General features: G+C 68.7%; 98 protein-coding genes (2 of these 98 only partly in view). 45 read left to right on the top strand and 53 right to left on the bottom strand.

Annotation, left to right across the window (positions count from 1 at the left end; genetic code table 11):
• Positions 1–901: the 5' portion of a 4-aminobutyrate--2-oxoglutarate transaminase gene (gene gabT / locus BLV63_RS05255; protein WP_066211784.1), read on the bottom strand. 452 nt of this gene lie to the left of the window's left edge; 901 of the gene's 1353 nt are visible here — the first part of the coding sequence; it begins with the start codon at positions 899–901; its stop codon lies beyond the left edge, outside the window.
• Between the two features lie 142 nt (positions 902–1043).
• On the opposite strand from gabT, the gene BLV63_RS05250 reads away from it, so the two are divergent.
• The 3 genes from BLV63_RS05250 (at position 1044) to BLV63_RS05240 (ending at position 4618) form a co-directional block, all read left to right on the top strand.
• Entirely contained in the window at positions 1044–2492 is a 1449-nt protein-coding gene (locus tag BLV63_RS05250) for a PucR family transcriptional regulator (RefSeq protein ID WP_066211788.1), read from the top strand.
• An 82-nt stretch (positions 2493–2574) separates the two neighbouring features.
• Entirely contained in the window at positions 2575–3894 is a 1320-nt protein-coding gene (locus BLV63_RS05245; RefSeq protein ID WP_066211790.1) for an MFS transporter, read from the top strand.
• A 4-nt stretch (positions 3895–3898) separates the two neighbouring features.
• The gene (locus BLV63_RS05240; RefSeq protein ID WP_254780474.1) at positions 3899–4618 is read left to right on the top strand and encodes a FadR/GntR family transcriptional regulator; all 720 of its coding nucleotides are present in this window, start codon (positions 3899–3901) and stop codon (positions 4616–4618) included.
• A gap of 114 nt (positions 4619–4732) precedes the next feature.
• On the opposite strand, the gene BLV63_RS05235 is transcribed toward BLV63_RS05240, so the two are convergent.
• Together BLV63_RS05235 and cobA are read right to left on the bottom strand one after the other, a co-directional pair.
• A complete protein-coding gene (locus BLV63_RS05235; RefSeq protein WP_066211792.1) occupies positions 4733–6259 on the bottom strand; it encodes an FAD-dependent oxidoreductase in 1527 nt (508 codons plus the stop codon).
• 46 nt (positions 6260–6305) lie between these two features.
• A complete protein-coding gene (cobA, locus tag BLV63_RS05230; RefSeq protein WP_066211795.1) occupies positions 6306–7565 on the bottom strand; it encodes a uroporphyrinogen-III C-methyltransferase in 1260 nt (419 codons plus the stop codon).
• A gap of 106 nt (positions 7566–7671) precedes the next feature.
• On the opposite strand from cobA, the gene BLV63_RS05225 reads away from it, so the two are divergent.
• Positions 7672–8133, top strand: a complete 462-nt coding sequence (locus BLV63_RS05225; protein ID WP_066211796.1) for an SRPBCC family protein — start codon at positions 7672–7674, stop codon at positions 8131–8133.
• Positions 8134–8150: 17 nt separating this feature from the next.
• Here BLV63_RS05225 and ppnP read toward each other — a convergent pair whose 3' ends face one another.
• Together ppnP and BLV63_RS05215 are read right to left on the bottom strand one after the other, a co-directional pair.
• Positions 8151–8435, bottom strand: coding sequence for a pyrimidine/purine nucleoside phosphorylase (gene ppnP / locus BLV63_RS05220; RefSeq protein WP_066211798.1), 285 nt, complete (start codon positions 8433–8435; stop codon positions 8151–8153).
• Between the two features lie 53 nt (positions 8436–8488).
• A complete protein-coding gene (locus tag BLV63_RS05215) occupies positions 8489–9505 on the bottom strand; it encodes a DMT family transporter (protein ID WP_066211800.1) in 1017 nt (338 codons plus the stop codon).
• A gap of 69 nt (positions 9506–9574) precedes the next feature.
• On the opposite strand from BLV63_RS05215, the gene BLV63_RS05210 reads away from it, so the two are divergent.
• On the top strand, positions 9575–10438 hold the full coding sequence (locus BLV63_RS05210) for a LysR family transcriptional regulator (protein WP_066211802.1): 864 nt from the start codon (positions 9575–9577) through the stop codon (positions 10436–10438).
• A gap of 312 nt (positions 10439–10750) precedes the next feature.
• Positions 10751–11323 (top strand): hypothetical protein, encoded by a 573-nt coding sequence (locus BLV63_RS05205; RefSeq protein ID WP_074784051.1) that lies wholly within the window; start codon positions 10751–10753, stop codon positions 11321–11323.
• A gap of 65 nt (positions 11324–11388) precedes the next feature.
• Here BLV63_RS05205 and BLV63_RS05200 read toward each other — a convergent pair whose 3' ends face one another.
• The gene (locus BLV63_RS05200) at positions 11389–12405 is read right to left on the bottom strand and encodes an LLM class flavin-dependent oxidoreductase (RefSeq protein WP_254780472.1); all 1017 of its coding nucleotides are present in this window, start codon (positions 12403–12405) and stop codon (positions 11389–11391) included.
• A 209-nt stretch (positions 12406–12614) separates the two neighbouring features.
• Between BLV63_RS05200 and BLV63_RS05195 the strand changes: the two genes are divergently transcribed.
• Positions 12615–14798 carry an Rv1352/Rv1906c domain-containing protein gene (locus BLV63_RS05195; RefSeq protein ID WP_254780470.1) on the top strand — a complete coding sequence of 728 codons (2184 nt, stop codon included), beginning with the start codon at positions 12615–12617 and terminating at the stop codon, positions 14796–14798.
• A 148-nt stretch (positions 14799–14946) separates the two neighbouring features.
• Here BLV63_RS05195 and BLV63_RS05190 read toward each other — a convergent pair whose 3' ends face one another.
• A complete protein-coding gene (locus BLV63_RS05190) occupies positions 14947–16209 on the bottom strand; it encodes an alpha-L-fucosidase (RefSeq protein ID WP_066211810.1) in 1263 nt (420 codons plus the stop codon).
• 211 nt (positions 16210–16420) lie between these two features.
• Here BLV63_RS05190 and BLV63_RS05185 point away from each other — a divergent pair, with 211 nt between their 5' ends.
• A complete protein-coding gene (locus BLV63_RS05185; protein ID WP_082724041.1) occupies positions 16421–20284 on the top strand; it encodes an NPCBM/NEW2 domain-containing protein in 3864 nt (1287 codons plus the stop codon).
• A gap of 97 nt (positions 20285–20381) precedes the next feature.
• Here the strand turns inward: BLV63_RS05185 and BLV63_RS05180 are convergent, their stop codons facing one another.
• The 5 genes from BLV63_RS05180 to BLV63_RS05160 form a co-directional block, all read right to left on the bottom strand.
• On the bottom strand, positions 20382–21779 hold the full coding sequence (locus BLV63_RS05180; RefSeq protein WP_066211813.1) for a sulfate adenylyltransferase subunit 1: 1398 nt from the start codon (positions 21777–21779) through the stop codon (positions 20382–20384).
• Positions 21779–22708 (bottom strand): sulfate adenylyltransferase subunit CysD, encoded by a 930-nt coding sequence (gene cysD / locus BLV63_RS05175; protein ID WP_066211815.1) that lies wholly within the window; start codon positions 22706–22708, stop codon positions 21779–21781. Before cysD ends, BLV63_RS05180 begins: the two co-directional genes overlap by 1 nt.
• A 211-nt stretch (positions 22709–22919) precedes the next feature.
• Complete coding sequence (locus BLV63_RS05170; protein ID WP_066211817.1) at positions 22920–23648, bottom strand: phosphoadenylyl-sulfate reductase; 729 nt, start codon at positions 23646–23648, stop codon at positions 22920–22922.
• A complete protein-coding gene (locus BLV63_RS05165; RefSeq protein WP_066211819.1) occupies positions 23645–25393 on the bottom strand; it encodes a nitrite/sulfite reductase in 1749 nt (582 codons plus the stop codon). The genes BLV63_RS05170 and BLV63_RS05165 overlap by 4 nt, the downstream gene beginning before the upstream one ends.
• Before the next feature lie 75 nt (positions 25394–25468).
• On the bottom strand, positions 25469–26167 hold the full coding sequence (locus BLV63_RS05160) for a sirohydrochlorin chelatase (protein ID WP_066211821.1): 699 nt from the start codon (positions 26165–26167) through the stop codon (positions 25469–25471).
• A 114-nt stretch (positions 26168–26281) separates the two neighbouring features.
• Here BLV63_RS05160 and BLV63_RS05155 point away from each other — a divergent pair, with 114 nt between their 5' ends.
• Together BLV63_RS05155 and BLV63_RS05150 are read left to right on the top strand one after the other, a co-directional pair.
• The gene (locus tag BLV63_RS05155) at positions 26282–26920 is read left to right on the top strand and encodes a trimeric intracellular cation channel family protein (protein ID WP_066211823.1); all 639 of its coding nucleotides are present in this window, start codon (positions 26282–26284) and stop codon (positions 26918–26920) included.
• 191 nt (positions 26921–27111) lie between these two features.
• A complete protein-coding gene (locus BLV63_RS05150) occupies positions 27112–27540 on the top strand; it encodes a hypothetical protein (RefSeq protein WP_066211826.1) in 429 nt (142 codons plus the stop codon).
• A gap of 325 nt (positions 27541–27865) precedes the next feature.
• On the opposite strand, the gene BLV63_RS05145 is transcribed toward BLV63_RS05150, so the two are convergent.
• Genes BLV63_RS05145 through BLV63_RS05135 form a run of 3 tightly spaced genes read right to left on the bottom strand, consistent with a single transcriptional unit; the run spans position 27866 to position 31088 of the window.
• On the bottom strand, positions 27866–28969 hold the full coding sequence (locus tag BLV63_RS05145) for a polyprenyl synthetase family protein (RefSeq protein WP_066211828.1): 1104 nt from the start codon (positions 28967–28969) through the stop codon (positions 27866–27868).
• A gap of 9 nt (positions 28970–28978) precedes the next feature.
• On the bottom strand, positions 28979–30319 hold the full coding sequence (locus tag BLV63_RS05140; RefSeq protein WP_066211830.1) for a geranylgeranyl reductase family protein: 1341 nt from the start codon (positions 30317–30319) through the stop codon (positions 28979–28981).
• A gap of 10 nt (positions 30320–30329) precedes the next feature.
• A complete protein-coding gene (locus tag BLV63_RS05135) occupies positions 30330–31088 on the bottom strand; it encodes a demethylmenaquinone methyltransferase (RefSeq protein WP_074784048.1) in 759 nt (252 codons plus the stop codon).
• 132 nt (positions 31089–31220) lie between these two features.
• Between BLV63_RS05135 and BLV63_RS05130 the strand changes: the two genes are divergently transcribed.
• The 4 genes from BLV63_RS05130 to BLV63_RS05115 all read left to right on the top strand — a co-directional run bounded on the left by BLV63_RS05130 (position 31221) and on the right by BLV63_RS05115 (position 35641).
• Positions 31221–32552: an isochorismate synthase gene (locus BLV63_RS05130; protein ID WP_066211832.1), complete on the top strand. Its 1332-nt coding sequence runs from the start codon at positions 31221–31223 to the stop codon at positions 32550–32552.
• Positions 32553–32923: 371 nt separating this feature from the next.
• Positions 32924–33883 carry an ABC transporter substrate-binding protein gene (locus BLV63_RS05125; RefSeq protein ID WP_066211835.1) on the top strand — a complete coding sequence of 320 codons (960 nt, stop codon included), beginning with the start codon at positions 32924–32926 and terminating at the stop codon, positions 33881–33883.
• Between the two features lie 31 nt (positions 33884–33914).
• Positions 33915–34844: an amino acid ABC transporter permease gene (locus BLV63_RS05120; RefSeq protein ID WP_066211837.1), complete on the top strand. Its 930-nt coding sequence runs from the start codon at positions 33915–33917 to the stop codon at positions 34842–34844.
• 11 nt (positions 34845–34855) lie between these two features.
• Positions 34856–35641 (top strand): amino acid ABC transporter ATP-binding protein, encoded by a 786-nt coding sequence (locus tag BLV63_RS05115; protein ID WP_066211839.1) that lies wholly within the window; start codon positions 34856–34858, stop codon positions 35639–35641.
• 192 nt (positions 35642–35833) lie between these two features.
• On the opposite strand, the gene menD is transcribed toward BLV63_RS05115, so the two are convergent.
• A complete protein-coding gene (gene menD / locus BLV63_RS05110; protein WP_066211841.1) occupies positions 35834–37492 on the bottom strand; it encodes a 2-succinyl-5-enolpyruvyl-6-hydroxy-3-cyclohexene-1-carboxylic-acid synthase in 1659 nt (552 codons plus the stop codon).
• Positions 37493–37836: 344 nt separating this feature from the next.
• Between menD and BLV63_RS18305 the strand changes: the two genes are divergently transcribed.
• The 6 genes from BLV63_RS18305 to BLV63_RS05085 all read left to right on the top strand — a co-directional run bounded on the left by BLV63_RS18305 (position 37837) and on the right by BLV63_RS05085 (position 45676).
• On the top strand, positions 37837–37950 hold the full coding sequence (locus BLV63_RS18305; RefSeq protein ID WP_139244649.1) for a potassium-transporting ATPase subunit F: 114 nt from the start codon (positions 37837–37839) through the stop codon (positions 37948–37950).
• The gene (gene kdpA / locus BLV63_RS05105; RefSeq protein WP_066211843.1) at positions 37950–39590 is read left to right on the top strand and encodes a potassium-transporting ATPase subunit KdpA; all 1641 of its coding nucleotides are present in this window, start codon (positions 37950–37952) and stop codon (positions 39588–39590) included. The genes BLV63_RS18305 and kdpA overlap by 1 nt, the downstream gene beginning before the upstream one ends.
• A complete protein-coding gene (kdpB, locus tag BLV63_RS05100; RefSeq protein ID WP_066211845.1) occupies positions 39587–41737 on the top strand; it encodes a potassium-transporting ATPase subunit KdpB in 2151 nt (716 codons plus the stop codon). Before kdpA ends, kdpB begins: the two co-directional genes overlap by 4 nt.
• 9 nt (positions 41738–41746) lie before the next feature.
• A complete protein-coding gene (locus tag BLV63_RS05095; protein WP_066211847.1) occupies positions 41747–42355 on the top strand; it encodes a potassium-transporting ATPase subunit C in 609 nt (202 codons plus the stop codon).
• Positions 42356–42425: 70 nt separating this feature from the next.
• Positions 42426–45005 (top strand): DUF4118 domain-containing protein, encoded by a 2580-nt coding sequence (locus tag BLV63_RS05090; protein WP_066211849.1) that lies wholly within the window; start codon positions 42426–42428, stop codon positions 45003–45005.
• The gene (locus BLV63_RS05085; RefSeq protein ID WP_066211851.1) at positions 45002–45676 is read left to right on the top strand and encodes a response regulator; all 675 of its coding nucleotides are present in this window, start codon (positions 45002–45004) and stop codon (positions 45674–45676) included. Before BLV63_RS05090 ends, BLV63_RS05085 begins: the two co-directional genes overlap by 4 nt.
• Before the next feature lie 174 nt (positions 45677–45850).
• Here BLV63_RS05085 and BLV63_RS05080 read toward each other — a convergent pair whose 3' ends face one another.
• Positions 45851–50488, bottom strand: coding sequence for an Ig-like domain-containing protein (locus BLV63_RS05080; protein WP_175533605.1), 4638 nt, complete (start codon positions 50486–50488; stop codon positions 45851–45853).
• A 426-nt stretch (positions 50489–50914) separates the two neighbouring features.
• Positions 50915–55411: a CLIPPER-2 domain-containing protein gene (locus BLV63_RS05075; protein ID WP_169795531.1), complete on the bottom strand. Its 4497-nt coding sequence runs from the start codon at positions 55409–55411 to the stop codon at positions 50915–50917.
• 636 nt (positions 55412–56047) lie between these two features.
• Here BLV63_RS05075 and BLV63_RS05070 point away from each other — a divergent pair.
• Positions 56048–56698 (top strand): HAD-IA family hydrolase, encoded by a 651-nt coding sequence (locus tag BLV63_RS05070; RefSeq protein ID WP_066215784.1) that lies wholly within the window; start codon positions 56048–56050, stop codon positions 56696–56698.
• Positions 56699–56738: 40 nt separating this feature from the next.
• Complete coding sequence (locus tag BLV63_RS05065; RefSeq protein ID WP_254780468.1) at positions 56739–57296, top strand: GNAT family N-acetyltransferase; 558 nt, start codon at positions 56739–56741, stop codon at positions 57294–57296.
• Here BLV63_RS05065 and BLV63_RS05060 read toward each other — a convergent pair.
• The gene (locus BLV63_RS05060; RefSeq protein ID WP_066215786.1) at positions 57282–58079 is read right to left on the bottom strand and encodes an SDR family NAD(P)-dependent oxidoreductase; all 798 of its coding nucleotides are present in this window, start codon (positions 58077–58079) and stop codon (positions 57282–57284) included. The genes BLV63_RS05065 and BLV63_RS05060 overlap by 15 nt on opposite strands.
• Positions 58080–58198: 119 nt before the next feature.
• Between BLV63_RS05060 and BLV63_RS05055 the strand changes: the two genes are divergently transcribed.
• Both BLV63_RS05055 and BLV63_RS05050 read left to right on the top strand, forming a co-directional pair.
• Positions 58199–58432 carry a type II toxin-antitoxin system ParD family antitoxin gene (locus BLV63_RS05055; RefSeq protein ID WP_066215788.1) on the top strand — a complete coding sequence of 78 codons (234 nt, stop codon included), beginning with the start codon at positions 58199–58201 and terminating at the stop codon, positions 58430–58432.
• Entirely contained in the window at positions 58429–58728 is a 300-nt protein-coding gene (locus tag BLV63_RS05050; RefSeq protein WP_066215789.1) for a type II toxin-antitoxin system RelE/ParE family toxin, read from the top strand. The genes BLV63_RS05055 and BLV63_RS05050 overlap by 4 nt, the downstream gene beginning before the upstream one ends.
• A 52-nt stretch (positions 58729–58780) precedes the next feature.
• Here the strand turns inward: BLV63_RS05050 and BLV63_RS05045 are convergent, their stop codons facing one another.
• The 4 genes from BLV63_RS05045 to BLV63_RS05030 form a co-directional block, all read right to left on the bottom strand.
• Positions 58781–59779, bottom strand: coding sequence for a glycosyltransferase family 4 protein (locus tag BLV63_RS05045; RefSeq protein ID WP_082724244.1), 999 nt, complete (start codon positions 59777–59779; stop codon positions 58781–58783).
• The gene (locus BLV63_RS05040) at positions 59776–60168 is read right to left on the bottom strand and encodes a 6-pyruvoyl trahydropterin synthase family protein (protein ID WP_066215791.1); all 393 of its coding nucleotides are present in this window, start codon (positions 60166–60168) and stop codon (positions 59776–59778) included. The genes BLV63_RS05045 and BLV63_RS05040 overlap by 4 nt, the downstream gene beginning before the upstream one ends.
• A 3-nt stretch (positions 60169–60171) precedes the next feature.
• Positions 60172–61179, bottom strand: coding sequence for a zinc-dependent alcohol dehydrogenase (locus tag BLV63_RS05035; RefSeq protein WP_066215792.1), 1008 nt, complete (start codon positions 61177–61179; stop codon positions 60172–60174).
• Between the two features lie 102 nt (positions 61180–61281).
• Positions 61282–62511, bottom strand: coding sequence for an MFS transporter (locus BLV63_RS05030; protein ID WP_066215794.1), 1230 nt, complete (start codon positions 62509–62511; stop codon positions 61282–61284).
• Positions 62512–62583: 72 nt separating this feature from the next.
• On the opposite strand from BLV63_RS05030, the gene BLV63_RS05025 reads away from it, so the two are divergent.
• Positions 62584–63456 carry a LysR family transcriptional regulator gene (locus tag BLV63_RS05025; RefSeq protein ID WP_074784042.1) on the top strand — a complete coding sequence of 291 codons (873 nt, stop codon included), beginning with the start codon at positions 62584–62586 and terminating at the stop codon, positions 63454–63456.
• Positions 63457–63660: 204 nt separating this feature from the next.
• On the opposite strand, the gene BLV63_RS05020 is transcribed toward BLV63_RS05025, so the two are convergent.
• Both BLV63_RS05020 and BLV63_RS05015 read right to left on the bottom strand, forming a co-directional pair.
• Entirely contained in the window at positions 63661–65418 is a 1758-nt protein-coding gene (locus tag BLV63_RS05020) for a C39 family peptidase (protein ID WP_074784039.1), read from the bottom strand.
• A gap of 174 nt (positions 65419–65592) precedes the next feature.
• Positions 65593–66111, bottom strand: coding sequence for a helix-turn-helix domain-containing protein (locus BLV63_RS05015; protein ID WP_066215801.1), 519 nt, complete (start codon positions 66109–66111; stop codon positions 65593–65595).
• Between the two features lie 22 nt (positions 66112–66133).
• Between BLV63_RS05015 and BLV63_RS05010 the strand changes: the two genes are divergently transcribed.
• The gene (locus BLV63_RS05010; protein ID WP_066215803.1) at positions 66134–67372 is read left to right on the top strand and encodes a benzoate/H(+) symporter BenE family transporter; all 1239 of its coding nucleotides are present in this window, start codon (positions 66134–66136) and stop codon (positions 67370–67372) included.
• Between the two features lie 85 nt (positions 67373–67457).
• Here BLV63_RS05010 and BLV63_RS05005 read toward each other — a convergent pair whose 3' ends face one another.
• Together BLV63_RS05005 and BLV63_RS05000 are read right to left on the bottom strand one after the other, a co-directional pair.
• Positions 67458–69491: a PhoX family protein gene (locus BLV63_RS05005; protein ID WP_254780589.1), complete on the bottom strand. Its 2034-nt coding sequence runs from the start codon at positions 69489–69491 to the stop codon at positions 67458–67460.
• 191 nt (positions 69492–69682) lie between these two features.
• The gene (locus tag BLV63_RS05000; protein ID WP_066215808.1) at positions 69683–70699 is read right to left on the bottom strand and encodes an o-succinylbenzoate synthase; all 1017 of its coding nucleotides are present in this window, start codon (positions 70697–70699) and stop codon (positions 69683–69685) included.
• A gap of 127 nt (positions 70700–70826) precedes the next feature.
• Here BLV63_RS05000 and BLV63_RS04995 point away from each other — a divergent pair, with 127 nt between their 5' ends.
• Complete coding sequence (locus BLV63_RS04995) at positions 70827–71897, top strand: LacI family DNA-binding transcriptional regulator (RefSeq protein WP_066215810.1); 1071 nt, start codon at positions 70827–70829, stop codon at positions 71895–71897.
• A gap of 84 nt (positions 71898–71981) precedes the next feature.
• Here the strand turns inward: BLV63_RS04995 and BLV63_RS04990 are convergent, their stop codons facing one another.
• The 4 genes from BLV63_RS04990 to BLV63_RS04975 all read right to left on the bottom strand — a co-directional run bounded on the left by BLV63_RS04990 (position 71982) and on the right by BLV63_RS04975 (position 76647).
• The gene (locus BLV63_RS04990) at positions 71982–73355 is read right to left on the bottom strand and encodes a glycoside hydrolase family 32 protein (protein ID WP_066215812.1); all 1374 of its coding nucleotides are present in this window, start codon (positions 73353–73355) and stop codon (positions 71982–71984) included.
• Between the two features lie 108 nt (positions 73356–73463).
• Positions 73464–74351, bottom strand: a complete 888-nt coding sequence (locus tag BLV63_RS04985) for a carbohydrate ABC transporter permease (RefSeq protein ID WP_066215813.1) — start codon at positions 74349–74351, stop codon at positions 73464–73466.
• Positions 74352–74359: 8 nt separating this feature from the next.
• Positions 74360–75232, bottom strand: coding sequence for a carbohydrate ABC transporter permease (locus BLV63_RS04980; protein ID WP_066215814.1), 873 nt, complete (start codon positions 75230–75232; stop codon positions 74360–74362).
• Positions 75232–76647 carry an extracellular solute-binding protein gene (locus BLV63_RS04975; protein ID WP_066215815.1) on the bottom strand — a complete coding sequence of 472 codons (1416 nt, stop codon included), beginning with the start codon at positions 76645–76647 and terminating at the stop codon, positions 75232–75234. The genes BLV63_RS04980 and BLV63_RS04975 overlap by 1 nt, the downstream gene beginning before the upstream one ends.
• Positions 76648–76860: 213 nt before the next feature.
• Here BLV63_RS04975 and BLV63_RS04970 point away from each other — a divergent pair, with 213 nt between their 5' ends.
• Positions 76861–77772 carry a phosphatase PAP2 family protein gene (locus tag BLV63_RS04970; protein ID WP_066215817.1) on the top strand — a complete coding sequence of 304 codons (912 nt, stop codon included), beginning with the start codon at positions 76861–76863 and terminating at the stop codon, positions 77770–77772.
• Between the two features lie 23 nt (positions 77773–77795).
• Here BLV63_RS04970 and BLV63_RS04965 read toward each other — a convergent pair whose 3' ends face one another.
• Entirely contained in the window at positions 77796–78422 is a 627-nt protein-coding gene (locus tag BLV63_RS04965) for a TetR family transcriptional regulator C-terminal domain-containing protein (RefSeq protein ID WP_066215821.1), read from the bottom strand.
• A 78-nt stretch (positions 78423–78500) separates the two neighbouring features.
• On the opposite strand from BLV63_RS04965, the gene BLV63_RS04960 reads away from it, so the two are divergent.
• A complete protein-coding gene (locus BLV63_RS04960) occupies positions 78501–80231 on the top strand; it encodes an amidase (RefSeq protein WP_066215823.1) in 1731 nt (576 codons plus the stop codon).
• A gap of 122 nt (positions 80232–80353) precedes the next feature.
• On the opposite strand, the gene BLV63_RS04955 is transcribed toward BLV63_RS04960, so the two are convergent.
• From BLV63_RS04955 to BLV63_RS04945, 3 genes are all read right to left on the bottom strand, one after another.
• The gene (locus tag BLV63_RS04955) at positions 80354–80851 is read right to left on the bottom strand and encodes a tetratricopeptide repeat protein (RefSeq protein WP_066216058.1); all 498 of its coding nucleotides are present in this window, start codon (positions 80849–80851) and stop codon (positions 80354–80356) included.
• Positions 80852–80975: 124 nt separating this feature from the next.
• Entirely contained in the window at positions 80976–81251 is a 276-nt protein-coding gene (locus tag BLV63_RS04950) for a hypothetical protein (RefSeq protein ID WP_066215825.1), read from the bottom strand.
• A gap of 218 nt (positions 81252–81469) precedes the next feature.
• Positions 81470–82282 carry an MBL fold metallo-hydrolase gene (locus BLV63_RS04945; protein WP_373277863.1) on the bottom strand — a complete coding sequence of 271 codons (813 nt, stop codon included), beginning with the start codon at positions 82280–82282 and terminating at the stop codon, positions 81470–81472.
• Positions 82283–82513: 231 nt separating this feature from the next.
• On the opposite strand from BLV63_RS04945, the gene BLV63_RS04940 reads away from it, so the two are divergent.
• Together BLV63_RS04940 and BLV63_RS04935 are read left to right on the top strand one after the other, a co-directional pair.
• Complete coding sequence (locus BLV63_RS04940; RefSeq protein WP_066215827.1) at positions 82514–83761, top strand: MFS transporter; 1248 nt, start codon at positions 82514–82516, stop codon at positions 83759–83761.
• 64 nt (positions 83762–83825) lie between these two features.
• Positions 83826–86039 (top strand): S9 family peptidase, encoded by a 2214-nt coding sequence (locus BLV63_RS04935; RefSeq protein ID WP_066215829.1) that lies wholly within the window; start codon positions 83826–83828, stop codon positions 86037–86039.
• 77 nt (positions 86040–86116) lie between these two features.
• Here BLV63_RS04935 and BLV63_RS04930 read toward each other — a convergent pair whose 3' ends face one another.
• The 4 genes from BLV63_RS04930 to BLV63_RS04915 form a co-directional block, all read right to left on the bottom strand.
• Complete coding sequence (locus BLV63_RS04930) at positions 86117–86641, bottom strand: GNAT family N-acetyltransferase (protein WP_066215832.1); 525 nt, start codon at positions 86639–86641, stop codon at positions 86117–86119.
• Positions 86642–86695: 54 nt separating this feature from the next.
• A complete protein-coding gene (locus BLV63_RS04925) occupies positions 86696–87298 on the bottom strand; it encodes a GNAT family N-acetyltransferase (protein ID WP_066215833.1) in 603 nt (200 codons plus the stop codon).
• 167 nt (positions 87299–87465) lie between these two features.
• Entirely contained in the window at positions 87466–88938 is a 1473-nt protein-coding gene (locus BLV63_RS04920; RefSeq protein WP_066215836.1) for an amino acid permease, read from the bottom strand.
• 270 nt (positions 88939–89208) lie between these two features.
• Positions 89209–90684: a choice-of-anchor A family protein gene (locus BLV63_RS04915; protein ID WP_066215839.1), complete on the bottom strand. Its 1476-nt coding sequence runs from the start codon at positions 90682–90684 to the stop codon at positions 89209–89211.
• 140 nt (positions 90685–90824) lie between these two features.
• Here BLV63_RS04915 and BLV63_RS04910 point away from each other — a divergent pair, with 140 nt between their 5' ends.
• From BLV63_RS04910 to BLV63_RS04900, 3 genes are all read left to right on the top strand, one after another.
• Positions 90825–91778 (top strand): 1,4-dihydroxy-2-naphthoyl-CoA synthase, encoded by a 954-nt coding sequence (locus BLV63_RS04910; RefSeq protein WP_066215841.1) that lies wholly within the window; start codon positions 90825–90827, stop codon positions 91776–91778.
• Positions 91779–91818: 40 nt separating this feature from the next.
• Positions 91819–92934 carry an AMP-binding protein gene (locus BLV63_RS04905; protein ID WP_066215845.1) on the top strand — a complete coding sequence of 372 codons (1116 nt, stop codon included), beginning with the start codon at positions 91819–91821 and terminating at the stop codon, positions 92932–92934.
• 90 nt (positions 92935–93024) lie between these two features.
• Positions 93025–93906, top strand: coding sequence for a 1,4-dihydroxy-2-naphthoate polyprenyltransferase (locus tag BLV63_RS04900; RefSeq protein ID WP_066215847.1), 882 nt, complete (start codon positions 93025–93027; stop codon positions 93904–93906).
• A gap of 138 nt (positions 93907–94044) precedes the next feature.
• On the opposite strand, the gene BLV63_RS04895 is transcribed toward BLV63_RS04900, so the two are convergent.
• On the bottom strand, positions 94045–94368 hold the full coding sequence (locus BLV63_RS04895; protein WP_066215849.1) for a DUF4229 domain-containing protein: 324 nt from the start codon (positions 94366–94368) through the stop codon (positions 94045–94047).
• A 246-nt stretch (positions 94369–94614) separates the two neighbouring features.
• Between BLV63_RS04895 and BLV63_RS04890 the strand changes: the two genes are divergently transcribed.
• Positions 94615–95031 (top strand): PLDc N-terminal domain-containing protein, encoded by a 417-nt coding sequence (locus BLV63_RS04890; RefSeq protein ID WP_107003097.1) that lies wholly within the window; start codon positions 94615–94617, stop codon positions 95029–95031.
• A 142-nt stretch (positions 95032–95173) separates the two neighbouring features.
• Here BLV63_RS04890 and ccsB read toward each other — a convergent pair whose 3' ends face one another.
• The 5 genes from ccsB to BLV63_RS04865 form a co-directional block, all read right to left on the bottom strand.
• Entirely contained in the window at positions 95174–96187 is a 1014-nt protein-coding gene (gene ccsB / locus BLV63_RS04885; RefSeq protein ID WP_066215850.1) for a c-type cytochrome biogenesis protein CcsB, read from the bottom strand.
• A complete protein-coding gene (gene resB, locus BLV63_RS04880) occupies positions 96184–97947 on the bottom strand; it encodes a cytochrome c biogenesis protein ResB (protein WP_082724249.1) in 1764 nt (587 codons plus the stop codon). Before resB ends, ccsB begins: the two co-directional genes overlap by 4 nt.
• Positions 97948–98019: 72 nt before the next feature.
• Positions 98020–98778: a cytochrome c biogenesis CcdA family protein gene (locus BLV63_RS04875; RefSeq protein WP_066215851.1), complete on the bottom strand. Its 759-nt coding sequence runs from the start codon at positions 98776–98778 to the stop codon at positions 98020–98022.
• A 3-nt stretch (positions 98779–98781) separates the two neighbouring features.
• Positions 98782–99396, bottom strand: a complete 615-nt coding sequence (locus BLV63_RS04870) for a TlpA family protein disulfide reductase (protein WP_066215854.1) — start codon at positions 99394–99396, stop codon at positions 98782–98784.
• A 3-nt stretch (positions 99397–99399) separates the two neighbouring features.
• On the bottom strand, positions 99400–100065 hold the full coding sequence (locus BLV63_RS04865; protein WP_066215856.1) for a histidine phosphatase family protein: 666 nt from the start codon (positions 100063–100065) through the stop codon (positions 99400–99402).
• A 245-nt stretch (positions 100066–100310) separates the two neighbouring features.
• Between BLV63_RS04865 and BLV63_RS04860 the strand changes: the two genes are divergently transcribed.
• The 5 genes from BLV63_RS04860 to BLV63_RS04840 all read left to right on the top strand — a co-directional run bounded on the left by BLV63_RS04860 (position 100311) and on the right by BLV63_RS04840 (position 104104).
• Positions 100311–100856, top strand: a complete 546-nt coding sequence (locus BLV63_RS04860; RefSeq protein WP_066215858.1) for a YceI family protein — start codon at positions 100311–100313, stop codon at positions 100854–100856.
• Between the two features lie 216 nt (positions 100857–101072).
• Entirely contained in the window at positions 101073–101582 is a 510-nt protein-coding gene (locus BLV63_RS04855; RefSeq protein WP_066215860.1) for a hypothetical protein, read from the top strand.
• 115 nt (positions 101583–101697) lie between these two features.
• On the top strand, positions 101698–102354 hold the full coding sequence (locus tag BLV63_RS04850) for a hypothetical protein (RefSeq protein ID WP_074784036.1): 657 nt from the start codon (positions 101698–101700) through the stop codon (positions 102352–102354).
• 102 nt (positions 102355–102456) lie between these two features.
• Positions 102457–103284, top strand: coding sequence for a hypothetical protein (locus BLV63_RS04845; RefSeq protein WP_066215865.1), 828 nt, complete (start codon positions 102457–102459; stop codon positions 103282–103284).
• 103 nt (positions 103285–103387) lie between these two features.
• On the top strand, positions 103388–104104 hold the full coding sequence (locus BLV63_RS04840) for a GntR family transcriptional regulator (RefSeq protein ID WP_066215867.1): 717 nt from the start codon (positions 103388–103390) through the stop codon (positions 104102–104104).
• Positions 104105–104126: 22 nt separating this feature from the next.
• Here the strand turns inward: BLV63_RS04840 and BLV63_RS04835 are convergent, their stop codons facing one another.
• From BLV63_RS04835 to BLV63_RS04825, 3 genes are all read right to left on the bottom strand, one after another.
• Positions 104127–104810, bottom strand: a complete 684-nt coding sequence (locus tag BLV63_RS04835; RefSeq protein ID WP_066215868.1) for an HAD family hydrolase — start codon at positions 104808–104810, stop codon at positions 104127–104129.
• A gap of 151 nt (positions 104811–104961) precedes the next feature.
• Positions 104962–105696 carry a redox-sensing transcriptional repressor Rex gene (locus BLV63_RS04830; RefSeq protein ID WP_082724250.1) on the bottom strand — a complete coding sequence of 245 codons (735 nt, stop codon included), beginning with the start codon at positions 105694–105696 and terminating at the stop codon, positions 104962–104964.
• Between the two features lie 29 nt (positions 105697–105725).
• Positions 105726–105980, bottom strand: a complete 255-nt coding sequence (locus BLV63_RS04825) for a glutaredoxin family protein (RefSeq protein ID WP_066215869.1) — start codon at positions 105978–105980, stop codon at positions 105726–105728.
• Between the two features lie 64 nt (positions 105981–106044).
• On the opposite strand from BLV63_RS04825, the gene BLV63_RS04820 reads away from it, so the two are divergent.
• Positions 106045–106860, top strand: a complete 816-nt coding sequence (locus BLV63_RS04820; protein WP_066215870.1) for an HAD family hydrolase — start codon at positions 106045–106047, stop codon at positions 106858–106860.
• A 533-nt stretch (positions 106861–107393) separates the two neighbouring features.
• Here BLV63_RS04820 and BLV63_RS04815 read toward each other — a convergent pair.
• The 3 genes from BLV63_RS04815 to BLV63_RS04805 all read right to left on the bottom strand — a co-directional run bounded on the left by BLV63_RS04815 (position 107394) and on the right by BLV63_RS04805 (position 109175).
• Positions 107394–107492, bottom strand: a complete 99-nt coding sequence (locus BLV63_RS04815; protein ID WP_003792170.1) for a 30S ribosomal protein bS22 — start codon at positions 107490–107492, stop codon at positions 107394–107396.
• A gap of 162 nt (positions 107493–107654) precedes the next feature.
• The gene (locus BLV63_RS04810; RefSeq protein ID WP_066215872.1) at positions 107655–107858 is read right to left on the bottom strand and encodes a helix-turn-helix domain-containing protein; all 204 of its coding nucleotides are present in this window, start codon (positions 107856–107858) and stop codon (positions 107655–107657) included.
• A 147-nt stretch (positions 107859–108005) separates the two neighbouring features.
• Positions 108006–109175, bottom strand: a complete 1170-nt coding sequence (locus tag BLV63_RS04805; RefSeq protein WP_082724251.1) for a 3-deoxy-7-phosphoheptulonate synthase — start codon at positions 109173–109175, stop codon at positions 108006–108008.
• Between the two features lie 439 nt (positions 109176–109614).
• Here BLV63_RS04805 and BLV63_RS04800 point away from each other — a divergent pair, with 439 nt between their 5' ends.
• From BLV63_RS04800 to BLV63_RS04785, 4 genes are read left to right on the top strand one after another with little or no spacing between them, the layout of a single operon-like run.
• Complete coding sequence (locus tag BLV63_RS04800; protein WP_066215874.1) at positions 109615–110631, top strand: sulfate ABC transporter substrate-binding protein; 1017 nt, start codon at positions 109615–109617, stop codon at positions 110629–110631.
• A complete protein-coding gene (gene cysT, locus BLV63_RS04795) occupies positions 110628–111422 on the top strand; it encodes a sulfate ABC transporter permease subunit CysT (RefSeq protein ID WP_066215875.1) in 795 nt (264 codons plus the stop codon). Before BLV63_RS04800 ends, cysT begins: the two co-directional genes overlap by 4 nt.
• Complete coding sequence (locus tag BLV63_RS04790) at positions 111415–112392, top strand: sulfate ABC transporter permease (protein WP_302846645.1); 978 nt, start codon at positions 111415–111417, stop codon at positions 112390–112392. The genes cysT and BLV63_RS04790 overlap by 8 nt, the downstream gene beginning before the upstream one ends.
• On the top strand, positions 112389–113345 hold the full coding sequence (locus BLV63_RS04785; protein WP_066215877.1) for a sulfate/molybdate ABC transporter ATP-binding protein: 957 nt from the start codon (positions 112389–112391) through the stop codon (positions 113343–113345). Before BLV63_RS04790 ends, BLV63_RS04785 begins: the two co-directional genes overlap by 4 nt.
• A gap of 102 nt (positions 113346–113447) precedes the next feature.
• Here BLV63_RS04785 and BLV63_RS04780 read toward each other — a convergent pair whose 3' ends face one another.
• Both BLV63_RS04780 and BLV63_RS04775 read right to left on the bottom strand, forming a co-directional pair.
• Positions 113448–113963 carry an ArsR/SmtB family transcription factor gene (locus tag BLV63_RS04780; RefSeq protein ID WP_066215878.1) on the bottom strand — a complete coding sequence of 172 codons (516 nt, stop codon included), beginning with the start codon at positions 113961–113963 and terminating at the stop codon, positions 113448–113450.
• Positions 113964–114076: 113 nt separating this feature from the next.
• On the bottom strand, positions 114077–114231 hold the 3' portion of the coding sequence (locus tag BLV63_RS04775) for an acetoin utilization protein AcuC (RefSeq protein WP_066215879.1). The gene runs 1027 nt beyond the window's last position; 155 of the gene's 1182 nt are visible here — the last part of the coding sequence; its start codon lies off the right edge, out of view; its stop codon occupies positions 114077–114079.

The following is a 114231-nucleotide window of genomic DNA, read 5'->3' as shown; positions in this document are numbered from 1 at the left end:
GCATGCCGCCGGCGATGCCCTTGGCCATGGTGATCAGGTCCGGGACGACACCCTCGTGATCGACGGCGAACCACTTGCCGGTGCGGCAGAAGCCGGCCTGGACCTCATCGGCGATGAAGACGACGCCGTTCTCCTTGGCCCACGCGGCCAGGGTCGGGAGGAAGCCCTCGGCGGGGACGATGAAGCCGCCCTCACCCTGGATGGGCTCGATGATGATCGCGGCGACCTCGCTGCCGCCGATCTGCTTCTCGATGGCGAGGATGGCGCGCTTGGCGGCCTCGGTGCCCGTGATCTCCGGGTTCTCCTCGCGGTACGGGTAGCTCATCGGCAGACGATAGATGTCCGAGGCGAACGGACCGAAGCCGCTCTTGTACGGCATGGCCTTGGCGGTCAGCGCCATGGTCAGGTTGGTGCGGCCGTGGTAGGCGTGGTCGAACGCGACGACGGCGTTGCGGCCGGTGGCCTTACGGGCGATCTTGATGGCGTTCTCAACGGCTTCGGCGCCGGAGTTGAACAGCACGGAGCGCTTCTCGTGGTCGCCCGGGGTGAGCTCGTTGAGCTTCTCGGCGACGGCGACGTAGCCCTCGTACGGGGTGACCATGAAGCAGGTGTGCGTGAAGTGCTGCACGGCTTCCTGGACCGCGGCGACGACGGCCGGGGCGGAGGCGCCCACGCTGGTCACGGCGATGCCGGAGCCGAGGTCGATGAAGGAGTTGCCGTCCACGTCCTTGATGATGCCGCCATCGCCATCGGCGATGTAGACGGGGACGGAGGAGGCGACGCCGCCGGCGACGACGGCGTCACGGCGGGCGGCCAGCTCGCGGGACTTGGGGCCGGGGAACTCGCCGATGCTGCGCTTCTGCTCGAGGCGGTAGCTGAGTTCGGTGGTGGTTGCAGTCATGGGGGACTCTTTCCTTCTTAGTCGCCTGCGACGGGTGTGACTTCGAGCATAGGGTGACGAAAGCTCGCCGATGTATAGGCAGGTGCACAGCCAAACCCCGGGCGTGCTGTGCGGGAGTCCAAAGGACTTCTATGATGGGTTCATGTCCATCACGCTGGCGGCACTTCTGTCCGTTCCGTCTCTCAAGCTTAAGAAGGTGGGGGCCGCCGAGTCGACCCTTTCCACCCCCATTCAATGGGTGGCGGTCACGGAGCAGGAGAACCCGCAGCGGTTCCTGAGCGGCGGCGAGCTGGTGCTGACCACGGGCCTGCGTCAGAAGACGGCCGCGGCGCAGCGTCACTTCGTCCGCATGGTGCAGCGCTCCGGCGCGGTCGGGATCGGCTTCGGCACGGGCCTGTCCTCCGAGGTGGTGCCCCCGGCTCTCGTGGCGGAGGCGAACCGCTGGGACATCCCCGTGGTGGAGGTCCCGTACGAGACCCCGTTCATCGCGCTCGGGAAGCTCGTGGCGGAGGCGCAGCACGCAGACCACCTGGCCAAGCTGGAACGCATGCTCTCCGGGCACCAGGTCCTGGCCCGCTCGCTCCTCTCGGGTGGCGGGCTCCCCGCCCTGCTGCGGCAGCTGGCGGGACTGCTCCGCACGGATCTGCGGCTGCGGCGCTACGGGCGCGAGATCTTCAGCACCACGGCGGGATCCGTGGGCGAACCCGACTCGGGGCACTGGCTGGATGTCGCGATCTCCACAGGCCAGCGCGACGCCACCACCCTCCAGGTCCGCGAGCCGTTCCGGGACGCCGGCATCCTCGACTACGCGAAGAGCCTCATCAGCCTCGAACTGAACAACCAGAAGCACCAGCGCGACGCCTCCCGCAAGCTGGCCGGGCAGGTCATGCAGGACGTCATCCGCGGCGTGCTGGACCCGAAGGACGCCGGGACGAGGCTCTCGACGATCGGCGTCGCAGCGGCGAAGCGTCAGGTCGTGATCCTCGTGCGGCCGGCGCCGGGCAACACCCCGGCCCAGAACAAAGCCATCATGTCCACCCCACTGCCGCCCGAGCTCGAAGGCGTCCCCACCGCCGTCGTCGACTCGGAGCTGCTCATCATCACGCCGGAGGACAAGACAGCCGTCGACGCCGCGAAGGCCGTGCACGCGCTGCTGGCCGAGGCGGGGCTGAAGGCGACGATCGGCATCGGCGGGCACTACGCCAAGGCGAACGGCCTGCGCTGGAGCTACTTCGAGGCGCGCGACGCCGTCGCCCGTGGACTGCCCGTGAACGAACCCGAACGGCTCAGCCTGACGTCGCTGCTCTTGGCGAGCGAGGACGTCCCGCTGTCCGACATGGCGATGGAGACCCTCAAACCCCTCTACGATTTCGACGCCGCACACGGGGCCGGGCTGCTCAGCACCCTGGAGAGCTACCTCGAGCACGACGGCTCCGTGGCGGCCGTGGCGCAGGCGCTCACCCTGCACCGCAACACCGTCCGCTACCGCCTGGCCCAGATCACCGAGCTCAGCGGCTACGACCCCTCCACCACGGCGGACCGCGTCCAGCTCTGGCTGGCCCTCGCGATCTCGCGGCTCGGGACGCGCTGAGCCGCTCTTTCCACCGGCCACTTCCTGTGGCGTCCATCACTGAATGGCATACCAGAACGACTAAAGGTCTAACCTTTAGAACATGCCAGCCACACCCACCTCGGAGTCCACCGCGCCCATCCTCAGTCCCGCCGCTCTCGCCGACGCCTCGGCCCTCGCCACGGGAACGGGTGGCTCGGGGCGCCGCAAGGTGCTCCTCGCCCTGGTGGGCGTCATCCTGGTGGGGCTCAACCTCCGGGTGGGCATCACGAGTGCCGCCGCTCTCTTCCACGAACTGCAGCAGGCCCTGGGCTACGGCGCCTTCATCGCCTCGCTCCTGCCGAGCATCCCGACGCTGTGCTTCGCGTTCGCCGGTCTGGCCACCAATCCCCTGAGCCGCCGCCTGGGAGTGGAGAACACCGTGGTGTTCGCGCTCTTCCTGCTGACCTGCGGCCTCGCGATCCGCGGCATCCCCAGCACCGTGGCGCTGCTGGTGGGCTCCGTGGTGGCGATGAGCGGCCTGGCCATCTGCAACGTCTCCATGCCGGTGCTGATCCGCCAGGACCACGCGGACCGGACCTCGCTGGTCACCGGCCTGTACACGTTCACCATGACCATCGGCGCGACGACGGCGGCCACCGTCAGCGTCCCCCTGGCCCACGCGCTGGGCTCACCGTCCGCCGGGCTGGCCTCGTGGTCCGTGATCGCCGCGCTCGGCCTCCTCGGTTTCATCCCGCTCGCCCTCGGCCGCCGCCGGAGCCGGAACCTGGCCCCCGACGTCGCACCCGAGCAGCGCCACGGCATCTGGGCCGCGCTCCGGGGCCGCAAGGCCGTGCTGATCGCGATCGTCTTCTCGACGCAGGGTTTCCTCGCCTACGCCGTCATGAGCTGGTACGCCTACATCCTGAGCGACAACGGCATGGACGCCACGCAGAGCGGTCTGATGTTCGGTGTCATGCAGTTCGTGTCGATGTTCGCGGGCATGCTGTTCCTCGCCTTCGGTTCGCGGAACAGCACCCGCCCCTGGGCCCTCGCCATCCCCGCCGCGTGCACGGTGGCCGGCATCATCCTCCTCATGGTGGCGCCGATCCAGACGGCCCTGCTGTCCGCGTGCCTCACGGGCCTGGGCCTCGGCATCTTCCCGCTCGTCCTGGCGATCATCAGCCAGAGCGGCCGCACCCCCGCCGAGACCACGGCGCTCTCCACCGCCGCGCAGTCGCTGGGGTACTTCTTCTCGGCACTCGGCCCGCTCGGCATCGGCCTCCTGCACGGTCTGACCGGGCAGTGGATCCTGCCGCTGGGCGTGGCGGTCGGCGTCGCGGTCGTCCTGACCGTGGCCGCCTTCGTGCTGGGACGGCTGCACAGCGGGCACGGACCCCGCGTGGTCGTCGCATCGCAGCAGGCCTCCCGGAGCGGTGAGTGATCCTGTGAGCACCGCACGGAACACGTCGAAGTCCGCCACCCCCACGGGCGGCCTGCATCACCCGGAGGGACGGCAGCCCCTGGCGGCCGCCGTCGCGCGCCAGCTCCGCGAGGCGATCGCGTCCGGCGCCTGGGAGATCGGGCAGCGCATCCCCACCGAATCGGAGCTCATGGAGCGGTTCCAGGTCTCCCGGGGCACCCTGCGGGAGGGCATCAAGGCCCTGGCCCACGCCGGCGTCCTGGAGGTCCGGCAGGGCGACGGCACGTACGTCCGCGCCCGCAGCGAGCTGGAGGGCACGGCCAGCCGGAGCGTCGGCGAGCACACCGCCGCCCATGTGTTCGAGGTCCGTCAGGTCCTGGACACCCAGGCCGCGCGGCTCGCGGCCCAGCGCGCGGAGGCCCCGGGCATCGAGGAATTGCAGCGCATCCTGGACGCCTCACTCGAGGCCTGGCACGCCGGCCGGGTGTCGGAGTGGGCGGACCTGGACTGGGAATTCCACCGCGGCGTGGCCCGGCTCAGCGGCAATCCGCTGCTGGAACAGCTCTACTCGGGCTTCGCGGGGGCGTTCAAGCGCGATCTGCTCAACCAGTCCGAGCACCGGGACTTCGACCCCAGCCTCCAGCCGGGACATCAGGACCTCATCACGGCCCTCTCCTCCGGTGACCCGGAGACCGCGGAACGGAGCGTCCGCTGTGGCCTGGAGATCGCCGAATCCCGGAGCTGAGCGCCCCTTAACGGCGTTGAGTGCTCAGTTGTTGCGGGTGTTCAGCGGAAACACCCGCAACAACTGAGCACTCAAGGCGCCAAACGCACGGCGCCGTGCGGAGCCGTGCGGAGGTCAGGAGCCGACGACGGCGCCCGCCCCGTCACGCGAGATGCTCACCATCTCCTCGCGGGACACGACCTTGATGCGCTCGCGCTCCACGCTCACCCCGTGCGAACCGCCGTTGGCCGTGGCCTCGGCGCCGAGTGCGCGCTCGTGAGCGTCCAGACGGTTCCAGCCATCCCAGCTCGTGTACTGCACGCCGCGGCTTTCGAGGAGCGCGACCACGGCGTTCTCCGCAGCGTCGTCCGCCACGGGGAGGGCCGTGCGGTCCTCCAGCAGGTGGGTGATGGTTTCGAGGGCGTCGCCCTTGGTGTGGCCGATGAGACCGACCGGTCCGCGCTTGATCCAGCCCGTGGCGTAGACGCCCGGCACCGGGGCGCCCGAGGCGTCCAGGACGCGGCCGCCGTCGTTGGTCACGATGCCCTTGCGGTGGTCGAACTCGACGCCCGGCAGGGGCGAACCGAAGTAGCCGATGGTCCGGTAGACCGCCTGGACCGGGTAGTCCACGTACTCGCCGGTGCCGCGGGCGTTGCCCGTGCCGTCCAGCTCGGTACGCTCGAAGCGGATGCCGGCCACCTTGCCCGGGGTCTCGGGCGAATCGGTGATCTCCACCGGGGAGTGCAGGAAGTGCAGGTGCAGGCGGCGGGACGCGGTCAGCTCGGAGAGGTCCTCGGGCTGCTCGGCGAACCAGTTGGTCAGCGTCCCGACCATGTTCTTGATCTGGTTGTTGCTCTGGATCGCCTCATCGGAGGCCTCATCGAACTCGAAGTCCTCGGCGTAGAGGATGATGTCCACGTCCTGGGAGTGGGACAGCTCGCGCAGCTCCAACGGGGTGAACTTGATCTGCGCGGGGCCGCGGCGTCCGAAGACGTGAACGTCCGTGACGGGGCTGGCCTTCAGGCCGGCGTAGACGTTGTCCGGGATCTCGGTGACCAGCAGGTCGTCCGCATGCTTCGACAGGACACGGGCCACGTCCAAGGCGACGTTGCCGTTGCCGATGACCGCGACCTCCTTGGCCTCCAGGGGCCACTCGCGGGAGACGTCCGGGTGGCCGTCGTACCAGGAGACGAAGTCCGCGCCGCCGAAGGAACCCTCCAGCTCGACGCCGGGGATGTTGAGGTCCGCGTCCTTGATGGCGCCCGTGGCGAAGATGACCGCGTCGTAGTGCTTCCGCAGGTCATCAAGGGAAAGGTCCGTGCCGTAGTCGACGTTGCCGAAGAAGCGGATGTCGCCGCGGTCCAGCACCTTGTGCAGCGCGTTCACGATGCCCTTGATCCGGGGGTGGTCCGGGGCGACGCCGTAGCGGATCAGGCCGTACGGCGCCGGGTAGCGGTCGAACAGGTCGATGCTGACGGTGAGCTCCCCGCTCTTGACCTCATCGCTCTTGGTGAGGATGTCCGCGGCGTAGACGCCGGCCGGACCGGAGCCGATGACGGCGACGCGCAGCGGGCGCTCCGCGGAGCCGACGGCTGCGTTCGAGGGGGTGGGGAGTTCTGACACGGCTGTGTTCCTTTCGTCGACTGCTCCATAGGATGTCATTCCAGCCTGGGATTCCGGCGAGAACGACGTCCTGTGGAGCACTCGATCAGAGTGCATGAGTGTGGGTGAGGCGAAGATGCTCGGGGGCGTAGGGGCTGAGCCGGACGACGTCCCCCACCACGATGACGGCAGGATTCTCGACCCCGACGTCGGCGGCGCGGTCCGCGATGTCCGCGACGGTCGCCACGGTGACCCGCTGATCCGGCGCGTAGCCGCGCTCCACGATCGCCACGGGGGTGTCCCGCGGGAGCCCTGAGGCGGCGAGCGTGTCCATCGACCGGGACAGGGCCTTGACGCCCATGAGGAGGACCACGGTGTGGTCCGGCCGGGCGGGCAGGCTGCCCAGTTCATCGTGGCCGGTGACGACGGAGAAGCCCGTGGCCAGCCCGCGGTGCGTCACCGGGATGCCGGCCGCGGCGGGCACGGAGATCGCGGAGGTGACGCCCGGGACCACCTGGACGTCGACGTCGTGCTCACGGCAGAAGGCGAGCTCCTCGCCGCCGCGGCCGAGGACGTACGGGTCGCCGCCCTTGAGCCGGACCACGTGGTTTCCCGCGAGCGCCTCGCGGACAAGGATGCGGTTGATCTCGTCCTGCGGGACAGGATGGTGGCCGGGGGTCTTGCCCACTTCGATCACGCGGACGTCTTCCGGCAGACCGTCCAGGACGGAGCGCGGGCCGAGGCGGTCGGCCACGACGACGTCGGCCTCCGCCAGGAGCTGCCGGGCGCGGACGGTCATGAGGCCGGGATCGCCCGGGCCGCCGCCGACGAGGGCGACGCTTCCCTTGGCCCGGCTCGTGACCTGACCGGCGCGCGGTGTGCCCCGGCGATGGTGGCGGAGCGGCAGGGAGCCTTCGTCGAGAGCCGCGGCGACGGCGTCGCGGACGGCCATGGCACGGCGGGGATCCGCTCCGGCGTTGACCGCGATCTTCACGTCGTCCACGCTGGCGACGGCGGGCGTCCAGGCGGCGGAGCTCTCGTGGTCACCGGCATTGACGCACCAGATCCGGCGGGCCTCGGAGTCGGCCGCGACCTGGGCGTCCACCGTGGGGTCACCGGTGGCGGTCTGGACGAACCAGGGGGTGTCGAGGTCTTCGGTGCGGTAGCCGCGGGCCTCCCAGTGGAGGAGTCCGGCGTCGGCGAGGTCGCGGATCATCTCCACCGCTTCGGGGGCGACCACCGTGACCCGGGCTCCGGCGTCGAGCAGGCCCTTGGCGCGCCGCGCGGCGACCTTGCCGCCGCCGACCACCAGCACGGGGCGGCCGAGCAGGCGCAGTGCCGTGGGGTAGATGTCCATCAGAGCCATGCGAAAACCATAGGGGTGACGCGTAACACTCATCAAAGCTGCCGAAACGACGGTTCACGCAAGGTCACGGAAGGTCACATAGCGCCTCGGAACTAGGCTGAGTACCGTGATCAGCTTCAGCGAGGAGATCCGCATCGCCGCGCGGCCGGAGGAGGTCTTCGGCCTGTCCCTCGACGTCGACGCGCACACCCGTTCCATGGCCGATTCGGGTGAGCGCGCCGTGGCCGGCGTGATGACGGGCCGCATGGGGCCGGGCGACACCGTGACCTGGCAGGCCCGGCATTTCGGGGTCCCGATCCGTATGACGTCCCGGATCACGGCGTACCGCGAACCGTCGCACTTCGTGGACGAACAGCTCCGCGGACCGTTCAGGCTCTGGCGCCACGAGCACCGCTTCACCGCCGACGACGGCGGCACCCTCCTGCGCGACGACATCACCTTCGCCGCCCCGCTGGGTCCGCTCGGCCGCCTCGCCGAGCTGCTGGTCCTCCGCTGGTACATGCCGCAGCTGATCCGGCAGCGGAACGAGTTCCTCAAAGCGGCGGCCGAGGCCGGACCGTCGATCTGACGAAGCACCCGTACGCGTCACTCGTACGAGCAGATGTAAGCCACGGGGTCGCTGGTCATGACGGTGAAGGACACCCCGGCCTCGACTTCGAACGCCGAGCCGGCCTCATAGCGGACCCACTCGCCGCTCTCCGCCGGGAGCTTCACGTCCCAGCTGCCGCGCACCAGCTGCATGCGTTCCGGGGAGGACGTGCCGAAGGTCCACTCGCCCGGGGCGATGACGCCGACCGTGAACTTCCCGTCATCGTCCCCGGAGCCCAGGCTGCGGACGTTGCCGTCGAAGTATTCGTGCTGGCTGATCATGGGGGCTCCTTCAGTGCGGGCCCGGCGGTCCGGCCGGGCGACTGTCCCCCACGTTAGGACGGACGGCCCTCCGCTCCAATCGCCGCCCGGATTGTTGCGTGGCCGTCCGCGACGGGGGCGGCCGCCGTCGGGGGCTCAGCCGACGTGGCGGCCGACCGGGTCGCCGAAGAGCGGTGCGCCGTGACGATCCCGGCGATGACCACCAGACATCCGACCGGCTGGTTCCAGCTGAGCCGTTCGTCGAGGAGCACGATGCCGAGCAGCACCGCGACCAGCGGACTCACATAGGTGACGGTCGACGCCCGGATGGCGCCCCATTGCGACACGATGGCGGTGTTCAGGATGTACGCCACACCCGTCCCGAGCGATCCGAGAAGGACCAGGCAGATCACCGCCACGGGGTTGAGCTCGAGATGGGCTGCGGCGGGCGACGCCCACACGACGAACGGGAAGGTGAGGAGCGCGACGCCGGCCGCGAGCGTCAGCTGGACCGTCGCCACGGTGATGGAGTCGTAGTGCTGCTTCCCGATCACGAACCGGCGCATGTAGGCGAAGCCGAGTCCGTAGCATCCGGCGGCGCCCAGGCACGCGAGCTGAGCGGGCAGCGAAGCGAGGAGGGCGGGGTCGCCCGCCATGGTCCACGGGGCGATCACGAGCACCACGCCCGCCCCTCCGACGGCGACACCCAGAGCCTGGCCTTTCGTGAGGTGTTCGGCGGGCAGGACGGCGGCGATGGCGAGCGCGGTCATGAGGGGTGTGGCGGCGTTCAGGATCGCGGAGAGGCCGGACGGGAGGGATTCCCCGGCCCAGGCGAACAGGCTGAACGGCAGCACACAGAGGAGGAGGCCCACCATGATCATGTGGCCCCAGAAGCGCCGTTCACGGGGCCAGGCGCGGCCGCTGAGCACCATCACGAGGCACAGCGTCACGGCTCCGAGGACGACCCGCCCCAGTACGACCTGCGCCGGGGTGAAGGCGGTCAGGGATTCCTTGATGAAGAGAAAACTGGAGCCCCAGACGAGCGCCAGGATGACGAAGGCGGCGACGGTGCCGAACCGGCGAGTGTTCATGACTCCACCATCGAACCGGACGGGTCATGAAGCAAATACATCGAACTCATTTGGGCATACCATGAATGCATGGCACCCACGGTTCCCCAATTGCGGACTCTGCTGGCGGTGGTGGACACGGGATCGTTCACCTCGGCGGCCCAAACTCTCAGCGTCAGCCAGTCCGCCGTGTCGCGGACGCTCCGTGCCCTCGAAGACGACATCGGGGGCCTCCTCCTCGACCGGGACCGCGCCAATGCCCCCACGGCACTCGCCGCCGACGTGCTCCCCCACGCCCGTGCCGCCGTCGCCGCTCTGGACGCGCTGTCCGCGCGGGTCCGGGCCCGTTCCGGCGTCCCCGTGGGCCGGATCCGCCTCGGCACCGTCCCCACCGTGATGCAGGGACTTCTCCCGGAACTGCTCAGCGCCTGGCAGGCCCGCCTGCCCAAGGTGGAGGTCAGCCTGTTCGAGGGCGACGACGAGGAGATCCCGGAGTGGCTCGAGACCGGCATCGTGGACGCCGGCATCCTCGTGGACCCGCCGGCCGACCCTCCGGGGTCGCTCCTGGTGGGTGAGGACGAGTACCGCGCCATCGTGCGCCGCGACCACCCCTACGCCGACGAGTCCTCCATCCCCCTGGAGGAACTGCTGGAGGACGGTCTCATCACCAGCATGGGCGGTTGCGAGACGCAGGTGCGCCGGATCCACCGGATCGCGGGGGTGCCTTTCACCTCGCGGCAGCAGGTGCGGGAGCTCGCCACCCTCATCACCATGGTCCACGAGGGAATGGGCGTGGCGATCATGCCAGGACTCGGAGAGGGCCTGCTGCCTCCGGCCCTCCGCATGGTGCGCCTCGAACCGACTGTGAGCCGGCGGCTGGTCCTGACGGGCCCCAGCACCCGGGCCTGGAGCCCGATCGCCGAGGCTCTGGTCAGCGCGCTGCGGGCGGAGTGACGAGCGACGGCGACGACCCTCACCGAGGACGACGACGGTGGCGGCCCCGCGCCGTCGTCGCACCGCTCCTGGATCGACTGCTCCGTAGGACGCCGTTTTCTCCGAGAAATCGCCCGGAACGGCATCCTCTGGAGCAGTCGATGGGGGTCTATCGAGGAGGGGTGGGCCCGAACGCTCGACGCCCGTGGGGACCTCTGCCCATTGCCCCTGGTCCGGACGAGGCCGCAAGCTGGAACGAGTGGGCGTGACCCGATCCAGCATGGTGGACGGAGCGAGTGAGCGCCCTCGATCCGCGTGGGTGAGGAGAACAGCATGAGCGATCAGGAACCTGGAACCCGGCGGGCCGCGGCGGACCCTGACCTCGCCCGGCGCGTCGTCCGGCTCGAGCGGATCCTGGTCGGCGCGTACGCCCTGGTCACCGCAGCGCTGCTCCTCGGTGGGCTGACCGTGCCGTTCTTCACGAGCCGCGATACCCGGGGCGACTCCCACGTGGACACGCCCGTGTCGGTGGCCGTCGTCCTGTTCAAGCCCGGCATGGCCCCCGCCGCTTCGGGCGAGGACGCCACCCTGTCCGCCCTGTTCATGACCGGGTTCGCGGGACTGTTCGGGGTCGTCGTGCTGCTGCTCATCCTCGTGGCTCTCGCCGCGTTCCGGGTTCTCCGCACCCCGCTCCGGAGAACCGGCTGGGCCTTGGTGGCGCTCGGGATCATCGGAGCGTTCGTCCTGCTGAGTTTCACCCTGAAAGCTGCGAGCAACCACGTCCCGGACACCCCTGGGTGGGGCGCCGTCGTGCTCCTGCTCGGCCTGCTCGCCGTCGTGCCGTTGCTGACACGGAAGGCGGCCCCGTTGGTCTCCCCGCACTCCCCCGGATCGACTGCTCCCTAGGATGCCGATTCACGCCTGATAGTACGCAGAACGACATCCTGTGGAGCAGTCGATGGGGATATCGATCAGTCCTGTCCGAAGACGTGCTTGACGATGTTGCCCAGCAGCGCCGCGTTGTAGTCGACGCCGAGCTGGTTCGGGATGGTCACCAGGACGGTGTCCGCCTCCTGGACGGCCTCGTCGCGGGCCAGCTCCTCGGCCAGCTGGTCGGGCTCCCCGATGTAGGAGCGGCCGAAGCGGGACACGGCCCCGTCCAGCCACCCGACCTGGTCACGGCCTTCGACCTGACCGCGCAGACCGAAGTAGTGGTGATCCTCCTCCGACACGAGCGGGATGATGCTGCGGCTCACCGAGACGCGCGGCGTCCAGCCGTGTCCGGCCTCCTTCCAGGCGTCACGGAACACCCGGATCTGCTCGGCCTGCAGCTGGTCGAACGGCACTCCGGTGTCCTCGGTGAGGAGGGTCGAGCTCATGAGGTTCATGCCCTGCTCGGCGGCCCAGACCGCCGTCGCGCGGGTGCCTGCGCCCCACCAGATGCGGCGGTCGAGGCCCGGCGACTGCGGTTCGACCGGCAGCAGCAGACCCGGACGGCCGTTGCCGGCGTCCGCCGGAGCGATCCCGGTGCCTGTGATCGCGCGGCGGAACAGATCCGTGTGGCGACGGGCCATGTCGGCGGGGGTCTCGCCGTCGCGCGGGATGTAGCCGAAGTTCTCGGCCCCGTTGAGCGCCGGTTCGGGTGAACCACGGCTCACGCCGAGCTGGAGCCTGCCCTGGCTGATGAGGTCCGTCGCGGCGGCCTCCTCAGCCATGTAGAGGGGATTCTCGTACCGCATGTCGATGACACCCGTGCCCATTTCGAGGGTCGTGGTGCGGGCCGCGATGGCGGAGAGCAGGGGGAAGGGAGCCGCGCCCTGGCGGGCGAAGTGATGGACCCGGAAGAAGGCCCCGGCCACGCCCTGCTCCTCTGCGGCGACGGAGAGCTCGATGGCCTGCCGCAGCGACTCACCGGCGTCCTGGGTGTGCGATCCTGCGGATCGACCGTAGTGGCCGAAGGACAGGAATCCGATTTTTTTGCTGTTCACGACCACGAAAACCATGCGTTTGCATGGAAAATTCCCGGGCGGCCGGGCGTCTTTCCCACTGACGGACGACGACGGCGGCGCGCCACTTCCACATTCCGCCCGGCCCGTCTTATCCCCATAAATCCGGGAAACCATTGTGGGATCGTGACGGATGTCCCTACGATCGTGCTGATCAGATCACTGATCACATCACTCGGGGGAGCATCTCTTTGTCATTCTTCAGGAACACCCATGCCCGGCCGCGTTCCGGCCGCGCCGCCGGATTCGTGGCGGCCACAGGCGCCATCACCTTGTTCGCAGGACTTCTGATGGCGCCGGCGGCACAAGCCGTTCCCGCCACCGTCACCGCGCCGTCGGTCATCGCGGAAACGCCGTCGGACGGACCCACCGGGGAGCCGACCGTCGGCCCCACGGAGACCCCGGCGCCGACGGACACCCCGTCACCGGAACCGACCGAAACCACCACACCCACCCAGGAGCCCACGGAAACGACGGCGCCGACTCCGGACCCGACCGCGACCACTGAACCCACCGAGGTTCCAGCGCCGAGCAACACCGCGGTTCCGGTCGTCCACGGCGAACCGGTGGTCGGCCAGACCCTCACCTCCAAGGGAGGACTGTGGGAGGGCGCGACGAAGTTCCGCTTCGTCTGGACCCTCGACGGCATGGCGGTTCAGACGACCGACCACTCCGCCGGAGAGATCGACTCCTTGGTGCTGCTGCCCTCCATGGCCGGGAAGACCGTCCAGCTCACGGTGACGGCGTCCCGGGAGGATCAGCCGTCCGGGACCGATGCCGCGTCAACGCCCCTCGTCGTGCGGAACGCCGAGTTCACGGGCCTCACCTGGAGCAACGCCGTCGCCGGACGAGCCGTCGTCGGCGAAACCCTGACGCTCGCCACGCCGGCCTGGGATGACTCCGCCTTCCGCGGCGCCCTCCGCTACCAGTGGTACCGGGGCGGCGCTCCGATCACCGGCGCCACGGCGGAGCGGTATGTGGTCGGTCCGGCGGATGTCGGCAGGCCTCTCCAAGCGATCATCACCCTCTCGGCGGAGGGGTTCACGGACCACGAGTTCCAGTCGGCACAGGTCACCGCCACCAGTGCCGCTTTCACCTCGGTCGCCGTGCCGACCATCAGCGGAACGGCTCGGGTCGGCCAGGTTCAGACAGCGAACCCCGGCGTGTCCGCACCGGCCGCGGCCACCGTCACGTACCAGTGGTACCGCGGGACGACGGCGATTGCCGGGGCGGTCGCCCGCACGTACACCACCACCGCGGCGGACAACGGGAAGGCACTGAAGGTCCGTGTGCGCGCGGCCAAGCCCGGCTACACCTCGGTGGACCGCTTCTCCGCCGCGCGGCCCATCGCCGTCGGGCTCCTCGTGGCCACGAAGTCACCGGTGGTGACCGGGACACATCGTTACGGCAACACCGTCAAGGTGACCCAGTCGTGGCCCGCCGGCACCACTCTCCGGTATCAGTGGTACCGGAACGGCGCCGCCATCCGGGGAGCCACGGGATACGCGCTCTACCTGAACACGGGATACATCGGCACCCGCGTGAATGTGAAGGTCACGGCTTCCAAACCGGGCTATGTCACGCGCTCAGTGACCACGTCAGCGACCGGGGTGGGCAAAGCGCTGTTCGCCCTGAAAGCCGCGCCCACGGTGACGGGACGCCTCGCCCTGGGTTCCGTCCTCACGGCCAATGCCGGAAGCTACAACCCGGCGCCGAGCAGCCTCTCCTACCAGTGGTACCGGAACGGCTCGGCGATCGCCGGAGCCCGGGGCCGGACGTACAAGGTCGGAGCGGCCGACAACGGCCGGTCCCTGTCCGTCCGCGTGATGGCGAGCCGCGCGTACTACGACGCCAAGGCCACCACGAGCGCCGCCGTGAAGCTCCCACTCTGGCCCGTGACCGTGCTCCGTGGTGACGGAACGTACCGTGTCGGAGCCCAGATCAAACCGGGCCTTTACCGAGCGACAGGCGGGGGTCCGGATTGCTACTGGGAACGTCTCAGTGGCTTCGGAGGTCGTTTGGACGACATCAACGCAAACTACTTCGGCTCCGCCCGGACCTACGTCCAGATCAACGCAGGCGACGTAGGATTCACATCACGACGCTGCGGTTCCTGGACGACCGTGAGCCCCAGCGGCCCCCGCGCCACGCGGATTACAGCAGATGGGACCTACCGCGTGGGAATCGACATCTTGCCTGGAACGTACTACGGCTACGCCGGGCAATACTGCGGCTGGCGGACACTGAGCGGGTTTGGCGGTACGTTCGAGGAGATCATGGACATCGACCTTCCAGAAGGTCCGATGATCGTGACCATCCCCTCCAATGCGCGGGGCTTCGAAGTCCATGGATGCGGCACGCTGACGCGGTATTGACAAACCTCTGAAGGCCCGGTGGCACTCGTGCCGCCGGGCCTTCGCGTTCCCGGGCCCTCTCCTCCTCAGGCATTGTGTGCTCAGTTGTTGCGGGTGTTGAGCGGAAAAACCCGCAACAACTGAGCACACAACGCAGGGACGGGCAGCGTCAGTCCTCCGGCCGGTGCGTCGGGGCCGCGTACTCGATCACCGGGACCGGTGCGCCCCCGGTGTCGTAGGCCCGCGCGAACGCCGGCCGCGCGCCGTCGCCGTCCACGTCCACCCGCAGCCGCCGCGCGGTGACGGGCACGACGGCGTGCAGGCGCTGGGCGCCGATCGTCAGACCGGAGGCGAGGACGTCGCCGTCGTCGGTCAGGAGCCGATGCCGCACCACCCGCTGGCCCTCCGACAGATCCTCCCCGAGCTCCACGTGGTCCAGGGGGACGTCCCGGCCGAAATCCAGCACCCACTCCCCCGGTCCGCTCCGGCTCACCTCCGCCTCGACCGGCCTGCCGAAGCGCCGGTCCAGCTCAGCCCGGAACTCCACCAGTCGCTGGACGTCTCCCTCAGGGATCAGGCCGCGGCGATCCGGCGGAAGGTTGAGCAGGAGATTCGCCCCCATGCCGATCGACCGGTAGTGGATGGCCAGGAGATGGTCCACGGACTTCGGCTCCTCGGCCGGCTGCCAGAACCAGCCCGGCCGGAGCGAGACGTCGCACTCGGGAGGCAGATACGCCTCCTGGCCCAGCGCGGCGGAGTCACTCACATAGTTCGAGACGGCCGTGGAGGAGACGACGTACTCCACCGGATCCTCGGCGAGCCCGTCCTCGTTGCCCACCCAGCGGATCGTGGCGGGGCCCATGTTGAACACCATCGCGCCGGGTTGGTGCTCGGCGATGACGGCGCCGATCCGCTCCCAGTCGTAGACCCGGCCTTCCGATCCGGCGCCGTCGAACCACAACTCGTGCAGCGGCCCGTACCGCGTGCACAGCTCCCGCAGCTGGGCCAGGTAGAACTCGTCGTACGCCTCCGGATCCTCGTAGCAGGGGGCGTTCCGGTCCCACGGCGAAAGGTACAGTCCGAACTTCAGCCCCGCTTCCTGACACGCCTGCGCTACTTCCGCGACCACGTCCCCCGCGCCGCCCCTCCACGGCGAGGAGGCCACCGAATACGCGGTCGTCGCCGTGGGCCAGAGGCAGAAGCCGTCGTGATGCTTCGCGGTCAGGACCACGTACTTCGCCCCGGCGAGCCGTGCCGCACGGATCCACTGCCCCGCGTCCAGCTCGGCGGGGTCGAAACTCGACGCCGGCAGCGTCCCGTCACTCCATTCCTTGCCGTGGAAGGTGTTGACGCCGAAGTGGAAGAACACGCCCATCCGGTCGTGCTGCCAGGCCAGTTGCCCGGGCGTGGGGCGCAAGGGTGCCGAAGTCATGCGTCCAGCCTAGAAACCGACCCCGACACCCCGGAAGCACCCGAACACACCCGCGCAGCACGCCCCGCCCGGCGCACCGGCCGGCACCCCGCGCCGGCGCAATCTGTGAATCGTTTCACACCAACCATTGACTCCCCCGTCCCGGCAACTGATTATTAGTGCACGGTTAACCGATTTTTTCATCACCTCAATGCATGAAGAAAGGCTGCCCATGAGACCGCACCCCGCCCGTTCCGGGGTGCACACACGGCAACGACGCCGCCACACCAGGAACCTCCTGGCCCTGGCCGCCGCCGTCACGCTCAGCTGTGCACCGCTCTCCCCGTTGTCCGCGGCCGTCGCCGCACCCGAACCCACCACCACCACTCCCTCCACCACTGCGTCCGATGCCGGCACCCCCGTCAAGGTCAAGCCCGTGACCCCCGAGGTCCCGGTCGACCAGAGCGGCAGCACCCTCGGCGCCGTCACCGGCGTCGCACGCGACGGCGGCACCGTGAACCTGACCGCCGAGAAGGGCGCTTTCCGGATCACCTTCCTCGACTCCAAGACCTTCCGCATCGAGGCGGCCCCCGGCGGGGCCTTCACCGATCCCGCGAACACGGACCAGGGGGACCCGGCTCAGAGTGCCGACATCGTCGTCGGCGCCAAGAGCTTCCCCGGCACCGGGCTCACGCTCAGCGAGGGTGACTGGATCACCGCCTCCACCGACGCCGTCCGCGTCGCCGTGGAGAAGTCCACCGGCCGCATCAAGGTCACCCGCCCGGACGGCAGCACGGTTTTCGAGGAGTCCGCGCCCCTGAGCTTCGGCGCCAAGAGCACCACCGAACACCTGACACCTCAGGCCGGTGAGCAGTTCATCGGCGGCGGCATGCAGAACGGCCGAGCGATCCACACCGGCGCGGTCATCAACATCGCCAAGAACTTCAACTGGACCGACGACGGCTACCCCAACGCCGTCCCGTACTACATGTCCAGCAAGGGCTATGGCGTCCTCCGGGACACCTTCGCCCGCGGCAGCTACGACTTCGGCGCGTCGCCGAGCACCACGCACGAGGAGAAGCGCTTCGACGCCTATTACTTCGTGGGCGACTACAAGTCGGCGCTGGACGGCTACACGCAGCTGACCGGCCGACCGATGATGCCACCGGTCTACGCCCTCGAATACGGCGACGCCGACTGCTACAACCGCTCCAACCCGGGCTACTCCTCCTCGGGTTACGGCGACCCCGACGGCGCCAAACAGCGCACGCCGGACGCCATCAAGACGGCACGGCAGTTCGTCGCCCACGACATGCCCGCCGGCTGGATGCTCGTCAACGACGGCTACGGCTGCGAGTACCAGCAACTGCCGGAGACGGTGAAGAGCATCCAGGACGAGACCCAGCTCAAGGTGGGCCTCTGGACGCAGCGCTCCCTGACCAACCAGGCCTACGAGGTGGGTCAGGCCGGCGTGCGGCTCCGGAAGCTCGACGTCGCGTGGGTCGGCTCCGGCTACCGCCAGGCGCTCACGGGCTGCGAGTCAGCCCACCAGGGCATCGAGGACAACTCCTCCGCCCGCGGCACCGCGCTCATGGTCGAAGGCTGGGCCGGTTCCCAGCGCTGCGGCATGCAGTGGACCGGCGACCACAGCGGCAACCTCGACGCGATCCGCTGGCAGGTCCCGGCCCTCACGGGCGCGGGCAACTCGGGCCTGGCGTTCACCACCGGTGACGTCGACGGGATCTTCGGCGGCTCCAAGGAGTCCTACGTCCGAGATCTGCAGTGGAAGGCCTTCGCACCGGCCCTCTACTCGATGTCCGGCTGGGCCCCGACGGACAAGCGCCCCTGGCTCTACGGCGACGACGCCACCGCGATCAACCGCAAGTACCTCCAGCTGCGCCAGCAGCTCATGCCGTTCCTCTACACCCTGGCCCAGGACTCGCACTCCACGGGCGTTCCGATGATGCGCTCCATGGCGCTCGAGTTCCCGGACCAGGCCGCGTCCTACTCCGCCGAGGCGAACCAGCAGTTCATGCTCGGTTCGGACTTCCTCGTGGCCCCGGTCTACACCCAGAGCACCGTGCGGAACGGCATCCAGCTGCCCGCCGGTCAGCAGTGGGCGGACTACTGGACCGGTAAGGTCTACGACGGCGGCCAGATCCTCAACGGCTACGACGCACCGCTCGACCGGCTGCCGCTCTTCGTCCGTGTCGGGGCCGTGATCCCGCAGGGCAAGGTGGCGCGCAACGCCTCGCTCGTCCCCGAGGACTCGGCGGTCACGGTGGAGGCCTTCGCCAAGGGCAAGTCCTCCTTCACCCTGTACGAGGACGACAAGGTCACGCGCGACTACAAGAACGGCAAGTCGGCACGGCAGACCTTCACCGTGGACGCCCCGGACTTCGGCACGGGCACCGTCAACGTCACCGTCGGCGCACGCCAGGGCTCCTACACCGGGATGGCCGCCGCCCGACCGTACCTGATCAACGCCCACGTGGGCACGGCGCCGCAGCAGGTGAAGACCGGTTCCACGGTCCTCCCCCGGGTCTCCGGACAGGCCGCGCTGGACGCCGCCGCCCAGGGCTGGTTCTACGACGCCGCCACCTCGGTGGTGCGGGTCAAGACCGCTCCCCTGGCGTCGTCGGCGAGCGCCACGGTCCAGCTGAAGAACGCCGGGCCGATGGCCGGGAAGACCCAGGAGGCACAGGCCGCGGAACTGCGGGTCGGCGTCGAGAAGGAGGTCTTCCAGGGCAAGCAGACGACCTTCACCGCGCAGTTCGTGAACACCGGGACCTGGAGCAAGACGGGCGTGAAGATCGCGCCCGCACTCCCGGCCGGGTGGACCCTCGTCTCCTCTTCCGGCGCGACCGCGTCCGAGGTCAAGGCGGGGCAGTCCGTGACCGCGAGCTTCACGGTGAGCCCCGGCCCGAGCGCGGCCGCCGGGTCGCAGCAGCTGGCGGCGACGGCGTCGTACACGGCGCGTGACGGCAGCGCGCAGACTGTGCGCGGCGGCAACTCGATCTACGTCGCCTACGGATCCCTGCAGGCCGCGTTCAACAACGTCGCGGTCACCACGGTGGCGAACAAGAGCGCCGGGAACTTCGACGGCGGCGGGGCGAGTTTCTCCGCGGAGCAGCTCGCCCAGGCGACGGTCCCGGCCGGAGGGGTGAAGCCCGGCGGGAAGGTCCCGGTCTACGCCGGGACGCCCCGCGAGGTGGACTTCACCTGGCCGAGCGTCGGGCCCGACGTCCCCAACGCCACAGCACTCGACGGCCAGACCATCGCGGTCAGCGGCGAGGGCACGCACCTGGCGGTGCTCGGTTCCGCGGCGGTCGGCGGCGGGACCACCCCGGTCCTGACCCTGCGGTACACGGACGGCAGCACCGAACAGCAGGGGATCTTCTTCCCCAACTGGCTGCAGCCCAAGGAACTGGGCGGCGGCGTGGTGGCGGTGTCCGAACAGGGCCGCAACAACGCCAACGGCGCGTCCCCGGAGTACACGCAGTACAAGTACCAGGCCTTCGCCAACATGGTCCGGCTGAACCCGGCCAAGGAGCTGGCCGCCGTCGTGCTTCCGACCGACACGCGGGTGAAGTTCTTCGACTGGCAGGTGACCACCCAGCCGCTGCCCGCCGTGCCGCACGGCACCGTGTATGCGTCCGACGTCGAGTGGGTCCAGGCCGTCAACGGCTATGGCGTGATCGGCAAGGATGTGGCGAACAAGGACACGGCGACCTCGCCGGACCTGCCGCTCGCGCTGAACTACACGGATCCCGCCACGGGCACGAGCCCCAGCTACACCAAGGGTCTCGGGGTCCATGCGGAATCCCGGATCACCTACTACCTGGGCGGGAAGTGCACGCGGTTCACCTCCCAGGTCGGCCTGGAGAAGGGGTTCGCGGGGAACATCATCTTCTCCGTCAACGCCGATGGCGCCACCGCCTACACCTCGCGGACCTACGTGCCCGGCTTCGCACCGGAGAGCGTGGACGTGGACCTGCGGGGTGTGAACTACCTCGACCTGGTGGTGAAGCCCTCCGGCTCCATCAACGGCGCCCACGGGGTGTGGGGCGACGCGAAGTTCCAGTGCGCCCCCTAGCGCTGGAACCCGGCTCCGCGAAGTGACAGCTGAGGCCCCTTCCCACACCGGGAAGGGGCCTCAGCTGTTCCCTCGCGAGCCGGGAAAAGGAGCGGGGCTAGATCCAGTACCGCTCGTCCTCGGAGTCGCCCGGGTGCTCCTTGACCATGCCCGCGGCGAGGGTGTTGCCATCGGCGGGATCGATCACCAGGAACGCGCCCGTGCGGCGGTGCTTGGCGTACGGCTCCAGCGGCAGGGGCGCGGCCAGACGGATCTGGACCTCGCCGATGTCGTTGAGCTCCAGGTCGGAGGCGGGCTGCACCTCAAACGTGTCCAGGTCCAGCTTGCCGGAGACCGAGCGGACGATCGCCTTCACGGTCTGCGTGCCGTGCTTGACGAACACCCGGGCGCCTTCGCGCAGCGGCTTGGAGGACAGCCATGCCACGGAACCGTACAGATCTGCGGAACTCTCCCCCATGGTGCCCGCTGCGGCGATCGTGTCACCTCGGGCGATGTCGATCTCGTCGGCGAGGCGCAGCGCCACCGATTGCGGGGCGAAGGCCGTGTCCAGGGAGGTGCCGGCGAAGTCGATGCCGGTGACCGTCGTCGTGCGCGGCTCATGGCCAGGCGACAGGACGACCACCGGGTCGCCGACCATTACCGTGCCCTCGGCCACCTGGCCCGCGTAGGCGCGGTAGTCGCGGTACTCCTCGACGTCCAGGCCACGCGCGACGGCGTCCGGCGCCAGGGCGCCCTGCGGACGGATCGCGAGCTGCACGGGGAAGCGGAACGCCTCGTGCTCGTCCTCCAGCTCATCCGCGGCGGGCAGGGTCTCGAGGACCTCCAGCAGCGACGGGCCGTCGTACCAGGGCATGCGCGGGGAACGGTCCACGACGTTGTCACCGTCGAGGGCGGACACCGGGATGACCCGGACGTCGGCGTGATCCGCCGTTCCACCGGCCTGGGCGGCGCCGATCCCCAGCTCCTGCGAGACCCTGCGGATGTCCGCCTCGATCTCCCGGAACACGGGCTCGGAGAAGTCGACCAGGTCCACCTTGTTCACGGCGACGATCACGTGCGGGACGCGCAGCAGGTGGAGGACGGACAGATGCCGGCGGGTCTGTTCGAGGACACCCTTGCGGGCGTCGATCAGCACGACCACCGCGTCCGCCGTGGACGCGCCCGTCACCGTGTTCTTGGTGTACTGCACGTGCCCGGGGCAGTCGGCCAGGATGAAGCTGCGGCGGTCCGTGGCGAAGTAGCGGTAGGCGACATCGATCGTGATGCCCTGCTCCCGCTCGGCCCGCAGGCCGTCGGTCAGCAGCGCCAGGTCCAGGCCGCCCTTCTCCCCGCCGAAGCCGCGGTCCGCGCTCGTGCGGGCGACGGCGTCAAGCGTGTCGGCCAGAATCGCCTTGGAGTCGTGCAGGAGCCGGCCCACCAGGGTGGACTTGCCGTCGTCGACGCTGCCGGCCGTCGCGAAACGGAACAGCGTGCTGGACGCGAGTGCGGTGCTCATCAGAAATACCCGTCCTTCTTACGGTCTTCCATGGCCGCCTCGGAGATGCGGTCATCGGCGCGGGTCGCGCCACGCTCGGTCAGGGTCGACGCAGCCACCTCGACGACGACGGCGGCCACGTCCGCGGCGTCGCTCTCCACGGCGCCGGTGCAGGACATGTCACCCACCGTGCGGTAGCGCACGAGCTTGGTGATGACCTCCTCATGCGGCGCCGGCTGGGACACCTCGCCCACGGCACGCCACATCCCATCCCGGGCGAAGACCTCCCGCTCGTGGGCGTAGTAGAGGCCCGGCAGCTCGATGTTCTCGCGCTCGATGTAGCGCCAGATGTCGAGCTCGGTCCAGTTGCTGATCGGGAAAGCCCGCACGTGCTGGCCCACCGTGTAGCGGCCGTTGTAGAGGTTCCACAGCTCGGGCCGCTGATTGCGCGGATCCCACTGCCCGAACTCGTCCCGCAGGGACAGGATGCGCTCCTTGGCGCGGGCCTTGTCCTCATCGCGACGGCCGCCGCCGAAGACGGCGTCGAATTTGTTCCGCTGGATGGCGTCCAGCAGCGGCACGGTCTGCAGCGGGTTCCGGGTGCCGTCCGCGCGCTCCTGGAGCTCGCCGCGGTCGATGAACTCCTGCACGGAGCCGACCACGAGCTTCAGGCCCAGGCGCTCCACGGTGCGGTCGCGGAACTCGATCACCTCGGGGAAGTTGTGCCCGGTGTCCACGTGCAGCACCGGGAACGGCACCTTGCCCGGCCAAAACGCCTTGGTGGCCAGGTGCAGCATGACCACGGAGTCCTTGCCGCCGGAGAACAGCAGCGCGGGCCGCTCGAACTCGGCGACGACCTCACGGATGATGTGAATGGCCTCGGCCTCGAGGGCGTCAAGCGTGCCGAGCCGGTTGTCAGCCACAGCAGCCTCTTCCAGTAGTTCGGTCATCAGGAGCTCATTTCGGTCAGGAAGTTGGTGGGGATCCTTCGCAAAGATCCGTACAGGGCGCCTGCGGACGACCCATCACGCGAGCCGAGCCCAGCTGCGAGCGGTGCAGAGGACTTTTCGAAAACGGCGCATCGCGCGAGCGAGGAACGAGCGAGTGTGTCTAAGCCGCGTGGAAAGTCCTCCGCACTGCGGAGACGAGAGGCAGGACCGCTCACGTGTGGAGCCCGCATTCGGTCTTGTCGGATCCGGCCCAACGGCCGGATCGCGGGTCCGCCCCCGGCGCGACCTTGTTCGTGCATGGCTGGCAGCCGATGGACGGGTAGCCCTGGGTCAGGAGCGGGTTGGACGGGAGCAGGTGCTCGTCCGAGTACTCCATGAGCTGCTCGTAGCTCCATGGCGCCACCGGGTTGACCTTGACCAGGCCGTTGGCCGCATCCCAGGTCACGAGCGGCGTGTTGGTCCGGGTGGGGGCCTCGTCGCGGCGGACGCCGGTGAACCACAGCTCGTACCCGGCCAGGTTGCGGCGCAGCGGCACCACCTTGCGCATGTTGCAGCAGGAGGCGGCGTCGCGGGCGAAGAGGTCCTTGCCGAACAGCCGGTCCTGCTGCTCCACGGTGTTCTCCGGCAGCACGTCCACCACGTTCACGCGAAGGGTCTTGGCCACCAGATCGCGGGTCTGGTACGTCTCCGGGAAGTGGTAGCCGGTGTCGAGGAAGAGGACGTCGACGCCGGGCAGCTGCTCGGCGACGAGGGCCGGCAGCACGGCGTCGGCCATGGAGCACGCCACGGTGACCGCCGGCGTCGCGAAGTTGCGCTTCACCCAGGCGATGACGTCCTCGGCCGGGGCGTCCCAGGCCAGTTCGGCCGCGCCCGACTCGGCGAGGGCCTTCAGTTCCTCCGGAGTGCGAAGGCCCCTCTCGGTGCGGATGTCCGTGCTCATTGCAGTGCCTCCTCGTCCGCGGCGTGCGCCCATTCGGCGAAGCTCTGGCCCTCGGCGTGGTCGGCGACGAAGCGGCGGACCACGCGCTCCACGTAATCCGGCAGATCCGCCACGTAGACCTTGAGTCCACGGACGGTACGGCCGAGGCCTGCCTCCTCGCGGGAGGTCGACGCCAGCCCGCCGCCCAGGTGCACCTGGAAGCCGGGAGCCGGGTCGCCGCCGTCGACGGGAAGCATCATGCCCTTCAGCCCGATGTCCGCGGTCTGGATGCGGGCGCAGGAGTTGGGGCAGCCGTTGATGTGCAGGCTCAGGGCATCGGGGAGGGTGCCGGCCCCGACCAGGTCGGCGAGGCGGCGCTCCAGTTCGGCGATGGCCGTGGCCGCGGTGACCTTGGTCTCGACGATCGCCAGCTTGCAGTATTCGATGCCGGTGCAGGCGATGGTGCCGCGCCGGAAGACGCTCGGCCGGGCGGAGAGGCCCAGGGCGTCGAGTTCGGCGATGAGCGGTTCCACCTGGTCGCCGGGGACGTCGAGCACCACGAGCTTCTGGTGCGGGGTGGTGCGCAGACGCTGCGAGCCGTGGGCCTCCAGGACATCGGCCAGGCGGACCAGGTTCTCACCGGACAGGCGGCCGACCGTGGGGGCGACGCCGATGAAGAAGCGTCCGTCCTTCTGCTCGTGAACGCCGATGTGGTCACCGGGGGTCGGCGGCTTGGGTGCGGCGGGGCCGTCAGCCAGCCGGTAGCCGAGGTACTCGTCCTCGAGGATCTGCCGGAACTTCTCCGGACCCCAATCGGCCAGGAGGAACTTCAGTCGGGCCTTGGTGCGCATGCGACGGTAGCCGTAGTCGCGGAAGATCTGCGTGACGCCATGCCACACTTCGGCGCCCTGTTCCGGGGTGACGAAGGCGCCCAGGCGCTTGCCGAGCATGGGGTTCGTCGACAGCGCGCCGCCCACCCACAGGTCGTAGCCGACGCCGAGCTCCGGGTGCACCACGCCGACGAAGGCGCAGTCGTTGATCTCGTGCACCACGTCCTGCGACGGGTGGCCCGTGATGGCGGTCTTGTACTTGCGCGGCAGGTTCGCCAGCTCGGGATCGCCGATGAACTTGTCCGCGATCTCGTGGATCAGCGGCGTCGGGTCGATGATCTCGTCCTTGGCGATGCCGGCCACGGGCGAGCCGAGGATGACACGCGGCACGTCGCCGCAGGCCTCGGTGGTGGAGAGGTCGACCGCTTCGAGGCGGCGCCAGATCTCCGGCACGTCCTCCACCTGGATCCAGTGCAGCTGGATGTTCTGGCGGTCGGTGATGTCCGCGGAGCCTCGGGCGAAGTCCACGGAGATCTGCCCGATGACCCGCAGCTGCTCCGTGGTGAGCGCCCCGCCGTCGATCCGGACGCGGAGCATGAAGTACTTGTCCTCGAGCTCATGCGGCTCGAGCGTGGCGGTCTTGCCGCCGTCGATCCCGGGCTTGCGCTGCGTGTAGAGGCCCCACCAACGGAAACGGCCGTGAAGATCGGTGCCGTCGATCGAATCGAAGCCACCCTTGGAGTAGATGGTCTCGATGCGTTCGCGGACGCTGAGCCCACCGTCCTCCTGCTTCCACACCTCATTCGGGTTGAGCGGCGTGGTGCCGTCAACCTTCCACTGGCCGTGCGGCTTGGCGGCCGGCCGGCCCGCGCGCGGCGTGCGTGCTGGACGGGCTTCGGGTGAGGGGTTCGCTCCGGCTAGAGCTGTGTCGGTCATACAGAAAATGTAGGGTGGGCCACTTTGGCCTCCCAAGGTCACCGGACATGTGACGACACGGGGGGCAATATTTCGTCACGCGCCGGGAGCGGCGGCGACGGCCTCGTCGAAGCGCTTCAGCACGAGTCCCGCCAGCGCCTCCGACGGCAGCAGCGGCTCGGTCACCAGATCCGCCCCGGCCTTGAAGAGCTGGTCATGGAACCAGCCGTGAGCCAGGAGATAGGACGCGACGACGACGCGCGGCGCCCCCGCCGCCCGGGCCGCCTCCACCGCGTGGGGCACCTTCGGCTCTGCCGCACTTCCGTAGGCGCAGGTCACCGGCCTGCCGAGGCGGGCGGCGAGCTGCCCCGCGACCTCCTCCACGGCTGCGGAGGCCGCCGGGTTCGAGGAGCCGGCGGCGGCCAGGACGACGGCGTCGTCGTCCGCCAGTCCGGCCTCCCTCAAGCGTTCCTCCAGCACGTCCACCAGCACCGGATCCGGGCCGAGCGGCGCCGCCGCGGACGTCCGGGGCCGGGAGTCCCGGGCCTGGGCGATGTCCACCTTCACGTGGTACCCGACGCTCAGGAGCACCGGCACGATCACGGCCGGCTCGCCCTCAGGCAGGGCGGCCACCACGTCGGGGAGGGCCGGCTCCTGGACATCCACGTAGGCCTCGCGCACGTCCAGCGAGGGGCGGAGCGCGGACACGGCTCGTCGGAACTCGCGCACTTCGGCGTCGCCGGTGGCGTTGCTGGTTCCGTGCGAGCACGCGATGAGGACAGGGCTGTGAGTCATGACTGGGAGCGTAACGCGAGCGGTCCCCCGGTGCCTTAACCTTGATTGCGAAGCATGTCGGGCGACCCATTCCGGAATCCTGATGTGCGCACGGACAGAGCGGAAGGGAAGGCCATGTCCTTTGACACCGGCCTCCTGGCCCTCGACCTGCTGGGCGTGTTCTTCTTCGCCGTCTCCGGCTCGCTGCTGGCGGCCCGCAAGCGCTTCGACGTCGTGGGCTCGGTCCTTCTCGCGTGCCTCGTGAGCCTCGGCGGCGGTGTGGTCCGCGACGTCATCCTGGGCGTGCACCTGCCCTCCGCGTTCGGCCAGCCCATCTACCTGGTGCCGCCGATCCTGGCCGCCGCTCTCGTCTACATCTTCTTCAACAGCGTGCAGCGTGTCACCTCCCTCCTCACCCTGTTCGACGCCGGCGGGCTAGCCCTGTTCTGCATCTCCGGCACGCTGAAGGCCATCTCCCTCGGCGCGAACCCGGTGGCGGCCATCCTGCTGGGAGTCACCACGGCCGTGGGCGGCGGCGTCCTGCGCGACATCACGGCCAACGAAGTGCCCGCGCTCTTCGACGCCCGCGAGATCTACGCGCTCCCGGCCTTCTGCGGCGCGGCGCTGACCGCGCTCGTCTGGCATCTCGGCTGGTTCAACCTGGTAACCGGCCTCACGATCGCCGCCCTCGTCTTCGCCTTCCGGGTCACCGCCTGGCGCCGCCACTGGTACGTCCCCCTTGCCGTGCACGGCTGGCACCGTCAGCTCGACTGAGCGTTCCGCCGTCGACCTTGGGCCGCCCTTGATGTCGACCTTGCACTTTCTCGGGCTTCCCGGCGCTGAGCCCCGAGAAAGTGCAAGGTGAACCACGCGCACGGCGACCACACGCGGCGCAGAACCACGCGCACCGTGAGCTCCGTCCCAGGCCACCGCGGGGGCTTGCTCCACTGGATAGGATGGAACCCATGAGCGAAATGTTCTTGGAGAAGTACCGCGCGCTTGTCCCGAAGTACCTGGCCGATGACTGGCAGGAAGAGGACGGCATCCCCGAGGCTGAGCTCGACGCCGCCCTGGCCGGGCTGAAGCTCACGCTTCCCCAGGCCATGCGAGAGTTCTACCTGGCCCTCGGCGGCTGCGAAGACATCATGGAGGCCTACCACTACTTCTGGGACCCGGAAGAGCTGGAAGTCGACGACGAGGGCTTCCTCATGTTCCTGGAGGACGAGGACGAAAGCTACACCTGGGGCATCCGGGTGGGCGACCTCAGCGTCCCGGACCCGATCGTCTGGCGGAAGAACAACGCCCGCGGCGAATGGAAGAGCGAGGACGGCACCTTCTCCGAGTTCACCTTTGACATGCTGGCCTGGGCCTTCGAGGATGACGAAGAGTCCTGAGCCGAACTCGTCTCTCCACGCTTCGCAATGAATGACTGGACGCATGACAAAATTCGTCATATGCTAACGGCAGGAATCGCCCCCTCCTAAGGTGGTTCTTTCGGGAGCCCTTCTAAAATAATCTCCCGATTTCCCAAGAGACAGGCCCGCAGGCCATGGATCCCCCCTAGATGTCCTGCGGGTCTGTTTCGTTGTCCGTCGTGGAGTAATTCCGGCTCACAGGACGTCATCCGGAAACAGAACATCCCGGCACGGTCCAGAACCATGCCGGGATGCTGTCACGAAGTGTCAAAACGCAACGGTCCAGGTGGGACCGCCGTGGGGCTCAGGCGGTGCGGTCCACCACGGCCAGCGCGAAGTTCGCCAGGGACTCCTTGACCACGCCTTCGGGAAGCGGCTCCAGAGCGGTCATGGCCTCATCGGCCCAGCGACGCGCCACGGCCCACGACTGTTCGGTCACCGGGTGCGCGCCCAGCGCGGAGACGGCGGCCGCCAGGGCCTCATCACCGCTCAGGTCACCGTCCACGAGCGCCAGCACCTCGGCGGCGGAGGCGTCGCCGTCGCGGGCGGCCTGCCGCAGCAGGAGGACCGGCAGAGTCGGCACGCCTTCGCGGAGGTCGGTGCCCGGGGTCTTGCCGGACTTCACGCGGGCGCTGGTCACGTCGATGACGTCATCGGCCAGCTGGAACGCGACGCCCAGCTTCTCGCCGTACTCGACCAGGACGTTCTCCACGGTCTCGTCGACGCCGGCGAAGATCGCGCCGAGCTGGGCGGACGCGGCCACGAGGGAGCCGGTCTTGTCCGCGAGCACCTGGATGTAGTGCTGCAAGGGGTCCTCGTCCTCCCGCGGACCCACGGTCTCGTGGAGCTGGCCGAGGCACAGACGTTCGAAGGTGCGGGCCTGGATGCCGAGGGCACGGCCACCGAGCTCGGAGACCAGGATGGAGGCCCGGGCGAAGATCAGGTCGCCGGTCAGGACCGCCACCGAGTTGCCCCAGACCTCATGCGCCGTCGGCGCACCGCGGCGGAAGGGCGCGGAGTCCATGACGTCGTCGTGATACAGCGTGGCCAGATGCGTCAGTTCCACCACGACGGCGGCCTGCAGCACCTCGGGGCGGGTGTAGTCGCCCAGGTGGGAGCAGAGGAGGGCCAGGAGCGGGCGGATGCGCTTGCCGCCGGCCTCCACCAGGTGACGCGAGGTGGCGTCCGCCAGGGGATCGGAGTTCGCGATGGCCTCCCGCAGCATCTTCTCCACACGGGCCAGGTTGGTGGTCAGCGCGGGGCCGATCACCTGATCCTCGGAGATCGCGGCGAAGCCACGCGGCAAGGTCAGGCCGGTGGCGATGGCCGTAGTGCTCGGCTCGGGTTCCACGGCGCTGGAAGGTCCGTGTCCGGCGTGCGTCCAGGTGCGGTCTGCGGGTGTGCTCACGGTTAAAGCCTAACGAGTCGCGGGGAGGGTCTGTGACGCACGCGGGGCGGGCGCCGTTCCGGTGTTCGACGTGGCGGGCACCAGTCGTTCGAGCAGAGCGATCACGGAGTCCTCGAAACGCCCCGACCGGGGGTCCGTGAGGTTCGCGAGCATGCGCACCACGAACCGCATCAGCGCGGGCAGCGGCATGCCCGTGCGGAGTGCCAGTTTCATGATCCGCGGATTGCCGATCAGGCGCGCGAACACCCGGCCGAGCGTGAAGTGACTGCCCCATTCATCGCGCACCTGGGTGGCGTAGGCGGCCAGGCCGGCGTCGAGCGCACGTTCGGCGGCGCCCGCCGAGGTGGCGCTGCGGGCGGCACGATCGGCGTCGATGAGGTGCTCGGCGGCGAAGCGCGCGGACTCCATCGCGTAGGAGATGCCCTCGCCGTTGAACGGTGAGACCATGCCGCCGGCATCGCCGAGCAGCAGCATCCCGGGAAGGTGGTGCGGAGTGCGGTTGAAGCCCATGGGAAGGGCGGCGCCGCGGATCTCGCCCACCAGGTTCTCCTCGCGGTAGCCCCACTCCCCCGGCATGGCGGCGACCCAGTCCCGCATGACCTGCTTGTAGTCGAGGCGGCCGAACTCCTTGGAGGAGTTGAGGATGCCCAGGCCGACGTTCGAGGTGCCGTCCCCGACGCCGAAGATCCAGCCGTAGCCGGGCAGCGGCTTGCCGTCCTTGCCGGGCAGCTCGAGCCAGCCCTCCATCCAGTCGTCCTCGTGCCGGGGACTCGTGTAGTAGCCGCGGACGGCCACGCCCAGGGGGCGGTCGTCGCGCTTGGCCACGCCGAGGGACACTGCCGTGCGGGTCGAGTTGCCGTCGGCCGCGAGGACGACGTCGGCGTGGAAGTCCCGCGTCTCGCCGGTCTTGCGTCCGCGTTCGTCGAGGATCGCGGCCCGGGCGCCGATGACGCGTCCGGAGTCGTCGCGCAGCGCTTCGGTGACGGAATGGCGTTCCAGAACGGTGGCCCCCGAGGCCTCCGCGTGGCGGGCGAGCGCCTCATCGAAGCCGAGGCGCGTCCGGATCAGGCCGTACTGCGGGAAATCGCCGACCTCGGGCCAGGCGAGCTCCACCTGGCGGCCGCCGGCGATCAGGCGCAGGCCCTTGTTCCGGCGCCAGCCGTCGGCCTCCTCGTGCGGCAGCCCGAGGCGCTGGATCTCACGCACCGCACGCGGGGTGAGCCCGTCGCCGCAGACCTTCTCCCGCGGAAAGGACGTCTTCTCCAGGACCGTGACCTCATGGCCGTCCTGGGCGAGGTAGTGCGCAGCGGTGGACCCGGCGGGACCCGCGCCGACAATGAGAACGTTCACCGGGCTCCCTCTAGCGCGCGGCGGGCGCCGGGCGTGCGGTGGAGGCTGCGGCGTCGTCGGTCAGTGGCTTGACGCCGCGGTGCACGGCGACGATGCCGCCGTTCAGATTGCGGTAGGCGACGTCCTCCCAGCCGGCGTCCTGGAGCCAGTGGGCGAGTTCGTCCTGGTTCGGCCAGGCGCGGATCGACTCGGCGAGGTAGACGTAGGCGTCCGGGTTGGAGGAGACCTTGCGGGCGATCGCGGGGAGCGCACGCATGAGGTACTCGGTGTACATGGTGCGCCACACGGGGACGGTCGGGTGGGAGAACTCCGCCACGACGATCCGGCCGCCGGGGCGGGTGACGCGGAGCATCTCGGCGAGGGCCTTGCGCGGTTCGTTCACGTTGCGCAGGCCGAAGGAGATGGTGCAGGCGTCGAAGCTGTCATCCTCGAACGGGAGGTTCATGGCGTCGCCGGCCACGAAGTCGATGTCCGGGCGGCGGCGCTTGCCGACCTTGAGCATGCCGAGGGAGAAATCGCAGGCCACGACGTCGATCCCGGCGTCCGCGTAGGGCTCGCTGGAGGTGCCGGTGCCGGCCGCCAGATCGAGGACGCGCTGCCCCGGAACCGCGCCGACCGCGTCGAAGACGATTTTGCGCCACCGCCGCGTCTGCCCGAGGGACAGGACATCGTTGACCACGTCGTACTTCGGCGCAACATCGTCGAACATGGTGGCTACTTCTTCGGGACGCTTGTCGAGCGAGGCTCGGATCGGTGTGCTGCTCACCATCTCATTGTCGCAAACATTCGCGACGACCACGGATTCCTTGTGACCATGCTCTCCTGACGACGGTTCGGAGAGGGCGGACGGAACCGGCCCTGAACAGGACGAGGCGCAGTTCGGGAGTACCCTTGTTCCATCATGAGCAGCACGCTGAAGAGCACCACCGTACCTCTGGGCGAGGACGCCTCCGAGGACGGTCTGGCGGCTTTCCTCGCCGACCCTCATGCCCCCGCCGTCGCACTGAGCTGGATCCGCCGCGGTTCGGGCCTCCTCGGCTTCGGCGAAGTGACCCGCTTCGAGGTCTCCGGCCCGGAACGTTTCATGCTCGCCGAGCAGTGGTGGCGCGCCTTGTCGCTGACGGCGCAGGTCATCGACCCCCTCGGCCTTCCCGGCACCGGCCCCGCCGCCTTCGGCTCCTTCGCATTCTCCAAGACGTCCGGCTACGCCTCACGCCTCGTGGTGCCCGAACTCGTCATCGGCCAGCGGAACGGCCTGCGCTGGGCGACGCTGTCGACCTTCGCGGACTCCGCACCGTCGGAGGACGATGTCCGCGACGCCGTGGAGCGTCTGCTCCCCCGCCCGCAGTCCTCGGACGACGCCGCCGCGCGGCGCCCGGCGCTGAACGCCCCCATCCGCCCGGGCTCGCTGAGCGAGGCGGAGTGGATGGCCGCCGTCGACGAAGGGGTGGAGCGCATCCGCTCGGGCGCCGTCGAGAAGATCGTCCTGGCCCGCGACGTCGAGGTGGACCTGCCCTCCGCCGTGGTCCCCGAGAACGTCCTGGCCCGGCTGGCCCGGCAGTACCGCGAATGCTGGACCTACCGCGTGGACGGCTTCGTCGGGGCGACCCCGGAGATGCTCATCCAGGTGGTGGGCCGCACCGCCCAGGCCCGCGTCCTCGCCGGCACCCTGGACCGCCGGGACGCCGTGGAACGCACGGCGGAGGAGGACGAGACCGCCTACGCCGAACGCGTGCTCGCCGGTTCGGTGAAACAGCGCCACGAACACCAGATCGCCATCGATTCCCTGGTCAACGCGCTCGAACCGTTCTCCGAAGCCACCGACGCCCATGAGGAACCGTTCATCCTGGAACTGCCCAATGTGTGGCACCTCGCCTCCGATGTGAAGGCCGAGCTCCTGGACGCCGAGGGGCACATCCCGTCCTCCCTGGCCCTGGTCAACGCCCTTCACCCGACCGCCGCCGTGTGCGGAACGCCCACCCTGCCCGCGGGCGCGATCATCCGCGAACTGGAGCATCTGGACCGCGGCCCTTACGCCGGACCGGTGGGCTGGCTCGACGCCGCCGGGAACGGCGAGTGGGGCATCGGACTGCGCGGCGGACTCCTGGACGGGTCGACGGCCCGACTGTTCGCCGGCTGCGGCGTCGTGGAGGGGTCGATCCCCGAGTCCGAGCTCGCGGAGACTTGGGCGAAGTTCCGCCCGATGCTGGAAGCCCTCAACGTCGCATCCTGAGGCGTGAGGCCGGGCGAGGCCCAACTTCGAGCCCTGCCACCCGCGAGCTCACTTCCTTCGGCGTGACCGGCCCTGTGCCGCAGGACGGCGCGCCGTCGTCGTCGTTTTCCGAAGCATGTCTTTCGCGTCCGGAATACCGGACACAATGGCGAGTCGGATTCCCCGCCGGCCTCCGATCTGCGCTTTAGTGATGGGAGTCACACGGCGAGGCGGAGCTGAAGAATTTACCGTCAGGCAACATTCAAGGCTTGTGCTTCGCGGCGAGGCGTTGTCCAATAGTCAATGCAAGTTGACTGTGACGCACCTCTCAATGCGTGACTACACTTAAGCGGACTCAACTCCAGGTCCCAGCGCAACAAAGGGTAAAAATCATGATGTTCAACCGCTCCCTCTTCGGTAGCACCAAGGTCAAGACGGCAGCCGTACTGGCCATCGGCGCGCTGGCTCTCTCCGCCTGCACCAATGCCTCCGAGACGGCAGACAACGGTTCCAAGCCGTCTTCCGGCTCCTCCAGCACTGCGACGTTCGATCCCAGCACCGTCCAGAAGGATGACGCCCTCGCCGCCAAGGTCCCGGCCGCCATCAAGACCAAGGGCACCCTGGTGGTCGGCTCCGACACCAGCTACGCACCGGCGGAGTTCCTCGACGCGGACGGCCAGACCCCGATCGGCTACGACGTCGACATCGCGAAGGCCATCGGCGCCAAGCTGGGCCTGAAGGTCCAGGTCCAGACCGCCGAGTTCACCGGCATCCTCCCCGCGCTCGGCCCCAAGTACGACCTGGGCATCTCCTCCTTCACCATCAACAAGGAGCGCCTCCAGGCCGTCAACATGGTCAGCTACTTCAAGGCCGGCACCACCTGGGCCGTCAAGAAGGGCAACCCCAAGGGCTTCAGCCTGGATGACGTCTGCGGCAAGTCCATCGGCGTCCAGACCGGCACCGTCCAGGAGGACCCGGATCTGAAGGACCGCAACAAGAAGTGCGTCGACGCCGGCAAGAAGCCGATCGACATTGTGACCCTGAAGAACCAGACCGACGTCACCACCCGCCTGGTGAACGGTTCCATCGACGCGATGGCCGCCGACTCCCCCATCATCGGCTACGCGCTGACCCAGACCAACGGCCAGCTCGAGAAGATCGGTGACATCTACGACGCCGCTCCCCAGGGCGTGACCGTGGCCAAGGCGGACACCGCCCTGGCGACCCTGGTCCAGGACACCCTGAACAGCCTCATCGCGGACGGCTCCTACAAGAAGATCCTCGACGCCTGGGGCAACTCCGAAGGTGCGATCACCAAGTCCGAGCTGAACCCGGCTCCGGCCGCGTCCTGATCCGTTCTCTCCCCAGAAGCTCAGGTAGATCATGAGTCACAAAGACGACGCACCAGTGCTGAATCACTCAGTGCCGGTGCGGCACCCGGGACGCATCGTCAGTGCGGTCATCATCATCGGCGTGGTCGTCGCGGTCCTGGTGAACATCTTCACCAACAAGGAATTCCACTGGGACGTGGTCGGCAAGTACATCCTCGACGTCAAGGTCGTGCAGGGTGTGGGCTGGACGCTGCTGCTGACGGTGGCGTCCATGGCCATCGCGATCGTCCTCGCCATCATCCTGGCGATCATGCGGCAATCCGACAATCCGGTGCTCCGCTGGTCCTCATGGTTCTGGGTGTGGTTCTTCCGCGGCACCCCGGTGTACACCCAGTTGATCTTCTGGGGCCTGTTCGCAGTGCTCTACCCGAAGATCAGCGCGGGGATCCCTTACGGACCCCAGTGGTTCAGCATCGACACCTCGACGGTGATCACGGCGACCGTGGCGGCCATCCTCGGCCTGGGCCTGAATGAATCGGCATACCTGGCGGAGATCTTCCGTGCCGGCCTGAAGTCCGTCGACAAGGGCCAGATGGAGGCCGCGCAGGCGCTCGGCATGTCCAACGGCAAGATCATGTGGCGCATCGTCCTGCCGCAGGCCATGCGGATCATCGTGCCGCCGACCGGCAACGAGACCATCGGCATGCTGAAGACCACCTCCCTGGTCCTCGCCGTGCCGTTCACCCTCGACCTGACATTCGTCACGAACGCCCTGGCGAACCGCCTCTACCTCCCCGTTCCGCTGCTCATCGTCGCGGCGATCTGGTACCTGCTCATCACCAGCATCCTCATGGTGGGTCAGCACTACCTCGAGAAGTACTACGGCCGAGGCGTCGACGGCGGTGTGCCCCAGGTGATCAATCCGGACGCGCTCAAGGCCCAGATGCTGGCCGAGGGCGCCCCGCGAATGTCCGGACAGTGAGGCTCAGGAATATGGCTGAAACGAATACTGAAGAGAACAAGCCCCTCGTCCGCATCGAGGGTCTGCACAAGTACTACGGGCACCACCACGTCCTCAAGGGCATCGACATGACGGTGAAGAAGGGCGAGGTGGCGGTCGTCATCGGGCCCTCCGGCTCCGGAAAGTCGACCATGCTCCGCTGCGTGAACCTGATGGAGACCATCAGCGCCGGCCGCATCCACGTGGGCGACCAGCTGATCGGCTACCGCGAGGTGAACGGTCGCCTGCACGATCTCAAGGACAAGGAGATCGCAGCCCAGCGCCAGAACATCGGCATGGTGTTCCAGAAGTTCAACCTCTTCCCGCATATGACCGCGCTGGAGAACGTCATCGAGGCGCCCATGCAGGTCAAGGGTCAGAGCAAGGCGGTGGCCAAGAAGCGCGCCGCCGAGCTGCTGGAGATGGTGGGCCTGGGATCGCGCATCAACCACTACCCGTCGCAGCTCTCCGGCGGCCAGCAGCAGCGCGTGGCGATCGCCCGGGCACTGGCCATGGAACCCGAGGTCATGCTCTTCGACGAGCCCACCTCGGCCCTGGACCCGGAGCTCGTGGGTGACGTGCTGAACGTGATGAAGGACCTCGCGAAGTCCGGCATGACCATGATCGTGGTGACCCACGAAATCGGTTTCGCCCGCGAGGTCGGCGACACCCTGACGTTCATGGACGGCGGCGTGGTCGTGGAGTCCGGCGATCCCCGGGCGATCATCGCCGCTCCGCAGCACGAACGCACCAAGGAGTTCCTGAGCCGCGTGCTCTGACGCGCCTCTCCCCTCTGATCGACTGCTCCATAGGATGTCGTTTTCCCCGGTTTTCCGCGGATTCCGGCATCGTATGGAGCAGCCGATCGGCGTTTAAACGGAGCCACCTTGGCCCACTCATCGACTGCTCCGTAGACGTCGTTTTGGATGGTCTAAACGACATCTACGGAGCAGTCGATGGGAGGAACGGGGTCAGAGTGCTGCGCGGATGCGGGCGTGGAGGTCGCGGAGGCCGTCGCGTGAGCACCGGACCTCCAGCACGCTGCGGCCCCGCACCGGTTCGGCCAGAGCCGCGTCGAGTTCCGCCGTCGTCGTCACGGCGCGGTGCGGCACGCCGTAGGCGGCGGCCAGCGCGTCGAGGCGGACGGTGTGCGGGGTGCCGAAAAGGCGTTCGACGGCGGGCTCGTAGCCCCCGCGCAGCCCACCGTGCTCGAGGGTGCTGAAGATCGCGCCGCCCTGGTCGTTGAGGACCACCACGCGCAGATCCGGCTCTTCCTCCCCTGCACCGAGGAAGAGGCCGCCGGCGTCGTGCAGGAAGGTCACGTCACCGCAGAGCAGCGTGGTCTCGCGGCCAGACCCCAGGGCCACGCCGACCGCCGTCGAGGTCATGCCGTCGATCCCGGCGAGGCCGCGGTTGGCATGGACGGTCGCCAGGGGTTCCCGCGTGGGAGCGGCGGCCAGGTCGGCGTCCCGGATGCCGTTGGACGAGCCGAGCACGAGCTGCCCCCGGGCGGCCGCCCACACCGCCGCGGCGACGTCAGGCCCGGTGAGTCCGGGTTCCCGGGCGAGCACCTGCTCGATGCCGTGCTGGGCCTTCTCCCCCGCCAGCAGCCACGTGTCGAGCCAGCCCTCCGGCGCGCGCCCGGCGAACTCGGAGAGCTCCCGCAGCGTCGCGACCGGGCGTTCGAGGCGGCGTCCCGGCTGGTACCAGGCCACGGGGACCGGTTCGTAGAGCGCCAGCGGGATGTCCTGGCGGGCAAGAAGCGCGGTGACGGGACGGGACAGCGTCGGACGCCCGAACACCACCACCCGTTCCAGCGGCTCCGCAGACTCCGGGCCGAAGCGGTCCAGCAGGAGCCGGTACGGCCCCACGGCGTTCGGACCGAAGCGCGCGTTGGAACTCGGCTCGGCGGCCAGCGGCAGCCCGTGGGCGCGGGCGAACGCCTCGGCGATCGGCCCGGCGTCGTGCCCGGCCAGCACCAGGGTGCGGTGTTCGGCGAGGCCGTCCGGGGCGTCGTAGTGGATCGGCGCAGGGTCCGGGGCGAAGTGGAACGGCCGACGGTCGGAGGCAGCCGGAAACTCTGCGTCCGCGCCGGGCAGGAGCGGGTCGCGGAACGCGAGATTCACCTGGACCGGGCCGGGCGGCAGCTCCTCGAAGGCGCCGGTCGCGGCACTCAGGGCGGTCCGGACACCGCGCTGCGGATCATCCCCGGCGGGCACGTCCACGGCGAACCGCGCATGCTCCCCGAACAGGTCCATCTGCTCCGTGGTCTGGCTGGCGCCGGTGCCGCGCAGTTCCAGGGGCCGGTCGGCGGAGAGCACCACGAGCGGCGCCGCGACATGGTCGGCCTCCATGACGGCCGGCAGAAGGTTGCCCACAGCCGTCCCGGACGTCACGACGACGGCGGCCGGGGCCCCGCTGCCCAGGATCACGCCCAGCGCGGTGAAGGCCGCCGCACGCTCGTCGATCCGCACATGCAGGGTGATGCGTCCCTCGGCTTCCGCTTCCGCGAGCGCGTACGCGAGGGGCGCCGACCGCGAGCCCGGGGAGACGGCCACGTGCCGCACACCGCCGTCGAGCAGTTCAGCGACGACGATCCGGGCGGAGGCGAGGGCGGAGAGCTCAGTCACGAGACCAGTGTAGTGAGCGGCTCCCGGCGGGCCCGCGCCTGGCCGTCACCGCTTGCCGACGCCCCGCGCACGGCCCGCGTAAAGGAAGTGCAAAGGTTCGCTCCCGGCGCATCAAGGATGCGTAAAAGGCGGCGTCAACGGCCCCTCAGAGGACTTCACTGAGGGTGTGGGCCGCGGCGCGGTCCGGGGTGCGGCGTGAACCGCGCCCAGTGCGAATGGTCCGCCCGCACCGGGCGGCGAAAGGAACGTGAGATGGACGACGTGATCGCGGTGGGGGTCTTCGTGCTCCTGTCCGGCGCCATGGTCTGGCTGGCCAGTGCGATCGACAAGGTGGTGGGACGGAAATGACCGTCGACGTCCTGGTCTGGGTCCTCCTGGGGCTGGTGGCGGCAGCGCTGCTGGTCTACCTGGTGGTCTCCCTCATCTCTTCCGACAAGTCTTCCGACAAGGGGCAGTGATGCAGTACTCCTGGCTGTCCTTCCTCACGCAGATCGCCGTTCTGCTGCTGCTCCTGGGGGTGCTGCACAAGCCCCTGGGTCTCTACCTGCATGCCGCGCTGGAGGGCCGTAAGGACTCCCGCGTGGAGCGGGTCCTCTTCCGTCTGTCCGGGGTGTCCTCGACCCGCGAACAGGGCTGGCTCGGGTACACCCGCAGCGTGCTCGCGTTCTCGATCGTCTCCGTCCTGGTCATCTACCTGCTGCTGCGGCTCCAGGGGCTCTACACCCCTGGCGGACCGGGCGCGGTGGATCCGTGGACGTCCATGAACACCGCCATCTCCTTCGTCACCAACACGAACTGGCAGGTGTACGTCCCGGAGACGACACTCGGCTTCGGAGCCCAGATGGCTCTGCTGGCCGTGCAGAACTTCCTCTCCGCGGCGGTCGGCATCTGTGTCGCCGTGGCCCTCATGCGCGGCCTCACCCGCTTCGGCACCAGCCACCTGGGCAACTTCTGGGCCGACCTGGTCCGGATCACGCTCCGGGTCCTGCTTCCCCTGGCCGTGGTCGGCGCGCTCGTGCTCGTGGTGGCCGGCGTGGTCCAGAACTTCTGGAGCGGCACCGTGGCCAACCCCTTCACCGGGGCGTCTCAGACACTCCCGGGCGGTCCCGTCGCAAGCCAGGAGGCCATCAAGCTCCTCGGCACCAACGGCGGCGGCTACTTCAACGCCAACTCCGCCCACCCCTTCGAGAACCCGAACTCCTTCACCTCCCTCTTCGAGGTGTTCCTCATCCTCCTGATCCCCTCGGCGCTGCCGTACGTCTTCGGGCGCATGGCCGGCGACGCCCGTCAGGGCTACACGGTGCTCGGCGTGATGGGCGGCCTCTGGGCCCTCACGACGACGGCGATGGCCTGGGCGCTGGCCGCTTTCCCGGGTGCCGGCGAGGGTCTGGAGCAGCGCTTCGGCCCGGCGGCGAGCGGTGTGTTCGCTTCCGCCACCACGCTGACGTCCACGGGCGCCGTGAACGCGGCGCACGACTCCCTGCCACCCCTGGCCGGTGGTCTGGCCATGGTCAACATGATGCTGGGCGAAGTGGCTCCGGGCGGGGTGGGGTCCGGCCTGTACGGCATGCTGGTGATCGCCGTGGTCACGGTGTTCCTGGCCGGGCTCATGGTCGGACGGACACCCGAGTACCTGGGCAAGAAGGTCCAGGCCCGGCACATGACGCTCGCCGCGCTGTACCTCCTGGTGGTGCCCGTCCTGGTCCTGGTCCTGTCCGGCATCGCCGTGCTCGTCCCGGGGATCCTCTCCCAGGCCCCGGCCCAGGGACCGCACCAGTTCAGCGAGGTCCTGTACGCCTTCACCTCCGGCGCCAACAACAACGGCTCGGCGTTCGGCGGCATCACGAGTTCGGGCCCGGCCCTGTCGACCATGCTCGGCATCGCCATGTGGCTCGGGCGCTTCGTGGGCATCGTGCTGGTGCTCGCGCTGGCAGGCGCGTTCGTCACCCAGCCCCGCGTTCCGGCGTCGGCCGGCACGCTTCCGACCCACGGCGGCCTGTTCGCCGTCATGCTCACCACCGTCGCGGTCCTCCTGACCGCCCTCAACTACCTCCCAGCCCTCGCGCTGGGCCCGCTCGCAGAAGGCACCCTGTCATGAAGACCGCATTCGACGACACCACCACCCGCCCCGCAGCCGCTCCCGCACCCCGCGAGGAGGAGCTCTCCGGCCACAGCTACAAGCGCCGCAGCAGCTGGGACCGCAAGACCCTGCTGGGCGCGGTGCCCCTGGCCCTGAAGAAGTTCTCGCCCCGGGCCATGGCGCACTCCCCGGTCATGTTCACCGTCCTGGTGGGCACGGCGGTCTCCCTCCTGGTCTGCGTGGGACAGTTCGCCTCGGGCTCGCCGGAGGCCGGGTTCAGCCTGGCCGTGACCGTGTGGCTGGCCCTCACCGTCCTCTTCGGCAACTACTCGGAGGCGCTCGCCGAGGGCCGCGGCAAGGCCCAGGCGGACAGCCTGCGCGCCAGCCGTGAAGGTCTGAAGGCCCGCAAGCTCCACGGAGCCGGCGAGGAGACCGTCGCGGCGTCCGAACTCCACCGGGGCGACCTGGTGGTGTGCGAGGCCGGGGACGTCATCCCCTCGGACGGCGAGATCGTGGAGGGCCTCGCGATGGTGGACGAATCGGCCATCACGGGTGAGTCCGCCCCCGTGGTCCGCGAGTCCGGCGGCGACCGCTCCGCCGTGACGGGCGGCACCACGGTACTCTCCGACCGGATCGTGGTCCGCATCAGCGCCGAGCCGGGAGCGACCTTCCTGGACCGCATGATCTCCCTCGTGGAAGGCGCCGAGCGCAAGCGCACCCCCAACGAGATCGCCCTGCACGTCCTGCTCGTGGCCCTGACCATCACGTTCCTCGTGGTGACGGTGACCCTGGTCCCGTTCTCCCAGCTCGCAGGGGCGGTGCCGAGCCCCATCGTTCTCGTGGCCCTCCTGGTCTGCCTCATCCCGACCACGATCGGCGCCCTGGTGCCGGCCATCGGCATCGCCGGCATGGACCGCCTGGTGCAGCACAACGTCCTGGCCACGAGCGGACGGGCCGTGGAGACGGCCGGGGACATCACCACCCTCATGATGGACAAGACGGGCACCATCACCTACGGCAACCGCCGGGCCGTCGAGTTCGTCCCCGCCCCGGGAGTGGCGCGGGAGGAACTGATCGAGGCTGCACGGCTCTCCTCGCTCGCCGACGAGACCCCTGAGGGCCGGTCCATCGTGGAGCTGGCCGAGAGCCTCGGAACCGCCCCGGCACAGGGCCGGCCGACGCTGGAGGACCTGTTCAGCGGTCCGGACGCGGCCGAGACCGTGGAGTTCACCGCGGCGACGCGGATGAGCGGCCTGGATCACCGCGGAGTGAAGGTGCGCAAGGGGGCGGCGGCCGCCGTCGGGCGCTGGGCCGAAGACGGCGGCAGCGCGCTTCCCGGCGCGGTGTCCGCCACCGTGGAGGAACTCTCCCGGCGCGGCAGCACCCCGCTCGTGGTGGCCCGGCAGGACGCCCGGGGCGGCGTGGAGGTGCTGGGCACCGTGGAACTGGCCGACGTGGTGAAGCCCGGCATCGCCGAGCGGTTCTCCACACTGCGCACCATGGGCATCCGCACCGTCATGATCACCGGCGACAACCCCCTGACCGCGGCGGCGATCGCCGAGCAGGCCGGGGTGGACGACTACCTCGCCGAGGCCACCCCGGAGGACAAACTGGCCCGGATCCACGCGGAACAGGCCGCCGGACGGCTCGTGGCCATGACCGGCGACGGCACCAACGACGCCCCGGCACTCGCCGCCGCGGACGTGGGGGTCGCCATGAACTCCGGGACGCAGGCCGCCAAGGAGGCGGCGAACATGGTGGATCTGGACTCGGATCCCACCAAGCTCCTGGACATCGTGGCGATCGGCAAGCAGCTGCTCATCACGCGCGGTTCGCTCACCACCTTCTCCGTGGCGAACGACGTCGCGAAGTACTTCGCGATCATCCCGGCCCTCTTCACCGTGGCGTACCCGGGCCTCGGCCTGCTGAACATCATGGGTCTGCACTCGCCGCAGAGCGCGATCCTCTCCGCCGTGATCTTCAACGCCCTGGTGATCGTCGCCCTGGTGCCGCTCGCGCTCAAGGGCGTGAAGTACCGCGCCGTGAGCGCCCAGAACGCGCTGCGGCGCAATCTGCTGGTGTTCGGCGTCGGCGGCCTGATCGCGCCGTTCGTCGGCATCAAACTCATCGACCTCGTGGTGGCTCTGCTGCCCGGACTCGCGTAGGAGCACCTCATGACCGCGACATTGCGACAATTCCGTGTGGCCTTCGTCCTGCTGGCCCTGCTCACCGTCATCCTGGGCGGACTGTATCCCCTGGCGGTCTTCGGACTCGGTCAGGCGATCGCCCCGGCGCAGGCGAACGGCTCCGCGCAGAGCGTGAACGGCTCGCCCGCCGCCTCCTCGCTCCTCGCCCAGCCCGTGCCGGAGACGGACCGCCGGTTCTTCTTCCCGCGGCCCTCCGCAGTGAACTGGGACCCGAAGACGTCCTCGGCGACCAACCTCGCCCCCACGGCAGCCGCCCTGAAGGAGGCGAAGGACACGGCGCGCACCGCCGTCGCGAATCGGGAAGGGGTGGCCCGATCGGCGGTTCCGGAGGATGCCGTGACGTCCTCCGCCTCCGGCCTGGACCCGGACATCTCCCCCGCCTACGCGGCGCTGCAGGCGCCGCGCGTGGCCCGTGCCACGGGGCTGTCCCTGGGCGACGTCCAGGCTCTCATCCAGCAGTCCACCACCACCGGGGTCGAATCTCTCCTGGGCCAGGAGTCGGTCAACACCACGACGCTGAACCTGGCGCTGGGGAAGCGCCTGCAGACGGCGCCGCCTCAGACCGGAAACCACTAGTGGAACGCCCGGGAGGCCGTCCGCCGAAGGGCACCCCCTCTGTCAGGATCGGCGCTGTTAGGATCGGCGCATGAGACGCGGCCGGTTGCGGGTGTTCCTCGGGGCGGCCCCGGGCGTCGGCAAGACGTACGCCATGCTGGAGGAGGCCCACCGGCTCCGGGCCTCCGGCGAGGACGTGGTGGTGGCCGTCGCCCTCGATCACGGCCGGCCCCAGACGGCCCGGCTGCTCGACGGACTCGAGACGGTGCCGCTCCGCCGCCACACGCACCGCGGCGCCGCGCTGGAGGAGATGGACCTCGACGCCGTGCTGGAGCGCGCGCCGGCCGTCGCCGTCGTGGACGAATACGCCCACAGCAACGCCCCCGGCTGCCGGAACGCGAAGCGCTGGGAGGACGTGGAGGAACTCCTGGCCGCGGGGATCGACGTGCTGTCGACCGTCAACGTGCAGCACCTCGCCTCGCTTCACGACGTCGTTCAGGCCATCACCGGCACGCGGCAGCAGGAGACCATCCCGGACGCGGTCGTGCGGCACGCGGATCAGATCGAGCTCGTGGACATCGCGCCGGAGCTGCTCCGCCAGCGGCTGAGCCAAGGCGACGTCTACCCCGCGGAGAACATCGACGCCGCCCTCGCCAACTACTTCCGGCTCGGCAACCTCTCCGCTCTGAGGGAGATCGCCCTGATCTGGCTCGCCGACCGGGTTGACGAAGGTCTGGCCCGGTACCGCGAACACCAGGGCATCGAAGGCACCTGGCCCGCGCGCGAACGGATCGTGGTGGGCCTGACCGGCGGGCCGGAGGGCGAGGTCCTTCTGCGCCGTGCCGCCCGCATCCTCTCCCGGGTGAACGACGGCGACCTCCTGGCCGTGCACGTGCGCCGCGCCGACGGCCTGGACGACGGTTCCGCGGGCCGGCTGGGCGCGCAGCAGCGCCTCGTGGAGGACCTCGGCGGCCGCTTCGTCCACGTCTCCGGGGAGGACGTCGCGGCGTCCCTCCTCGACTACGCCCGGGGCGCGAATGCCACGCAGATCGTCATCGGGGTGTCCCGGCACGGGCGGCTCCACCAGCTGCTCGGCACCGGCGTGAGCAACGCCGTGGTGCGCGGTTCCGGGGACATCGACGTCCACCTCGTGACCCACCCCTTCACCGGCCGGCAGGCCGCCCTGCCGTCCGCCGCCCCGTCGCTCAGCCGGCTCCGGACCACGCTGGGCTTCGTGCTGGCGGTCGTGGGGCCGCCGCTCATCACGCTGCTGCTCTCCCCGTTCCAAGGGCTCGACCTGGCCACCCATGTGCTGGCCCACCTGTGCGTGGTCATCGCGGTCGCCTTCGTGGGCGGGCTCAAGCCGGCGGTCCCGGCGGCGATCCTGGACTCGTTGCTGCTGAATTTCTTCGTCACGCCCCCGGTGGACACGTTCACCATCTCCGATCCCCAGAATCTCTTCGCCCTGATCGTGTTCCTCGGGGTCGCGATCGCCGTCTCGCTGGTGGTGGGGCTGTCCGCCCGGCGCAGCGTGGAGGCCCGGCGGGCGCGGGCCGAGGCCGTCACGCTGAGTGAGCTCGCGTCGTCGTCGCTGGCGAGCGACCAGAGCCCGGCGGAGTTCCTCCGGCAGGTGCGGCAGGAGTTCTCGCTGGAGTCGGTCTCACTGTTCGAGCGGGACGGCTCGCAGGCCGCGGGTGACGACGCCGGCTGGCGGCTCAGCGCCTCCAGCGGCGCCGGCGCGCCCGGCAGCCCGGCGGAGGCCGGCACCGCCGAGGAGCTCTCCCCGACCGCGCTGCTCGCGTGGAACGGGCGCGTCCTCTCGGGCGGCGAACGGCGGCTGCTCCGGGCCTTCGAGTCCCATCTCCTCGCGCTCCTGGAACGGGACCGGCTGGCCCTGAGCCTGGCCGACACCGTCAAACTCGCGGAGGGCAACCGCATCCGGACGTCCCTGTTGCAGGCCGCGTCCCACGACCTCCGCACGCCGCTCGCGGGGATCGGTCTCGCCGCCACGGCCCTGCGGCGCCAGCGCGGGAAGATGACGGAGGAGGAAGAGGAGGAGATGCTGGAGACCATCGAGAGCTGCAACCACCGGCTGGAGTCCCTGATCGCCAACCTCCTGGACATGTCCCGGATCTCCGGAGACGCCGTCACGGTGCTCCACGAGCCGGTCTCCTGGCTGGAGGTGGTCCCGGAGGCTTTGTCCGGGGTGTCCGAAGGAGAGGTGCGCGTGGAACTCGCCCCGAATCTCCCGCCCGTCGACGCAGACCGGGGTCTGCTGGAACGGGCCCTGGCGAACCTCGTGGAGAATGCTGTCAAGCACGCGCCCGATTCGGGTGTGGTCCTGGTGGCGACCCCCGGTGGTCTTCTCGGACCGGTGCTGGACGGCCGTCCCGCGAGCGAGCTTCGAGTGGTGGACCATGGCTCCGGTGTGGCCCAGGAACGCCTGGCCGAGATGTTCCAGCCGTTCCGCCAGCTGGACACGCAGGCGAGCGGGCTGGGGCTGGGCCTCGCGGTGGCGCGAGGATTCATCGAGGCGATGGGCGGAGAGCTCACCGCGGAGCCGACGCCGGGCGGCGGCCTGACGATGGTGGTCCGGCTCCCGCTCTACGCGGGGCCGCACTCGCACGGCACGGCTCTCGGATCACGCGAAGGACAGGAGGAGCAGGCATGAGGAAGGTCCTCGTGGTGGACGACGAGCCGCAGCTGCTCCGCGCCCTCCAGATCAATCTGCGGGCGGAGGGGTACGACGTCGCGGTGGCCGCGGACGGCGCCTCCGCCTTGCGTGCCGCCGCCGACAACCCGCCCCATGTGGTGGTCCTGGACCTCGGCCTGCCGGACATGGAGGGCACCGAGGTGATCCACGGCCTGCGCGGCTGGACCGAGGTCCCGATCATCGTGCTCTCGGCACGGCACGGCTCCTCGGACAAAGTGGAAGCGCTCGACGCCGGTGCGGACGACTACGTCACCAAACCCTTCGGCCTCGACGAGCTGCTGGCCCGGATGCGCGCGGTGGAGCGGCGCCGGGTGCAGGATTTCGCGCCCGGCGTGGTCGAGGCCGGGACGCTGCGCATCGACCTCGCGGCTTCTTCGGTCACCCGCGACGGCGAACGGGTGCACCTCACGCCGCGTGAATGGGCCGTCCTCCAGCTCCTCGTGGAGAATTCCGGAAAGCTCGTCACCCAGCAGCACGTGCTCCGTTCCGTCTGGGGCCCGGCGTACACGGAGGAGACCCAGTATCTGCGCGTCTACCTCGCCCAGCTGCGGCGGAAACTGGAGCAGGACCCGGCCCATCCGGAGCACCTCGTGACCGAGCCCGGCATGGGGTACCGCTTCGTTCCGTGAGGACGGCCCTGACCGTACGACGGAAGCAGCGAAAACGTTTCGGCACGCGTGACCATCGTGCGGGCAGAGGTCAAGGACCGGCTCACTATCGGTGTGGGGAATGCCCCGCTGTACACGGACTGAGGGCCTCACCCCCGGCGATAGGAGTGAGGCCCTCAGTGTGAGGTGCTGCGTTTAGTGCTGGCGACGTCGGCGCAGGATCAGGAGTGCGGCACCGGCCAGGAGCAGGGTCGCCCCGGTTGCGATGACGCCCACGTTGACACTCGCACCGGTGCTGGCCAGTCCATCGCCTGGGTTCGGCGCCGGTTCCCCAGGGTTTCCGGGGTTCTGGGGTACGGCCGCGGACGGCAGGTACGTGACGGTGACCGTGGCCCGGACCTCCTTGCCGTCGACATCCTTGACGAGGTACTTGATCGGTGTCGGGTCACCCGTGAAACCCTTCTCGGGGGTGAAGGTGATCTCCCCGGTCTTGGGGTTCACGGTCCACTTGCCCTCACCGGGGACGACCAGCTCATCCACCGGGTTACCAGTGGAAGGATCAATGATCTTCACGGTGGAGGGGTCGAGATTGCCCTTGTCGTTGCCCAGGACCGGGATGGTGACGGTGGTTCCGGGCTTATTGCCCAGCGACTCGTCATTGCTCGCGGTCGGTGGCACCGGCTGAAGGTAGGTCACGTGGACCGTGGCTCCGGTTTCGTTGCCTGTCTTGTCCTTGACCGTGTATTCGATATCCGTCGGATTACCCGTGAAGCCCTTCTCGGGGGTGAAAGTGATGTCCCCGGTCTTCGGGTCAACCGTCCACTGGCCCTCGCCCGGGACGACCAACTCGGTGACAGCGTTACCGGACGGGTCCTTGATCTTCACCGTCGACGGATCCAAATCACCCTTGTCATTCTTCAACGCCGGGACGGTCACCGTGGAGCCCTGCTTATTGTTCAGGGATTGGTCATCGGTGGCCTCAGGCTTGTAGGTCACGTGGACCTTCGCACCCGTCTCGTTGCCGGCCTTGTCCTTGACGGTGTACTCGATATCCGTCGGGTTACCCGTGAAGCCCTTCTCGGGGGTGAAGGTGATGTCCCCGGTCTTCGGGTCAACCGTCCACTGGCCCTCGCCCGGGACGACCAGGGAATCAACGGGATTACCGTCCTTGTCCTTGATCTTCACCGTCGACGGATCCAAATCACCCTTGTCATTGCCCAGGACCGGGACCTTCACGGTGGTGCCGGGCTTATTGTTCAGTGACTGGTCGTTGGCCGCCTCGGGCACGTAAGTCACGTGGACCTTCGCACCCGTCTGCTGGCCGGCCTTGTCCTTGACGGTGTACTCGATATCCGTCGGGTTACCCGTGAAGCCCTTCTCGGGGGTGAAGGTGATGTCCCCGGTCTTCGGGTCAATCGTCCACTGGCCCTCGCCCGGGACGACCAGGGAATCGACGGGATTACCGTCCTTGTCCTTGATCTTCACCGTCGACGGGTCCAGATCACCCTTGTCGTTCTTCAGGGTCGGGACGGTCACCGTGGAGCCCTGCTTGTTGTTCAGCGACTCATCATTCGTCGCCTCCGGCAGATACGTCACATGAACGTTCGCTCCGGTCTCGTTCCCGTTCTTGTCCTTGACCGTGTAGGCGATGTCGGTGGGGTTACCGGTGAAACCCTGCTCCGGGGTGAAGGTGATGTCCCCGTTCTCCGGGTTCACGGTCCACTTGCCCTCGCCCGGGACGACCAGGGAATCGACAGGATTACCGTCCTTGTCCTTGATCTTCACCGTCGACGGATCCAGATCACCCTTGTCATTCTTCAGCGTCGGGACAGTCACGGCAGTTCCCTGCTTGTTGTTCAGCGACTCATCGTTGCTGGCTTCAGGCAGATAGGTCACATGAACCTTGGCGCCGGTTTCGTTGCCGGCCTTGTCCTTCACGACATAGTCGATATCCGTCGGATTACCGGTGAAACCCGCCTCCGGGGTGAAGGTGATGTCCCCGGTCTTGGGATCGACCGTCCATTTGCCCTCGCCCGGGACGACCAGGGAATCGACGGGATTACCGTCCTTGTCCTTGATCTTCACCGTCGACGGATCCAGATCACCCTTGTCGTTCTTCAGGGTCGGGACGGTCACCGTGGAGCCCTGCTTGTTGTTCAGCGACTCATCATTCGTCGCCTCCGGCAGATACGTCACATGAACGTTCGCTCCGGTCTCGTTCCCGTTCTTGTCCTTGACCGTGTAGGCGATGTCGGTGGGGTTACCGGTGAAACCCGCCTCCGGGGTGAAGGTGATGTCCCCGGTCTTCGGGTCAACCGTCCACTGGCCCTCGCCCGGGACGACCAGGGAATCAACCGGATTGCCGTTCTGATCCTTGATCTTCACCGTCGACGGATCCAGATCACCCTTGTCATTGCCCAGGACCGGGACCTTCACGGGGGAGCCCTGCTTGTTATTCAGCGACTCATCATTCGTCGCCTCCGGCAGGTACGTCACATGAACGTTGGCACCCGTCTCGTTCCCGTTCTTGTCCTTGACCGTGTAGACGATGTCGGTGGGGTTACCCGTGAAACCCTGCTCCGGGGTGAACGTGACGTCCCCGGTCTTGGGGTCAACCGTCCACGTACCTTCCCCCGGGACGACCAGGGAATCGACCGGATTACCGTCCTTGTCCTTGATCTTCACCGTCGACGGATCGAAGTCGCCATCGTCGTTACCCAAGACCGGGACCGTGACGGCTTTTCCCTGGGCATTGTTCAAGGACTCATCATCCTTGGCAACCGGCTCGGGAACGTACGTCACGTGGACGTTTGCGCCGGTCTCATTGCCGGCTTTGTCCTTCACGGTGTAGCTGATGTCGGTGGGGTTGCCTTTGAACCCTTCTTCCGGAGTGAACGTGATGTCCCCGGTCTTCGGGTCAACCGTCCACGTGCCCTCACCGGGCACGACCAGGGAATCGACAGGATTACCGTCCTTGTCCTTGATCTTCACCGTCGACGGATCCAGATCACCCTTGTCATTCTTGAGAACGGGAACCGTGACCACAGTTCCCTGCTTATTGTTCAGCGACTCGTCGTTGCTTGCTTCAGGCTTGTAGGTCACGTGGACTTTCGCACCGGTCTGCTGGCCGTTCTTGTCCTTCACGACATAGTCGATATCAGTAGGGTTGCCAGTGAATCCGTCCTCCGGGGTGAAGGTGATATCCCCATTCTCCGGGTTCACGGCCCACTTGCCCTCGCCCGGGACGACCAGGGAATCGACAGGATTACCGTCCTTGTCCTTGATCTTCACCGTCGACGGATCCAGATTTCCGGTGTCATTGCTCAGCACCGGAACGGACACCGCACTGCCCTGAGCATTGTTCAGCGACTCATCGTCCTTGGCCACAGGCGCCGCCGTATAGCCGGCGTCGACGTGATCCGCCTCCGGCGCGTCCGTGTTCAGCTCAACGACGTCGGAGAGGCCAGAGGCATCGATATTCGAGTCTTTGCCCCGGTCCGCACCGGCACCAGGCGTCGTCGGGGACATCCCCTCCGGAGCACCGCTGAACCGCACCTTGTACTTACCCAGCGGCAGATTCTCAAAGCGGTAAGCCCCGTTGGCATCCGTGGTCGTCGTGATCGGGTTACCGTTCGAGTCGAGCACCGGCTGCCCGTTCTCATCCAACAACTCGACGGTCACACCCTGAATTCCGGGCTCACCGTCATCCTGAATGCCATTGCCATTCGCATCATTCCAGACACGGTCACCGATGACACCCGTCTGCGGCAAACGCACGGAGAAATGGGCCTGGTCGTTCTGAACCTGAATGGTGTTGTTCGGCAGCTTGGCGGATTCTCCCCACGTGGCGTTGAGGCCGTTGACACCATCCATGCCCTTGCGATTGGCGAGGAACCATTCACTGCCGGTCCCGTACTCGGCGTTGGAGAACGCAGTGAACGGAGCAACATCGTGGTCGATGCGGAAGGTCACCGTGTCGAAGGTGCCACGCAACAGCACCGAGCCACAGGCGCCAGCGGCCGTGCGCGGACTGGCGTTGGTCGCTCCAGCGTTATCCTGGGTCTCCGAATAGCAGGTGCCGTTGGCATTGCGGCTGGCTGCTTTGAAGCTGGTGGGCGTGATCGTCATATTGGACGGGTTCGTGCCCGACGGCGCCTGGAGAGAAACGCCCTGAGTCACAAGGTTCCATTGCTGCTGCAGGAACCCGCCGCGGTAGGAGTAAGGATCACTGGAGCTGTCGCGGGCCCTCGCCCAGAGGTATCCGCCGAGACCACTGACGTCCAGGATCGGATCCGTCACCGTTTTGTCGAAGGTGATCGTCACTTGCGATGCGTCCTCACAGACCCCGTTGAAATCGGTCTTCTGAGTCGAGTCGAAAGCGCCGCAGTTGGAAGGGTTGGTTTCGACAGCGATCGCAGGAAGGTTGGCGACCGTCGGTGAACCGAGGAAAGTCCCAGAGTTCGCCTGCCAGTAATCCTGGTTGTTGACAGCATCGAGATAGTTGGTGCCCTTGACGGTGGCGTCGGACTCCTTGACATCCATCCGGATGCCGATGTTCCCGGTCCGCATCGGCAGCTGCGAAGTCGCCGAGTAGGTCGCGGCATTGCGCTGTCCCGGCAAGGTGTTTCCCGTGGCCGCGGAGCCGGGGCTCACCAGTGTCCAGGTGTCATTGAAGACGTAGCCGTTCTGGGCGGCGGCGAAAGCCGCCGGAGCAGTGACAAGCGAGGCACCCAAGGTGCTGGTCGCCGCGACGGCCGTCGCCAACACGGAAGCGCCGATCTGACGCGCCTTCCCTGCTGGCTTCCTCCGTCTGTGGAGGGCATGATTTCCCATTCTGAACTCCTCAAAAGGTGCGGACATGAAGCCGACGAACGCCGAGATTGAAGCAAAAACACTCCGCGCGACAACTCGCCATTGCCCCGCCTATCCTGCACTCCGACTGGTGCGCAATCCGGCGCAGCTCGTGACTATCCCCTAGCCTAGCTTCTCTGCAAATGTCCAGCAATTGATGAATGACGCTGCTCTACCGCCCCGGAGCACGTCTGCCGCTGCCCGTGCGGATGAATCGAAATTCCTTGACACTGCGCGAAAAATAGCGTATTCGCCCACGTCAGCGCGCTGAAATGCGCAAACGCAGCCCGAAAGGTCCGTCTGCGCCATCGGTGGTCTTCCATTGCTCGTCCCCGACTCTCTTTAAACACCTCCGGACTGGATGATGCCTTCTGGCGTCATCCAGTCCGGAGGTGGCGTCAAACGGCGCTACTCAGACGACGGCTCACGCCGCTTCCGTGCAACAAACGTCACCGCTGCACCGAGTCCCAGCAGGACGGTGGCTGCGCCCAGAGCTCCCAGTCCCAGAGCCGCGCCGGTGTCCGGCAGCTCTCCCGGCGGGGTCGGCAGCAAGGGCTTCTCAGCCGCGATGCTCACCGTCGACGGCGGTGACGTCACCGAAGGGGCGTCTCCGGGAGGCGCACCGGTCGCCGTCGCAGTGTTGCTCAGCTTTCCGGCCGAGAGGTCGGCCTCCGTCACCACATAGCTGGCCGTGCAGGTGATCTTCTGCCCGGGAAGCAAACCGGGTGCTTGCTCCTTCGGACAGACGATCCCGGACAGCATGCCGGTCCCGGAGAACTCACCTTCGTCGACCTTCACGTCCGTCAGACTCACATTGCCGGTGTTCGTCACCAGGAACGAATAAGTGACGGACTCGCCGGGTTCGCGGACAGCCGGCTTGTCCGCGGTCTTGACGATGCTGATGCCAGGCTTCGGACCCTGCGGCACCTTCACCTCGGACGGCGGCGAGGTCACCGGGGGCGCATCCCCCGGAGGGGTCCCCGTCGCCGTGGCACTGTTCTCGACCGAGCCACGGTCCACATCGTCCTGCGTCACCACATACGTCGCAGTGCAGGTCACCTGGGCACCTGGCGCAAGGGAGGCAGCATCATCCGGGCAGGTGATCGGAGACAACTGCCCGGACCCGGTGAACTCCTCCTCAGTCACCTTCACATCGCGAAGGGTCACATTGCCGGTGTTGGTTACCACGAACGAATACGTGATCGTCTCACCGGCTACCAGTTCGTTCTTGTCGGCGGATTTCACTACGGAGATACCCGGCGCGGGATCGACCGGAACCGTGACCTCCGACGGCCGAGACGTCACCGGGTCACCGCTGGGCGGAGCACCGGTGGCGGTGGCCTTGTTGGCGACCTTCCCGGCATCCACATCCGCCTGCGTCAACGTGTAACTCGCCGTGCACGTGACACTGCCACCCGGAGCGAGCGAGGAGGCACTCTCCGGGCACGTGATCTCGGACAAATTCCCGCTGCCGGAGAACTCACCCTCGGTGACCTTCACCTCCTTCAAGGTCACATTGCCGGTGTTCTTGACCAGGAACGAGTACTCGATACGGTCTCCGGCCTTACCCCCCCTCGCAGGGGAAGCCGACTTGAGCAGGGAGATACCCGGTTTCGGGTCCTGCGGGATCGTCACCTCAGACGGCAGCGAGGTCACCGGGGGCGCATCCCCCGGAAGGGTCCCCGTCGCCGTCGCACTGTTCTCGACCGAGCCACGGTCCACATCGTCCTGCGTCACCACATACGTCGCAGTACACGTCACCTGATCGCCCGGTGCCAGCGCCTTCGCGCTCTCGGGGCACTCGATGACGGACAGACGGCCTGCGCCGGAAAACTCGCCCTCGTTCACCGTCACGTCCTTCAGGGTGACGTTGCCGGTGTTCGTGACTACGAACGAGTACGTGACCGTCTCACCAGCCACCAACTCCGTCTTATCCGCCGACTTCACCAGGGAAATGCCAGGCACCGGATCGATCGGCACCGTCACCTCCGACGGCGAAGAGGTCACCGGCGGGGCGTCGCCGGGAGGCGTGCCCGTCGCCGTCGCGGCGTTCGTCACCTTCCCCGCATCCACATCCGCCTGCGTCAACGTGTACGTCGCCGTGCACGTGATCTTCTGGCCGGGAAGCACCGAGGCAGCTGCTTCGGGACACTGGATCGCGGACATCTTCCCCGAACCGGAGAACGCACCCTCGTCCACCGTCACGTCCCTCAGGGTGACATTGCCCGTGTTCGTCACGGTGAACGAATACGTGATCACGTCACCGGCCTTGCCGCCCTTCTCCGGAGAAGCCGACTTGAGAAGCGAGATGCCCGGCTTCGAATCCTGCGGAAGCTTCACTTCCGACGGTGGCGATGTCACCGGAGTGCCATCCCCCGGCGGGGTTCCCGTGGCGGTCGCGGAGTTCTCCACCGAGCCGCGATCGACATCCGCCTGCGTCACCTGATACGTCGCGGTGCACGTCACCTGCTCGCCCGGAGCCAGCGACTTCGCATCTTCAGGGCACTGGATCCCTGACATCTTCCCCGACCCGGTGAAGTCGCCCTCGTTCACCGTCACGTCCTTCAGGGTGACGTTGCCGGTGTTCGTGACTACGAACGAGTACGTGACCGTCTCACCAGCCACCAACTCCGTCTTATCCGCCGACTTCACCAGGGAAATACCGGGCGCCGGATCGATCGGCACCGTCACCTCCGACGGCGAAGAGGTCACCGGCGTGCCGCCTGCCGGCGGGGTGCCTGAGGCCGTCGCAGAGTTCGTCACCTTGCCCGCATCCACATCAGCCTGCGTCAACGTGTACGTGGCCGTGCACGTCACCGAGTCTCCGGGAGCAAGAGACTTCGCCCCCGCGGGGCAGCTGATCGCGGACATCTTCCCCGAACCGGTGAAGTCGCCCTCGTTCACCGTCACGTCCTTCAGGGTGACGTTGCCGGTGTTCTTGACCACGAACGAGTACGTGACCGTCTCACCAGCCACCAGTTCCGTCTTATCCGCCGACTTCACCAGAGAAATGCCGGGAGTGGGCTTGATCGGCACGTTCACCACCGACGGCTGAGACGTCACCGGAAGAGCATCGCCCGGAGGCGTGCCCGTCGCTGTCGCAGAGTTCGTCACCTTCCCCGCATCCACATCAGCCTGCGTCAACGTGTACGTCGCCGTGCACGTGCTCGACGTGCCAGGGGCCAAGACCGTGGACCCCTCGGGGCAGGTGATGGCCGAGAGCTTGCCGCTGCCGGAGAAGTCACCCTCGGTGACCTTGACGTCTCTGAGCGTGACATTGCCCGTGTTGGACAGCTTGAAGGAGTAAGTGATCTCGTCACCGGTGTTGCCGCCCGCCTCCGGCGAAGCTGACTTCTCCAGCGCGATGGCCGGCTTCTGTTCCGCCGGGACATTCGCCGTCGATGGCTCTGAGGTGATCGGAGGCAGATCACCCGGTGGAGTTCCGGTGGCCGTCGCGGAGTTCTCCACCGAGCCACGATCCACATCCGCCTGCGTCACCTGATACGTCGCCGTGCACGTCACCGAGTCGCCCGGCGCCAGTAAATTCGCACCCTCAGGGCACTCGATCGCCGACATCGTCCCCGAACCGGAGAACTCACCCTCTTCGACCTTCACGTCACTGAGCGGCACGTTCCCGGTGTTGGTGACCTTGAAGGAATAGGTGGCCGTCTCTCCGGCGACCAGCTCCGTCTTATCCACAGTTTTCTGCAGTGAGATCCCAGGCTTCTGGGCGGTGTTCTTGAAGATACATAATGCCGAAATGCCTGCAGACCAGTCCGACGGCACCGTGAACGACCCAGTGGTGCCATCCCCCCGTGCTATCTCCCGTCCACTGTTCCTGTCGGTGCACACCCATTGACTCTTGTAGCCAGGGCTCTGTGCGCCCGCGCCCGATTCCGTGATGGTGATTTCGTCGCCGCCGAGCACCAGAACGGGTCCTGCCGACTCGGCCTGGATGCCGCTCCGATCCCCTGTGGTGGTGGCCGTGTTACCCCGGGTGATCCCCGCCCCACTGATCGTCAAGGTCACCTGGTCGCCGGACTTCACGCGGCCGTCCGGGAAGTCCTTCTCCAGCTCCACCGTGTTCGGCGAGGCGCACGACGCCGCGTCAACCATGGTCGTCTGAGTGATCGGCACATTTCCGAGGTTCGCCCCTGTGGTGGGATGGATCTTGTACATCCGAGCGGTGCTGCTGACATAGAGATAGCCGTCCCCACCGAACGCCATGCCGTTCAGCGGCTGGTCTGCGGGGGTAGCGGGACGGCTCAGTTCCTTACCTGTGATGGTGATGGTAGTGCCTCCGGTGCTCGGCAGCTGGGCGGTGACCACCGAAACCACGTTCTGGCCATTGACACCTCCGACCACATAAAGGTCGCCCTGGCTGTCGAATGCCCAGTCACCATTCGCACCGGCGGTGGGGATGGTGCCTCTCGCCACGAGGCCCAGCGACTGCCGCGTCTGAGGATTGAAGCCGAAAATCTGCAGTTCATTCTGCGACCCGACGAATCCGCCGTAGTAATACATGCCATTCGGGCTAGTGGCGCCGTGGGTGACCGGAGCACTCGTCACGCCGGCACCCAGCCGGGTGGTGGCGCCGGTGGACGTGTCGAACTCGTAGACCACGCGAGCGTTGTTGGCTTCCGGCTGGACGGCATAGATCTTGGACCCGTCCGCAGAGATGCCAAGACCATTGATGTTGCCGGCGCTTCCCGTCGTGTTAAAGGCACCGACGCTGCTCTGGGCTCCCGTAGTCGTGTCAACTCTCCAGACGTTCCTCGGAGCCCCGCCCTGAAGACCGTAGACGTCCGTGCACGCGAGAGCTGCTGCTACGGCGGGGGATGCGGTATTGACGGACCACCCGGTGACCAATCCCAGGCTTGTCAGCGCCAAGGCGATCAGAGTCACCAGTAATTGTCTGAGTCTTTTCACCTGGGGTCGCGAAGCGCTCCGTGAACGGCGCCGCCTGGCATCCATGAGTTCCTCCTTGTCTGGACGGGAAAACGGAATTTTCGGGTGCGATATCACAGCGAGCCTTGCATATTCATGCACAAGCCTCAATACGTCGGAATGGTCATGAACAAGGCGTTTGAAGACGATTGCTGTCACATTTAGCGTGGCGGATTCCGGAATTCCCTACCGAGGTGGCGCGAAACCATCGGAGTGGATATCTCACCCTGTCACACGTACGCGCCGACGGCCCCTCCAAACAGTCACGATCCGGCTCTGATCTGGGGCTGGATGGTCTATTGCGCGAGTTCAAGGCACAGAATGCAGGGGTCATCATTGCCGAAGTCGCTGGCGCCGCCAATGTACCTTCTGAAAATTCAACCCAAATTCTTGAAATTCACTATCCGTAGTTGCAAATTCAACTCAAGGTGAGCCTATTTGACGGATGAGTTGCATTTGCGACAAGCCCCCAGCAGGGGGAATATCTCATGACCCGGGATGTTTCGAAATCGTTGTACCGGGGCGGCCCGAGACTGCTCGTGATCGAGCGACAGGATGCTTCGTGGCAGCCGGGACGCCCCGTAGGGTGGGTTCATGGGAGACATCATGAACGTCAAGGCCATTCTGCTCGACATGGACGGCACCCTGGTGGATTCGTCCGCCGTGGTGGAGCGGCTCTGGACGGAGTGGGGCGAGTCCCACGGCCTCGACCCCGAGCGGGTTCTCAGCGTGATCCATGGCCGCCAGGGCCAGGAGAGCATGGCGGTCCTGCTCCCCGACCGGGACCATGAACTCAATCTGGCGGAGAATCAGGCCATGCTGGCCCGGGAAGTCCGCGAACTGGACGGTGTCCACGAGGTGCCGGGAGCGCAGGCATTCCTGCGGGCGCTGGAGGGGACGCCGCACGCGCTCGTCACCTCGGCCACGCTCGAACTCGCCACCGCCCGGATGACAGCGGCCGGCGTCCCGCTGCCGCCCCTCATGGTCAGCGCGGAGGACGTGCGGAACAGCAAGCCTCACCCGGAGGGATTCCTCGCGGCCGCCCGCGCTCTGGGCGCCGCTCCGGAAGAGTGTGTGGTGTTCGAGGACTCCTCGGCCGGCATCGCGGCCGCCCGGGCGGCCGGCATGACCGTGGTGGGAGTGGGGACCGCGTCCGCCGCACACGGCCCGGACGTGCACGTGGAGGACCTGACCGGCGTCGAGGTCGCCCGCGACGGCGAGCAGGTGGTCCTGCGCTTCCCGTGATCTGCTTCCCGTGAGCCACGCAGCGTGGAAAGCTGGACCCATGCCCCTGCTGATCAGGCCTGAGACGCCTGCCGACTTCCCTGCCATCCGTGCCCTGACCGCGGCCGCGTTCCGCGAGGCGCCCCATGCGGCCCCGCCCGTCGACGACACGTCGGATCCCGGCGAGGCGGTGCTCGTCGAGTGGCTGCGGGAGGACCCCGGGTACCTGCCCGGGCTGGCCCTCGTCGCGGAGAGGGACGGGACCGTGGTGGGTCACGTCATGACGACACGCGGCGCGCTCGACGACGGCGACGCTCCCTCGGCGCCGTCGCTCGGTCTCGGACCGCTGTCGGTGATCCCGTCCGCGCAGCGCCAGGGCGTCGGCGCCGCCCTGCTGGCCGCGACCGTGGACGCCGCCGTCCTCCTGGGTGAGCCGCTCATCGCGCTGCTGGGCGATCCGGGCTACTACGGCCGCCACGGCTGGGTCGCGGCATCCCGTCACGGCATCGGCGCCCCGGACCCCGCCTGGGGCGATTACTTCCAGGTCAGGCTGCTTCCGGCGTACGACGGCGAGCGGGGCGCCTTCCGATACGCGGAACCCTTTTCACGCTTCGAGTGAGTCCTCGTCCCGGACCTGTCGGAGCTGCTGCATGACGTGCAGCGGGCCGGTTCCCCCGCCACCGTCGACCGGGAGGGTGATCCCCGTGATCCAGGCGGCGTCGTCGGAGGCGAGGAAGGCGATCGCCGCGGCGATGTCCTCGGGCTCCCCCACCCGGCCCAGCGGGTACAGCGGAGTGAGCTTGTCCGGCCCGCCCTGGTCGTCCCAGACGGGCGTCCGGATCGTCCCGGGGGCCACGACGTTGATCCGGACCCCGGCCGGTCCCAGCTCCACAGCGAGATTCTTGGCCAGGACCACGAGCCCGGCCTTGGCGGACGAGTAGGACTCCCCGCCCCAGGCCTGCAGCCCGTTGACCGAGCTCACCAGGACGATCGACCCGCCCGGGCCCAGATGCGGCGCGACCGCGCGGATGCAGCGCATGGGGCCGCTCAGGTTGAGGTCGAGCGTGCGGTTCCAGCCGTCGTCGTCCATCCCGTGCAGGAGTCCGGGGTGCCGCAGGGCGCCGCCCGCCACGTTGACGAGGGCGTCGAGCCGGCCGAAGCGCTCCACCGCGGCCGCGACGGCGCGGTCCACGGACGCTCGGTCCGTCAGATCGCACGGCACCACCAGGGTTCGGTCCGGATCCCCGAGGTCGCCCGCGACGCGCGTGGCGCCCTCGGCGTTCCGCTCCGCGAGCACCAGCGTGGCGCCCTCCGCGAAGAGGCGCCGTGCCGTGGCCGCGCCGATCCCCTGGGCCGCCCCGGTCAGGAACACCACCCGTCCCGCAAAACGATTCATGGTCATGACCTCACGCTAGGCCACGGGCCCGGCGCGGACCAGGGGTGGGTTTCGGCCGCCCCGCTGCGGGCGAACGTCCCGGGCGGCACCTGTTCGCGATTACCAATTATTGGTACTTTGAAGGCATGAGCAGCAACACCTCGATCAGCCTCGACGAGCACTCCGCCGCCTTCCTGGCCCGGGAAGTGAAATCCGGGCGCTTCCGGACGGCGAGCGAAGCCGTGCGGGCCGGTCTGCGGCTGCTGGAGGACCAGGAGACGCACCTGGCAGCGCTCCGTGCTTCTCTCGCCGACGGCGAATCCAGCGGAACTCCCGAGCCGTTCGACCTGGAAGCCTTCATCGCCGAGAAGAAGGGATGAGCTTCCGGCTCACCCCCGCCGCGCGAGCCGATCTGTCGTCCATCTGGGACTACACGGCGGATCGCTGGGACACGCGGCAGGCGGAGACCTATATCCGTGAGCTCCATGGCGCGATGGAACGCATCGCCGAAGAGCCCGCCCGGGGAAGAACCTGCGATGAGATCCGTGCGGGGTACCGGAAATATGCCATCGGAAGCCACCTGATCTTCTACGTGGTCGCTGCCGACGGCGTCGACGTGATCGTCGACGTGGTCAGAGTCCTGCACCAGCGCATGGACTCGGGCCGACACCTGTAGAGCCGGCCGGCCTCTCCGCCCGGGAGAGCGTTGCGCGCCTCACTGGCGCACCTCACCCGCGGACGAGCGCGAGCACCGTCTCGGCGGTCTCCGTCCAACGGGGCAGCGTCGCACGCCGGAGCAGAGCCGCTTCCCGCCAGCTGGCCGCGAGCTCAGGATCCTCCAGCCAGGCCGACAGCGTCTCCGCCAGGGCGGGCGCGCCGCGGTCAAGATCCACAGCCGCGCCGGCACCGCCCGCACCGAGAGCCTCCTCCGCCCCGGTCCCCCGGCGGACGACCGCCGGAACCCCGTGCGCCAGCGACTCCTGCACAGCCATGCCGAAACTCTCACGTTCTGAGACCAGGGCACTAAGGTCGGCGGCGTGCCAGGCGTCCTCCAGTTCCTGGCCGTCGAGCTCACCCGCCAGGCGGATGCGGTCCTCCAGGCCGTGGTGCGCGACGGCGGCCGCGACCCGGGCGGCATACGCCGGGTCCGCGTCCGGCGAACCGATGAGGGACGCCGTCCAGGGCAGGTGAGCGAGCCGGGCGAGCGCCTCGATGAGCAGGAGCTGACTCTTGTTCGGCAGCAGGGCCGCGACGCAGACGATCCGCGGCGGCCGCGATCCGACCGCGGGCTCGGCCGGCCGGGTTCCGGGCAGGGCGACGTGAACGCGTTCCAGGCCGTACAGCGACCGGAGCTGGGCGGCCGCGAAGGAACTGGGGCAGATGACGCCGGTCGCCGCGGCGAGAGCCCGGCCCTCCAACCCGGCGATTTCGGGGAAGGCCATGTGCGAGAGCACCCACACCCGCGTGCCGGCCTGGACGGCGGATTCGACGGCGTCCGGGGCGCCGGCCGCGACCAGGCCGTCGACGATCGCGAGAGGGGCGGCGCGGAGGGCCTGGGTCAGGGCTTCACGGTCCTCGGGGCGCCCCGGCGGCCACGCGCCGTCGAGCGCCACCACCTCGGTGCGGACGCCGAGGGCCTCCAGGTGCTCCGCCAGCCGGGCGTTGTACAGGTTGCCGCCGGAGCGGTGGCCGATGTTGCCCGGGACGATGAAGCGGAGGGCGCTCATCGCCCTCGGCTGAGGTCGAGGGAGTAGCCGGCCCAGGCGTCGGGGTTTTCGCGGAGGGTGACGTCGAGCCCGGCGAGACCGGCGTCGTCGGGGAGCTTCTCCGCGAGTCGTTCGGCGATGTGCCGGGCGAGGAACTCGGTCGTGGTGAGCCGGCCGGCGAATTCGGGCAGCTCATCGAGGTTCTTGTAATTCAGCCGGTCCAGGATCTCCTGGAGCAGGTCCCCCGCCGCGCCGATGTCGATGACGACGGAATCGTCGTTCAGTTCCGCGCGGCGGAAGCCGACCTCGGCCACGAAGGTCGCGCCGTGCAGTCCCTGGGCCGGCCCGAAGGACTCCCGCGGGAGGCTGTGGGCGATCATGAAGCTGCGGCGGACGGTGAGACTGAACATGGGTCATTCCTCCGGTTGTGGGGCGCGGTAGCTGACGACGTGGCAGGCGCTCCCGCCGTCGTCGTCGGCCAGGTTCTCCATGGTGTGCGGCAGCTCGGCGAAGCTGGTGTCCTCGCTGAGGAAGAGGTCGAAGGCGGGGTCTTCCAGGAGGCTCACCGCGATGTCGAGGCGGTCCGCGGTGCTGCGGCGATGACGGCGTGCCTTCGAGACCACACCGACCTGGCTGGCGATGATCGAAAGGCGGCGGGCGTGGAAGTCCTCGCCGAGCGGGATCTGCACCGGGGTGTCGCCGTACCAGGAGAGCTCGATGACCGTCGCTTCGTCGCCGGCCAGCTGGAGGCTGCGGTGCAGGCCGTCGCTGGTGGCGGAGCAGTGGAAGACGAGGTCGCAATCCGCCTGCGCCTCGTCCGGGTGGGCGAATGAGATGCCCAGCTCTTCGGCGATCCGCGCCTTGGCCGGATCCACATCCACCAGTTCCAGGCGGTCCAGCGGGAACGTCCGCAGGAGCGTTGCGAGAGTGCCACCCAGCAACCCTCCCCCGACGACGGCGACCCGGTCTCCCAGCCGCGGCCCGGCCTCCCAGAGGGCGTTGAGCGCCGTCTCCACCATGCCGGTGAGGACCGCGCGGCGGGGCGGGACACCGTCGGGGACCCTGGTGAGCCCGCTGAGCGGGACGACGTAACGGTCCTGGTGCGGGTGAAGGCAGAAGACGGTCTGGCCGGTCCAGTCGTCGGGGCCTTGCTCGACGACGCCGACGGAGAGATAGCCGTATTTCACGGGGGCGGGGAAGTCGCCGTCCTGGTGCGGGGCGCGCATGGCGTCCGCGACGCTGTCCGGGACCTGCCCCTGGTGGACCAGCAGCTCGGTGCCACGGCTGATGCCGGAGTAAAGGGTCCTGACAAGGGCCTCGTCGGTTCCGGGCTCGGGGAGTTCTTCGCTGCGGAGTTCGCCCTGACCTGGGCGGACGGTCCAGTAGGCGGTGGCTTGGCGGCGGTGCTCTGGGATGGTCATCGTGCTTTCGAATCTAGCCCGGAGCCGCGGGACAGCGGAAGCCCCCTTGTGAACGCGGCGGGCCCGTCGGCAGGCGTCTCGGCACGGTTCGACCCCGTCGAGTCAGTGCCTGATCACGGCGGGCACGCCCTGCCTCCTGCGGTTCGCTGTCGGGCCATGAGGTCGGCCACGGAGCAGCAGGGGCGCGAGGAGTGCGACGGCGGTCAGGATCGCTCCCGTGATGACGAACGCCCCTCCGATCCCCCACAGCTCGATCAGCGATCCTCCGGCGAACATTCCTACGGCTGTGCCACTTTCCACGACCACCAGTTGACCGCTGAGGAGCGCGCCCCGCTCGGATCCATCGGTGCGCTCAGCGATCAGGCGCGTGATGGTCGCGAACCCCACGGCAGCCCCCGCTCCGCCGACCAGCCCGCCGATGGCGTAACCCCATTCGTGCGGCCATATCCCCATCAGCACCCACGCAGCGCCGTTCACGGTCCACCCGAGCGCGGCCAAGGACAGGCTCGGAGCAACCCAGGGCAAGCGTCCGACGGTGAGCGTGGCGATGACGGCCCCGAGGGCGTAGCTACTGAGCCCGATCGCGTAGAAATAGCCCGGACGATGCTGCAGCTCCCCTTGGATGGCGAGGCCGAGCGAGAACGCGAACCAGGTCGCCCCCGCCGTCGCGCGGATGATCCATCCGGCCCGGATGTCCGGGAAGCGCCTCAGGAGGGTGCGCAGCTTCGGGACGGCTCCGGACTTGTGGTCGGCATCCGTGGGGCCTGGGCTTCGCACCGTCACGGTCAGCAAGGCTCCGATGCTGATCGCCACGGCTTCAGCGAAAAGCAACGCGATCCCGTATCCCGCGGCGACGATGAGAGCCCCTACGGCCGGCCCGACGATGCTCGTGGCGCGGGACGCCGCTTCCTGCCAGGCGAGGATCCGGATCGGCGATCCGGTGCGTTCCTGTTCCAGTTCAGCCAGCAATGCCTGGCGCCCAGGGAGCGTCAGAGTGCGCCCCGCACCGGACACGAGGCCCGCCCCGACGAGAACACCAGCGGTCAGATGTCCGGAAAGCGTGGCGATCGGCACCAGCAGCGCCCCGGCCGCTTCGAGGAGAGTCAATGCCGCGAGCACCGCGGGCCGGGCGGCAGCGTGACGCAGCCTTCTTGCCCACCACGGTGACAGGAGCAGAGGCAACGCCATGGCGCCGCTCACGACGCCGGTGAGCGCCGCGGAGCCCGTCTCGCTGAGCACGATGAGCGGCAAGGCGACGAACGCCGCACGCGAACTCACGTCGATGATGACGGCGGCCGAGAAGAGGGCGGCCGTGGATCGGAAGGAGGACATGAACTCATCCTCAACGGAATCAGGGCCGGAGAGTAGGCACTCATTCTGTCCGTTGGGACATAGCATTTGACTATGACCCTCAGACCGGATGTTGATGACCTGGAATTGGTCTGGACGGTGTCCCAGGTGGGATCGATAGGCGCGGCCGCGCGGAGGCTGAGAATCTCCCAGGCGTCGGCTTCGGTGCGATTGACCCGCCTGGAACGGCGGATGGGGGTTTCGCTGTTCACCCGAGGACCGCGCGGTGCCGCGCCCACCGCAGCGGGCTACGAGATGGCCAGGCGTGCCGAGCACATCCTGGGCCATCTCGACGGAATAGTCGACGACATCCGCTCCGCCACGACCGATCCGCCTCTGAGGATCGGGTGCTTTCACGGGCTCGCCGACACCGTCCTGCCCCTCATCGACCCACAGCGAAACGGACGGACGATCACCCAGGCGGTGGATCATGGGCTCACCCTCATCGACTGGGTCGCGGAGGGGATGCTCGACGCCGCCATCGTGTCGGTGGCCGGACAGCGGCGCCTCCCTGCCGACGTGACGGGCCATGACATCGGTCGCGATGAGATGGTGGTCCTGATCCCTGAAGGCGCGCCGCATCCCACCACTGGACGCCTGCCACTGTCCGGATTGTCTCTGCCCACGTCGACGTACGACCTCCGGGATCACGACCTCACGGCACGGGTTGTCGCGCTCGGAGGCACTCCGCGGCTGGGGGCCACCGTGACGGGAACGATCCGCATGGCACGGCTCGCAGCCGAGCCTGCCATCATCCCGCGCAGTTCCGCCGTCGCCGAACGCCTGCCCGGCGACAAGATCACGAGTCTTCCCTTCACCTGGAGCGTCCGCCTCAGCATGATCACACGACCGGAACCGGACGGAGCCTTGCTGCGCCTTGCCAAGATGCTGACTTCCCGCTTGGAGCTGACCTCACACTCCCGTTGACGACGTGCCTCGGCCCGGCAAGGCAACACGCGAAGGGAGGGGGTCACATCCCTCGCCATCCAAGGAGCCGACTAAGAAAATTGCCCTTCCGCTCCCCCTTGCCCATCAACCGGTCATGGAGCGCCGGAGTGTCACCTTCACCAACCTTCGTCCGGAGCACCCGGGACAGCCCTGTTCACGGTCCGCGCCCCCATCTGGGACTCCCTACCCGATCTGCCAGAAGACGGCGCCGGCGTTGCGGTCGAAGGAGTCCAGGGACTGGTAGAACCAGAGCGTGTCGGTGTGGTACCAGTCGTTGACCGTGCCGGCATAGGGGTTCCGGACATAGGTGGAGCCGTTGGCCGAGTAGCCGGAGAGCGTGATGGCGTGGGTGGTGCCCGGCCAGGTGATGGACCCTGGACCACGCATCAGCGCGACCACCGAGTGGCCCGATTTCAGCGAAGCGCGCAAGGCCGCGACGTTCGTGATCGGGGTGGCTTTCACCCCGTAGTACCTCGCGGCCGCGACGATTGATCGCGAGCCGGCCCCGGACACGGTGCGGTTGTAATCGCCCAGACGGTTCATCGTCACCGCGACGCCGTAGGGGCTGGTTTTGATCCCCTCGGACCACAGGGCCATCGCGGTCGCCGTCGGGACGCAGCCGGAAGGCCCCAGCAGGGCGATGCCCACGCGGATGTTCGCCCAGCGGGGATCGTTCTGACGCCACAGCACCGGGGCGGGGCGCCGGATCACGCCCGACTTCCCACTCAACCGCGTTTCCGGCGAATACCCGGCTTTCGAGCCGCTGACGCGCAGCGTGAGCCGGGCGCCGAGGTCGGCGGAGGCCAAGGTGTAGGTCGAGCGGGTTCCGCCGGCGATGGCGGCTCCGTTGCGGTACCACTGATAGCGGAAGGTGGTTCCCGCAGTCCACGCCCCGTTCTTCGCGGCGAGCACCGTCCCTAGCAGCGCCTTTCCCGTGTACGTCGGCACGGCGGCCGCCAGCACCCTCGGAACGGTCACGGCGCCGCTCGCCCTGGACGCCGGGGCGTAGCCGGCTTTCGTTCCCGTGACCCGGACGGCGATCGTCCTGGCCGCGTCGGACGGGCCCAGTTTGTAACCCGCGGCCACGGCCCCGGCGATCGGGGCCCCGTTGCGCAGCCACTGGTACGTGAAGGACGTCCCGGCCACCCAAGCGCCGGGCTGAGCCGTCAGCACCGATCCGACCTTGACCGTCCCCGTCAGTTTCGGAGCCGCCGTCGTGAGCGTCCTCAGGACCAGGACCTGAGCGGAGGTTCTGACCGCGTCAAGGTGACCGGCCAGCGTGCCGGTGACCCGCACGGACACCTTCTGGCCGCCGTCCGCGGCCGTCAGCACGTATGTCGGCTGGGTGGCGCCGGCGATGTCCGTCCCATTGCGCAGCCATTGGTAACTGAGGGTGGCGCCCGCCGGCCACGCCCCGGCGAGCGCCGTCACGGTGCCGCCCTGGACCGCGCTGCCGGCGATCGTGGGAGTGCTCCCGCTGAGCTGGTCCGGAACCATGAGAGGGCCGGACATCACGTGGACGGACTCCGAGCCCTCCCGGGCGCCGGTGACGCGCACGTTCAGGGTCACTCCGGCGTCGGCGGCGGTGATGAGATGGCTCGCCGACGTGGCCCCGTCGACCGGAACGCCGTTCCGCAGCCACTGGAAGCTGACCGCCACATCGGGTTCCCAATCCGCGACCACCGCCTGGATCGAACGTCCGGAAGCGGGCGAACCCTCGAGTTTCACCGAGCCCGGAAGAATCGCCCTCGGCTCCGGGGCGGAGGTCACCGTCGAATCAGGGGAAGGCTCCAAGGATGGATCGGGAGACGGCGCCGGAGTCACCCCGACGGAGGGTGACACCGACGGCGGCGGCTCCTCCAGCGCCCGAGCGGCCGGTCCGGCCACCAGCGCCGAGAGTGTCAGCGCGACGGTGCACACCGCGACCGAACCGGTTCTCATCACGGCAGGGACCGCCCTGCGATCCTCGCGTACCCGACTGCCGACCATTACGCCCCCCACGTCGCCCTGCACTGTTCACCCATCATCGGGAAAAACCGCCCGGAAAGCCAGGGTCACCGTCCTACCGCCCAGGCGGATCCGACGTGGCGGGACCCCGCAGCAAAGCGGGACGGCTCAGGGATTCGGCGTGATGATGGTCAGCACGCCTTCCCCGGATCCCTGCGGGCTTGCGTAGTGGTGGCGGTCGTCGCTGGTCCAGGTGAACGAGTTCCCCGCTTCCACGGTGACGGTCCGGCCGACCGGCCCGACCTGCAGGGCGCCTTCCGTGACCAGCAGGTGCTCGATGACGCCGGGCCCGTGGCCGGGCGAGGTGTGAGCGCCCCCGTGCGGGATCTCGATGATGAACACCTCGACCGTCTGCGCCGCATTCAGCCGGACGGACAGCAGCGTGGTGCGCATGCCGCCGCTGGCCTCGGAGACCGCGCCGGGCGCGTCTCCCACGAGCGCGGTGAGCGGGACGTTCAACGGCGCGCACAGGGAGTAGAGCGTCTCGACGGTGGGGTTCCGCTTGCCCGACTCGATCTCCGACAGCGTGCCCTTGCCGATCCCGGCCTCCCGGGCGAGGTGGGTGAGCGTCATCCCCCGCGCCTCCCGCAGGGCCAGCACATTGCGGCCGATATTGAGCGATGTCATGCCACCATGATACGTTCCACATATGGAACGTTCTGTAGATGGAACGCCTCGCTCGGGGCTCTCCACTCCGCTGACCGCCGGCGTGGTGTGCGCCGTCGTGGGATTCGCCGCCACGTTCGCCGTCGTGCTCGGTGGCCTCCAAGCGGTCGGCGCCACCCCGGGGCAAGCGACTTCCGGCCTCATCATGGTCACCCTCATGGTGGGAGCCGCCTCCTTGCTGCTGTCCTGGCATCACAGGATCCCGCTGGTGGCGGCGTGGTCGACGCCGGGCGCGGCGCTTCTCATGAGCGTGCACGGACTTCCCGGCGGCTGGCCCGGGGTCGTGGGCGCCTTCCTGGTCTGCGGCCTCCTGCTCACCTTGACCGGACTGTGGCCCTTGCTCGCCTCCCTGGTCGGCAGAATCCCGCCTCACATCGCCCAGGCGGTCCTGGCCGGGGTCCTTCTGCCACTGTGCGTGGCCCCCTTCAAGGAACTGACAAGCAGCCCCCTCGCCATCCTTCCCGTGCTCGCGGCGTGGCTCCTGATCGGCTGGTGGCGACCGCGGTGGGCCGTGCCCGGCGCGCTCGCCGTCGCAGTCGCCGTGGTCGCGGTCAGCGCCAGCGGGCCGACTGTGAACCTCAGCGGCTCCGCGTTCATCCCGCGCCTCGAGTTCGTCGCACCGGTCTTCGACCTCCAGGCGATCGCCGGGATCGCGCTGCCGCTGTACTTCATCACGATGGCGTCCCAGAACATCCCGGGGGCGGCGATCATGGGCAGCTTCGGCTACCAGGTGCCCTGGCGCTCGGCGATCGTGACCACCGGAGCCGGAAGCCTGATCGCGGCGCCTTTCGGAGGGCACGCCGTCAACCTCGCGGCCATCAGCGCAGCCCTGGCCGCAGGACCCGAAGCCGGGCCGTCGAACCGCCGCTGGATCGCCGGGGTGTCCGCCGGCGTCACCTACCTCCTGCTCGGGCTGGGTGCGGCGAGCCTCTCCGTCATCATGCTCGCCGCCCCCGCGGGGGTGCTCGCGGCCTTGTCCGGGGTGGCCCTCATCGGGACCCTGGCGTCCGCGATCGCCGGCGCCGTCGCGGACCGCGCCCACTGGGACTCCTCGAGTGTGACCTTCATCGTCGCCGCATCGGGGTTCTCGGCGTGGGGCTTCAGCTCGGCGTGCTGGGCCCTGGCCGCCGGGCTCCTCGTGCAGTTCCTCCGCAAACGCCATCACCCGTCCCCCGGCGCGACGCCCCGTGAGGCCCCAGTTCTCACCGGCAGCGACAAGTAGAACCCCGCAACGCCACGGGCCCCGGAACATCGGTTCCGGGGCCCGTGGCGCGTCTCAGCGGCTGTGTTTCAGCGGCGTCCGACTTCTAGCGCGGCAGCACCTGCACGACGGCGGGACGCGGGGCCCGCGCCTGGCCACGCTTGGGCTTCGCACCGGCGGGCACGTAGTCGGGGAAGTACGAGTGCGGCTCCTCCCAGCTGCCCTCCTCGCCCGGGTGCTGCACCGAGACGAACACCGTGCGATCCCGGTCATGGATGACGGGGCCGCAGGTCTCGGCGTCGCGAGGCACGGAGAGGAACTGCTCCACCTTGCCGCGCTCCGGACCCTCCAGGGTGACCTTGAACAGACCGTCGTTGTAGCCGATGGTGCTGGGCGCGCCGTCGGTCGAGATCCAGAGGTCGCCCACCGAGTCGAAGGCCACGTTGTCCGGGCAGGAGATCGGCGAGACCTTGTCCTTCGGGAACCCGGAGAAGTAGGTGGAGCCGTTCTTCGCGGGATCGCCGCAGACCAGGAGCAGGTTCCAGGCGAACCGCGTGGAGGTCTGGTCGCCGCGTTCCGTGATCTCGACGATGTGGCCGTCGCGGTTGAGGCTGCGCGGGTTGACCTCGGTGGGGCCTTCCTTGCCGGGCTTGCCGCGATCCGAGTTGTTGGTGCAGGCCACGTAGATCTTGCCGGTGCGCAGGCTCGGCTGGACGTCCTCGCAGCGGTCCATCTTGGTGGGACCGACCTTGTCGGCGGCCAGCCGGGTGTGGACCAGGACCTCCTCGACGCTCATGCCGGGGACGGCGGAGCGGCCGTCCACCACGAGGGGCAGCCACTCGCCGGAGCCGTCGAACGCGCCGTCGGCCGGGAGCTTGCCGGTGCCGTCGATCTCGGCCGCCGGGGAGTCACCGGTGAAGCGCGCGACGTAAAGGTCGCCCTCGGTCAGGAGCGTCATGTTGTGGCGGCGGTCGCCCTCACGGTACTTGCCCTTGGAGACGAACTTGTAGAGGTAGTCGAAGCGCTCGTCATCGCCCATGTAGGCGACCACGTGACCGGAGCGGGCCACGATCACATTGGCGCCCTCGTGCTTGAAACGGCCCATCGCCGAGTGCTTGCGCGGCGTCGACGTCGGGTCGAAGGGGTCCACCTCCACGATCCAGCCGAAGCGGTTGGCTTCGTTCTCGAAGCCCGGGTTGCGGGTGTCGAAGCGGGGGTCGTCCTGCTCCCAGCCACGCGCCGTCGGCTTGGAGCCCAGGCCGTAGCGCTTCTCCGCCGGGGAGGCGCCCGGGGTGACGAAGTAGCCGTTGAAGTTCTCCTCGCCGGAGAGGATCGTGCCCCACGGGGTGGTGCCGCCGGAGCAGTTGCCCAGGGTGCCCTCGATCCAGCGGCCCTCCGGGTCGCGGGAGGTCTTCACGAGCGGGCTGCCCGCGGCGGGGCCGGTCAGCTCGTACTTGGTGTCGATCAGGTAGCGGCGGTTGCGGCGCGCACCCTGGATGTAGTTCCACGGCTTGGCGGAGTTGCGGCGCTCCAGCTCCACGACGCTCAGGCCGTGGGCGGCGCGGCCGATCGCGCGGGCCTCGGCGGCCGGCGTCTCCGGGGAGAACATGATGTTCTCATTGGTGTATTCGTGGTTGGCGAACAGGAGCGCGCGACGGCCCTTGCTGCCCGGCACCGTGATGATGTCCGAGTAGTCGTTGTTGTAGCCGAACTGCCGAGCCTGCGCCGACGCGGTCTGGGCGTTAACATCGAACGCCGGGGCGTCCTTGAACAGCGGGTCGCCCCAGCGGATCACGGGCTGCCAGGTGAAGCCGCGCGGCACGGTGAACTCGTCCACGGCGGCGTCGACCGGCTTGATGGCGCTGAACCGCAGGTGGGACTTGTCGTAGCCGGCCTTCGCGGCCGGCGCCAGGGTCGAGGACGCCTCGGCGGGAGCAGCGCCGTTCACGGCACTGCCGAAGGCGACGGCGAGCGCACCGGCGGCGCCCAGGCCCAGGGCGGAGCGGCGGGACATCGCGGAGGACGCGATGTCACGGAAGTAGTCATTGCGGCTGGTGTTGCAGACCTCGCCGGAGCAGGCGTTGTCGCACTTCAGGGCGCAGGTGATGGGGCTTCGCTTGCCTCGGGTGTGGCCTGCCATCGGCAGGAGCTCCAGGAAGCGGGTACGGTTTTCGGACACGACGGTACCTCCGGGGATTCTGAGTGTTCCCTTGGAGAATCGCATCGGGGATTGAACTGCGCGCCAGCACCCCGTGAACAGCCGGTGAACGGCGGGCGGGTCCGGGCAGCCCGGCCGCCCAGCCCACCAATCCACTCGGTCCGCACATTCATTCAGTCCAGCAGCGCGTGGCAGCGCGCCAGCCGGTCGAGCCACCACGCCTCGCGGTCCGGGGACGCCCGGTGGCGGTCCAGGAGGTCCGGATCGGGTTCGACCGGCCCCACCGGGAGCACCCCCGCCCGAGGCGTCAGCGCATCCCGGACCACGTCCTCCCGGAACAGGCTGACCGTCCCGAGACCGCACGCGAACGGGAGCTCCGGCAGCGCCGCGGCGAGCGCCACCCCGGCGCTGATGCCCACGGACGTGTCCAGCGCCGAGCTGACCACCGCGGGCAGCCCGGCCTCCTGCACGATCCGCAGCGCCTTCCGGACACCCCCGAGCGGCGCGACCTTCACCACCAGCAGATCGGCGGCTCCCGCCCGGGCGACCTTCAGCGGGTCGTCCTCCTTGCGGACACTCTCGTCCGCGGCGATCCGCACGGCGCCGCCCAGTTGCGAGCGCACCTCCGCCAGACCGTCGATCCCCATCACGGGCTGCTCGGCGTACTCGAGCCCGGTCTCGGCCAGGCGGTTCAACTGCGCGACGGCGGTCGGCACGTCCCAGCCCCCGTTGGCGTCCACGCGGATGGCCGCGTCCCGCAAGCCGGCGGCGTCCAGGGCGCGGCGGACGGCGCGGACCCGGTCGATGTCCTCGTGCGGCTCCTGGCCCTTCTCGGCCACCTTGACCTTGACGGCGGTGACGGGCCCGAACCGTTCGAGGACGGCGGGGACCCTGTCGGGGCTGACGGCGGGCACCGTGGCATTGACCGGGACCTCCGTCCGCAGAGGCGACGGGAAGCCGAGCCAGCCCGCCTCCACGCCGGCGGCCAGCCAGCGGGCGGATTCGGCGTCGTCGTACTCCAGGAACGGGCCGAATTCGGCCCAGCCGGCCGGACCCCGGAAGAGCACCATCTCGCGATGCGTCACGCCGCGGAACTTCACGTGCAGGGGCAGCGTGACCACGCGGGCCGTGCCCAGCAGCTCGTCCAGGGTGGGGAGGCTCTCGTGCGGCGAGGTGGTGCTCTGGCTCATGGTTCCGACTTTACGCGCGGTTTTCACCCCGGTTCGCAGGATTCCTCCGGGAGCTGGGACCGCGGATCGCTAAACTTGGGGAGAACCCCGCGCAGAAGCGGCGGGCCGGGATCAAGGCAGGATCTGGATGCAGCGCAAGGCGACCGCCCAGGATGTGGCGAAACTCGCAGGGGTTTCCCGCAGCGCGGTCTCCCTGGTGCTCAATGGCCACGGGGACGGCAACATCGCCAGCGAGAGCCAGGAGCGCATCCGCCAGGCGGCCAAGGAACTGAATTACAAACCCAACGCCGTAGCTCTGAGCCTGCGGAATCAGCGCACGAGCGTGATCGGGATCGTCTCGGACCGTGTCATCTCCGGGCCGGTGGACGGCAACATCATCGCCGGAGCGGACGCCGTCGCCCGCACGCAAGGCTTCGTGACCCTCGGCCTGGACACCGAACTGGACGAGCAACGCGACGTCAGCGCCGTCGAGACACTTCTGGACCGGCACGTCGACGCGCTCATGTACGTCACGGTGGGTCTGCGCGAGCTCAAGGTGCCGGCCGGCATGGAGAAGGCGCCGTCCATTCTCGCGAACTGCTTCGATTCCCGCGGGCCCGGTCATGTGGGGAACGTCCTGCCGGATGAGGTCTGGGGCGGCGCGGAGGCTCTGCGGCATGTCCTCGCCCACGGGCACCGGCGGCTCGCCTTCCTCACGGGCCCCCTGACGCATCCCGCGTCCCAGCGGCGTCTCGCCGGGTACCGCGAGGCCATGGCCGAGGCCGGCCTGCCGTTCCCGGAGGACGCCGTCCTCCCGACCGGCTGGGACATCACGGATGGTTTCGCCGCGGCCGGCGCAGCGTTGTCCGTGCCCGCGGACGAGCGGCCCACCGCGCTGCTGTGCGCCAACGACCGCTGTGCCGTCGGCGCCGTTCTCGCCGCACGGGGACTCGGCCTCCAGGTGCCGGGTGACGTCTCGATCGTGGGCTACGACGACGAGGAGCGCATCGCGGACACCATGGTCCCCGCGCTGAGCACCATGGCCCTCCCTCTGCGCGAGATCGGCGCCGCCGCGATGACCCGGCTGCTGTCGGCCATACCGCGGGTCGCCCGGAAGGCGTCCAAGCACCTTCCGCCGGACCGGAGTGTCCTGGAGGGCGAGCAGCTCATCCGGGGACGCTTCGTGGACCGGGGGTCGCTGGGGCCGGCCCCGGCCTGACGACCGACCGTTGAGTGCTCAGTTGTTGCGGGTCCGGACCGGATCAACCCGCAACTACTGAGCACTCAAGAGGTCAGAAGGGCCTCACGCCTCCGGCAGGGCGAGCGTCCACGCGCTGGCGAGCGCGTCGCCGTCGAACGCCACCCGGAGTTCCTCACCCGGCTGCGGGTAGATGCGCAGCGTGGTCGCGACGCCGCCGCTCCGGTAGATCTCCAGCAGCGAGGCATCCACGAACACACGGAGTTCCTGGCCTGCGGCCAGCTCTTCCCGGAGCAGCACCGTCTCCCCCAGGCGGACGGTCACCGCAGCCTCCGCCCGCGCGACGACGGACGCCTCGCCCTGCGCGGGCAGTGTCACCGCACGGTCGGTGAAGGACAGCTCGCCGGCGCGGCAGGCGTCCACCTCGGCGAAGGGGGCCACCTCGAGCCGGCCGTCGACCAGACGGAGCGTCCTCGGATGGGTCAGCACGCCCGCCCAGCCGGCGGCGTCGATCTCGTCCTGGGTGCGGCCCCGGCGTCCGTCACGGCCCGGGCCTTCGTTGGCCCAGCCGGAGAGGAGCACCCGCGGCGTCCCGTCCTCGGCGTCCTTGAGCTGGGCGATCTGCGGGGCGTAGAAGTCCCGGCCGAGGTCCGAGCGACCGCCCGAGACCGGGGTGAAGACCGGGAGCCCCGTCTCCGGGTCGGCGGTCATGCGGCCCACCAGGTGACCGGTGCCGAGGGCGTGCTCGTGGAAGTCGTCCTTCTGCCAGAGGGAGAACATCGCGAGCCACGCGGTCCCGCCCTCGCCGTCGGGGATGCGCACCAGCTGGGGGCACTCCCAGATCTCGGCCAGATTGGCCGGAGCGTTGACGGGGTTGTCCGTGGTGAGCCAGATCCCCAGATACTCCCAGGCGTCCATGTCGGCGACGCGGTACAGGAGCAGCGCCGCGCGGCCATCGGCCAGTCCGGCTCCCTGGATGGCGTACCGAACACCCTCGAAGGTGAAAAGGAACGGGTCCCGCACCGCGGTGACCTGCGGGTCCTCCGGCATGGACGCCGCCACGTGCCCGGTCTGGACCCAGTCCACGAGGTCCTCCGAGCCGCGCGCGATCACCACCTGGGAGGCGCCGCCGTCGGCACGCACGCCCGAGTAGGCCGCGGTAGGGACGCCGCCGTCGACCGTGACCACGCCGGTCCAGCAGCCGAAGTCATCCGGCCCGCCGTCCTGCGGCTTCAGCGCCACCGGGTGCTCCTCCCAGTGCACCAGGTCCGCGCTGCTCACGTGCCCCCACTGGATGCGGTGGTGCCGCGCGGAGTCCGGGTTGTACTGGAAGAACACGTGGTAACGGCCGTTGACGTGGCTGACGCCGTTGGGGTCGTTGATCCAGCCCTGCGCGGGTCGGGGGTGGAGGCGCGGGAAGTACGGATCCGGGTGCTCCGCCGCCGTCCTGGCGAAGGAGAGGGCTGCAGGCTGGGTCACGGAGGGGGTCCTTTCGGGAAAGTGCGGGGAGGCGGGGAGGCGGACGGGTCCCTTCGCGGCCACGACGGGTGCGTGGCGGCGAAGGGACCCGCGCCGTACAGGGGGTGGTTACTTGCCGATGCCGGAGGTGAGGCCGGCCCGCAGGGTGCGCTGGCCGAAGATGAACACCACGAACGCCGGGATCATGGACAGGATCACGCCCGCCAGGACCACGGAGATGCTGCCGGTGCCCATGTTGCCCTGGAGGGAGACCAGGCCCAGGGGCAGGGTGAAGTTCTGCTCCGAGATGGTCATGATCAGGGGCCGGAAGAACTCGTTCCAGTGGTAGTTGAAGGCGAGGATGCCCACGATCGCCAGGCCCGGCATGGCCAGCGGCGCGTACACGGAACGGAAGGTCCGCCACGGGGTGGCGCCGTCGATCGCGGCGGCTTCCGCGAGGTCCGGCGGCAGGCCCAGGAAGTACTGGCGCATGAGGAAGGTGCCGAACGCCGTCGGGATGGCCGGGATGATCAGGGCCAGCAGCGTGTCGGAGAGGCCCATGCCGCGGATCAGCAGGAAGACCGGGACGATCGTGACCTGCAGCGGCACCATCATGGTGGCCAGGATGACGGAGAACAGGGCGCTCTTGCCCTTGAACTCCAGCTGGGCGAAGGCGTACCCGGCCAGGGCGGCGGAGGCCATCTGGCCGAGGGCCACCAGGCCCGTGACGAGTGCGCTATTCAGGACCAGGAGGCCCATGTTGAGCTGCTTGAACACCTGGGCGTAGGACGTGAAGTCCGGGTTCCAGGGGATGAAGCTCGGCGGCAGGTTGAACGATTCGCTCGGCAGGCGCAGTGAGGTGGACAAGGTCCACAGCACGGGCCCGATGGTGAACACGGCGGCGATCGCCAGGATGACGATCCGTCCGGTCATGCCCCAGTCGATGCGACGGCGGGTGGTCGGTGCAGGGTCCACGGTGGAGGTGCCACGGGGCCGGAGAGTCTGGGTGGTGGTCATGGCGGGCCTCACTGGTAGAAGACGAAGCGCTTGCTGAGGCGGAACTGCGCCGCCGTGATCAGCATGATGATGATGGTCAGGATGACGCCCAAGGCCGAGGCCTGGCCGAATTCGAGGCGCTGGAAGGCGGTCTCGAAGATCACCATGACCGCGGTGCGGGTGGAGTCACCCGGTCCGCCTCCGGTGAGGACGTAGGGCTGGTCGAAGACCTGGAGCGCCGAGATGATCGCCATGACCGAGGCCACCAGGGTGGTGGGGCTGAGGAGGGGCAGGGTGATCTGGACCAGCTTGCGCCAGCCGGTCGCGCCGTCGAGCGACGCCGCTTCGTAGGTCTCGGTGGGGATCGACGCCAGGCCGCCCAGGAAGAGCAGGAAAGAGAAGCCGAAGTTCTGCCACACGTAGACCAGGACGATCACGGCCGCGGATCCCGTGGGGCTCGTGAGCCAGGGCACCGAGGGGATGTTGAGCAGGGACAGCAGCCAGTTCACCACACCGAACTTCTCGTTGAAGAGGTACTTCATGAAGATGGACACCGAAGCGGCCGAGAGGACGAGCGGGAAGAACAGCGCACTGCGGAAGAAGCTGCGGAGCCAGTTGGGAAGCTTCTCGGTGACCAGGACGGCCAGGCCGAGGGCGATGCCGAGCTGCAGAGCCACCGCCACCACGACGAAGAGGATCGTGTTGATGAAGGACACCTGGGCCGTGGGGCTCTGGGCCACTTCGGCGAAGTTGGCGAAGCCCACGAATTCGGGGGCGGAGATGATGTCCCAGTGGAAGAAGGCCAGGACGATCGAGGCGACGATGGGGATGAGCGTGAAGACGCCCATGCCCGCGATGGTGGGGGCCAGGAAGACCCACGGGAGCCAGCGTTGTTGTTTCATCAGTTCCTCCCGAGGGCCAGGTCGAGATCCCGCTCGAGGGACTTCATGGCGTTCTTGAGCTGGGCCTGGTCACCGGAGACGGCCAGCGAGACGTTCTTGATCAGGGCGGTCTCCACCGCGGCCTGCTCCGGCGGCGCCGGGATGGGGCCGGTGGAGGGGAATTTGTCCAGGGTGTCGTAGAAGACCTTCCAGTGCTTCGGTCCCTTGCCCGAGTACAGCGCCTCGTTCACCATGGAGCGCCGGGTGGGCGTGGTGGTCGGCAGGGCGAAGGCCACCTCCATGGCCGGCTTCGACGCCGCCCACTTCACGAACTCCCAGGCGGCGTCCTTGTCCTTGGCCGTCTTCATGATGGCGTACCCTGCGGTGCCGAACTGGTGTCGCTGCGTGCGCCACTTGGGGAAGAAGGAGACGTCGAACTGGTCCTCCTTCATGCCCGCTTCATGCAGACCTTCCACCCAGTACCCGCCCGCGGGGGTGCTGCCGATGCGGCCGGAGGCGAACAGACCCACCAGGGAGTTGCCGCCGCCCTCCTCGGGACGGACGCCCAGGCCGTCCTTGACCAGTCCGCGCAGGAAGTCGAAGGACTCCTCCACCCGGGAGTCGAGGGCGTTCGGGGACTCCCAGAGCGAACCGCCCGCGCGCATCTTGCTGCTGGGGTCGTTCTTGTAGAAGCCGTCCCAGAGCCAGCGGCCGCCACTGGCTTTGGTCTCCTTGAGGAAGCTCGTGTCGTTGATGTAGAGCCACGGCACCACGCCGCCGAAGAGACGGTTGGTCCAGTAGTACGGGGTGAAGTCGCTGCCGTTGGCCTGCTTCATGGAGCTGAGCATGTTCCGGAAGTCGAGGTGGCTCCAGTCCGACGGCGGAAGCTCCAGTCCGGCCTTGTTCAGGGCGGAGGTGTTGAAGTACATGTTGGCGGCGTTCCAGTCGAGCGGAAGCTGGTACAGGCTGCCCTTGTACATCATGGCTTCCACGAGGCTCGGGTGGACGTCGTCGAAGTACTCCTGGAGCACCGAGGCATCGTGCTGGACGAAGCGGTCCAGTGGTTCGGCGAGGCGCTCGGCGAAGAGCTGCGTGCCTTCCGTGGCCACGTACACCAGGTCCGGCGACTGTCCGGCGGCCACCATGGTCAGAAGCTTGACGAAGAAGTCCTTCCAGTCCACGGACTGGATGGCCTGCACCTTGACCTTGATCTCGGGGTGCACCTTGTTGAAGTCGGCTACGAGCTTCTCACGGGCGGCCGCGTCCGCCTTGGTGCCCTGGATGACGATGCTGAGGCTGTTGTCGCCCCGGCCCGGGATGTCGGCTGCAGTCAGACGCGGCCACGACGCCGCTGTCACCCCCACCACTCCGACTCCCAGGGCGCCGAGCGCGGCACGGCGGGTGATGTCCCCGACCGCTCCCACTTTGCTTGCCATGAGTTGTACCTTTCCTGGTGCGACGTCGCACCTAACACGTGTTAGGTAGATTAGGTTCCACGCGCCTTTTGTGTCAAGGATCACTTTTTGTCAAGTCGCTGACGTGCGGAAACGGTCTTCATCCGCACTGAGCACGACGCCGGGACGGCTCGCCGGGCTTCTCCCGCGCCCACCACTCCGGCGGCTTCCAGAATCCTGTGTCACGCTGGACCCATGTCACCGATCAGCACGCTCGAGCACCGGAGCGCCCGCCGGAGCCGAGGCTCCGCCTGGCGCCCGCTCGCCCTGGCCTTCGGCGCCGTCCTGGGAGCACTCGGGATCCTCTGGATGTACCGTTTCTTCATCCGGACCGTGGACGGCCAGACTCTCGACGCCGTGGGGCTCGCCCAGGCCAAGAGCATGGGCGGCGGGCGGCTGGACACGGTCACCACGGCCATCCTGGACAACCTGCCGGCCGCGTCGATCATCCTCGCGGCGATCATCGTGGGCCTCGTGGCCTTCGTCGGCAAGCGGTGGACGCCGGCGCTCTGGGCGGTGATCACGGCGGTCGCCGCGAATCTGGCGACACAGCTCCTGAAATACACGGTGTTCACCCGGCCGGATCTCGGCGTCGAGACTCCGGGCAACAATTCCTTCCCCTCGGGCCACACCACCCTGGCGGCGAGCGCGGCAGCGGCGGTGACCCTGGCCGTGCCACCCCGCTGGCGACCCCTGACGGCGGCGCTCGGCGGCACGTTCGCCTTTGTCTCGGGCGCCTCCACGGTGGTCAACCTCTGGCACCGCCCCGCCGATGTGGCGGCGGCGCTCCTCGTGGTGGGCACCGTCTCCGCCCTGACCGCCATTCCCGTCCTGATACACGAGAGCCGGCACCCCGAACCGGCCGGCGGAGGGGCCGCCAAGGTGCTGTCCAACCGGCGTTTCTGGTCCACGGTCACCCTGGCGATCGCGGCGCTGAGCGTGGTCGCGGCCTTCGTCTTCCCCCAGCTCCCCCTCGGTTCCCTCAGCATGACCGGCAGCGACGGGGTGGACACGCGCGGGTTCTGGTCCGGCGTCGCCGCCAGTTCCGCCGTCGCGTACACGGTGTCCTGGGCAGGACTTCTCCTGCTGAGCCGCCCCCGGCGCTGAGACCGCTCCGGGCCGCCTGCGCGTCAGCTCACGCCGAGCAGGTGCTCCACCGCCGAGAGGAAGTGCTCGCGACGGTCCGGGACGCCTTCCCAGCGCACCAGGGCCTGGGCGTTGAGCCCGTCGATCATTCCGAGCACCTGCCAGGCCACCGCCGCCGGGTCCGGCGCCGAGTAGACGCCTGCGCGCACACCGTCCCGGATGACGTTCCGCAGCAGCTCCTGCCACGAGTCCATCTCCTCGCGGACGGCCGCCGCAAGGGCTTCGTTCCGGCGGCCCAGCCCCCAGGCCTCGACCCACACCGCGGTGACCGGCAGCCGCTCCGAGTCCAGCGAACTGGCGAGCACGGCGCGCAGGCGCAGCGCGACGTCGTCGAGCCCGGCCATCGCCTGCTCGACCTCCGTCCGGTCGGCGGCGGCGATCCGCGCGAAAGTGGCCGCCACGAAGTCCTCGACCCTCGGCTCGTAGTGCGCCACGAGCCCCGACGCTACTCCCAGCTGCCGGGCCACGCGGCGCAGCGTGATGGCCGCGAGCCCTTCCTCCAGCGCGACGACGGCGGCCGCCTCCCGGATCTCGGCGTGCCGTTCGGCGGGACTCTTGCGCACGCGGGGCGCCTGCCGCGCGGACGTCTCCGGGGAGTTTTTCGTTGACATGGTGGCCTCAGTCTAGCTACCGTGGAACTAATTGATCACTCGATCAACAAAATCCTTCCGCTTCTCAAGGGAGACACCATGGCCCGCATCGACGTCGTCGAAGCCTCCATCGCGCAGCTGCGCGCCGCCCTCGACTCCGGCGAGACGACCGCCGTCGAGCTCCTGGACGCCTACCTCGCCCGCATCGAGGCCTACGACGGCGACCTCAACGCCCTGGTGGTCATGAACCCGGCCGCCCGCGCGGACGCCGAGGCCTCGGACGCCCGTCGAGCCTCCGGTGGAACCCTCGGCCCACTGGACGGCATCCCGTACACCGCCAAGGACTCGTACCTTGCGAAGGGCCTCACCGCCGCGGCCGGCTCCCCCGCCTTCCAGGACCTGGTGGCACAGAAGGACGCCTTCACCATCGAGCGGCTGCGCGGCGCCGGCGCCGTGCTGGTCGGCCTGACGAACATGCCGCCCATGGCCAACGGCGGCATGCAGCGCGGCGTCTACGGCCGCGCCGAGAGCCCTTACAACGGCGACTTCCTCACCGCGGCGTTCGGTTCCGGCTCCTCCAACGGCTCCGGGACCGCGACCGCCGCCAGCTTCGCCGCCTTCGGCCTCGGCGAGGAGACCTGGTCCAGCGGCCGCGCGCCGGCGTCGAACAACGCATTGTGCGCCTACACGCCCTCCCGCGGCGTCATCTCGGTGCGCGGCAACTGGCCGCTCGTCCCCACCATGGATGTCGTGGTGCCCCACACCCGCAGCATGGACGACCTGCTCGAGGTCCTGGACGTGATCGTCGCCGATGACACCGAGACCCGCGGCGACTTCTGGCGCGTCCAGGAGTTCGTGGACGTCCCGGCGTCGTCCGAGGTCCGACCGGCGTCTTACCCGGCCCTCGTCCCCGCCGACCGCGGCGCGCGCGCCACCCTGCTGCGCGGCAAGCGCTTCGGCGTCCCGACGATGTACCTCAACAAGGACGACGACGCCGGCACCCTCGCGGAGGGCGAGTCACCGTCGGCGCGGGGCATCGGCGGTCCCACGGGGCAGAGGATCGACACACGAGCCTCGGTGATCGCCCTGTGGGAGGCGGCCCGCCGGGACCTCGAAGCCGCGGGCGCCGAGGTCGTGGAGGTCGATTTCCCCGTGGTCTCGAACTACGAGTCCGACCGCCCCGGCGCTCCGAGCATCAAGACCCGCGGGTTCGTCTCCCCGGAGTACCTGCAAGAGGAGATCGTCGATCTCTCCGCCTGGAGCTGGGACGACTTCCTCGCCGCCAACGGCGACCCGGCGCTCAACAGCCTGACGCAGGTGGACGGCGCCTCGATCTTCCCGCACCCGGAGGGCGCACTCCCGGACCGTTACACGGGATTCGATGACGACATCGCGGAGTACCCCGCTGTCGTCGCCGAGCGGCCGATCACCCATCCACGGGAGCTGTACACCCTGGAGTCCGGCCTGCTAGGCCTGGAGAAGACCCGGCGCGTGGACCTCGAGGAATGGATGGACGGGCTCGGCCTGGACGCCGTGATCCTGCCGGCCGCGGCGGACGTCGGACCGGCCGACATGGACGTGCGCGAGGAGTCCGCGGATCTCGGGTGGCGCAACGGGGTGTGGGTGTCCAACGGCAATCTGGTCCCGCGTCACCTCGGCATCCCCACGGTCACGGTCCCGATGGGCACCATGGCGGACATCGGCATGCCGGTCGGGCTGAGCTTCTGGGGCAAGGCCTACTCGGACAACGAGCTCCTGGCCCACGCGGCCGCGTTCGAAGCCACCGGCGAGCGCCGCACCGAACCCCCGAGGACCCCGCGCCTGGGGTGAGTGCGGCCCGGGCCGGGGCGGTGGCCGGTGCCGGTGGTACCGGTGCCGCGACGCGAGTTCGTGGGTTTCCGGCGAGTTCGCGGGCACGGTCCACGAACTCACCCGGAACCCGCGAACCCAGCTCACTGACGCTCTCGGCTTCCCGGCTCCCCCAGCTCCTCGGCGTAGGCCGCCACCGGGCGCGAGTACAGCGGAAGCGTCGGCGCGAGCGCAGCCAGGGCGACCTGCAGGGCCTCCCGGGAGCGGCCGGCGTCGAACAGCGCGAGGGCCAGGAAGGCCTGCGACGCCGCACCCGTCGTCGGGTCCTCCGGAAAGTCCTGCAGGAGGCTCACGGCTTCCGGTACGCGCCCGACATTCCGCAGCGAACTGGCCAGCTGGATGACCGCCTGAGGCCTGCGTTCACCGTCGAGGCCGCCGTCGAGAGCCGCCTGATACAGCGGAATCGCCTCGCTTTCGTGGCCGAGGAAGTCGTGGACCGACGCGAGTTCGTACAGCGCGGCCGGGTCACCCTCCGGCCGCTCCCGGACGAGATCCGTCATCGCGGCGAGAAGGCTTTCCGGATCGCGGCCGTCCGCGCCGGCCCAGAAGGCGGCGATCCGCCCGTCCCATGTTTCGTCCATCCAGGCATTCTGGCACGCCCGGTCACCACGGCAGGCGAGTGCGGCGGGATCGGACGGCACGAAGGCCGCCCGGGAGTTCCCGGGCGGCCCTCATGATGGTCGGAGTGGTGGTCGGAGCCGCCGCTCAGTTCTGGTGTTCGCCGCCGTCGTGGCTCTCACGCGGCTGGAGGTAGTCTTCGCCGTCCTCGGTGCGCACGACTTCGTACTCCTCGGAGACCTGTTCGATCGCGGCCTTGTCGGCCAGGCTGGGTTCCTTGACGGGACCCGGGTTGGGCGTCCGCTCAGCATCGCCGAGGACGGCGCCGAGCCCCTGCGATGAGGGCGTCACCTCATCCTCGGCCACGGCGTCGTCGGCCGCCTGCCGCTCGACGGGCTTCCCTGAATTCCGGTCGTCGTTCATGATGTCCCCTCTCTCACGCCACACTTCTCACGCCGCCCGAAGGCCGGCCTGTCGAGGCATCGGCCGCCTGGGCGAGGTCAGGAACCCGGGACGGGCCCTGTTCCTTCACTTTACTCGACAGCCATAAATGCTCGATCATCGAGCTATTAGCCTATCCAGAGGCGAACAACAGTGGCAAGAGCACGCTTCCGGGTCTCCCGCGTCAGCCCGCGCCGCCCCTACGCCGTGACGCGGAGCCTGCGGATGAAGTGCCGGGACTGCTCCGGGCCGTACGGGAGCACCGGGATGGCCTTGGTGGCGTCGTCCGGGGTTTCGCGCGTGGCCTGGTGCGCCTGCCGGACCGCCGTCACCATGGTGTCCGCCATGGTCTTGACCTCGCGGTCGTCCATCGGGGCGCCATGTCCGGGGACCAGATACTCGTAGCGGTGACGCAGCGCCGAGATGTGCCGCAGCGCATCCGCCCAGTCCACCGGATAGGAGTCCTCGAAGGCCGGGTAGCCGCCGTGTTCGACCAGGTCACCCGCGTAAAGGGTCGTCGGCGTACCCACCAGGAGGTCGCCGTCGGTGTGGCCGCGGCCCAGGTGGAACAGCTGCACGCTCACGCCGCCCAGGTCCACCAGCACCGGCTGATCCCGGACGATCGCCTGCGGCACCACGAGTTCCGTCGCGTCCCCTTCGCCGGCCGCCATCTCGGGTTCGAAAACCTCGACCGCCGGACGCTGCGAATCTCCGGATTCCTCGATGGCGCGGGCGGTGTTCTCATGGGCCCAGAACTCGGTGGCCCCCGCCTCCTGGAACACGGCGTTGCCGAAGAAGTGGTCGTAGTGCGCGTGGGTGTTCACCACCACGAGCGGGAGATCGGTCACGCTGCGCACCGCCTCCAGGATCTCCCGGCCCTGCCGCGGACCGCATCCGGTGTCGATGACAAGAGCCCTTTCCTGGCCCACCACCAGCCCGGTGTTGAGAAACTCCGCCTCCGTGGTCAGGACGTGACTGCCCTGCCCCAGATCTCGCAGACCGACATCGTGCACCGCCACGGGAACCTCCTGTACCGCCGGTGAGCAGGCACGCATGCCTGCTCCCTAGATGTCGCTCATCGTACCCCTGGACCCTCCGGCTTCCCTGAGACACGCGTGGACGGGGGCGGCGTCCGGTGAGGCGTGTGACTCGCGACGCCCCCGCTCTCGTGGCTTAATGTCCACGACCGCCGGGCGACGGAACCGGAGTGGTCCCAGGCCGACCCGGCCGCGAGAGGGGCGGAGATGCACAGGTGGGCGCTGACGTGCTTCGCCGCCGTGGGCGCGGTCGCTGAGGCCGTACAGCTCGTCGCCCTCCTGTGGACCACGCTGCATCTCACCGGCAACGCGTCGATGGTCGGGGTGGTGAACGCCTTCGCCTACCTTCCCGGCGTGATCGCCGGGGTCGCCCTGCGCCGGGCCTTCGACCGTGGATCCGCGATCACCACCCTGAGCCGGACGAATTGGGTGTGCGTGGCCTTCTCCCTGGCACTCGCCGCCTCCGTGGTGGCCGAGGTGCCCGTGCCGGCGCTCATCACCCTGTTCTGCGCCTCGCAGGGCACCCTGAGTATCGCCAAGCTGGCCAACAAGAGCGCGCTCGCCCGTGCGCTTCGGCTGATCATCGGGCGCGAAGACCTCCCCGCGGTCCAGGGGCGGATCTCCTCGACCACGATCATCGGAGGCGTGGTCGGAAGCGGCCTGTCGGGCGTCCTGCTCGCGTTCGTCGGCGCCACGTGGTGCTTCGTCGCCGCGAGCGCACTGTATGCGGCGAGCGTCCTGCTCGTCCGGAGCCTAGGCCGCGGCGACCGCGCGGACGCGACGCACGACGGCGGACCGGCGCGGATCGTGCGGCCGGGCGCGCCGCAGGGCGGAGTGCCGTCGTCGATCCCCGCCGTCTCGGCCGCCGGCGCGCAGGGCCCGCCACAGCCTCGCGACCGTGGCCGGATGCTCGCACTCGTGCTCCTGGTGTCGATCCCCAGCAGTGGAGCGCTGCAATTCCTCACCGCGCTCCTCCCCTCGTACGCCGACGCCGTGGTCCCCGGCTCCGCCCCGTTCTACTCGGCGCTGGACATCTCCGCCATGCTGGGCGGCGTCCTGGCCGGAGCGTTCCTCGGCCTCTCGGCCCGGGTCCGGAGGATGGTCCAGCGCTACGCCCTCGTGTCCGCCGGCCTGCTGTGCCTGCTCCTGGTGCCGCCGTGGCCGGGTGCCGTGTCGGTCCTCCTGGTCGGCCTCGCCGCCCTGGTCATCACCGCCCATGTGGTCGGCATGCAGATCGCGACCAACCAGCTCGCCCCTGACGGGCAGATCGGCCGGTACATGGCGGTCCGCAATGCGGGCGCTGGGCTCGCCAAGGCCGTCTTCTCGGTGGCCGCCGGTGTCCTCGCCCAGCTCGGCGGGGTGCCGTCGGCCTGGCTGGCCCTCTCCTGCTTCCTCATCGCGGTCGCCGCTGCCCTCAGCCTCAGCCCGGGATGGCGGAGGTTCGCGGCCGCCTGAGCGTTCGCCGACAGCCGATCCCGTACCCCCTCTCCAGCGCTCCCCGTCCCACTAGGCTGGGGTCATGACCGCAACACCACACGCTCCTCAGCCGCCCCGCGCCAAGAAGGTCCCCGTCGAACGCATCCACCACGGGGACGTTTTCGTGGACGAGTACGAATGGCTCCGCGACAAGGAGAACGCCGAGGTCGTGCAGCACCTCGAGGCGGAGAACGCCTACCAGGAGGCCGTGACCGCGGATCAGGAGCCTCTCCGTGAGGCGATCTTCCAGGAGATCAAGGGCCGCACGCTCGAGACCGACCTTTCGGTGCCCGGGCGTAAGGACGGCTGGTGGTATTTCACGCGGACCGCGGAGGGCAAGGATTACCCCGTGTTCTGCCGCGTGGCGGCGGCGGACTCCGGCGACGCCCTGGCCGACTGGACGCCCCCGGTGGTGGAGGCCGACGTCGTGCTCGACGGCGAGCAGACCCTCCTGGACGGCAACGCGGAAGCCGAGGGGCAGCCCTTCTTCTCCGTGGGCGGCACGGCCGTGACGCGCGACGGCACCCTGTACGCCTACGCCGTGGACAACGCCGGCGACGAGCGCTTCACCGTCCGCATCAAGGACCTCCGGACGGGCGAGCTCCTGCCGGACGTGATCGAGGGGGCCTTCTACGGGCTGGCCTTCTCCCCCGACGGCACGCGCCTGTTCTACACGGTGGTGGATGAGACCTGGCGTCCTCACCAGGTCCGCAGTCACACCCTGGGCACCCCGGTGGACGAGGACGAGCTCGTCTACCAGGAGGACGACCCCGGCATGTGGCTCGGCTTCGAGCTGTCCGCCGAGCGGACCCACCTCGTGGTCGCCTCGTCCTGCTCCGAGTACAGCGAGGTGCGCCTGCTCGACTTCGCCGACCCGGGCGCCGGCCTGCGCACCGTGATCCCCCGCGACGCACGCATCCTCTACGAGGCGGAGCCGTTCACCCTCCCGGAATCCGACGACGGCGAACCCACCGACGGCGTGCTGCTGACCCACGACCGCGACGCCGTGAACTCCATGGTCTCGTTCGTCGCGTGGGACGAGCTGGCCCGGCCCCTGGAGGATCAGCAGTGGGTCACGCTGGTCCCGCATTCCGACGACGTCCGCGTCAACGGGACCGCGATCCTGAAGGACTTCGTCGTCCTCTCGGTGCGCGAGGACACCTTGGAGCGCGTGCAGTTCCTGCCCCGCACAGGACTGGGCACCCCGCGGCAGGCCGAGCCGGTGGAGCCCGTCTTCGACGAAGAGCTCTTCACGGCCTACCTGAGCGGCGCCGACCACGACGCCCCCATGGTGCGTCTGAGCTACACGAGCTTCTTCACGCCGACCCGCGTGTACGACTTCGTGCTCCCCACCGCGGACGCACCGGCCGGCGAGCTCCTGCTGCGCCGCGAACAGCCCGTGCTCGGCGGCTATGACTCGTCCGATTACGTGGCCACCCGCGAGTGGGCCACGGCATCCGACGGGACCCGCATCCCCTTGTCCGTGCTGCGCCACCGTTCGGTGCAGCCGGACGGCACCGCACCCGGTCTCGTGTACGGCTACGGCTCCTACGAGGTCAGCATGGACCCGGCCTTCGTGGTCTCGCGGCTCTCGCTGCTGGACCGCGGCATCGTGTTCGTGGACGCCCACATCCGCGGCGGCGGCGAGCTCGGGCGGCGCTGGTACGAGCAAGGCAAGAAGCTCGCCAAGAAGAACACCTTCACGGACTTCATCGCCGCCACGGACCACCTCGTGTCCGCCGGCTGGGTGGACCCGCAGCGGGTCGCCGCCCTGGGCGGTTCGGCCGGCGGTCTCCTCATGGGCGCCGTCGCGAATCTGGCGCCCGAGAAGTACGCGGCCATCGTGGCGCAGGTGCCCTTCGTGGACGCGCTGACCACCATCCTCGATCCGGAGCTGCCGCTCTCCGCCCTCGAATGGGAGGAGTGGGGCAACCCGATCACGGATCCCGAGGTCTACGCGTACATGAAGAGCTACACGCCCTACGAGAACATCCGGGAGACCGCGTACCCGAAGATCGCGGCGGTCACGTCCTTCAACGACACCCGCGTCCTCTACGTGGAGCCCGCCAAGTGGGTCCAGGCTCTGCGGGACAGGAACACCGGCTCGGAGCCCGTGGTCCTGAAGATCGAGATGGACGGCGGTCACGGCGGCGCCTCCGGCCGCTACGTCCAGTGGCGCGAGCGCGCCTGGGACTACGCCTTCATCACGGACGCCCTCGGCGCCCGTGAGCTGCTGCCGGGCGCTGGCCCGCGGTAGGACGCTCCCGAGGCTGCGAATGCTGAAGGCCCGCCCCGTTCTCGGGGCGAGCCTTCAGCATGTCCGGGCGGCGTGCGTCAGCCGACCGGGAACCAGTACCGCCGGAACCCGTCCCGGGAATCCTCGTACCGGCCCTCGTTGGCTTCGATCACGGCACGGGAGGCCTTGTTGTCCTCCACGCACGTGACCAGGACGTCCTCGATGCCCAGGGCCGGGGCGAGCCGCAGGGATTCGGCGAGCGCCGCCGTCGCGATCCCCCGGCGACGCGCGGAGGGCCGCACCGAGTAGCCGATGTGACCGCCGTAGTTGAACAGGAAGTCATTGAGGTCGTGCCGGATCGCCAGGAAGCCGAGGATCTCCTCCTGGCCGTCCTCCACGATCCAGTAGTAGCTGCAGTGCACCCGGCCCGGAGCCGGCTCCACCGAGGTGTCCCCCTCCGTAAGGCGCTGCGTCAGGTACTGCTCGAACCCGTCCCGGCTCAGGTTCGGGGCGGCGGCCTCCTGATTGAACCCGGAACCGTCCAGGGGGCCGTCGCCGAAGTCGTGCAGGCAGTCTTTCCAGGCGTCGTAGGCATCGGCGTGGGGCGCGATCAGGGTCAGCATCCCCTCATTGAAGCAAACTGCGCGCGAGCCGTCTTGTCACACGCCCGGCCCGGCTCAGCGGGCCTTGCCCAGCCGGTACTCCAGGTTCCTCTTCACGGCGGCCCACTCCCCTGCCAGGATGGAGAACACCACGGTGTCCCGCAGCACCCCTTCGGGCGTCAGGGCCTGGCTGCGCAGCACCCCGTCCTGCTTGGCGCCGAGCCGGGCGATCGCCTCGCGCGACTGGTGATTGAGCCAGTTGGTCCGGAACTCCACGGCCACGCAGCCCACCGTCTCGAAGGCGTGCCGCAGCAGCAGGTACTTGGAATCGGCATTCGTGCCGGTGCCATGCGCCGAGCGGCGATTCCACGTCGAACCGATCTCCAGCCGGGGCAGGGCATGGTCGATGTTCATGAAACTCGTCATCCCGAGCACCTCTCCGGTGGCATTGGAGACAGCCGTGAACGGCAGCATGCTGCCCGTCTCCTGCAATGCCAGGCGGCGGTCGATCTCGGCCGCCATGGCCTCCGGGCGCGGCACGGAGGTGTACCAGAGGTTCCACAGCTCGCCGTCGTGGACGGCCTCGACCAGCCCGGCTTCGTGGTCCCGGCTCAGGGGTTCCAGGGTGACGTATTTCCCGTGCAGGGTCACGGGATCGATTTTTTGCACGAGGACCATTCTGCGGTCCGGATGGCCCGGATTCCAAGGGGTTCACCCAGCGTTCATCTGCGGTGGCAGGGCTCCGGAAACGACGACGGCGGCGCCTCCCCACGGTGGGGAGGCGCCGCCGTCGTGCGCTCAGTCCGTCCGGGCCGGGACCGAGGGCCCCGGCAGCCGGCGGGCGGTCAGCTGAAGAGTTCGCTCTTCGGCTTGTTGTTCCGCACCTTGAGCCAGCCGAGCCACAGGAGCAGCGCGAAGAGCGGCACGGTCGCGAGGGTCCAGGCGCCGAGGTAGAACACGCTGCCGTCCGAGCCCTTGGAGGTGTCGAAGCCGATCAGCACGGTGATCACCAGAAGCGCCACCAGACCGGCCCAGCTGGTCCACGGGGAGCCCGGCATCGGGAGGCTGGACACCTTGCCCTTCTTCTTCCGCAGCATGATCTGACAGGCGAAGATCGAGCCCCAGGTGAAGATCACGCCGATCGACGCGGTGTTGAGCGCCAGGTCGAAGGCGTGGGAGCCGCCGAGCCAGACGTTCAGGATGATGCCGACCAGGTAGAAGGCGCCGATCGCCAGGATGGCCGCGAACGGGATGTGCCGCGAGGACATCTTGGTGAGCCACTTCGGGGCGTGCCCGTTGTTGGCCATGGTGCGGAAGATGCGGCCGATCGAGTACAGGCCGGAGTTGCAGGAGGACAGTGCCGCGGTGATGACGATGAAGTTCATGACATCGCCCATCCACGGCAGGCCCATCTGGCCGAACACGGTGACGAAGGGGCTGGTGCCGGCCTTGTACTGGTCGCTCGGGAGGAGCATCGCCAGCAGGGTCACGGAACCGACGTAGAAGACCACGATGCGGATCACGACGGCGCGGATCGCCTTGGGCACCTCGCGGGCCGGATTCTCCATCTCGCCGGCGGTGATGCCGACCAGTTCGATGGCGTTGTAGGCGAAGATGACCGCGTTGAGCACGAGGACCATGACCAGGACACCGTGCGGGAACATGCCGCCGTCGCCCGCGAAGAGGTTGGCCGGGCTCGCGTGGGACGGGCCAACCTGGGCGTTCATGACGACCAGCACGGTGCCGACCACGAGGAAGATCAGGATGGCGCCGACCTTCAGGACGGAGGCCCAGAACTCGAACTCGCCGAAGGCCTTGACCGAGAGGAGGTTCACAGCCACCAGGAGCACGAGCGCCGCGATGGCGGAGACCTCCACCGGGACGTTCGGGAAGAAGTACTGGAAGTAGAGGCCGATGGCGATCAGTTCGGCGATGCCGGTCATGCCCCAGTTCAGGAAGTACATCCAGCCGGAGAGGAACGCGCCCTTGGAGCCGAAGAGCTCACCCGCGTAGGACACGAAGGATCCGGACGTCTGGCGGTACATGATGAGCTCGCCCAGGGCCCGCATGAGGAAGTAGGCGATCACGCCGGCGATGGCGTAGGAGAAGATCAAAGCCGGGCCGGTGGAGGCAAGACGCCCGCCGGCTCCCATGAAGAGTCCGACGCCGATGGCCCCGCCCATGGCGATCATGGTCACGTGACGGCGGCTCAGGGACTTGCTGTAACCCTCGGCGCTGAGAGTGGTGCTGTCTGCGGCGCTGGAACCCTGCCTGTTGGCCTGGCCCTCGGTGCGCTCCTGCTGCGTTGTATCTGACACGGTAGACAAGTGTACGGACCCTTCACCGAACGTGATTTGACTAACAAGCGCTTGAGTCGCACATCACAATGATGGGATGGCCTGCACGTGGGAGGATATTCGCCGGACTTCGACAGCTGGGCAGGCCGATTCCCGCAGTTTCCAACATTTGACGAATGTTTCAGAGTCAGATGTCGGGTTCCAGGCCCGGAAACGCGGAAATCCCCCGCCCGGCGCTGGTCGCCGGACGAGGGATTTCGGGCTGGTGCCCCGCGGTCACGAGGCCGGGGATCAGTGCCGTCCGCGGCCTCGCACGGTCAGCAGGGTCACGGCGCCGATCACCAGGAATCCGAACGCGGCGAGCGCGGTGGGCAGCAGCGCCGAGGAGGCGCCGGTGACGGCGAGGTCACCGCTGCCGCCGGCGGTCGGCGTCGCGGACCCGTTCACGGGAGCGCTCGTCGACGACGACGGCGTGGCCACGGGAGCCGTGCTGGTCGCGGGGGCGGAGGTGGCCGGGGCGGATGTGCTCGTCTCGGTCGGGACCGGGGACGTGGCGGTCTCCGTCGGGACCGGAGACGTGGCGGTCTCGGTCGGGACCGGAGACGTAGCCGTCTCCGTCGGGACCGGAGACGTAGCCGTCTCCGTCGGGACCGGAGACGTGGCGGTCTCGGTCGGGACCGGGGAGGTCGTCGTCGGCTGCGGAGTCGGGTCGACGGTGCACGTGGTCAGCTCATCCGGGAACGGGTAGGCGTGCACCTCGGAGCCGCTGCCGCCGTGGACGAAATCGCCGTTCACGTAGACGCGGCCGTTGTAGCCGGGCACGTCGATGGTCGTGGTGCCGGCCTCGCTCGGGACCAGCATCGAGCCGGGGACCTGGGCCGATCCCGTCACGTGGACATCCTGCGCCTCGGTGTAGTTCCACAGCATGTGACCGGCGAGCTCGCCGAACGTGGAGTCGCTGATCGGCACGGGGACGCCGTTGAGCAGGAGGGCGTTCAGGCCCAGAGTCACCTGCGGACCACCGGTGACGTTGATGATCATGCGCGATGTCGCCGGCACGTTCTTGACCTCGAGGGACCGCACCGCGGCGCCCAGAGCCTTGCCGTCCAGGGTGAACACCTGGGTCGCGGAGGTGCCGTCGCCCACCAGGTCGATGCCCCAGCCGGTCACGGAGACGATGCCGGTGGCGGGCAGCGCCGCGTAGGAGGCCGACGTCGTCTGGATGCGCGCCGGAAGGTCACGGTAGGCGTCCGCGGCGGAGGAGTCGTTGGTGGTGACCTTGCCGCCGTTGGTGCTGAGCTTCGCCACGGTCACGTCGCCACCGGCGGAGACCGCGCCGCCACCTGGGGTGTTGTTGGCCCCGACGTCGACCGTCACGCCGGAGTTCGCGCTCAGCGAGCCGCCGACCACCAGGTGATCCGTGCCCGGCTGCGGCCACAGGCCGGAGCCGACGCCCGCGGTGCCGACGTTGTAGATGCCGCTCGCCTTGGTCACGGACGCGTCGCCGAGCACGACGGCCTTGCCTTCCATCTCCGCGGCGTTCTGGACGACCGTGAAGCCGCCCTTGACGAAGAGGTTCGGGCGGTTGTCATAGCCTTCGGGCGCGGGGTTCGCGTCGATGCCCGGCAGCGTCTGGATGCAGTTCACCGCGGCGGCCACGGCGGCCGGTGCGCTCTGGACCGCGAGAGCTCCTGCGGCAAGGAGGGCGGCGACCCCGGCCGCCAGCGAGAAAGTGGGCGCGCCGATGCGGCGCAGACTGGATTTCATCAGAAGAAGAACCTCGGTGGCTCGATGTCGCGCACCGCCCCCAGTGCGCCGACTCATGGTCATGTGGACATAGACGTCAACGTCACTGAGAGTATTCTATCGTTTATTTGGAGACGGTATGACGGGCATAGTATGCACCCATGACCGCCAACGCCCTCCCAGAGTCCGTCTCCGACACCTTCGACCCCCGCCAGTGGCGCGTGGTGGACGGCTTCGATTTCACGGACCTGACCTATCACCGGCAGGTGGAGCGGGATGAGGACGGCGCGATCATCCGCGACCTCCCGTGCGTCCGGATCGCCTTCGACCGGCCCGAAGTGCGCAACGCCTTCCGTCCCCACACCGTCGATGAGCTCTACCGGGCCATGGACCACGCCCGCATGACACCCGACGTCGCCACCGTCCTCCTCACGGGCAACGGCCCCTCCCCGAAGGACGGGGGCCACGCCTTCTGCTCGGGCGGCGATCAGCGCATCCGCGGCCGCGACGGTTACAAGTACGCCGAGGGCGAGACCAGCGAGACCGTGGACCCCGCCCGCGCCGGACGCCTCCACATCCTCGAGGTCCAGCGCCTCATGCGGACGATGCCCAAGGTCGTCATCGCCGTCGTGAACGGCTGGGCGGCCGGTGGCGGGCACTCGCTGCACGTCGTCTCGGACCTCACCATCGCGTCCCGCGAATACGGCAAGTTCAAGCAGACCGACGCCACGGTGGGCAGCTTCGACGCGGGCTACGGCTCAGCGCTCCTGGCCCGCCAGGTGGGGCAGAAGAACGCCCGCGAGATCTTCTTCCTGGCCCGCGAATACTCGGCCGAGGACATGGTCCGGATGGGCGCCGTCAACGAGGCCGTCCCGCACGCCGAACTGGAGACCGTGGCCCTCGGCTACGCCCGGGACATCGCCCGCCAGTCCCCGCAGGCCATCCGCATGCTCAAGTTCGCTTTCAACCTCGCCGACGACGGCCTGGCCGGTCAGCAGGTCTTCGCCGGCGAAGCGACCCGCCTGGCCTACATGACGGATGAGGCCGTGGAGGGCAAGCAGGCGTTCCTCGAGAAGCGCGATCCCGACTGGTCCGACTTCCCGTACTACTTCTAGAGGATCTCCTCCTTCTCGCCCCTTCGACACCCAGGACCCCATGCAGAACCTCGACCCCGTCCTCCACGATCTCGCCGCGGCCCTCCACGGCGAAGGCCCGGCCGTCGACTTCGGTGAGCGGATCGGCACGGTGCGGCTGCCCGGCCACCCGGACGCCGCCGTCGTCGTCCGCACGTCCGGTTCCACCGGCCGGCCCAAGGCCGTGGTGCTCTCCTCGGAGGCTCTGGCGGCCAGCTCCATGGCCACCGCCGTGGCCCTACGGGGTGAAGGGCAGTGGCTCCTGGCCCTGCCGCTGCACTACGTGGCGGGGGTCCAGGTCCTGGTCAGGTCTCTCTTCGCCGGAACGCGGCCATGGGCCATGGACCTCTCGGGCGGTTTCACCCTGGAGGCGTTCGTGGCCGCCGCGGACGAGCTGACCGATCCGGTGCGCTTCACGTCGCTGGTCCCCACGCAGCTCGCGCGGCTGCTGGAGGCGCCGGCCGAGGACACCCTGCGCGTCCTGCGCCGCTTCACCGCGATCCTTCTGGGCGGCGCCGCGGTCTCCCCCGCGCTGCTCGCACGGGCCCGGGAACTGGGCCTGAACGTCGTCACCACCTACGGCTCGGCCGAGACCTCCGGCGGCTGCGTCTACAACGGACGGGCTCTGGAGGACGTGGAGGTGCGCCTCGTGGACGGCCGCGTGCACCTGGGCGGCCCGACCCTCGCGGACGGCTACCTGGACGATCCTCAGGCCACCGAGGACGCCTTCGTGGACCTCGACGGCGAACGCTACTTCCGCACGAGCGATCTGGGCGAACTGGACGGCGACGGCGTCCTGCGCGTGACGGGCCGCGTGGACGATGTGATCAACTCCGGAGGCAGCAAGGTCGCCGCACTGGATGTCCAGCGGGCGCTGGAAGCGCTCGACGGCGTCGCGCAGGCCTTCGTCGGCGGCGTCCCCTCCGCCGAGTGGGGGCAGGCCGTGGCGGCCGCCGTGGTGCTGCGCCCCGGAGCCGCCGGCGACCCGGTGGCACTGGCCGAGGCGCTGCGCGCGGATTTCGGGGCCCTGCGTCCTCGTCTGGTGTCTTTCTGGGACGCCCTCCCCCTCCTGGAGAACGGCAAAGTGGACCGTCAGGCGATCCTTGCCCGGCTCGCCTCCGAACATGGGGGAAAATAGCTACGGCGCATCCGCGCCACAGATTCTGAACCAGCAGATTTTGAATCAGCAGATTCTGAAACAGCACCCGATGCCGAGCGAGAGGTAACCGTGGCTACAGCCGCCCAGTGGATCCAAGGGGCCCGTCCCCGCACCCTTCCCGCGGCGATCGCCCCCGTGGTGATCGGCAGCGCGGCGGCGTACCAGCTGCACGCCTTCAACCTCGTCAACGCGATCCTGGCGGCACTCATCGCACTGCTGCTCCAGGTCGGCGTCAACTACTCCAACGACTACTCGGACGGCATCCGCGGCACGGATGAGAACCGCGTCGGCCCGTTCCGTCTGGTCGGTTCGGGGGCCGCCAAGCCGCGCGCCGTGCTCATCGCGGCCCTGAGCTGTTACGGGCTCTCCATGGTGACCGGCCTCGTCCTGGTCCTGCTCACGCAGACCTGGTGGATGATCCTGGTGGGTCTGGGAGCCGTCATCGCGGCCTGGGGCTACACGGGCGGCAAGAACCCGTATGGCTACCAGGGCCTCGGCGAGCTGTTCGTGTTCGTGTTCTTCGGGCTCGTGGCGACGCTCGGCACCACGTACACCCAGGCCGGGCACATCAGCCTCAGCGCGATCGTGGGCGCCGTCGGCACGGGCCTCATCGCCTGCGCGGTCCTCATGGCGAACAACGTGCGGGACATCCCCACGGACAAGGCGTCCAAGAAGTACACCCTGGCCGTCCGCCTGGGCGACCGGCTGGCCCGCCGCACGTACGTGCTGATGCTCGCGGTCGCGATCCTGTCCTCGCTCATCCTGGCGCCGGAGAACCTCTGGATCCTGCTGGTGCTCCTGCTGATCCCGGCGGCCCTGCTCCCCTGCTGGCTCATGCTCTCCGGCCGGACCGGCAAGGCCCTGATCCCGGTGCTGCAGCAGACGGGCATGCTCAACCTCGGCTACGCGGCCCTGTTCGCGGTGGCGCTCATCCTCCAGCACGGGGTGTAGGGCCCGGCCTGCCCTGGCCGCCGGCACGGGAAACAGCATTTGGGGACTCCGCCCTGAGCCCTCGCCACAGCGCCGAAACGACGGATGCCCCGGACCATCGTGGTCCGGGGCATCCGTGCGTCTGAGCTGGGGGGGGTTCTAAGCGTTCCTGGAATCCGTGGGGGCATCCTTCCGGCGGGGTTCCACCGGTTCCGCGATGCTCTGCTCGGCTCGGCCCACCTCGGCGTCCTCCGCGGCGGCGTCCTTCTCCGCGCGGCCGTCCCGCGAGCGGGAGCCGATGGTGCTGGCCAGCTGCACCGCGGCGTCGTCGCGCTGGCGGCTGAAGAAGAGGTAGCTGACCGCGAACGCGATCACGGCGGCGAAGATCGCGCCGAGGATCAGGCCGGTGCCCAGGAAGAGGCAGATGACCAGAGCCACCGCGAAGAGGGCCAGCCGGATGAGAAGGTACTTCAGATTCGCCACCCTGCCATTCTACCGGCCGTTCCTGGACGATCCCCCGGCCGGTGCGCCACCCCGCACCACCATCGGCCCACCACCAACCCCATCCCACCTACCCCACGCCTGGCCGAGACAGTGGGTTTCCGCTGAAACAGTGAGCTGAACACACTGGTTCAGCGGAAACTCACTGTCTCAGCGGCAAGGCACAGCGGCAGGGCGCCGCCGCACGCGCCCCAGCTGGTTTCCAGGGCGGCTCAGTACACTGGCAGGATGCCCCGGGTCATCATCTCAGTCGTCATCGTCGCTGTCTGCATCTACGCCCTCATCGACTGCCTCCGCACGGACTCCCGTGAGGTGCGCGGGGTGCCGAAGGGCGTGTGGATCGTCGCGCTGCTTCTGCTGCCGCTGCTGGGCGCCATCCTGTGGTTCGTGCTCGGCCGTCCCCGCACCGCCGCGACGCGTCCTGCCACCGGCGGCCCCGCGTCGAACGGCCGGGGCGCCGGCGGCGGCGTCACGGGTGGCCGCCCACTGGGCCCCGACGACGACCCCCAGTTCCTGCGCAACCTCGAGGAGCGCCGCCGCAACCAGGAGGAGGCCCGCAAGCTCGAGGAGATGCGCAAGAAGCTGGAAGAGCAGGAACGCCGGCTTCACAAGGGCGACGACGGCGCTCCCGGCCAGGACGCCTGACCCACCTCCGCACCTCGCCCCACGGGCGGCACAGCGCCCGGCACGGGAGACAGACCGGCATGGGAGACACCTCAGGCCCGGTCCCAGGATTCCTGGAACCGGGCCTGAGCGCTGTCCGGATGGCGCCGCAGAGGCTCCGGGGTCAGAGTCCCGAGTAGGAGTGCAGACCGTTGAAGTACTGGTTCACGATCGTGAAGTTGAAGACCACGCACAGGTAGCCCACGATCGACAGCCAGGCGGCACGGGTGCCGGTCCAGCCGCGGGTGGCGCGTGCGTGCAAGTAGCCCGCGTAGACCACCCAGATCACGAAGGTCCAGACTTCCTTGGTGTCCCAGCCCCAGAAGCGGCCCCAGGCCTTCTCGGCCCAGATGGCGCCGAACATGAGGGTGAAGGTCCAGCCCACGAACGCGATGGTGTTGATGCGGTAGCTGAAGTTCTCCAGGCTCAGGGCGTTGGGGACCAGACGCATGAAGCTGAGCTTGTCCTCACGGCCCAGGGCCAGCTGGCCTTCGCGGCGGGACTGGATGAGCTGCAGCACCGACATGGAGAACGTCAGGGTGAAGAGCGCCGAGGACAGCACCGCGATGGAGACGTGGATGATCAGCCAGTAGCTCTGCAGGGCCGGGACCAGGTGGCCCACCGGCGTCCAGAACGCGACCGAGGCGGCCACGAGCATGATGATGACGAGGGCCGTCACGAAGGTGCCCACGAAGCGCAGATCGCGGCGCAGCAGCACGAGCAGGAAGACCACGGCCACGAGCCAGGCGCCCGTGGTGAGGAACTCGTACATGTTGCCCCACGGCACACGGCCGGCGGCGATGCCACGGGTGATCACGCCGGCGCCGTGGATCAGCGCCGCGAGGACAGTGAGGGCGACGGCGACACGGGCGGGGACGCGCCGTTCCGTGGCGTAGCGCATGGAGGGATCCGCCGTGATGGCTCCGCCGCCGGATGCCTCCTGAGAGGTGACCGGGGCGCCTGCGCCGACCAGCTGACGGGCCTGCTGCTGCGCGGCACGCTCATCGATCGCCTTCAGGGTGGCGCTGCTCTTGGCCAGATCCCAGGCGAAGGCGATGAACGCCACCGTGTAGGTTCCGGCGGCGAGCAGCATGAAGAGCTCGCTGTACTCCCCCAGCAGCGGGTTCAGCGGTGTCATGAGCTTTCCTTTCCATTGCGCGCCGCCCCGGTGTCGGGCCCGGCCGCGTTCTTTCCATTATCCGCCGTGCTTCCGAAGCCGCCAGGCGGCTCTCCGGGTCCGGCGTTCAGTCCCCAGCCGTCCTGAAGCGCCTGCCGGATCTTCGCGGTCTCCTTGGCCAGGCCGTGGTCCTCGCCGCGGGCGAGGAGGCCGTACTCGACCATGACCCGGCCGTCGTCGGCGGTTCCGGTCCGGACCCAGGCCCGGCGGCGCCCGACGTAGAGGGAGATCACCAGACCGCCCACGGCCACCAGCGCGAACACGAGCGCGGGGACCTGGCCCGGGTTGTGGCGGACGTCGACGGCGATGAAGCGCTTGAGTCCGTCGAACGTGATGGAACCCTTGCCGTCCGGCAGTTTGTACGTCTGGCCGGAGTCCAGGACGATGCCCTTGGCCGGCAGATCACGGCCGTTGAGCTGCTTGAGGTTCTTCACGTCCAGGCTGTAGACGTTCTGCGGGGCGCCGGAGTCCAGGCCCAGGTCGCCGTAGTACGAGTTGAGGTTCAGCTGCGGCTTGAGCGGGTCCGGGTCGGCGCTGTAGGCCACACCCTGGTCGTTGAGCTGGGCGGACGGCAGGAAGAATCCCACGAATCCGAGCTGGTCCGGTTTGGCGTCCGGCACCTTGATCACCATCGTGGAGGTGTACACGCCGTCCGTCGGGATGGAGGGCACCGGCCCCTGCAGGGCCACGTTCCCGTTGCCGTCCCGCACCGTGATGACCGGAGCGTAGCCGTTGCCCACCAGGTAGACGCCGGTCCCGCCGATCTCCAGCGGGGAGTTCACCTTCAGGGTCTGCTGCTGCGGAGCCGCGTCCGGACCGTCCTGCGTGGTGACGTGGGCGGTGAAGTCGATCGGCTGGCCGAATTGCTTGACGGACTCGCGGTCGTACCGGACCTCGAACTTGTCCAGCCGCATCGAGTACGGACTCAGCCAGGCCGACTGGAAGTTCGTGCCCGGCGTGAACTGGTCGTAGCCGACCAGGGTGTTGACGAAGGTCTCGCCCTCCACGATGGTGCGCTGACCGCTGTACCCGAACAGGCCGCCGAGGGCCACGGAGACGAGCACGCCCACGAGCGAGGTGTGGAACACGAGGTTGCCGACCTCGCGCAGGTAACCGGTCTCGGCGCCGAGGTGGGGACGCTCGCCGTCGGCGTCGCGGGTCTCCACGCGGTAGCGGCGCTTGCGCAGCACGGCGGCGGCATCCTCCAGCGCCGACGACGCCGACACCCCCTGCCCGGCAGGGATCACCAGGGTGCCGTACTGGGGCAGCCGGGAGATGCGGCGGGGAGTCCTCGGCGGGGCGGTGCGCAGCGCCTTGTAATGCGCCCGCACGCGCGGGATGATGCAGCCGATCAGGGAGATGAAGAGCAGCAGGTAGATGGCGGAGAACCAGTAGGACGCGTACACGTCGAAGAGCTGGAAGCGGTCCAGCCACGGCCCCGTGACCGGGTTGTTCTTGATGTACTGCGTGACCACCGCCGGGTTGGCCGGGCGCTGCGGGAAGAGCGAGCCGGGGACGGCCGCGACGGCCAGGAGGAGCAGCAGCAGCAGGGCGGTGCGCATGCTGGTCAGCTGCGTCCAGGCCCAGCGGAGCATCCCGATCGGCCCCAGCACGGGGACGGCGATGTCCTCCTTGCCGGACTTCTTGCCCTGCGACTTCTTGCCCTGTACCTTCGTGGCCTGTGCCTTCGTGTCGTCGGGCTTCTTCACCGTCTCACTCATCCGTGCTTCTTCCCTGTCTGCGCTTTTCCCTGTCCGCGCTTCATATCCTCTGGTCCCATTCCCGTGCCGGCCCTAGATGGGCAGCTTCACCTCGTTCTGGAACCAGGTCTGGAGCTGAACCGTCCATTCACCCCACAGGCCGCTGATCATCAGTAGGCCCAGGGCGATCAGCATGAGACCGCCGAGCCGCTGGATGGCGAGCTTGTGCTGGCGGAAGAACTTCATGACGCCCATGCCGCGCCGGACCGCCAGGGCGATCAGCAGGAACGGGATCCCCAGGCCGAGGCTGTAGGCGAAGGCCAGGAGAGCCCCCTTGGCCGCCGTCGACCCACCGGAGAGACTGAGCAGCTGCACGGCCGAATAGGTCGGGCCGATGCACGGCGCCCAGCCGAGGCCGAACGTCATGCCCAGCAGGGGCGCGCCCCACAGACCCGCGGGAGGCTTGGCCTTCAGCTTGGCATTGCGCTGGAAGAAGTCGAAGCCGCCCAGGAAGATGATGCCCATGATCACCACGACCACCCCGAGCCAGCGGGTGACGGTCGGCAGCCGATCGCCGGAAATCAGTCCGCCGAGCTGACCGAACGCACCTCCCAGCAGGACGAACACCACGGAGAAGCCCAGCACGAACAGCGCCACACCCGCGAAGATCCGTCCACGCCGCTGCTTCTCCAGGTCCACTCCGGTCAGGCCAGTGACGTAGCCGAGATATCCCGGCACGAGAGGCAGGACGCAGGGCGAGAGGAAGGAGACGAGCCCGGCGAGCATGGCCACCGGGACCGCTAGAAGCAGCGACCCGTTGAGCACGGTCTCCGCGAAGGGGTTGTTGGGCATGGATCAGGCCCGCTCCGCCAGGGCGGACGCGATGAGGGTCTTAAGCGTGCCCTTCTCGAGCTGACCGAGGATGCGTGCGCTGACCCGGCCCTTTCGGTCGAAGATCAGTGTGGTGGGCACCGCTCCCGGGGGAACCAGGCCGGACACGGAGAGCAGCACCTGCCCGTCCTTGTCATTGAAACTGGGGTACGTGATGCCGAAGTTCTTCTCGAACGCCTCTGCTGTGGCCTTCTCGTCACGGAGATTGACGCCGTAGAACTCGACGCCCTTGGGTGCGAACTCGGTGTGCATCGCCTTGAGGTCCGGCGCTTCGACCCGGCAGGGCGCACAGGCGGCGAACCAGAAGTTCATCACCACCACCTTGCCCTCGAGGTCTTTGCTGGTGACGCGCTTCCCGTCGAACAGCACACCCTGGAAGTCCTTGGCCGCCTTGCGCTGATCCGGGGCGAACTCGGTGACGGAGCCGTCCCCGGCCACGTAGTTCTTGTTGTCCCCGGCCCGGGCCTGCTTGGCGAGGGGATCGTCCTGGCTGCACGCGGACAGGGCGAGGCCCAGCAGGCCTGCGCCCGCGAGGCCGAAGACCTGACGGCGGTCCAGGGGGAAACGTTCGGTGCTCATCGCTCAGGCTCCCGGGGTGGTCGAGGCGCCCACCAGGAGGTCGGCGGCGGGTTCACGGTACGTCACGCCCACCAGCCGGCCGGCGTCGTCGAAGAGGAGGGACGTGACCGAGGTGAGGGTGCATTCACGCTTGCGGGGATCATGGGCCAGGCGGCGGCCTTCGGCGGCCAGGCGCGTGGACCAGATGGGCAGCTGGTGGCTGACGATCACGGCTTCGGCTCCCGCCCCGGCCCGCGCGACGGCGGTCTCCCGGGCCTGGTGCACGGCGGCCATCACGCGGCTCACCTGGGCGGCATAGGGCTCGCCCCAGGACGGCCGCAGGGGGTTCACCAGATGAGGCCAGTGCCGCGGATGGAGGAGTTCCCTGCGGTTGACCCGCAGTCCCTCGAAGTGGTTCTCCGCCTCGATGACGCGTTCGTCCGTCTCGATCTCAAGACCCAGCGCGGCCGCGGTGGGGGCGGCGGTCTCCTGGGCCCTGAGCAGCGGCGACGCCACCAGATGGACGATCGCCGCCCCGGCGTCGCGCTGCGCGCCGAAGTACTCGCCGAGGCGGTCCGCCATGCGATAACCGCGTTCTGAGAGGTGGAAGCCGGGGAGCCGTCCGTACAGGACGCCGTCCGGATTGTGCACCTCGCCGTGGCGCATCAGATGAACGATTGCATGGGGCATGGCTCCATTTTCTCAGAGTTTAAGGGCGACCCGGGCCAGAGTGGGCCCGCAGCGGCTGAGAATCCGCCATGAATCGACGGGCGGCGCCGATCACGCGGAGACATATGACTGGCGCCACGTCTGAAGTTCAGGAAAAATTTTCCGAACCCGGGAACAAAAGATGCATATGCATGTTTATACTGGGTGACAGAAGGTTGGTTGAGGCTTCAACCAATCGACGTGAGTGACCTGACAAGGAGAACCCCATGAGCATCCCCACCAACCTCACCCCCGGCACCTGGACCCTGGACCCGTCGCACAGCGAGGCCGCCTGGACCGTCCGCCACGCGGGCATCAGCAAGGTGCGCGGCACCTTCGGCGATCTGGCCGCCACCGTGACCGTCACCGACAACGATGCCGTCGTGGACGCCACCATCCAGTCCGCCAGCATCAGCACCGGCGACGCCAACCGTGACGGCCACGTCAAGGGCGAGGACTTCTTCGACGTGGAGAACCACCCGACCCTGACCTTCAAGTCCACCAGCCTGGAAGGCGACGGCGAGGACTACAAGCTGAACGGCGAGCTGACCATCAAGGGCGTCTCCGTCCCCGTGACCTTCGACGCCGAGTTCGGCGGCGTGGCCGTGGACCCCTTCGGCAACACCCGCGCCGGTGTCTCCGCCGAGACCACCATCTCCCGCAAGGAGTTCGGCCTGACCTGGAACGCCGCCCTGGAAGCCGGTGGCGTGCTGGTCTCCGACAAGGTCAAGATCAACCTCGAGCTCTCCTTCCTGGCCCCGTCCGCCAGCTGAAGCCCGCCCGGCGCACGGCCGGCGCATCGTCCTGAAGGATGATGCGGGCCGTGGATGCCCGACGACGCCACCCGGCGTCGTCGGGCATCCTGCGTTAAGCGCCGCGTCATCCCAGGTCACTCGCACCGTTACCTCGGGGTAACGGATGCATTGCGCTCAGACGAAAGTTACGCCGGGGTCTATCCGGCGCGGCCCGTCGAACCTAAAGTGTGGATTATGAGCAGCCAATATCCCGGTGCTCCGGGCACCGCACCCAGCAACCAACCTCCCGCGGGTCTCGGCTACGCAGCCCCGGCCCGGAACAGCTTCGGTTTCGACACGAAGAATCTCGCCGTCCGTCTCAAGGACGTGTCCGGCGTCCCGCAGCAGCTCGTCTACTCTTACTGGCTCTGGGTGGCAGGGGCCGCGCTCGGCGTGCTCCTGTCCATCATCAACGTCTTCATCCTCACCGCCTCCCTCGGCTCCTATGCGGGCATCGCGATCGGCGCCTCGATCGGCGGGATCATCTGGAGCATCATCTGGGCCGCCGTGGTCATCTTCATCGCCATCCGGCTCAAGGAAGGCTCCCGCTGGGCGCGGATCGTCCTCAGCATCCTGGGCGCCCTCGCCGCCATCGGTCTGATCGTGGGCCTGGTCGGTCTCAGCATCACGGCCATCGGCTCCGCGGTGACCGTCGCCGCGGCCGTGCTCATGTGGCTGCCCGAATCGCAGAAGCACTTCGTCTGAGGAATTGAAGAATCATCCCGTGGGCTGGGGAAACGCCTCCGCCCACGGGATACGGTAGAAGGAACGCCGTGTTCCTGGCGGCGGACCCGTACATGCCGTTCACGAAGGAGCTGTCATGAGCAGCACACCCAACGAGCCTGCAACCCCTCAGCAGCCAGGCCAAAACCAGCCGTCCAGCGCGCCCCAGTACGGTGCGAATCCGAGCGCACCACAGTACGGCGCGCCCCAGACCGGAGCACCCCAGTATGGCGCTCCTCCGGCCTACGGCTCCCAGCCCGGGCCGGCAGGCCCCGGTTATCCCGGCGCCCCGCAGTGGCCCGGCGAGAGCCCCTACTCCGGCGGGCAGACCCCGGTCGCACGTCCCCAGAAGGTGGAGATCTCGTTCTGGCTCATCATCGCGGCCGGCGTCCTCAATCTGATCGGCGCGATCCTGGGCGCGATGTTCATCTCGGACACCGCCCAGTACCGCGACCTGGTCCGCCAGATGGAGCAGTCCGGCGGCAGCGCCGATTCCCTCCGCTCCATGGTGACCCTGATGGCGATCGTGTTCGGCGTCGTCCAGCTGGCGCTGTACCTTCTGGTGGCGTTCTTCGTCCGCAAGGGCGCGAACTGGGCCCGCATCCTGGGGACCGTCTTCGCGGCACTGTCCCTCATGGGCCTGTTCGGCGGCAACGTCATCAACATCATCGTGGTCGTGATGGGCATCGCCGCCATCGTCCTCCTCTACCTGAAGGACACCAGCCCATACTTCGCCAAGCGGCCGAAGTTCTGAGCGCCACGACTCCAGCAGCACACCGTCCATGAGCCGGGGTGGGACGCCACAGACGTCCCGCCCCGGCTTGTCCGGGGCCATGCCCCAGTCAGGGAATCCCACATGAACAGCCACGCACCCACTCCGGAACCGGGCCAGGAACCCGTCGCACCGGAAGGTGGCTCCGGGCCGGACGCCCACAACCCGCAAGGCAGCTCCCCGGCAGCCGACACCCCGGCGGCGCCCCCGCAGGACCGGCCGCAGTACGGCCTCCGCGCGGCCGACCTCGGCCTGCCCTCCCCGTACGAGCAGTACCAGAGGGAGCAGGAGGCGGCGGCCCGCGCCGCTCAGCAGAACTCGTGGCAGTCTCCGGCTCAGCAGCAGCCCGGTCCCTACGCAACCCCTCAGGGCGGCGCGGGCTGGCAGGCGCCCCAGCATCCCGCGCAGTGGTTCCAGGGCACCCCTCCCGAGAAGCCCGAGGAACCCCGGACCATCCGCTGGGCATTCTGGCTCATCCTCTCCGGGTGCGCCTTCGGTCTGATCGCGTCGCTGCAGACCTTCCTGGCGGTGGACTTCGACGAGATCTACCGCGAGATGATCGACCAGATGCCGGCCAGCACCCGGAACATCCTGTCCCAGGAGAGCCCGGACTCCGTCAAAACCATCTTCGTCGTGTCCACCGTGCTGACCTTCGTCATCACCGTGGCCCTCTACGTCCTGGTGGCCGTTTTCGTGAAGAAGGGCCACCAGTGGGCCCGGGTCCTGGGCACGGTCCTGGCCGCCATCTCCGTGACCGGTTTCGGCTCCTCCGTGATCCTGGACCTCTTGAGCATCCTGTGCGGCATCGTCGGGATGGTCCTGTGCTGGCTGCCGGACTCCAGCGCCTTCTTCGCGCGGATGAAACTGCACCGCGACTACCAGAAGTTCGCGCGCTTCCGCGCTTCACGCTGAGCGCGGGCCGCCGTCGTCGCGTCTCTCAGAGCCGACGACGGCGGCGCCCTGCCTCCGCGACCGCTCCCCCGCTCTCGCCCCGGCCGGGCGGTAGGCTGAGCCCGTGACCGGCAGCTCCTCCTCGCAGCGCATTGAAGACGCCCTCCGGGCCGCCATCTCCTCGGGACGATACGCACCCGGCACCAAACTCCCCGCCGAGCGGGAACTGGCCGCAGAGCTGGGCGTGAGCCGCATGACGCTCCGCCAGGCCGTGGAGACCTTGCAGTTCCAGGGGATCCTGCGGCGCCGTCCCGGGCGCGCCGGAGGAACCTTCGTCGCCGGAACCGCCCCGGTGCTGGAACTGGGTTCCCTCCATGGCCTCTTCCAGCAGTTGTCCCGCGACGGAGCCGTGGTCGAGTCCCGGATCCTGCTCGCGGAGACGTCTCCGGCGCCGGCTGAGGTGTCCGAGGCCCTCCGGATCACGCCCGGCGATCCCGCTCACCGGCTCCGGCGGCTCCGTTTCCTCGACGGCGAACCACTCCTGATCGAGGATTCCTGGTTCCCGGCGGAGCGGCTGCCCGGATTCGCCGTCGAGTCGCTCACCGGTTCCGTCTACGCGCGGCTGAAGACCTTCGGATGGGAGCCGGTGCGGAAGACCGAGGACCTCATCCCCTCCGTGGCCACGGCAGAGGAGCGGGACCTCCTCTCGGTCGGCGCGCGGCACCCGGTCCTCCGCATCATCAGAACCGCCTACCGTTCCGACGGCCTGCCGGTGGAGTTCGCCCAGGACACCCACCGCTCGGATGCCCTGCGGCTGCGCGTCACCACCGGCTCCTCCTGAGCGAGGCAGGCGGGGGTTCCGTTCAGACCGCCAGCGCCGCCAGTTCCCCGAGCGGGTGCACTCCGGCCGAATGATCGGCGGCTGGACCGTCGGCGGCCAGCGGGCCCACCAGCACGCAGGGCATGCCTGCCGCCCGTGCCGCGGCCACCCCCGCGAGGGAGTCTTCGACCACGACCGTGGTCGCGGCCGGGACGCCCAGAAGCTCGGCGCCACGGAGGAAGCCTTCCGGGTCCGGCTTGCCCCGTTCGACGTCGTCGCTGCAGACCGTCGCGGAGAGCAGCGCTGCCAGCCCGCTGTCCTCCAGCGCGGGTTCCAGCAGACGCCGCAGCGTCCCCGTCACCACCGCCACCTTGGTTCCAGAGGCCACCAGATCCCGGACCAGGGCGACATGCGCGGCGGGGATCCGGGGCATTCGCCGGATCTCCTGCAGATAGCCCTCGCACAGGTGATCCAGGACGCGAGCGAAGAGGACGTCATCGCCTCCGGCCAGGGCGGCGCAGATGTCCGGGTCGCTGAGCCCGACGAACCGATCGCGGTATTCCTCGGCACTCAGCTCGAACCCGCACACCTCGAAGGCGGCCTCCGCGTACAGCCGGCCCATCAGATCCTCATCGAGCGACAGCGTGCCGTTGAAGTCGAACAGCACCGCCTCGGCCGAGGTCAGGAGCGCGCGGACGGCGCCGGGGGCGGAGAGAGACAGGGGCATGGATGTTCCTTCGTCGCGGGAGAGGTTCTGTGGGAACAATAGAGGCTCGGAACCTCGGAATTTTTGGTCTAGACCAAAGTTTACCGAGAGTTCGTCCTCAGGGTGGCGACTCTTCACCGCGGCGGGCGCCTCAACCCCCTCAGAAGTCCCGTCAGTCGACCAGGCGCTGGGCGTGATAGGCCAGGATCTGCAATTCGGTGGCCATGTCCACCTTGCGCAGATTCACCCCTTCCGGGACCTGGAGGGTGATGGGCGCGAAACTCAGGATGCTCTTCACCCCGGCGGAGACCACCCGGTCGCACATCTCCTGGGCCACGTGCGCGGGCAGCGCGAGCACCACCATGTTCGCGCGCGTCTGCGCCAGGCCGGTCTCCAGACCCAGCACATCGCTGACCCGCAGGAACCCGATCTCCTGCCCCACGATCAACGGGTCCGCGTCGAAGATCGCCACGATCTCGAACCCGCGTGACTGGAAGCCGCCGTACCGGGCGAGCGCACGGCCCAGGTTGCCCGCCCCCACGATCGCCACTTTCCAGTCCAGGGTGAGGCCCAGAGCCGCGGCGATCTGCCGGTTCAGGTAGTCGACCTCATAGCCGACGCCGCGGGTGCCGTGCGAGCCGATGTAGCTGAGGTCCTTACGGAGAGTCGCCGAGCTCACTCCGGACGCTTCGGCCAGCGCCTCCGAGGAGACCCGCTCCACGCCGTCGCCCGTGAGCGAGTTGAGGGCGCGCAGGTAGAGCGTCAGACGCGCAACGGCGGCCGGCGGGATCTGCTTCACGGCCTGCTCGGCGGCCGGATACCCGTCGAGGGCTCCCTGCGCGCTCGACGGCACGACGACCGGGGGCTTACCCCCGGTCGGCAGCGGACTCAGTTCTTTTTTCTTCATCGGTCTGTTTTCTTCACGGGCGGACCCGGTCAGCCCTGCTGCGCGTCGCGCAGCTTCCGTTCCAGGCGTGCGGGGTCGATCGTCCAGAAGTCACGCTGGACGCCGTCGATCATCACCACGGGCACCTCGTCGGCGAACCGCTCCCGCAGCCCGGCGTCGTCGTCGATCAGGGATTCCTGCCAGGGGACGCCCAGGCGGCCGGCCACCTCGGACACGGTCGCACGCGCAGCGGCGCACAGATGACAGTCCTTCTTGGTGATGAGGAGAAGTTCAGGGACCCGCATCCTCCCACGGTAGCGGTATCGGGGCGCCCACGGCACATCAGCGCCGTTGGATAGACTCGTCTTCATGGCCTCCACGCGAACCGAATCCTCCTCCAGCGTTCCCGTGGCCGAACTGCACCGCCATGAAGCCGCCTTCTTCGACGTGGACAACACCCTGATCCGCGGGGCCAGCATCTTCCACGCCGCCCGCAAGATGTACGAGCGGAAGGTCTTCACCCTCCGCGACGCCGCCTCGTTCGGCTGGCAGCAGCTCAAATTCGTGGTCCGCGGCGAGAAGCTCTCCGACGTCCACGAGATCCGCGACCGCGGCATGAAGATCGCCGCGGGAATCCGCGCCGAGGACGTCGCGACCCTGGGCGACGAGGTCTTCGAGGAGAGCATCTCCAGCCGGATCTGGCCCGGCACGCGCGCCCTGGCCGAGCAGCATCTGCGCGTCGGCCGACGGGTCTGGCTCATCACGGCGACGCCGATCGAGCTGGCCGAACCCATCGCATCCCGGCTCGGCCTGACCGGCGCCCTGGGCACCCGGGTCGAAGTGGTCGACGGCGTGTACACCGGACGGCTGGTCGGCGAAATCCTGCACGGGGAGGCCAAGGCCGACGCGGCCCGCGCCCTCGCCGACGCCGAAGGGCTGGACCTGGCCGAATGCTGGGCCTACAGCGACTCCCACAACGACATCCCCCTGCTGAGCATGGTGGGGCACCCGGTCGCGATCAACCCCGACGCCGGGCTGCGCCGGCACGCCAAAGCCCAGAACTGGCCGGTCTACGACTTCCGCTCCGGCCGCCGCGCCGCCACCCTGGGCCTGAAAGCGGCCACCGTGGGCGGGGCGGTGTACGGGCTCTGGAGGGGGCTCAACCACGCCCGCGGGCGGAGGTAGTTCTTCCTCTCGCATGAGGGGTGTGGGTTCCCACGCGGCTTAGACACGAGCCTTCGCTCGTTCCTCGCTGCGGCTCGCGATGCGCCGCTTCCGGGAACCCGCACCCCTCACCCCCACCGTCCTCCGCCCACGACGTGGTTTTGGAGTGGAAGGTGCCCGAGGTGCTCGGATTCTGTGGGGCACACTTGGTCGAGATTGCAGTTTCTCGGGGTTCCACGCCTCCGAGCCCCCAGAAAGTGCAACCTCGAGAACACCAGGGCCCTCGGGCCTCTCCCCCACGGAGCACACGTCAGCCCGGAACATCAGCACCCCGGCCCTACGCTCACGGGCGCGACGACCGAGGCGACATCGGAAGTGCCGCGAGGCAATCCCCAAAGCGGCGCATCGCGAGCCGCAGCGAGGAACGAGCGGAGGATCGTGTCTAAGCCGCGGGGGATTGCCTCACGGCACGCAGGCAACCCGCCGTCGTCGCGCGTTAAAAGCACCAGGCCCGGAACCTGACGGTTCCGGGCCTGTACGCGTGCGAAGTATCTCTACTTCTTATTGCGGCGCTGGTGGCGAGTCTTGCGAAGCAGCTTGCGGTGCTTCTTCTTGGCCATGCGCTTGCGACGCTTCTTGATAACTGAACCCACAGAAGTTCCTTACGGTAATACGCGGCCACCCCGCACCCGAGAATCCGGGGCTTGGCAAGCCGCACTTTCTTACGATGACGTAAAACGTTCCTTAACAGGGTACCGCTTCCGGCGCCCTGCCCTTGACCGGGTCCGTGAGGACCGGTCCGGAGGAACCCAGGTTCACGCGGTTTCGGAACGATTCCCCGTGACCGCTGCGCGGACGTACTCCTCGACAGCCACTTCCGGTACACGGTAGGAACGCCCGAAGCGCACAGCCGGAAGCTCACCCGAGTGAATCAGGCGATATACGGTCATCTTGGACACACGCATCTGGTCTGCAACTTCAGCCACCGTGAGGAAGTCGGTGTTCGCAAAGTGGGCCACGTCCGGCCTCCCCCTCCTGCAATTCAGCCTTGGTTCACGCCGCGAGGTAGTGCGGCGTGTCGGTACTGAGGTTGTCCCATCCTGAGTGCTAGTAACTCTAGTGGCAATTGAGCCTAAAGTGAAAGACGCCACGGATGCGTCGGATGACTACTGTCCCGCCCGCCGGTTCCGGCTCGCGGCGGCGAGACGTTTCAGCACGTCAGAGGTCACTTCCCAGCCCATGCAGGCGTCCGTGATGCTCTGCCCGTACACGAGGGCCTCGCGGGTCGCGGCATCCGTCTGAGGGTCGAACTTCTGGGCGCCGGGCACCAGGAAGCTCTCCAGCATGACCCCGGCGATCGTGTCGGCCGTCGAGGCGCTCTCCAGCTGGCCGGCGCCCTCCAGCTGCCCGGCGAGCTCGACGGCGACGCCGGCCTGGCGCACATGATCCTTGCCGCTGTTGCCGTGGCTCGCGTCCACGACCACCCGGGGGTTGCCGCCTCTCGCCCGGAGCGCCCGGGACACCTCCGCGATGGATGCGGCGTCATGATTCGGCCCGGAGGCGCCGCCCCGGAGGATGACATGTCCGTCACGGTTCCCGGCCGCGTGGACCACGCTGGTCCGCCCGTCCAGATCGGCGCCGAGGAAGGACTGCTGCCCCGCGGCGGCCTGGCACGCGTCGATCGCGTGCCCCACGGTGCCGTCGGTCGCGTTCTTGAAGCCCACGGGCAGGTCCAGCGCGGCCGCCATCTGCCGGTGCACCTGGCTCTCCGTGGTCCGCGCCCCCACCGCGCCCCAGCTCACGAGGTCCTCCAGGTACGGTGCGCTGAAGGGTTCCAGGAACTCCGTGGCCACGGGCAGCCCGAGGTCCGTCACGTCCAGCAGGAATCCGCGGGCCCGGTCCAGTCCGGTGGCGATGTCGTGGCCGCCGTCCAGCCCGGGGTCGTTGATCAAGCCCTTCCAGCCGACCGTGGTGCGCGGCTTCTCGAAGTAGCTGCGCATCACCACGAGCAGATCCTCCCGGTGCCGTTCGGCTTCCGCCGCGAGACGCCGGGCGTACTCCAGGCCCGCCGCGGTGTCATGCACGGAACACGGACCCACCACCACGAGGAGCCTGTCGTCCAGGCCGTTGAGGATGGCGCGGACCTCGTCACGGCCGCGGGCGACGACGCTCGCCTGGGCCGCCGTGAGCGGCCGGGAGGCGCGGAGCTCGCGGGGAGTGGGCAGCGGCGCGTAGCGGGTCACCGGAACGGTCGCGGCGGGAGAAGCGGTTTCCGCGACGAGCGGGAGATCCGTGGTGGACGGGGCTGCCGGGTTCACGATGGCTGCTGGTTTCATGATCTGGGTCCTCGGTTCTGGACGGACCCTGACCCGCAGAGCCCGCCGGAATGGCGAAGGGCAGGGATTGCATCCCTGCCCTGTGTGCTCTGAAGGTCGATGTGTATGCGCGACTAGCGACGCCGTTGGCCCTCCAGAGCCACAGCAAAATACGCATACCAACGCTTCGTCATGGTCCCAAACTGTAAGACCTCCGCCCGGCCCGCGCAAGCCCGCGGCCGGATTATGGCGAGCCCGGCCGCCCTCCAGGTCACGCAACTACACACGGAGACCTATATGACAGGCGCACGCGACGCCGTCGTCGTGCGTCGGTACATTTGCCAGCAACCGCGGCGCATCGGCGCCCGGCGAACACCCCGCTGTTCCTCCCGGTCCCTGTCGCATGTCAGGGCCGGCCCCGCTGGAAATCCCCTGCTGGATATCACTGAAGGAAGACCTCATGAAGACCTGGAAATCCCGTCTGGCCGTCACCGCCACCGCTCTCGCAGCAGTCCTCGGCATGACCGCCTGCAGCGGTGGGGCCTCCGGAGCGAACGGCACCCAGCTTTCGATCGTCGGCTTCGCCGTCCCCGAGACGGCCAACAAGGCCATCGCCGCCAAGTTCCAGCAGACCGACGCCGGCAAGGGCGTCACTTTCAGCGGCTCCTACGGCGCTTCCGGCGACCAGAGCCGCAAGGTCGCCGCCGGCGCCAAGGCCGATTACGTCCACTTCTCCCTGCAGAGCGACGTCACCCGCCTGGTCAAAGCCGGTCTCGTCGACGAGGACTGGAACAAGAACGCCACGAAGGGCATCGTCTCGGACTCCGTGGTCGTCCTCGTGGTGCCGAAGGGCAACCCCCAGGGCATCAAGGGCTGGGAGGACCTGACCCGTCCCGACGTCAAGATCATCACCCCGGACCCCAAGTCCTCCGGCTCCGCCCGCTGGAACATCCTGGGCGCCTACGGCCACGCGGTCGCCTCCGGCAAGACCGAGGCCCAGGCCTCCGACTTCCTGAAGAAGATCTTCGCGAACGTGACCCAGTGGGCCGGCAGCGGCCGCGAGGCCACGGAGGCCTTCGACAAGAAGGTCGGCAACGTCCTCATCTCCTACGAGAACGAGGCGATCCTCGCCCGGCAGAAGGGCAAGGACTACGACTACATCGTGCCGAACGACACGGTGCTGATCGAGAACCCGGGCGCCATCCTGAAGAAGGCCGACCCCAAGGCCAAGGACTGGCTGAACTTCGTGCTCAGCAAGGACGGCCAGACCGAGTTCGCCAAGACCGGTTTCCGCCCCGTGATCGACGGCGTGAAGACCGAGGTCAAGGGCGCCAACGACCCCGCCAACCCGTTCCCCACCCCTGAGCACCTGCTCACCGTGGAGAAGGACTTCGGCGGCTGGACCACCGTGGACAAGAAGTTCTTCGCGGACGGCGCCCTCATCGACCAGCTGCGTGCGGCGGCCGTCAAGAAATGAAGCCCGACACGCTGACCCGCCCCGCCACCGCGGGCCTCGGACTCGCGCTGCTCTGGTTCAGCATCCTGGTGCTGATCCCGCTCGCCGCGATCGTCCTGAGCTCGACGGCGGGGGGCTGGCAGCAGTTCATCGGCACCATCACGGACCCCCAGACCTTCGCGGCACTGCGGCTGACCGTGCTGCAGGCCCTGGGCGCGGCGCTCGTGAACGTCGTGGTGGGAACGACGATCGCCTGGGTCCTGGTCCGCGACCGCTTCCCCGGCAAGGCGATCCTCGAGGTCATCATCGACATCCCGTTCGCGCTGCCGACCATCGTGGCCGGTCTGGTGCTGCTGAGCCTGTACGGGCCGGAGAGTCCGCTCGGCATCAACGTGGTCAACACGCAGCAGGGCATCTTCCTGGCGCTGCTGTTCGTCACCCTCCCCTTCGTGGTCCGGACCGTGCAGCCGGTGCTCCTGGAGCTCGACCAGGACGTCGAAGAGGCGGCCGCGTCCCTCGGCGCCGGCCGCTTCACCACCTTCCGGCGCGTGCTGCTGCCCGCGTTGATCCCCGCGATCACGGCCGGCGCCTCCCTGGCCTTCGCCCGGGCCATCAGCGAGTTCGGGGCCTTGGTCCTGATTTCCGGCAACACCCCGTTCGTCACCGAGGTGGCGTCCCTGAAGATCCTCAAGTTCATCGAGAGCGACAACCGGGCCGCGGCCGCCTCCGTGGCGCTGGTCCTGCTGGTGGTCTCCCTGGCCGTCCTGGTCGCGCTCGACATCCTGCAACGGAAGGTGGCGCGTCGTGGCTGAGACCTCCCTGTCCACCGGCGTCTCCGTGGGCGCGGCCGCTGATGCGGCCGCCGACCAGGCCGGGCTCGCGTCCGACGCCTCGCGGACCTCCGCGCCCAGCGGCCCCGCCCGCCGTCGGGCGTCCCGGAACCGCGGTCCGCGCCGCAGCGGCGGAAGCGCCGTCCGCATCGTGCTGCGCGTGCTCGTGATCGGCTACCTGTTCTTCCTGGTCGTGTGGCCCGTGTCGCTCGTGGTGCTGCGGACCTTCGCGCCGGTGAACGACGTCGGCGGTTTCGACGCCTTCCTCACCCGCCTGGCCGACCCGGCGTTCGGGTATGCCTTCAACCTGACGCTGACCGCCGCCCTCTGGGCCGTGGGCCTCAACGCGGTGTTCGGGCTCGGCATCTCCCTCCTTCTGGTCCGCTACTCATTCCCCGGACGACGGCTCCTCTCCGCCCTGGTGGACCTGCCCATGTCCGTCTCCCCCGTCGTGGTCGGCTTGGCCCTGGTCCTCGCGTACAGCAGCAATCAGGGCTGGTTCGGTCCGGTCCTGGAGTCGCTGAACTGGCAGATCATCTTCTCCACTCCGGGCATCGTCCTGGCCACCACCTTCGTCTCGCTGCCCCTCGTGATCCGCGAGATCGTCCCGGTCCTCCAGGAGATCGGCACCGAGCAGGAGCTCGCGGCCCGCAGCCTGGGCGCCGGGGCGGTGCAGACGTTCCTGCGCATCACCCTGCCGGCCATCAAGTGGGCGCTCGTGTACGGCGTCGTGCTGTCGCTGGCCCGTGCGCTCGGCGAGTTCGGCGCCGTGAAGATCGTGAGCCAGGGAGCGTCCTTCAACGGCGAGACCGCCACCCTCCTCGTGGCCAACCGCTACGGCAACTTCGACGAGGCGACCGCTTACGCCGCCGCGTTCCTCCTGGTCCTGATCGCCATCACCGCGCTGGTGGTCGTGACCATCCTCCGCCCCTCCAAGGAGCACCGCTCATGAGCATCACGGTTTCACAGGTCAACAAGAACTTCGGGGACTTCGTGGCCCTGCAGGACATCAACCTGGACATCCCCACCGGGCAGCTGACCGCACTGCTCGGCCCGTCCGGCGGCGGCAAGTCCACCCTGCTGCGCATCATCGCCGGCCTGGAGAATGCCGACTCGGGCAGCATCACCATCAGCGGCCAGGAGGCCACGCATCTGCCGGCGCAGAAGCGCAATGTGGGCTTCGTGTTCCAGCACTACGCCGCGTTCAAGCACATGACCGTCGCGAAGAACATCGCGTTCGGCCTCGAGATCCGCAAGCTGCCCAAGGCGCGCATCAAGGAGAAGGTGGACTCGCTCCTGGAACTGGTGCACCTGACCCAGTTCGCGAACCGGCTCCCGGCGCAGCTCTCGGGCGGTCAGCGGCAGCGCATGGCGCTGGCCCGCGCGCTGGCGATCGAGCCCAGCGTGCTGCTGCTGGACGAGCCGTTCGGCGCGCTCGACGCCAAGGTCCGCAAGGAGCTCCGGGACTGGCTGCGGCGCCTGCACGACGAGGTCCACGTGACGACCCTCTTCGTCACCCATGACCAGGAGGAGGCCCTCGAAGTGGCCGACAACATCGTGGTCATCAACCATGGCCGAGTGGAACAGGTCGGCACGCCGGACGAGCTCTATGACGAGCCCGCCAACGACTTCGTCCTCGGCTTCCTGGGCCCCGTGACCGAATTCCACGGCCGACTGGTCCGGCCGCATGACCTGGAGATCTTCACCTCGGAGACACCCGGCGCCACGGCCGGGCGGATCGTCCGGAGCACCCGGGTCGGGTTCGAGGTCCGCCTCGAAGTGCAGCCGCTCGCCGCTCCCGACGGCCCCCCGGTGAACGTGGTGGTGACCCGGGGAGAGGCCCGCTCGCTCGGGCTGGCCGTCGGCGACACGGTGTTCCTCGGACTCCAGGCCGCCCTGGTCTGATCCGCGCCTCGTCTACTTTGATCGACTGCTCCACAGGATGCCGTTTTCCCCGGATTTCAGCCGGAAACCGCATCCTGTGGAGCAGTCGATCAGGGGGTGGGGCTATTTCTTGCGGCCCAGCTTGGGAAGGTTCGCGAACACCTCGGCCGCACGCGTCGCCGCGCGGCTCGCAGCCCGGCCGAGGTGCTGCCCGGTGTTGGCCACGGTTCCCGCTTCCAGGCCGCCGACTTCGGCGTGGTCTGCCTCCGGCTGGACGAATGCGGCGGCGGCAGGCTGAACGGCCGGAGCCGACGACGGCGCCACGCGGCTTCCGGGGGCGCCGGCGGTCTGCTGCCGGGCCGGCCGAGCCTGTGACGCCACCGGCGCCAGGCCGCCGAGCCATTCCTGCACCGCGCGCAGGGGTTCCCGTTCGAGGGAGTAATAGCGCTTCTGGCCCTGGGCGCGCATGGTCACGAGCCCGGCTTCCCGCAGGACCCGGAGATGCTTGGAAACCGTGGGCTGGCTCGCCTGGAGATCCTCCACGAGCTCGCCGACGGCTTTGTCGCCGGAACGGAGCGCGGACAGGATCTCCCGCCGTGTCGGTTCGGCAATGACCGCGAAGATGTCGTCAACCACCATGCCTCTTACCCTAGCGACATATATCGCCGAAGGCATCCTTATGCCGTCATGAGTCCTGGCAGGGGTTCATCGGGCACGCGGCCCCTCGGCCCGTGGCGTGCCCGGCACGGCCCTCAGTCGAACCAGGGGTCAAGCCCGAAGAGCGGGAAGACTTCCTTGCGGGTGGCCATGATCGCGCGGTCCACCGCGTTCGACGGGTCGTACCCGGTCTCCCAGGACCGCCACCAGATGTCCTCGCCGTCACCCATGAACCGCGGCGCCTCCACCC

It is taken from the genome of Arthrobacter woluwensis (assembly GCF_900105345.1).
GTDB lineage: Bacteria > Actinomycetota > Actinomycetes > Actinomycetales > Micrococcaceae > Arthrobacter_E > Arthrobacter_E woluwensis.
The sequence above is the reverse complement of the archived record's forward strand: the minus strand, read 5'-3'. Positions and strand labels throughout refer to the sequence as shown.

Bases quoted from the DNA above. Each gene is read 5' to 3' on its own strand.
- resB (WP_082724249.1), bottom strand. From the start codon at position 97,947: ATGAGTGAGACGGTGAAGAAGCCCGACGACACGAAGGCACAGGCCACG.
- cobA (WP_066211795.1), bottom strand. From the start codon at position 7,565: ATGGCTCTGATGGACATCTACCCCACGGCACTGCGCCTGCTCGGCCGC.
- BLV63_RS04865 (WP_066215856.1), bottom strand. From the start codon at position 100,065: ATGCCCCATGCAATCGTTCATCTGATGCGCCACGGCGAGGTGCACAAT.
- BLV63_RS04820 (WP_066215870.1), top strand. From the start codon at position 106,045: ATGGCCTCCACGCGAACCGAATCCTCCTCCAGCGTTCCCGTGGCCGAA.
- BLV63_RS04785 (WP_066215877.1), top strand. From the start codon at position 112,389: ATGAGCATCACGGTTTCACAGGTCAACAAGAACTTCGGGGACTTCGTG.
- BLV63_RS05130 (WP_066211832.1), top strand. From the start codon at position 31,221: ATGAGCAGCACGCTGAAGAGCACCACCGTACCTCTGGGCGAGGACGCC.
- BLV63_RS04800 (WP_066215874.1), top strand. From the start codon at position 109,615: ATGAAGACCTGGAAATCCCGTCTGGCCGTCACCGCCACCGCTCTCGCA.
- BLV63_RS05095 (WP_066211847.1), top strand. From the start codon at position 41,747: ATGACCGCGACATTGCGACAATTCCGTGTGGCCTTCGTCCTGCTGGCC.
- BLV63_RS05210 (WP_066211802.1), top strand. From the start codon at position 9,575: ATGGCACCCACGGTTCCCCAATTGCGGACTCTGCTGGCGGTGGTGGAC.
- BLV63_RS05180 (WP_066211813.1), bottom strand. From the start codon at position 21,779: ATGAGCACCGCACTCGCGTCCAGCACGCTGTTCCGTTTCGCGACGGCC.
- BLV63_RS04875 (WP_066215851.1), bottom strand. From the start codon at position 98,778: ATGCCCAACAACCCCTTCGCGGAGACCGTGCTCAACGGGTCGCTGCTT.
- BLV63_RS05040 (WP_066215791.1), bottom strand. From the start codon at position 60,168: ATGTTCAGTCTCACCGTCCGCCGCAGCTTCATGATCGCCCACAGCCTC.
- BLV63_RS05090 (WP_066211849.1), top strand. From the start codon at position 42,426: ATGAGACGCGGCCGGTTGCGGGTGTTCCTCGGGGCGGCCCCGGGCGTC.
- BLV63_RS04955 (WP_066216058.1), bottom strand. From the start codon at position 80,851: ATGGACGAAACATGGGACGGGCGGATCGCCGCCTTCTGGGCCGGCGCG.
- BLV63_RS04905 (WP_066215845.1), top strand. From the start codon at position 91,819: ATGCAGAACCTCGACCCCGTCCTCCACGATCTCGCCGCGGCCCTCCAC.
- BLV63_RS04855 (WP_066215860.1), top strand. From the start codon at position 101,073: ATGAGCAGCCAATATCCCGGTGCTCCGGGCACCGCACCCAGCAACCAA.
- BLV63_RS04940 (WP_066215827.1), top strand. From the start codon at position 82,514: ATGCACAGGTGGGCGCTGACGTGCTTCGCCGCCGTGGGCGCGGTCGCT.
- BLV63_RS05155 (WP_066211823.1), top strand. From the start codon at position 26,282: ATGTCCTTTGACACCGGCCTCCTGGCCCTCGACCTGCTGGGCGTGTTC.
- BLV63_RS04780 (WP_066215878.1), bottom strand. From the start codon at position 113,963: ATGGTGGTTGACGACATCTTCGCGGTCATTGCCGAACCGACACGGCGG.
- ppnP (WP_066211798.1), bottom strand. From the start codon at position 8,435: ATGATCAGCCAGCACGAATACTTCGACGGCAACGTCCGCAGCCTGGGC.
- BLV63_RS05150 (WP_066211826.1), top strand. From the start codon at position 27,112: ATGAGCGAAATGTTCTTGGAGAAGTACCGCGCGCTTGTCCCGAAGTAC.
- BLV63_RS04995 (WP_066215810.1), top strand. From the start codon at position 70,827: ATGCAGCGCAAGGCGACCGCCCAGGATGTGGCGAAACTCGCAGGGGTT.
- BLV63_RS05160 (WP_066211821.1), bottom strand. From the start codon at position 26,167: ATGACTCACAGCCCTGTCCTCATCGCGTGCTCGCACGGAACCAGCAAC.
- ccsB (WP_066215850.1), bottom strand. From the start codon at position 96,187: ATGACACCGCTGAACCCGCTGCTGGGGGAGTACAGCGAGCTCTTCATG.
- BLV63_RS04830 (WP_082724250.1), bottom strand. From the start codon at position 105,696: ATGAAGAAAAAAGAACTGAGTCCGCTGCCGACCGGGGGTAAGCCCCCG.
- BLV63_RS05120 (WP_066211837.1), top strand. From the start codon at position 33,915: ATGAGTCACAAAGACGACGCACCAGTGCTGAATCACTCAGTGCCGGTG.
- kdpB (WP_066211845.1), top strand. From the start codon at position 39,587: ATGAAGACCGCATTCGACGACACCACCACCCGCCCCGCAGCCGCTCCC.
- BLV63_RS04915 (WP_066215839.1), bottom strand. From the start codon at position 90,684: ATGAAATCCAGTCTGCGCCGCATCGGCGCGCCCACTTTCTCGCTGGCG.
- BLV63_RS04890 (WP_107003097.1), top strand. From the start codon at position 94,615: ATGCCCCGGGTCATCATCTCAGTCGTCATCGTCGCTGTCTGCATCTAC.
- BLV63_RS05045 (WP_082724244.1), bottom strand. From the start codon at position 59,779: ATGAGCGCCCTCCGCTTCATCGTCCCGGGCAACATCGGCCACCGCTCC.
- BLV63_RS05055 (WP_066215788.1), top strand. From the start codon at position 58,199: ATGAGCAGCAACACCTCGATCAGCCTCGACGAGCACTCCGCCGCCTTC.
- BLV63_RS04985 (WP_066215813.1), bottom strand. From the start codon at position 74,351: ATGACCACCACCCAGACTCTCCGGCCCCGTGGCACCTCCACCGTGGAC.
- BLV63_RS05070 (WP_066215784.1), top strand. From the start codon at position 56,048: ATGGGAGACATCATGAACGTCAAGGCCATTCTGCTCGACATGGACGGC.
- BLV63_RS05005 (WP_254780589.1), bottom strand. From the start codon at position 69,491: ATGGCAGGCCACACCCGAGGCAAGCGAAGCCCCATCACCTGCGCCCTG.
- kdpA (WP_066211843.1), top strand. From the start codon at position 37,950: ATGCAGTACTCCTGGCTGTCCTTCCTCACGCAGATCGCCGTTCTGCTG.
- BLV63_RS05000 (WP_066215808.1), bottom strand. From the start codon at position 70,699: ATGAGCCAGAGCACCACCTCGCCGCACGAGAGCCTCCCCACCCTGGAC.
- BLV63_RS05205 (WP_074784051.1), top strand. From the start codon at position 10,751: ATGAGCGATCAGGAACCTGGAACCCGGCGGGCCGCGGCGGACCCTGAC.
- BLV63_RS05115 (WP_066211839.1), top strand. From the start codon at position 34,856: ATGGCTGAAACGAATACTGAAGAGAACAAGCCCCTCGTCCGCATCGAG.
- BLV63_RS05125 (WP_066211835.1), top strand. From the start codon at position 32,924: ATGATGTTCAACCGCTCCCTCTTCGGTAGCACCAAGGTCAAGACGGCA.
- BLV63_RS05215 (WP_066211800.1), bottom strand. From the start codon at position 9,505: ATGAACACTCGCCGGTTCGGCACCGTCGCCGCCTTCGTCATCCTGGCG.
- cysT (WP_066215875.1), top strand. From the start codon at position 110,628: ATGAAGCCCGACACGCTGACCCGCCCCGCCACCGCGGGCCTCGGACTC.
- BLV63_RS04930 (WP_066215832.1), bottom strand. From the start codon at position 86,641: ATGCTGACCCTGATCGCGCCCCACGCCGATGCCTACGACGCCTGGAAA.
- BLV63_RS04860 (WP_066215858.1), top strand. From the start codon at position 100,311: ATGAGCATCCCCACCAACCTCACCCCCGGCACCTGGACCCTGGACCCG.
- BLV63_RS05190 (WP_066211810.1), bottom strand. From the start codon at position 16,209: ATGACTTCGGCACCCTTGCGCCCCACGCCCGGGCAACTGGCCTGGCAG.
- BLV63_RS05250 (WP_066211788.1), top strand. From the start codon at position 1,044: ATGTCCATCACGCTGGCGGCACTTCTGTCCGTTCCGTCTCTCAAGCTT.
- BLV63_RS04965 (WP_066215821.1), bottom strand. From the start codon at position 78,422: ATGTCAACGAAAAACTCCCCGGAGACGTCCGCGCGGCAGGCGCCCCGC.
- BLV63_RS04835 (WP_066215868.1), bottom strand. From the start codon at position 104,810: ATGCCCCTGTCTCTCTCCGCCCCCGGCGCCGTCCGCGCGCTCCTGACC.
- BLV63_RS04975 (WP_066215815.1), bottom strand. From the start codon at position 76,647: ATGGCAAGCAAAGTGGGAGCGGTCGGGGACATCACCCGCCGTGCCGCG.
- BLV63_RS05015 (WP_066215801.1), bottom strand. From the start codon at position 66,111: ATGACATCGCTCAATATCGGCCGCAATGTGCTGGCCCTGCGGGAGGCG.
- BLV63_RS05020 (WP_074784039.1), bottom strand. From the start codon at position 65,418: ATGAGAACCGGTTCGGTCGCGGTGTGCACCGTCGCGCTGACACTCTCG.
- BLV63_RS04980 (WP_066215814.1), bottom strand. From the start codon at position 75,232: ATGAAACAACAACGCTGGCTCCCGTGGGTCTTCCTGGCCCCCACCATC.
- BLV63_RS05010 (WP_066215803.1), top strand. From the start codon at position 66,134: ATGGAACGTTCTGTAGATGGAACGCCTCGCTCGGGGCTCTCCACTCCG.
- BLV63_RS05170 (WP_066211817.1), bottom strand. From the start codon at position 23,648: ATGAGCACGGACATCCGCACCGAGAGGGGCCTTCGCACTCCGGAGGAA.
- BLV63_RS05050 (WP_066215789.1), top strand. From the start codon at position 58,429: ATGAGCTTCCGGCTCACCCCCGCCGCGCGAGCCGATCTGTCGTCCATC.
- BLV63_RS04950 (WP_066215825.1), bottom strand. From the start codon at position 81,251: ATGAACGACGACCGGAATTCAGGGAAGCCCGTCGAGCGGCAGGCGGCC.
- cysD (WP_066211815.1), bottom strand. From the start codon at position 22,708: ATGACCGAACTACTGGAAGAGGCTGCTGTGGCTGACAACCGGCTCGGC.
- BLV63_RS05245 (WP_066211790.1), top strand. From the start codon at position 2,575: ATGCCAGCCACACCCACCTCGGAGTCCACCGCGCCCATCCTCAGTCCC.
- BLV63_RS05080 (WP_175533605.1), bottom strand. From the start codon at position 50,488: ATGGGAAATCATGCCCTCCACAGACGGAGGAAGCCAGCAGGGAAGGCG.
- BLV63_RS05030 (WP_066215794.1), bottom strand. From the start codon at position 62,511: ATGTCCTCCTTCCGATCCACGGCCGCCCTCTTCTCGGCCGCCGTCATC.
- BLV63_RS05035 (WP_066215792.1), bottom strand. From the start codon at position 61,179: ATGACCATCCCAGAGCACCGCCGCCAAGCCACCGCCTACTGGACCGTC.
- BLV63_RS04910 (WP_066215841.1), top strand. From the start codon at position 90,825: ATGACCGCCAACGCCCTCCCAGAGTCCGTCTCCGACACCTTCGACCCC.
- BLV63_RS04805 (WP_082724251.1), bottom strand. From the start codon at position 109,175: ATGAAACCAGCAGCCATCGTGAACCCGGCAGCCCCGTCCACCACGGAT.
- BLV63_RS18305 (WP_139244649.1), top strand. From the start codon at position 37,837: ATGACCGTCGACGTCCTGGTCTGGGTCCTCCTGGGGCTGGTGGCGGCA.
- BLV63_RS05060 (WP_066215786.1), bottom strand. From the start codon at position 58,079: ATGACCATGAATCGTTTTGCGGGACGGGTGGTGTTCCTGACCGGGGCG.
- BLV63_RS05235 (WP_066211792.1), bottom strand. From the start codon at position 6,259: ATGACATCCTATGGAGCAGTCGACGAAAGGAACACAGCCGTGTCAGAA.
- BLV63_RS05085 (WP_066211851.1), top strand. From the start codon at position 45,002: ATGAGGAAGGTCCTCGTGGTGGACGACGAGCCGCAGCTGCTCCGCGCC.
- BLV63_RS04970 (WP_066215817.1), top strand. From the start codon at position 76,861: ATGTCACCGATCAGCACGCTCGAGCACCGGAGCGCCCGCCGGAGCCGA.
- BLV63_RS04850 (WP_074784036.1), top strand. From the start codon at position 101,698: ATGAGCAGCACACCCAACGAGCCTGCAACCCCTCAGCAGCCAGGCCAA.
- BLV63_RS04935 (WP_066215829.1), top strand. From the start codon at position 83,826: ATGACCGCAACACCACACGCTCCTCAGCCGCCCCGCGCCAAGAAGGTC.
- BLV63_RS04870 (WP_066215854.1), bottom strand. From the start codon at position 99,396: ATGAGCACCGAACGTTTCCCCCTGGACCGCCGTCAGGTCTTCGGCCTC.
- BLV63_RS05025 (WP_074784042.1), top strand. From the start codon at position 62,584: ATGACCCTCAGACCGGATGTTGATGACCTGGAATTGGTCTGGACGGTG.
- BLV63_RS04825 (WP_066215869.1), bottom strand. From the start codon at position 105,980: ATGCGGGTCCCTGAACTTCTCCTCATCACCAAGAAGGACTGTCATCTG.
- BLV63_RS05065 (WP_254780468.1), top strand. From the start codon at position 56,739: ATGCCCCTGCTGATCAGGCCTGAGACGCCTGCCGACTTCCCTGCCATC.
- BLV63_RS04845 (WP_066215865.1), top strand. From the start codon at position 102,457: ATGAACAGCCACGCACCCACTCCGGAACCGGGCCAGGAACCCGTCGCA.
- BLV63_RS04925 (WP_066215833.1), bottom strand. From the start codon at position 87,298: ATGGTCCTCGTGCAAAAAATCGATCCCGTGACCCTGCACGGGAAATAC.
- BLV63_RS05165 (WP_066211819.1), bottom strand. From the start codon at position 25,393: ATGACCGACACAGCTCTAGCCGGAGCGAACCCCTCACCCGAAGCCCGT.
- BLV63_RS04960 (WP_066215823.1), top strand. From the start codon at position 78,501: ATGGCCCGCATCGACGTCGTCGAAGCCTCCATCGCGCAGCTGCGCGCC.
- BLV63_RS05135 (WP_074784048.1), bottom strand. From the start codon at position 31,088: ATGGTGAGCAGCACACCGATCCGAGCCTCGCTCGACAAGCGTCCCGAA.
- BLV63_RS05185 (WP_082724041.1), top strand. From the start codon at position 16,421: ATGAGACCGCACCCCGCCCGTTCCGGGGTGCACACACGGCAACGACGC.